Source organism: Micromonospora sp. NPDC048905, assembly GCF_040649655.1.
GTDB lineage: Bacteria > Actinomycetota > Actinomycetes > Mycobacteriales > Micromonosporaceae > Micromonospora.
Genome location: NZ_JBEZFV010000020.1, coordinates 1 through 101,774 on the forward strand (window position 1 = coordinate 1; position 101,774 = coordinate 101,774).

General features: G+C 71.4%; 96 protein-coding genes. 58 read left to right on the forward strand and 38 right to left on the reverse strand.

The window, feature by feature from the left end:
• Nucleotides 1-97: 97 nt before the first annotated feature.
• Complete coding sequence (locus AB0C01_RS31770; protein ID WP_357572881.1) at nucleotides 98-784, forward strand: DUF624 domain-containing protein; 687 nt, start codon at nucleotides 98-100, stop codon at nucleotides 782-784.
• A gap of 87 nt (nucleotides 785-871) precedes the next feature.
• On the forward strand, nucleotides 872-2,986 hold the full coding sequence (locus AB0C01_RS31775) for an alpha-glucuronidase (protein WP_357572882.1): 2,115 nt from the start codon (nucleotides 872-874) through the stop codon (nucleotides 2,984-2,986).
• 24 nt (nucleotides 2,987-3,010) lie between these two features.
• Here the strand turns inward: AB0C01_RS31775 and manD are convergent, their stop codons facing one another.
• On the reverse strand, nucleotides 3,011-4,219 hold the full coding sequence (gene manD / locus AB0C01_RS31780; protein ID WP_357572883.1) for a D-mannonate dehydratase ManD: 1,209 nt from the start codon (nucleotides 4,217-4,219) through the stop codon (nucleotides 3,011-3,013).
• A 315-nt stretch (nucleotides 4,220-4,534) separates the two neighbouring features.
• Between manD and AB0C01_RS31785 the strand changes: the two genes are divergently transcribed.
• Together AB0C01_RS31785 and AB0C01_RS31790 are read left to right on the forward strand one after the other, a co-directional pair.
• Nucleotides 4,535-5,890: a PHB depolymerase family esterase gene (locus tag AB0C01_RS31785; RefSeq protein ID WP_357572884.1), complete on the forward strand. Its 1,356-nt coding sequence runs from the start codon at nucleotides 4,535-4,537 to the stop codon at nucleotides 5,888-5,890.
• Between the two features lie 117 nt (nucleotides 5,891-6,007).
• Complete coding sequence (locus AB0C01_RS31790) at nucleotides 6,008-7,345, forward strand: endo-1,4-beta-xylanase (protein ID WP_357572926.1); 1,338 nt, start codon at nucleotides 6,008-6,010, stop codon at nucleotides 7,343-7,345.
• A gap of 158 nt (nucleotides 7,346-7,503) precedes the next feature.
• On the opposite strand, the gene AB0C01_RS31795 is transcribed toward AB0C01_RS31790, so the two are convergent.
• The gene (locus AB0C01_RS31795; RefSeq protein ID WP_357253414.1) at nucleotides 7,504-8,199 is read right to left on the reverse strand and encodes a methyltransferase domain-containing protein; all 696 of its coding nucleotides are present in this window, start codon (nucleotides 8,197-8,199) and stop codon (nucleotides 7,504-7,506) included.
• Between the two features lie 40 nt (nucleotides 8,200-8,239).
• Here AB0C01_RS31795 and AB0C01_RS31800 point away from each other — a divergent pair, with 40 nt between their 5' ends.
• The gene (locus AB0C01_RS31800) at nucleotides 8,240-8,635 is read left to right on the forward strand and encodes a MerR family transcriptional regulator (RefSeq protein WP_357572885.1); all 396 of its coding nucleotides are present in this window, start codon (nucleotides 8,240-8,242) and stop codon (nucleotides 8,633-8,635) included.
• Here AB0C01_RS31800 and AB0C01_RS31805 read toward each other — a convergent pair.
• The gene (locus AB0C01_RS31805) at nucleotides 8,632-9,048 is read right to left on the reverse strand and encodes a hypothetical protein (RefSeq protein ID WP_357572886.1); all 417 of its coding nucleotides are present in this window, start codon (nucleotides 9,046-9,048) and stop codon (nucleotides 8,632-8,634) included. The two genes, AB0C01_RS31800 and AB0C01_RS31805, sit on opposite strands and share 4 nt — an antisense overlap.
• 199 nt (nucleotides 9,049-9,247) lie before the next feature.
• Between AB0C01_RS31805 and AB0C01_RS31810 the strand changes: the two genes are divergently transcribed.
• Both AB0C01_RS31810 and AB0C01_RS31815 read left to right on the forward strand, forming a co-directional pair.
• Entirely contained in the window at nucleotides 9,248-9,787 is a 540-nt protein-coding gene (locus AB0C01_RS31810) for a sigma-70 family RNA polymerase sigma factor (protein ID WP_357253408.1), read from the forward strand.
• A gap of 1 nt (nucleotide 9,788) precedes the next feature.
• Nucleotides 9,789-10,823 (forward strand): CU044_5270 family protein, encoded by a 1,035-nt coding sequence (locus AB0C01_RS31815; RefSeq protein WP_357253407.1) that lies wholly within the window; start codon nucleotides 9,789-9,791, stop codon nucleotides 10,821-10,823.
• A 5-nt stretch (nucleotides 10,824-10,828) separates the two neighbouring features.
• On the opposite strand, the gene sthA is transcribed toward AB0C01_RS31815, so the two are convergent.
• From sthA to AB0C01_RS31835, 4 genes are all read right to left on the reverse strand, one after another.
• A complete protein-coding gene (gene sthA / locus AB0C01_RS31820; RefSeq protein WP_357253405.1) occupies nucleotides 10,829-12,232 on the reverse strand; it encodes a Si-specific NAD(P)(+) transhydrogenase in 1,404 nt (467 codons plus the stop codon).
• A 53-nt stretch (nucleotides 12,233-12,285) separates the two neighbouring features.
• Entirely contained in the window at nucleotides 12,286-13,308 is a 1,023-nt protein-coding gene (locus AB0C01_RS31825; protein ID WP_357253403.1) for a cellulose binding domain-containing protein, read from the reverse strand.
• Nucleotides 13,309-13,397: 89 nt separating this feature from the next.
• Nucleotides 13,398-14,036 (reverse strand): response regulator transcription factor, encoded by a 639-nt coding sequence (locus tag AB0C01_RS31830; RefSeq protein ID WP_355029714.1) that lies wholly within the window; start codon nucleotides 14,034-14,036, stop codon nucleotides 13,398-13,400.
• On the reverse strand, nucleotides 14,033-15,226 hold the full coding sequence (locus AB0C01_RS31835; RefSeq protein WP_357253400.1) for a histidine kinase: 1,194 nt from the start codon (nucleotides 15,224-15,226) through the stop codon (nucleotides 14,033-14,035). The genes AB0C01_RS31830 and AB0C01_RS31835 overlap by 4 nt, the downstream gene beginning before the upstream one ends.
• 171 nt (nucleotides 15,227-15,397) lie before the next feature.
• Here AB0C01_RS31835 and AB0C01_RS31840 point away from each other — a divergent pair, with 171 nt between their 5' ends.
• Entirely contained in the window at nucleotides 15,398-16,156 is a 759-nt protein-coding gene (locus AB0C01_RS31840) for an ABC transporter ATP-binding protein (protein WP_357253398.1), read from the forward strand.
• An 8-nt stretch (nucleotides 16,157-16,164) separates the two neighbouring features.
• The gene (locus AB0C01_RS31845) at nucleotides 16,165-18,684 is read left to right on the forward strand and encodes an ABC transporter permease (protein WP_357253396.1); all 2,520 of its coding nucleotides are present in this window, start codon (nucleotides 16,165-16,167) and stop codon (nucleotides 18,682-18,684) included.
• A 50-nt stretch (nucleotides 18,685-18,734) separates the two neighbouring features.
• Here the strand turns inward: AB0C01_RS31845 and AB0C01_RS31850 are convergent, their stop codons facing one another.
• Nucleotides 18,735-20,348, reverse strand: a complete 1,614-nt coding sequence (locus AB0C01_RS31850; protein ID WP_357572887.1) for a ricin-type beta-trefoil lectin domain protein — start codon at nucleotides 20,346-20,348, stop codon at nucleotides 18,735-18,737.
• Between the two features lie 95 nt (nucleotides 20,349-20,443).
• Nucleotides 20,444-20,866, reverse strand: a complete 423-nt coding sequence (locus AB0C01_RS31855) for a DUF2000 domain-containing protein (protein ID WP_357253392.1) — start codon at nucleotides 20,864-20,866, stop codon at nucleotides 20,444-20,446.
• A 50-nt stretch (nucleotides 20,867-20,916) separates the two neighbouring features.
• On the opposite strand from AB0C01_RS31855, the gene AB0C01_RS31860 reads away from it, so the two are divergent.
• Entirely contained in the window at nucleotides 20,917-21,741 is an 825-nt protein-coding gene (locus AB0C01_RS31860) for an AraC family transcriptional regulator (protein ID WP_357572888.1), read from the forward strand.
• A gap of 6 nt (nucleotides 21,742-21,747) precedes the next feature.
• Here AB0C01_RS31860 and AB0C01_RS31865 read toward each other — a convergent pair whose 3' ends face one another.
• A complete protein-coding gene (locus AB0C01_RS31865) occupies nucleotides 21,748-22,581 on the reverse strand; it encodes a helix-turn-helix transcriptional regulator (protein ID WP_357572889.1) in 834 nt (277 codons plus the stop codon).
• 314 nt (nucleotides 22,582-22,895) lie between these two features.
• On the opposite strand from AB0C01_RS31865, the gene AB0C01_RS31870 reads away from it, so the two are divergent.
• Complete coding sequence (locus AB0C01_RS31870) at nucleotides 22,896-24,146, forward strand: DUF222 domain-containing protein (RefSeq protein ID WP_357253386.1); 1,251 nt, start codon at nucleotides 22,896-22,898, stop codon at nucleotides 24,144-24,146.
• Nucleotides 24,147-24,356: 210 nt separating this feature from the next.
• On the opposite strand, the gene AB0C01_RS31875 is transcribed toward AB0C01_RS31870, so the two are convergent.
• The gene (locus AB0C01_RS31875) at nucleotides 24,357-25,088 is read right to left on the reverse strand and encodes an SDR family oxidoreductase (protein WP_357253384.1); all 732 of its coding nucleotides are present in this window, start codon (nucleotides 25,086-25,088) and stop codon (nucleotides 24,357-24,359) included.
• Between the two features lie 133 nt (nucleotides 25,089-25,221).
• Between AB0C01_RS31875 and AB0C01_RS31880 the strand changes: the two genes are divergently transcribed.
• Both AB0C01_RS31880 and AB0C01_RS31885 read left to right on the forward strand, forming a co-directional pair.
• Nucleotides 25,222-26,070 carry a LysR family transcriptional regulator gene (locus AB0C01_RS31880; protein WP_357253382.1) on the forward strand — a complete coding sequence of 283 codons (849 nt, stop codon included), beginning with the start codon at nucleotides 25,222-25,224 and terminating at the stop codon, nucleotides 26,068-26,070.
• A 249-nt stretch (nucleotides 26,071-26,319) separates the two neighbouring features.
• Complete coding sequence (locus AB0C01_RS31885) at nucleotides 26,320-27,900, forward strand: DHA2 family efflux MFS transporter permease subunit (protein ID WP_357572890.1); 1,581 nt, start codon at nucleotides 26,320-26,322, stop codon at nucleotides 27,898-27,900.
• Between the two features lie 63 nt (nucleotides 27,901-27,963).
• Here the strand turns inward: AB0C01_RS31885 and AB0C01_RS31890 are convergent, their stop codons facing one another.
• The 3 genes from AB0C01_RS31890 to AB0C01_RS31900 all read right to left on the reverse strand — a co-directional run bounded on the left by AB0C01_RS31890 (nucleotide 27,964) and on the right by AB0C01_RS31900 (nucleotide 30,458).
• Nucleotides 27,964-28,425 (reverse strand): DUF5709 domain-containing protein, encoded by a 462-nt coding sequence (locus tag AB0C01_RS31890; RefSeq protein WP_357253378.1) that lies wholly within the window; start codon nucleotides 28,423-28,425, stop codon nucleotides 27,964-27,966.
• A 110-nt stretch (nucleotides 28,426-28,535) separates the two neighbouring features.
• The gene (locus tag AB0C01_RS31895; protein WP_357572891.1) at nucleotides 28,536-29,420 is read right to left on the reverse strand and encodes an alpha/beta hydrolase; all 885 of its coding nucleotides are present in this window, start codon (nucleotides 29,418-29,420) and stop codon (nucleotides 28,536-28,538) included.
• 114 nt (nucleotides 29,421-29,534) lie between these two features.
• Nucleotides 29,535-30,458, reverse strand: coding sequence for a sigma-70 family RNA polymerase sigma factor (locus tag AB0C01_RS31900; RefSeq protein ID WP_357572892.1), 924 nt, complete (start codon nucleotides 30,456-30,458; stop codon nucleotides 29,535-29,537).
• 239 nt (nucleotides 30,459-30,697) lie between these two features.
• Between AB0C01_RS31900 and AB0C01_RS31905 the strand changes: the two genes are divergently transcribed.
• Nucleotides 30,698-31,864: a winged helix DNA-binding domain-containing protein gene (locus tag AB0C01_RS31905; RefSeq protein ID WP_357572893.1), complete on the forward strand. Its 1,167-nt coding sequence runs from the start codon at nucleotides 30,698-30,700 to the stop codon at nucleotides 31,862-31,864.
• A 14-nt stretch (nucleotides 31,865-31,878) separates the two neighbouring features.
• Entirely contained in the window at nucleotides 31,879-32,622 is a 744-nt protein-coding gene (locus tag AB0C01_RS31910; RefSeq protein ID WP_357253370.1) for a DUF2071 domain-containing protein, read from the forward strand.
• Between the two features lie 22 nt (nucleotides 32,623-32,644).
• On the opposite strand, the gene AB0C01_RS31915 is transcribed toward AB0C01_RS31910, so the two are convergent.
• Entirely contained in the window at nucleotides 32,645-33,622 is a 978-nt protein-coding gene (locus AB0C01_RS31915; protein WP_357253368.1) for an aldo/keto reductase, read from the reverse strand.
• Between the two features lie 104 nt (nucleotides 33,623-33,726).
• On the opposite strand from AB0C01_RS31915, the gene AB0C01_RS31920 reads away from it, so the two are divergent.
• From AB0C01_RS31920 to AB0C01_RS31950, 7 genes are all read left to right on the forward strand, one after another.
• Nucleotides 33,727-34,335, forward strand: a complete 609-nt coding sequence (locus tag AB0C01_RS31920) for a dihydrofolate reductase family protein (RefSeq protein WP_357253366.1) — start codon at nucleotides 33,727-33,729, stop codon at nucleotides 34,333-34,335.
• Between the two features lie 136 nt (nucleotides 34,336-34,471).
• Complete coding sequence (locus AB0C01_RS31925; protein WP_357253364.1) at nucleotides 34,472-35,737, forward strand: GDSL-type esterase/lipase family protein; 1,266 nt, start codon at nucleotides 34,472-34,474, stop codon at nucleotides 35,735-35,737.
• A 162-nt stretch (nucleotides 35,738-35,899) separates the two neighbouring features.
• On the forward strand, nucleotides 35,900-36,502 hold the full coding sequence (locus AB0C01_RS31930; RefSeq protein WP_357253362.1) for a dihydrofolate reductase family protein: 603 nt from the start codon (nucleotides 35,900-35,902) through the stop codon (nucleotides 36,500-36,502).
• A 175-nt stretch (nucleotides 36,503-36,677) separates the two neighbouring features.
• Nucleotides 36,678-38,057, forward strand: coding sequence for a hypothetical protein (locus AB0C01_RS31935; protein ID WP_357572894.1), 1,380 nt, complete (start codon nucleotides 36,678-36,680; stop codon nucleotides 38,055-38,057).
• Nucleotides 38,058-38,114: 57 nt separating this feature from the next.
• Nucleotides 38,115-39,341 carry a MoxR family ATPase gene (locus AB0C01_RS31940; RefSeq protein ID WP_357253358.1) on the forward strand — a complete coding sequence of 409 codons (1,227 nt, stop codon included), beginning with the start codon at nucleotides 38,115-38,117 and terminating at the stop codon, nucleotides 39,339-39,341.
• Nucleotides 39,338-40,570: a VWA-like domain-containing protein gene (locus AB0C01_RS31945; RefSeq protein WP_357572895.1), complete on the forward strand. Its 1,233-nt coding sequence runs from the start codon at nucleotides 39,338-39,340 to the stop codon at nucleotides 40,568-40,570. The genes AB0C01_RS31940 and AB0C01_RS31945 overlap by 4 nt, the downstream gene beginning before the upstream one ends.
• A 139-nt stretch (nucleotides 40,571-40,709) precedes the next feature.
• Nucleotides 40,710-42,089 carry a cellulase family glycosylhydrolase gene (locus AB0C01_RS31950; protein ID WP_357253354.1) on the forward strand — a complete coding sequence of 460 codons (1,380 nt, stop codon included), beginning with the start codon at nucleotides 40,710-40,712 and terminating at the stop codon, nucleotides 42,087-42,089.
• A gap of 122 nt (nucleotides 42,090-42,211) precedes the next feature.
• Here the strand turns inward: AB0C01_RS31950 and AB0C01_RS31955 are convergent, their stop codons facing one another.
• Nucleotides 42,212-43,051, reverse strand: coding sequence for a DUF4253 domain-containing protein (locus AB0C01_RS31955; protein WP_357253352.1), 840 nt, complete (start codon nucleotides 43,049-43,051; stop codon nucleotides 42,212-42,214).
• A gap of 154 nt (nucleotides 43,052-43,205) precedes the next feature.
• Between AB0C01_RS31955 and AB0C01_RS31960 the strand changes: the two genes are divergently transcribed.
• The 5 genes from AB0C01_RS31960 (at nucleotide 43,206) to AB0C01_RS31980 (ending at nucleotide 50,805) form a co-directional block, all read left to right on the forward strand.
• On the forward strand, nucleotides 43,206-45,875 hold the full coding sequence (locus tag AB0C01_RS31960) for a carboxylate--amine ligase/circularly permuted type 2 ATP-grasp protein (RefSeq protein WP_357253350.1): 2,670 nt from the start codon (nucleotides 43,206-43,208) through the stop codon (nucleotides 45,873-45,875).
• A gap of 99 nt (nucleotides 45,876-45,974) precedes the next feature.
• Nucleotides 45,975-47,753: an N-acetylglutaminylglutamine amidotransferase gene (locus AB0C01_RS31965; RefSeq protein ID WP_357572896.1), complete on the forward strand. Its 1,779-nt coding sequence runs from the start codon at nucleotides 45,975-45,977 to the stop codon at nucleotides 47,751-47,753.
• Nucleotides 47,754-49,604, forward strand: a complete 1,851-nt coding sequence (locus tag AB0C01_RS31970; RefSeq protein ID WP_357572897.1) for a S9 family peptidase — start codon at nucleotides 47,754-47,756, stop codon at nucleotides 49,602-49,604. It abuts the gene before it with no gap.
• 17 nt (nucleotides 49,605-49,621) lie between these two features.
• Entirely contained in the window at nucleotides 49,622-50,188 is a 567-nt protein-coding gene (locus AB0C01_RS31975) for a hypothetical protein (protein ID WP_357253345.1), read from the forward strand.
• Nucleotides 50,189-50,250: 62 nt separating this feature from the next.
• On the forward strand, nucleotides 50,251-50,805 hold the full coding sequence (locus AB0C01_RS31980; protein WP_357253343.1) for a dihydrofolate reductase family protein: 555 nt from the start codon (nucleotides 50,251-50,253) through the stop codon (nucleotides 50,803-50,805).
• A 7-nt stretch (nucleotides 50,806-50,812) separates the two neighbouring features.
• On the opposite strand, the gene AB0C01_RS31985 is transcribed toward AB0C01_RS31980, so the two are convergent.
• The gene (locus AB0C01_RS31985; RefSeq protein WP_357572898.1) at nucleotides 50,813-53,854 is read right to left on the reverse strand and encodes a BTAD domain-containing putative transcriptional regulator; all 3,042 of its coding nucleotides are present in this window, start codon (nucleotides 53,852-53,854) and stop codon (nucleotides 50,813-50,815) included.
• Nucleotides 53,855-53,913: 59 nt separating this feature from the next.
• Between AB0C01_RS31985 and AB0C01_RS31990 the strand changes: the two genes are divergently transcribed.
• Nucleotides 53,914-54,669, forward strand: coding sequence for an alpha/beta fold hydrolase (locus tag AB0C01_RS31990; protein ID WP_357572899.1), 756 nt, complete (start codon nucleotides 53,914-53,916; stop codon nucleotides 54,667-54,669).
• A gap of 177 nt (nucleotides 54,670-54,846) precedes the next feature.
• Here AB0C01_RS31990 and AB0C01_RS31995 read toward each other — a convergent pair whose 3' ends face one another.
• Nucleotides 54,847-55,305, reverse strand: a complete 459-nt coding sequence (locus AB0C01_RS31995) for a hypothetical protein (protein ID WP_357572900.1) — start codon at nucleotides 55,303-55,305, stop codon at nucleotides 54,847-54,849.
• Between the two features lie 172 nt (nucleotides 55,306-55,477).
• On the opposite strand from AB0C01_RS31995, the gene AB0C01_RS32000 reads away from it, so the two are divergent.
• Nucleotides 55,478-57,331 carry an adenylyl cyclase gene (locus tag AB0C01_RS32000; protein ID WP_357572901.1) on the forward strand — a complete coding sequence of 618 codons (1,854 nt, stop codon included), beginning with the start codon at nucleotides 55,478-55,480 and terminating at the stop codon, nucleotides 57,329-57,331.
• Between the two features lie 94 nt (nucleotides 57,332-57,425).
• Here the strand turns inward: AB0C01_RS32000 and AB0C01_RS32005 are convergent, their stop codons facing one another.
• Nucleotides 57,426-58,607 (reverse strand): FAD-dependent monooxygenase, encoded by a 1,182-nt coding sequence (locus AB0C01_RS32005; RefSeq protein ID WP_357572902.1) that lies wholly within the window; start codon nucleotides 58,605-58,607, stop codon nucleotides 57,426-57,428.
• A gap of 197 nt (nucleotides 58,608-58,804) precedes the next feature.
• Here AB0C01_RS32005 and AB0C01_RS32010 point away from each other — a divergent pair, with 197 nt between their 5' ends.
• From AB0C01_RS32010 to AB0C01_RS32040, 7 genes are all read left to right on the forward strand, one after another.
• Entirely contained in the window at nucleotides 58,805-59,323 is a 519-nt protein-coding gene (locus AB0C01_RS32010; RefSeq protein WP_357572903.1) for a helix-turn-helix domain-containing protein, read from the forward strand.
• Nucleotides 59,324-59,392: 69 nt separating this feature from the next.
• Complete coding sequence (locus tag AB0C01_RS32015; protein WP_357253448.1) at nucleotides 59,393-59,473, forward strand: putative leader peptide; 81 nt, start codon at nucleotides 59,393-59,395, stop codon at nucleotides 59,471-59,473.
• A gap of 181 nt (nucleotides 59,474-59,654) precedes the next feature.
• Nucleotides 59,655-59,801: a hypothetical protein gene (locus AB0C01_RS32020; RefSeq protein ID WP_357572904.1), complete on the forward strand. Its 147-nt coding sequence runs from the start codon at nucleotides 59,655-59,657 to the stop codon at nucleotides 59,799-59,801.
• Nucleotides 59,801-61,033, forward strand: coding sequence for a putative sulfate exporter family transporter (locus AB0C01_RS32025; RefSeq protein WP_357572905.1), 1,233 nt, complete (start codon nucleotides 59,801-59,803; stop codon nucleotides 61,031-61,033). The genes AB0C01_RS32020 and AB0C01_RS32025 overlap by 1 nt, the downstream gene beginning before the upstream one ends.
• A 160-nt stretch (nucleotides 61,034-61,193) precedes the next feature.
• Nucleotides 61,194-63,581: a discoidin domain-containing protein gene (locus AB0C01_RS32030; RefSeq protein ID WP_357572906.1), complete on the forward strand. Its 2,388-nt coding sequence runs from the start codon at nucleotides 61,194-61,196 to the stop codon at nucleotides 63,579-63,581.
• 157 nt (nucleotides 63,582-63,738) lie between these two features.
• Nucleotides 63,739-64,218, forward strand: coding sequence for a hypothetical protein (locus AB0C01_RS32035; RefSeq protein WP_357253325.1), 480 nt, complete (start codon nucleotides 63,739-63,741; stop codon nucleotides 64,216-64,218).
• A 120-nt stretch (nucleotides 64,219-64,338) separates the two neighbouring features.
• On the forward strand, nucleotides 64,339-64,893 hold the full coding sequence (locus tag AB0C01_RS32040; protein WP_357572907.1) for an HDIG domain-containing metalloprotein: 555 nt from the start codon (nucleotides 64,339-64,341) through the stop codon (nucleotides 64,891-64,893).
• Here the strand turns inward: AB0C01_RS32040 and AB0C01_RS32045 are convergent.
• Together AB0C01_RS32045 and AB0C01_RS32050 are read right to left on the reverse strand one after the other, a co-directional pair.
• Nucleotides 64,881-65,351 carry an NUDIX domain-containing protein gene (locus tag AB0C01_RS32045; RefSeq protein ID WP_357572908.1) on the reverse strand — a complete coding sequence of 157 codons (471 nt, stop codon included), beginning with the start codon at nucleotides 65,349-65,351 and terminating at the stop codon, nucleotides 64,881-64,883. The genes AB0C01_RS32040 and AB0C01_RS32045 overlap by 13 nt on opposite strands.
• 24 nt (nucleotides 65,352-65,375) lie before the next feature.
• Nucleotides 65,376-66,125 (reverse strand): helix-turn-helix transcriptional regulator, encoded by a 750-nt coding sequence (locus AB0C01_RS32050; protein ID WP_357572909.1) that lies wholly within the window; start codon nucleotides 66,123-66,125, stop codon nucleotides 65,376-65,378.
• 322 nt (nucleotides 66,126-66,447) lie between these two features.
• On the opposite strand from AB0C01_RS32050, the gene AB0C01_RS32055 reads away from it, so the two are divergent.
• Nucleotides 66,448-67,680, forward strand: coding sequence for a helix-turn-helix transcriptional regulator (locus AB0C01_RS32055; protein ID WP_357572910.1), 1,233 nt, complete (start codon nucleotides 66,448-66,450; stop codon nucleotides 67,678-67,680).
• Nucleotides 67,681-67,710: 30 nt separating this feature from the next.
• Here AB0C01_RS32055 and AB0C01_RS32060 read toward each other — a convergent pair whose 3' ends face one another.
• The gene (locus AB0C01_RS32060) at nucleotides 67,711-68,085 is read right to left on the reverse strand and encodes a hypothetical protein (RefSeq protein WP_357572911.1); all 375 of its coding nucleotides are present in this window, start codon (nucleotides 68,083-68,085) and stop codon (nucleotides 67,711-67,713) included.
• A 257-nt stretch (nucleotides 68,086-68,342) separates the two neighbouring features.
• On the opposite strand from AB0C01_RS32060, the gene AB0C01_RS32065 reads away from it, so the two are divergent.
• Nucleotides 68,343-68,873 carry an NUDIX domain-containing protein gene (locus AB0C01_RS32065; protein WP_357572912.1) on the forward strand — a complete coding sequence of 177 codons (531 nt, stop codon included), beginning with the start codon at nucleotides 68,343-68,345 and terminating at the stop codon, nucleotides 68,871-68,873.
• 224 nt (nucleotides 68,874-69,097) lie between these two features.
• The gene (locus tag AB0C01_RS32070) at nucleotides 69,098-69,502 is read left to right on the forward strand and encodes an SgcJ/EcaC family oxidoreductase (RefSeq protein WP_357253312.1); all 405 of its coding nucleotides are present in this window, start codon (nucleotides 69,098-69,100) and stop codon (nucleotides 69,500-69,502) included.
• Between the two features lie 129 nt (nucleotides 69,503-69,631).
• On the opposite strand, the gene AB0C01_RS32075 is transcribed toward AB0C01_RS32070, so the two are convergent.
• Nucleotides 69,632-70,498 carry a metallophosphoesterase gene (locus AB0C01_RS32075; RefSeq protein WP_357253311.1) on the reverse strand — a complete coding sequence of 289 codons (867 nt, stop codon included), beginning with the start codon at nucleotides 70,496-70,498 and terminating at the stop codon, nucleotides 69,632-69,634.
• Between the two features lie 140 nt (nucleotides 70,499-70,638).
• On the opposite strand from AB0C01_RS32075, the gene AB0C01_RS32080 reads away from it, so the two are divergent.
• Complete coding sequence (locus AB0C01_RS32080; protein ID WP_357253309.1) at nucleotides 70,639-71,490, forward strand: alpha/beta hydrolase; 852 nt, start codon at nucleotides 70,639-70,641, stop codon at nucleotides 71,488-71,490.
• 89 nt (nucleotides 71,491-71,579) lie between these two features.
• On the opposite strand, the gene AB0C01_RS32085 is transcribed toward AB0C01_RS32080, so the two are convergent.
• From AB0C01_RS32085 to AB0C01_RS32110, 6 genes are read right to left on the reverse strand one after another with little or no spacing between them, the layout of a single operon-like run.
• Nucleotides 71,580-72,596 carry a methyltransferase gene (locus AB0C01_RS32085; RefSeq protein WP_357253307.1) on the reverse strand — a complete coding sequence of 339 codons (1,017 nt, stop codon included), beginning with the start codon at nucleotides 72,594-72,596 and terminating at the stop codon, nucleotides 71,580-71,582.
• Between the two features lie 44 nt (nucleotides 72,597-72,640).
• A complete protein-coding gene (locus AB0C01_RS32090) occupies nucleotides 72,641-73,270 on the reverse strand; it encodes a hypothetical protein (RefSeq protein WP_357253305.1) in 630 nt (209 codons plus the stop codon).
• The gene (locus AB0C01_RS32095; protein ID WP_357253303.1) at nucleotides 73,267-74,673 is read right to left on the reverse strand and encodes a selenium-binding family protein; all 1,407 of its coding nucleotides are present in this window, start codon (nucleotides 74,671-74,673) and stop codon (nucleotides 73,267-73,269) included. The genes AB0C01_RS32090 and AB0C01_RS32095 overlap by 4 nt, the downstream gene beginning before the upstream one ends.
• A gap of 14 nt (nucleotides 74,674-74,687) precedes the next feature.
• A complete protein-coding gene (locus tag AB0C01_RS32100; protein WP_357572913.1) occupies nucleotides 74,688-75,419 on the reverse strand; it encodes an ABC transporter ATP-binding protein in 732 nt (243 codons plus the stop codon).
• The gene (locus AB0C01_RS32105) at nucleotides 75,392-76,225 is read right to left on the reverse strand and encodes an ABC transporter permease subunit (protein WP_357372412.1); all 834 of its coding nucleotides are present in this window, start codon (nucleotides 76,223-76,225) and stop codon (nucleotides 75,392-75,394) included. Before AB0C01_RS32105 ends, AB0C01_RS32100 begins: the two co-directional genes overlap by 28 nt.
• On the reverse strand, nucleotides 76,222-77,202 hold the full coding sequence (locus AB0C01_RS32110) for an aliphatic sulfonate ABC transporter substrate-binding protein (RefSeq protein WP_357253297.1): 981 nt from the start codon (nucleotides 77,200-77,202) through the stop codon (nucleotides 76,222-76,224). The genes AB0C01_RS32105 and AB0C01_RS32110 overlap by 4 nt, the downstream gene beginning before the upstream one ends.
• Nucleotides 77,203-77,380: 178 nt before the next feature.
• Here AB0C01_RS32110 and AB0C01_RS32115 point away from each other — a divergent pair, with 178 nt between their 5' ends.
• Entirely contained in the window at nucleotides 77,381-78,556 is a 1,176-nt protein-coding gene (locus AB0C01_RS32115; RefSeq protein ID WP_357572914.1) for an LLM class flavin-dependent oxidoreductase, read from the forward strand.
• 234 nt (nucleotides 78,557-78,790) lie between these two features.
• On the opposite strand, the gene AB0C01_RS32120 is transcribed toward AB0C01_RS32115, so the two are convergent.
• A complete protein-coding gene (locus AB0C01_RS32120) occupies nucleotides 78,791-79,336 on the reverse strand; it encodes a GNAT family N-acetyltransferase (RefSeq protein ID WP_357572915.1) in 546 nt (181 codons plus the stop codon).
• Nucleotides 79,337-79,607: 271 nt separating this feature from the next.
• On the opposite strand from AB0C01_RS32120, the gene AB0C01_RS32125 reads away from it, so the two are divergent.
• The 6 genes from AB0C01_RS32125 (at nucleotide 79,608) to AB0C01_RS32150 (ending at nucleotide 84,206) form a co-directional block, all read left to right on the forward strand.
• Nucleotides 79,608-79,910 carry an urease subunit gamma gene (locus AB0C01_RS32125; protein WP_355389727.1) on the forward strand — a complete coding sequence of 101 codons (303 nt, stop codon included), beginning with the start codon at nucleotides 79,608-79,610 and terminating at the stop codon, nucleotides 79,908-79,910.
• Nucleotides 79,907-80,239 (forward strand): urease subunit beta, encoded by a 333-nt coding sequence (locus AB0C01_RS32130; RefSeq protein WP_357253288.1) that lies wholly within the window; start codon nucleotides 79,907-79,909, stop codon nucleotides 80,237-80,239. Before AB0C01_RS32125 ends, AB0C01_RS32130 begins: the two co-directional genes overlap by 4 nt.
• Nucleotides 80,236-81,939, forward strand: a complete 1,704-nt coding sequence (locus AB0C01_RS32135) for an urease subunit alpha (protein WP_357253286.1) — start codon at nucleotides 80,236-80,238, stop codon at nucleotides 81,937-81,939. The genes AB0C01_RS32130 and AB0C01_RS32135 overlap by 4 nt, the downstream gene beginning before the upstream one ends.
• A complete protein-coding gene (locus tag AB0C01_RS32140; RefSeq protein WP_357253284.1) occupies nucleotides 81,939-82,712 on the forward strand; it encodes an urease accessory UreF family protein in 774 nt (257 codons plus the stop codon). The genes AB0C01_RS32135 and AB0C01_RS32140 overlap by 1 nt, the downstream gene beginning before the upstream one ends.
• A gap of 100 nt (nucleotides 82,713-82,812) precedes the next feature.
• Nucleotides 82,813-83,484, forward strand: a complete 672-nt coding sequence (ureG, locus tag AB0C01_RS32145) for an urease accessory protein UreG (protein ID WP_357572916.1) — start codon at nucleotides 82,813-82,815, stop codon at nucleotides 83,482-83,484.
• Complete coding sequence (locus tag AB0C01_RS32150; RefSeq protein WP_357572917.1) at nucleotides 83,484-84,206, forward strand: urease accessory protein UreD; 723 nt, start codon at nucleotides 83,484-83,486, stop codon at nucleotides 84,204-84,206. The genes ureG and AB0C01_RS32150 overlap by 1 nt, the downstream gene beginning before the upstream one ends.
• Nucleotides 84,207-84,456: 250 nt before the next feature.
• Here the strand turns inward: AB0C01_RS32150 and AB0C01_RS32155 are convergent, their stop codons facing one another.
• Nucleotides 84,457-84,921 carry a MarR family transcriptional regulator gene (locus AB0C01_RS32155; RefSeq protein ID WP_357253279.1) on the reverse strand — a complete coding sequence of 155 codons (465 nt, stop codon included), beginning with the start codon at nucleotides 84,919-84,921 and terminating at the stop codon, nucleotides 84,457-84,459.
• A 96-nt stretch (nucleotides 84,922-85,017) separates the two neighbouring features.
• Here AB0C01_RS32155 and AB0C01_RS32160 point away from each other — a divergent pair, with 96 nt between their 5' ends.
• From AB0C01_RS32160 to urtE, 6 genes are all read left to right on the forward strand, one after another.
• Nucleotides 85,018-86,100: a substrate-binding domain-containing protein gene (locus AB0C01_RS32160; RefSeq protein ID WP_357372389.1), complete on the forward strand. Its 1,083-nt coding sequence runs from the start codon at nucleotides 85,018-85,020 to the stop codon at nucleotides 86,098-86,100.
• A 422-nt stretch (nucleotides 86,101-86,522) separates the two neighbouring features.
• The gene (urtA, locus tag AB0C01_RS32165; protein WP_357253275.1) at nucleotides 86,523-87,767 is read left to right on the forward strand and encodes an urea ABC transporter substrate-binding protein; all 1,245 of its coding nucleotides are present in this window, start codon (nucleotides 86,523-86,525) and stop codon (nucleotides 87,765-87,767) included.
• Between the two features lie 75 nt (nucleotides 87,768-87,842).
• Nucleotides 87,843-88,730 (forward strand): urea ABC transporter permease subunit UrtB, encoded by an 888-nt coding sequence (gene urtB / locus AB0C01_RS32170; RefSeq protein ID WP_357253273.1) that lies wholly within the window; start codon nucleotides 87,843-87,845, stop codon nucleotides 88,728-88,730.
• Complete coding sequence (gene urtC / locus AB0C01_RS32175) at nucleotides 88,727-89,920, forward strand: urea ABC transporter permease subunit UrtC (RefSeq protein WP_357572918.1); 1,194 nt, start codon at nucleotides 88,727-88,729, stop codon at nucleotides 89,918-89,920. Before urtB ends, urtC begins: the two co-directional genes overlap by 4 nt.
• Nucleotides 89,917-90,693 carry an urea ABC transporter ATP-binding protein UrtD gene (gene urtD, locus AB0C01_RS32180; RefSeq protein WP_357253269.1) on the forward strand — a complete coding sequence of 259 codons (777 nt, stop codon included), beginning with the start codon at nucleotides 89,917-89,919 and terminating at the stop codon, nucleotides 90,691-90,693. Before urtC ends, urtD begins: the two co-directional genes overlap by 4 nt.
• Entirely contained in the window at nucleotides 90,690-91,385 is a 696-nt protein-coding gene (urtE, locus tag AB0C01_RS32185) for an urea ABC transporter ATP-binding subunit UrtE (RefSeq protein ID WP_357253267.1), read from the forward strand. Before urtD ends, urtE begins: the two co-directional genes overlap by 4 nt.
• Before the next feature lie 15 nt (nucleotides 91,386-91,400).
• Here the strand turns inward: urtE and AB0C01_RS32190 are convergent, their stop codons facing one another.
• Nucleotides 91,401-92,276, reverse strand: coding sequence for an alpha/beta hydrolase (locus tag AB0C01_RS32190; RefSeq protein WP_357572919.1), 876 nt, complete (start codon nucleotides 92,274-92,276; stop codon nucleotides 91,401-91,403).
• A gap of 246 nt (nucleotides 92,277-92,522) precedes the next feature.
• Between AB0C01_RS32190 and AB0C01_RS32195 the strand changes: the two genes are divergently transcribed.
• Complete coding sequence (locus AB0C01_RS32195; protein WP_357253266.1) at nucleotides 92,523-92,993, forward strand: molybdenum cofactor biosysynthesis protein; 471 nt, start codon at nucleotides 92,523-92,525, stop codon at nucleotides 92,991-92,993.
• A 124-nt stretch (nucleotides 92,994-93,117) separates the two neighbouring features.
• Nucleotides 93,118-93,639, forward strand: coding sequence for an SUKH-4 family immunity protein (locus AB0C01_RS32200; RefSeq protein WP_357253264.1), 522 nt, complete (start codon nucleotides 93,118-93,120; stop codon nucleotides 93,637-93,639).
• A 4-nt stretch (nucleotides 93,640-93,643) separates the two neighbouring features.
• Here the strand turns inward: AB0C01_RS32200 and AB0C01_RS32205 are convergent, their stop codons facing one another.
• The 4 genes from AB0C01_RS32205 to AB0C01_RS32220 form a co-directional block, all read right to left on the reverse strand.
• Nucleotides 93,644-94,021, reverse strand: a complete 378-nt coding sequence (locus AB0C01_RS32205; RefSeq protein ID WP_357572920.1) for a nuclear transport factor 2 family protein — start codon at nucleotides 94,019-94,021, stop codon at nucleotides 93,644-93,646.
• Between the two features lie 104 nt (nucleotides 94,022-94,125).
• Nucleotides 94,126-94,545 carry an ATP-binding protein gene (locus AB0C01_RS32210; protein ID WP_357253260.1) on the reverse strand — a complete coding sequence of 140 codons (420 nt, stop codon included), beginning with the start codon at nucleotides 94,543-94,545 and terminating at the stop codon, nucleotides 94,126-94,128.
• Nucleotides 94,546-94,792: 247 nt separating this feature from the next.
• The gene (locus AB0C01_RS32215) at nucleotides 94,793-95,629 is read right to left on the reverse strand and encodes an oxidoreductase (RefSeq protein WP_357572921.1); all 837 of its coding nucleotides are present in this window, start codon (nucleotides 95,627-95,629) and stop codon (nucleotides 94,793-94,795) included.
• Between the two features lie 33 nt (nucleotides 95,630-95,662).
• Nucleotides 95,663-95,995 carry a nuclear transport factor 2 family protein gene (locus AB0C01_RS32220; RefSeq protein ID WP_357253256.1) on the reverse strand — a complete coding sequence of 111 codons (333 nt, stop codon included), beginning with the start codon at nucleotides 95,993-95,995 and terminating at the stop codon, nucleotides 95,663-95,665.
• A gap of 214 nt (nucleotides 95,996-96,209) precedes the next feature.
• Between AB0C01_RS32220 and AB0C01_RS32225 the strand changes: the two genes are divergently transcribed.
• Nucleotides 96,210-96,596: a DUF2267 domain-containing protein gene (locus tag AB0C01_RS32225; RefSeq protein WP_357253254.1), complete on the forward strand. Its 387-nt coding sequence runs from the start codon at nucleotides 96,210-96,212 to the stop codon at nucleotides 96,594-96,596.
• A gap of 44 nt (nucleotides 96,597-96,640) precedes the next feature.
• Here the strand turns inward: AB0C01_RS32225 and AB0C01_RS32230 are convergent, their stop codons facing one another.
• Both AB0C01_RS32230 and AB0C01_RS32235 read right to left on the reverse strand, forming a co-directional pair.
• Nucleotides 96,641-99,046 carry a ricin-type beta-trefoil lectin domain protein gene (locus AB0C01_RS32230; RefSeq protein ID WP_357572922.1) on the reverse strand — a complete coding sequence of 802 codons (2,406 nt, stop codon included), beginning with the start codon at nucleotides 99,044-99,046 and terminating at the stop codon, nucleotides 96,641-96,643.
• A gap of 248 nt (nucleotides 99,047-99,294) precedes the next feature.
• On the reverse strand, nucleotides 99,295-100,116 hold the full coding sequence (locus AB0C01_RS32235) for a copper resistance protein CopC (RefSeq protein WP_357572923.1): 822 nt from the start codon (nucleotides 100,114-100,116) through the stop codon (nucleotides 99,295-99,297).
• Nucleotides 100,117-100,261: 145 nt separating this feature from the next.
• Between AB0C01_RS32235 and AB0C01_RS32240 the strand changes: the two genes are divergently transcribed.
• Nucleotides 100,262-100,726: a hypothetical protein gene (locus tag AB0C01_RS32240; RefSeq protein WP_357572924.1), complete on the forward strand. Its 465-nt coding sequence runs from the start codon at nucleotides 100,262-100,264 to the stop codon at nucleotides 100,724-100,726.
• A gap of 5 nt (nucleotides 100,727-100,731) precedes the next feature.
• Nucleotides 100,732-101,715, forward strand: a complete 984-nt coding sequence (locus AB0C01_RS32245; RefSeq protein WP_357572925.1) for a hypothetical protein — start codon at nucleotides 100,732-100,734, stop codon at nucleotides 101,713-101,715.
• The last annotated feature ends 59 nt before the right edge of the window (nucleotides 101,716-101,774 follow it).

A 101,774-nucleotide genomic window follows, 5' to 3' on the forward strand; every position in this document is an offset into this window, starting at 1 on the left:
TTCGGAACCACCACGGGCAAGCAGCCATCAGCCACACCCCACCGCTCCGGGCATCCGAGACATCGATCCCGGACATCAACAATCTTATGGAGCAGCCGTGAGCGCCGCGCGTACCTGGCGACAGTTCGGCGACGGGCCGCTGTCCCGGATCACGTCCCGGGTCTACATCCTGCTCGTCGTCGAGCTGCTGTTCCTGCTCACCACCCTGCCCGGCCTGCTCCCGATGCTGCTGCTGGGCCGTGACCCCAGCAACCTGCCGCTGGCCGCCGTCCTGCTGGTGCCGGTCGGCCCGGCACTCTCGGCCGCCCTGTACGCCCTGCGCCACCAACGCAGCGACCTGACCGACCTACGACCCGCCGCCGTGTTCTGGCGCGGCTACCGGGCCAACCTGTCCGGCGTGCTGCGCGTCTGGGTGCCGACGCTGCTGTGGCTGACCGTGCTCGCCGTGAACCTCGCCTACCGGGGCGCGGTCGGGCTCCCCGGCTGGTGGACCGTGCCGCTGGTCCTGCTCGCGGTGGGTGTGACGCTCTGCGCGGCGAACGCCCTGGTGATCACCTCGCTGTTCGACTTCCGCAGCCGGGACGTACTCCGACTGGCCGTGCACTTCCTGGTGCGTACCCCCGGTGTCACCGTCGGCAACGCGCTGCTGGTCGCCGCGGCGGCCGCGGTCACCGCGGTCTTCTCCGAGGCCGTGCTGGCGATGCTCGGTTCGGTCGCGGTCCTGGCGCTCCTGCGCGTCAGCGACCCGATGGTCCGGCTGATTCAGAACGAGTTCCTCCGATGAGCCCGCCCGGCACCGTGCCCTTCGGGGGCGACGACACCCGAACGTGGGGAAGCTGGCGTACGGTGTCGTCGTGCTGAGGGAGGATCGATGAACGCCGAAGAATGGGTGGACCTGGAGCAACTGATGTTCGTCGAGGAGCCGCTGGACACGGACGAGCCGCGCGTACACCCGGCCTGGCTGCCACCTGAGGCTTTCCGGACCCTCGGCGCGCGCCGCGTTCTCGTCCACGGAGACGGGTTGCTCGTCGACACCGTGCTCGACGAGGTGTCGCGGGCCTGCGCGCGCTACGGCGGACGGGTGTGGCACAACCCCTCCTGGGACATCGACGTCGACCTGGTGTTCGCCCTGCGGGGCGCGGGCGAGTTGCCCGGCCCGGCGATGGAGGCGGCACGTGTTGAGGTCGCCGACGGGATGCTCGGCAAGGAGGGGTTCCTGCTGACCCACGCCGGCCCGGTGACCGTGGTGCTGGCCGACGCGCCCGCCGGCCTGCTGTACGGGCTCTTCCACGTGGTCCGGCTCTGCGCGGCGGCCTTCGACCCGACCCGCCCGCCGGAGCGACACCGGCCCGCGCTGCGCCGACGGATGCTGAACCACTGGGACAACGTGGCCGTGCACCCGGTGATGGGCCAGGTCGAACGGGGCTACGCGGGGGGCTCGATCTTCTGGCAGGACGGCCGGTCGCGCCGCGACCTGGCGCGCATCCGCGAGTACGGCCGACTCCTGGCCGCCAGCGGCGTCAACGCCATCTCGGTGAACAACGTCAACGTCGCCCGTACCGAGGCGCTGCTGCTGACCGACCGGCTCGGCGACGTGGCCGAGATCGCCGACGTGCTGCGTCCGTACGGCATCCGGGTGCACCTGTCGGTCACCTTCGCCGCGCCGATGGTCCTCGGTGGCCTGTCGACCGCCGACCCGCTGGACGAGAAGGTGCGGGGCTGGTGGGCGGAGACCACCCGCAACGTCTACGACCGCATTCCCGACTTCGGCGGCTACGTGGTGAAGGCCGACTCGGAGGGGCAACCCGGCCCGTTCACCTACGGACGCGACCACGCCGACGGGGCCAACCTGCTGGCGGACGCGCTCGCCCCGCACGGGGGAGTCGTGCACTGGCGGGCGTTCGTCTACAACCACCACCAGGACTGGCGGGACCGGTCGACCGACCGGGCGCGCGCCGCGTACGACCACTTCGCCCCACTCGACGGGCGGTTCCGCACCAACGTGATCCTCCAGGTGAAGTACGGTCCGGTGGACTTCCAGACCCGCGAGCCGATCTCCCCGGTGATCGCCGCGATGCCCGCCACCCGACTGGCGGTGGAGTTGCAGGTCACGCAGGAATACACCGGCCAGCAGCGACACATCTGCCACCTCGGTCCCTGGTGGAGTGAGGTGCTGCGCTTCGCCCTCTGGGGGCCGGGCGGACGCTCGGTGGCCGACGTGGTGGCGGGGGCGGCGGACGCCGGCGGTGGCCTCGTCGCGGTCGCCAACACCGGCGACGACAGGTTCTGGACCGGGCACCCGTTGGCGCAGGCCAACCTGTACTCGTTCGGGCGGCTCGCCTGGAATCCGGAGCTGGACCCGACGGCGGTCCTCGACGAATGGATGACGCTGACCTTCCCGCCGTCCGCCACCGCCGACCCGGCCCTGGTGCGGCGGACGCTGCACGAGATCATGGACGACTCGTGGCGCACCTACGAGCGGTACACCGCCCCGTTGGGCGTTGGGTTCATGGTCAACCCCGATGGCCACTACGGCCCCGGCGTCGACGGGTACGAGTACTCGCGGTGGGGCACCTACCACTTCGCCGACCGCGACGGCGTCGGCGTGGACCGCAGCCGTGCGTCGGGCACCGGCTTCGCCGGCCAGTACCCGCCGTACTGGGCCGAGGTGTACGAGACTCCGGAGACCTGCCCCGACGAACTGCTGCTCTTCTTCCACCATGTGCCGTACCGGCACGTCCTGCGAAGCGGCTCGACTGTCATCCAGCACATCTACGACACGCACTTCGCCGGTGTCGAGGAGGTGGTGGCGATGCGCCGCAGGTGGCAGACGCTGAACGGGATGATCGACCCCGCCGTGTACGAGCGGGTGGCCGAACGCCTCGACGAGCAGGTGCGGTCCGCCACCGAGTGGCGTGACCAGATCAACACGTACTTCTTCCGCAAGTCCGGGGTGCCGGACGAGCGGGGGCGGCGTATCCACTGAACCGGCCGGGTGCCGGTGGCGCGGTCACCAGGGGTGGACCGTGCCGTCCTCCAGCCGGTTCACCGGCAGGTACGCCGGCGAGTACGGGTGACGGGCCGCCGCCTCCTCGTCGATGTCCACCCCGAGACCGGGAGACTCGGCCGGGTGCAGGTAGCCGTCGGCGAAGTGGTAGCCGTGCGGGAACACCTCGTCGGTCTGCTCGGTGTGCCGCATGTATTCCTGGAGGCCGAAGTTGGGGATGGAGATGTCGAGCTGCAACGCGGCGGCCATGCAGACGGGGGAGAGGTCGGTGGCGCCGTGTGATCCGCTGCGGACGTGGTGCAACGCCGCGAGGTCGAAGATGCGACGCAGGTGGGTGATCCCACCGGCGTGCACCACGGTGGCCCGGATGTAGTCGATGAGCTGCTCCCGGATGAGCTGGGCCGCGTCGAAGATGCTGTTGAACACCTCCCCGACGGCGATCGGGGTGGTGGTGTGCTGCCGGATCAGGCGGAAGCCCTCCTGGAGGTCGGCGGGGACCGGGTCCTCCATCCAGGTCAGCGCGTAGGGCTCCAGGCTGCGGCCGAGCCGGGCCGCCTCGATCGGGGTGAGCCGGTGGTGCACGTCGTGCAGCAGCCGCAGCGTCGGGCCGAACTCGTCGCGTACCTGGGCGAAGACCTTCGGCACGTGCGCCAGGTAACGGGGGGTCGACCAGGTCGCCTCGCTGGGCAACGCCGCGTCCGCCGGCTCGTAGAAGAACTTGTCGGTGCTGACCCCGTACGTCTTGGGTAGGCCCGGCACCCCGCACTGCACCCGGACCGCCCGGTAGCCGAGGTCGACGTAGCGGGCGACCTCCACCAGCACGTCCTCGACGGTCTCGCCGTTGGCGTGGCCGTACACGGTGACGCCCTCGCGCGACCGTCCACCGAGCAGTTGGTAGACCGGCAGGCCGGCGACCTTGCCCTTGATGTCCCACAGCGCGGTGTCCACGGCGGCGATGGCGCTCATCGTGACCGGGCCGCGCCGCCAGTACGCCCCCTGGTACAGGTACTGCCAGGTGTCCTCGATGCGGGCCGGGTCCCGACCGATCAGCAGGGGCGCCACGTGGTCGCGCAGGTACGAGGCGACGGCCAACTCCCGGCCGTTGAGGGTGGCGTCCCCGACCCCGGTCACCCCCTCGTCGGTGACGATCTTGAGAGTGACGAAGTTGCGGCCCGGACAGGTCAGGATGACCCGGGCATCGACGATCCTCACTGAATCTCCTTCGTGCCCGCAGGCGTCGTCGGCGGACGCGCATCGAGGGGCGAGAGGGATGTGAAAGTCCGGCACGTTTCGAGAACCTCCCGATAATAGCCCGCGAGCCGCCACCGACGGTCGGACCCGCCCGTGCGAAGGGTTGCGCAGGTGAGCCCGGAATCCGTTGCGGCGAAAGGTTTCCGGAAGTCTTGACAATCGAGTGCGGTCGATCGAAGCTGACTTCGTCACGCGAGCCGCGGTCAGGGTCGGGCGAAGGGCAGTCCTCGACTTCAGTCCCCTTCCACGCGCCTATCTCCCGAGGGATCGCGATCGATGACACTCAAGACAAGGCTGCTCGGTGCCGCCATGGTGGCCCTGACGCTGGCCGGCGCCGCGCTGACCGTCGCCACCCCGGCGTCGGCGGCGACGTTGACCCAGGTGACCGGCTTCGGCACCAACCCCACAAACCTTCAGATGCACCTGTACGTCCCGGACCGGGTTGCCACCCGACCGGCGATCCTGCTGGCCCTGCACTACTGCACCGGGTCGGGTCCGGCATTCCACTCCGGCACCCAGTACGCGTCCCTCGCGGACCGGTACGGATTCATCGTGATCTACCCATCGGTGACCCGCAGCAGCAAGTGCTGGGACGTGGCGTCTCCGCAGGCCCTGCGTCGTGGCGGAGGCAGCGACCCGGTCGGGCTCATGTCGATGGTCGACCACGTGCGGCAGCGCTACGCCGCCGACCCGGCGCGGATCTTCGCCACCGGCACCTCGTCCGGAGCGATGATGACCAACGTCATGCTCGGTGACTACCCGGACGTGTTCGCGGCGGGCGCTTCCTTCGCCGGTGTGCCGTTCGGCTGCTTCGCCACCGGGGGCAGCTCCGAGTGGAACAGCGAGTGCGCCAACGGACAGCTCATCAGGACCCCGCAGCAGTGGGGGGACCTGGTCCGCGCGGCGTACCCGGGCTACACCGGTCCGCGACCACGCATGCAGATCTGGCACGGCACCAACGACGAGACGCTGCGCTACCCGAACTTCGGCGAGCAGGTCAAGCAGTGGACGAACGTGCACGGGCTGAGTCAGACCCCGACGTACACCGACTCGCCGCAGTCCGGCCACACCCGCACCCGGTACGGCAGCAGCGGCCCGATGGCACCGGTCGAGGCGATCAGCATGCAGGGTGTCACGCACAACCTGCCGGTCGACGCCGCGCAGGTCATCCGCTTCTTCGGGCTGGATGGCACCGCGCCGCCCACCACACCGCCCCCGACGACACCGCCGCCCACCACACCGCCCCCGACCACGCCACCGCCCACCACGCCACCGCCCACCACGCCGCCCCCGACCACGCCGCCCCCGAACGCGGGTGCCTGTCGGGTCGGCTACGCGGTCAACGCCTGGAACAACGGGCTCACCGCGAGCGTGACCATCACCAACACCGGCACGGCCGCCGTGAACGGGTGGGCACTGGCCTTCACGCTGCCCAGCGGGCAGGCCATCACCGGCGGCTGGAACGCGCAGTACTCGCCGACCAGCGGTGCGGTGACCGCCCGCAACGTCTCCTACAACGCCACCATCGCCCCGAACGCCTCGGTCGAGATCGGCTTCCAGGCCACGCACGGAGGCGGCACCGGCAAACCCTCGTCGTTCACCCTGAACGGCGCCGCCTGCTCGGTGTCCTGACTGTCCCTGCCACCCCACCACCACCACAGAAGGAGCCACACGATGAGAAACACGAGATGGAAGGCGGCATCGAGGGCCGTGGTCGCGCTGACCGGCGCGGGTGCCCTCGCCGTCGGCATGGCGCTGTTCGTGACGGCACCCGCCTCCGCCGGGACCACGCTGGGCGCGTCCGCCGCCGAGAAGGGTCGCTACTTCGGTACGGCGGTGGCGGCGTACAAGCTCTCGGAAAACGCGTACACCACGATTTTGAACCGTGAGTTCAACATGGTGACGCCCGAGAACGAGATGAAGATCGACGCCACCGAGCCGCAGCAGGGCCGGTTCAGTTACGCCTCGTCGGAGCAGATCGTCAACCACGCTCGCAGTCGCGGGATGCAGGTACGCGGTCATACCCTGGCGTGGCACGGCCAGCAGCCTGGGTGGATGCAGAGCATGGAGGGCACCGCGCTGCGCACCGCGATGCTCAACCACATCACGCAGGTGGCGACCCACTTCAAGGGGCAGATCTATTCCTGGGACGTGGTGAACGAGGCGTTCGCCGACGGTAACTCGGGTGGTCGCCGGGACTCGAACCTGCAACGTACCGGCAACGACTGGATCGAGGCCGCGTTCCGGGCGGCCCGCGCCGCCGATCCGGGCGCGAAGCTCTGCTACAACGACTACAACACCGACAACTGGACCTGGGCCAAGACGCAGGGCGTCTACAACATGGTGCGGGACTTCAAGGCCCGTGGTGTGCCGATCGACTGCGTGGGTTTCCAGTCGCACTTCAACAACGACTCGCCGTACGCCAGCAACTACCGCACAACGCTGTCGAGCTTCGCGGCGCTGGGTGTGGACGTGCAGATCACCGAGCTGGACATCCAGGGGGCGTCGGCGGACACCTACCGCAGGGTCGTCGAGGACTGCCTGGCCGTGGCCCGCTGCAACGGGATCACGGTGTGGGGCATCCGCGACAGTGACTCGTGGCGAGCCTCGCAGACGCCGCTGCTGTTCAACAGCAACGGCTCCAAGAAGCCGGCGTACGACGCCGTCCTCGCCGCGCTGAACAACGGCACCACGCCGCCCACGACGGCCCCGCCCACAAGCGTCCCGCCGACCACCGCGCCGCCCACCACGGCCCCGCCCACCACGGCCCCGCCGACCACTCCTCCGCCGGGGCAGGGTGGCTGCACCGCGACGGTGACGGTGAACCAGTGGACCGGCGGCTTCGTGGCGAACGTACGGGTGACAGCCGGCTCGGCGGCTCTCAACGGCTGGACCGTGACGATCACGTTGCCGTCCGGCGCGACGGTCACCAACTCCTGGAGTGCCAACTCCAGCGGTACCACCGGCACGACGAACTGGACGAACGTGTCCTACAACGGCCGGGTCGGCGCCGGGCAGTCCACCGAGTTCGGCTTCCAGGGCACCGGCACCGTAGGCAGCCCCAGCCCCACCTGCGCGGCCAGCTAGACGGATCACCGCCCCCCGGCCCTCACTGATCAAGAGGTTTGCGTCATCCTGCCTGGCGTGTCATGACGCAAACCTCTTGATCATCGGGCGATGTGGCGGGGAGGAAGGCACCGACATCGGTGCGGAGCAGGCCCACCGAGCTTGATCGATGTTTCCGGTCACGCCTGGGCGACGACGAGGAAGATCGGCACGACAACGAGGATCCGGTTCGCGCTGGCGCGCTCGGCCTGCTCGCCGAGCCAGATCTCCTCGTCGGTGATCCGCTTCACCACGTCGAGCGCGGTGTCGTCAGTGAACACGGCGGTGTGCACCTCGACGATCGGGTCGGTGAACCCGGCGTCGAGCAGCAGGTTGCGATACCTACGGGCAACGCGTGGCGACGGCAGCGAGTCCGCCTTCTCGTGGACCAGCCGACGGGTGGTCTCCGAGTCGTCCGAGTCGATGGCGATCAGGTCCCAGTCCTGCCCGAGCAGCACGGCTCGGCCGCCCGGCGCGAGCACCCGCCGGGCCTCGGCCACGGCTCGTGCCGGGTCGTCGAGCACGTGCAACACCTTGTCCGCCCGGTAGTAGGTGACCGATCCGGTCTCCAGCGGCAGCTCGGTGGCGTCGCCGACCTGGAACTCGCCGGCCGGCCAGCGCTTACGGGCCATGGCGATCATCTCGGGATCGAGGTCGACACCGAGCGCGTGGGCTCCGCGCTCGGCCAACTCGGCGACGGCGCGGCCGCTGCCACAGCCAACGTCGACGACGGTTCGGCCGGTGAGGTCGCCGAGTAACTCGTAGGAACGGGCTCGCAGTTCGACGGCCGCGGGCTTGCTCTCGATGGCATCGAGGACAGCTAGAAGACTGGACATGCCCGCCATGCTCGGACTTAATGTCGACGTGAAGTCAAGCATGATGACAATCGGGGACGTGGCCGACCACTTTGGCCTGCCAGCGCACGTACTGCGGCACTGGGAGTCGGTGGGCCTGCTCTGCCCCGCCCGGGTCACCGGCGGTCGTCGCCGCTACACCCGCGACGACCTGTTCCGGGTGGCCTCGATCCTGCGCGCGAAGCAGGCCGGCCTGTCGCTGCCGGACATCCGGGCGTTCCTCGCCGCGGGGGACCCCGCCGTTCGCAAGGACGTGCTGCGCCGCAACCACGGCGTGCTGCGAGCCAGGATGGCGGCGCTGCAGTCGGCGCTCGATCTGTTGGAGGCCGGGCTGAACTGCTCACATGAGGACGTCACGACCTGCCCGAACTACCGCGGCCAGTTGGCGGAGCTGGTGGAGGTCGGGGGCAGCGGCTAGTCGCCGGAGTATCCCCAGAAGTAGATCTCCTCCGGCTTGCCCTGCTCGTCGTGCAGGACCGCGCAGCGGCCGAACCAGGCCTGCGAGGCCAGCCCTTTGATCGCGTCCAGGTGCTCGCGGGTGAGTCGCTCGGTGCCGGCCTCGCGCAGCGCCTCGGCGGCGCTCACCGGCTCGACCGTGCCGAAGTCGGGCTTTTCACGCTCGGCCAGGACCCGGTAGACGTCGAGGATGGAGTGGGTGCCCATTTCCTGCACCCACTCGTCGTTGAACAGCTCTTCCATCGTGGCCGGGCGGTGGGGATAGTCGCTGGCCACGTTGGGGGTCTCACCCCGGGCCCACCAGTAGTCGCCCTCGGCGAAGACGGTGTCCCGCAGGGCGTCCAACGCCGCGTCCAGGTCTGGCTGGTACGTCACAAGGTAGCTCCATCCGGATGCGCCCACCGCTGCCTCTTTCCTCCAGCTCCCAACAGTGCCGGCACGGTAGCGGGCAGCACCGACATCGCGACCACGACGTGCGCGTGGCGTTTGTCGCGCCCAACCCGTACGGCCGCCTTGATCAGGTGTGATGTCAGGGCTGGTCCCGGACATAAGCCCGATAGGGGGTGCTGCGGACGTGGTGGAGGAACAGTTCACCGAGCTGTACAGGCGTCATCACGATCACGTGTGGCGGTATGTGGCTCGCCGGGTTATCGGGTCCGACGTCAGTGACGTGGTCGCCGAGGTGTTCCTGGTGGCGTGGCGTCGCCTGGCCGACGTGCCGCCCGCTTCGGTGCTGCCGTGGCTCTACGGCGTGGCCCGATTGGTGCTGGCCAACGAGGCGAGGGGGCGACAGCGGTGGCGGGAGTTGACGCTGCGGGTCGCGGCGGAGCCGGGCCGGTCGGTGGAGGACGACCACGCCGACGAGGTGATCAGCCAGCGTGACGTCGTGACCGCCTTCGCCCAGGTGTCCGACGCTGACCAGGAGATCCTGCGGCTGGTGGCCTGGGAGCGGCTGACCCCGACCGAGGCGGCGGTGGTGCTCGGGTGCTCGAGAGCGACGTTCGCGATGCGGTTGATGCGTGCCCGCCGTCGGCTTCGGGCGCGGTTGGATGTGACCGCTGACGGGGTGAGCCGACCATCGGCCGAGGCGCCGTCGATGAATGTGGGTGGGTGACATGAAGACCCTCGATGAAGTACGCCAGTTGCTGGGTGGCCTCGATCCGGCGCGCGACGTTCTTCCCGCCGACGAGCAGCGCCAGGCTGCGGACCTCGCTCGTATCCTCGCCACGGATCGTGCGCGGTCCACCGGTCGTCGTGTCCTCCCGCGACGCCGCTTCGTGCTGGCGGCCGGCGCGGCGGTGCTGGTGTTGGCAGCCGGGATCGTCACGCTTGAGGCGGTGCGGGAGCCGCAGCCGGTGTGGGCGGTCACCCCGGCGATGCTGACCTACGGCCCGGCGCCGACCACGGAACGGGCCGACGTTCGGCTGCGCCGCCTGGCCGGGGTGGCGGCCGCACAGCCGACGGCACCGAGGCCGGCGGGAACGGTGGAGCACCTGGAGTCGGCGAACTGGTTCCTCAACTCCTCGACCTCCGGTGGCCGGACGACGTCCGCCGTCGTACCGCAGCAGTGGCGGTCCTGGCGAACCGACGACGACGCCGGCCGGATGGTGAAGAAGGAGCTGCCGCCAGTCTTCCGCGCCGAGGCCGACCGGAAGGAGTGGCAGCGGCGGGGCGGTCGGGTCGACTTGTCCCGAGAGACGACCGACTACGCCGCTGGTGAATTCACGCCGGGCTGGCCGGGTGCGGTGCCGACGGACGTCGCGACGCTACGGACGTGGCTGGACGCCGGCAGCCCACCACCCGAGGCGCCGGTGCAGTATCTGGAGGATGTCGCTCAGTTGGCCGGTGTGCGGCTGCTGAATCCGGCGCAGCGGGCCACGACGCTGCGGCTGCTGGCCGACCTTCCGGGCATCACCGTGACCGGGACCGTCACCGACCGGGCCGGCCGCGCCGGTGAGGCGTTCTCGATCACGTCCAGCGCCCATGGGCTGCCCGCCCAGTACACGGTCATCATCGACCCCGACTCGGGTGTGCTGCTCGGCTACGAGGAGGTGTTGACCACCACGGCGGGCAGGTTGAACGTGACGATCCCCGCGGTGATCACCTACCGGTCGTATCTGGTCGCGGAGTACGTCCCGTTGCCAGGCTGAACGGCTCAGCCGTCGATGCGGGTGATGTTGCGGATCTTGTTGGACGCGTCCAGGGCGGCCACCTTGTACGCCTCGGCCAGTGTCGGATAGTTGAACACCGCGTCGATCAGGTAGTCGATCGTGCCACCGCAGCCCATCACCGCCTGCCCGATGTGGACGATCTCGGTGGCGGCGGTGCCGAACACGTGCACCCCGAGCAGCCGGCCGTCCTCGGGGGAGACGAGCAGCTTGAGCATGCCGTACGAGTCACCGACGATCTGACCTCGGGCCAGCTCCCGGTAACGTGCGATGCCGACCTCGAACGGAGTCGAGGTGTCGGTGAGCTGCGCCTCGGTCTGCCCGACGAAGCTGATCTCCGGGATGGTGTAGATGCCGATCGGTTGCAGGCCGTGCATCTCCCGGATCGGTTCGCCGCAGGCGTGCTGGGCCGCCAGTCGACCCTGCTCCATCGAGGTGGACGCGAGCGCGGGAAAACCGATCACGTCACCGACCGCGTAGATGTTGTCCACCGAGGTGCGGTAGTTGGCATCCACCTTGATCCGGCCGCGTCGGTCCGCCTCCAACCCGGCCGCCTCCAGGGCCAGGTCGTCGGTCTGACCCTGCCGACCGGCCGAGTACATGACCGTGTCCGCGACGATCTTCTTGCCGCTCTTGAGGATGCACAGCGCGGCGGTCTGGTGCTTCTCCACGGCGGCGACCTCCTCGCCGAAGCGGAACGCCACGGACAGGTCGCGCAGATGGTATTTGAGCGACTCGATCACCTCGTCGTCGCAGAAGTCGAGCATCCGTTCGCGGCGCTCCACCACCGTCACCTTGGTGCCGAGCGCGGCGAACATCGACGCGTACTCCATGCCGATCACGCCGGCGCCGACCACGACCATGCTGCGCGGGACGGCCTGCAGGTTGATGACGCCGTCGGAGTCCACGATCGTCCGGTCGTCGAAGTCGACGCTGTCCGGGCGGGCCGGGCGGGTGCCCGCCGCGATGATGATTTTGTCGAAGGTCACCCGCGACTCACGGCCGGAGCCGCCGTCGACCCAGATCGAGTGCGCGTCCGCGAAGCGGCCGGTGCCGGTGATCAGCGCGACCCGGTTGCGGGCCAGTTGATTGAGGATGACGTCGGTCTGCCGGGTGATCACGTGCTGGGTCCGGGCCGCCAGGTCGCTGACCGTGATCTCTTCCTTGACCCGGTAGTTGCTGCCGTAGAGGTCTCGCTGACTCAGCCCGGTCAGGTAGAGGACGGCCTCGCGCAGCGTCTTGGAGGGGACCGTGCCGGTGTTGATGCACACCCCACCGATCATGTCGCGGCGGTCGACGATGCCGACCCGCCTGCCGAGCTTGGCGGCAGCGATCGCGGCCTTCTGACCGCTGGGTCCGGAGCCCAGCACCAACAGGTCGTAGTCATACACAACCGCTAGCGTCGCAAGATGTCGCGACTGGCGCCAGACCCCGGAGCCGAGCGTTATTCGTCTGCCACCACGCAGAGGCCGCCGTTGAGCGTGATCTCCTGGGGCAGTTGCGTGCCGGAGGCGACGAGCCCCAGCGACACCGTGCCGCCCGGCGGGATCACCGCGTTGCGACCGGTGTTGCCCACCCGCAGATAGCTGTTGTTGGGACGGTCGACGACCTTCGCGCCCCAGATGCCGTGGACCTGCTGGCTGGCCCAGAACCGCCACGTCATCGTCCACCCGTTGATCGCCGTGGTGCCGGTGTTCTTCACGGCCAGGTGCGCCACGAAGCCGTCCGACCACTGCCGCACGTCGGACCGGACTTCGCAGCTCGGCGGTGGTGGCAGGGTGGTGACGGTGACCGGTGCCGACAGGGGGGACAGGAGTCCGACCTCGTCGCGGGCCTGCACCACGAAGGTGTACGTGGTGTTCGGCGTCAACCCGCCGATCTGGGTGCTGTTGACCGGCGGGTACTGGGACACGTCGCGGACGAAGGTGAGCGCGCCGCCAGCGCCGACCCGGAACACCTGGTACCGCTCGAGCGCGGCGTTCTCCACCGAGTGTGTCCAGCGGAGCCAGACCTGCGTGGCGGCCACGTCGTACGCCACCGGTTGACCCGGCGCGCCCGGCGGTTGGTCGTCCCCCGGTGACATGGTGAACCGCAGGGGCCCGGTCGACGGTGAGCTGTTGCCGGCCGCGTCCAGCGCCCTCACGAAGAAGGTGTACGTGCGTGACGGCTGCAGGTCGGTGAGCCGAATGCTGTTGGTGTCGGTCGACCAGGTCCTGCCGTTGTCCTCGAACTGCGCGGAGACCGGGTAACTGACCACCCCCACGTTGTCGGTCGAGGCAGCCCAGGTCAGCTCGACCCAGGTGGTGTCGATGGCGGCGATGGTGATCGGGCCGGGGGCGGTGGGGGATTCGGTGTCGGCGGCGGCGTAGGCCGGGGTCGCGCCGGTGGCGACCAGGGCCGCCGTGAGCGCGCAGGCAGCCAGTGCGGCGGCCCTGGACCGGACGCCGCGCCACGCATGATCGCGCAAGATGATCGCCTCGCTTTCGGGTGACCGCAGCGGACCAGTCATCGACTGATGACGATGGTAGGCCAGTGGCGGTCGCGTCGCTGTCCCCGTCAGCCGACGAGGCGGCGTTCCCAGGCCCACGCGGCGATCTCCACCCGGTTGCGGGCCTTGAGCTTCATCTGCACGCTCGCCAGGTGGGTCTTGACCGTGCCGACGGCGATGAACAGCCCGGCGGCGATCTCGGCGTTGGTCAGGCCCCGGGCGACGAGCTTCACGACGTCGAGTTCCCGTGGTGACAGCCCGGTGTCGCCGCGCGCCGGGGCGGGCGAGCTGAGGTGCTCCAGCAGCCGTACCGTGATGGAGGGGCTGATCAGCGCGTCGCCGGACACGGCCGCGCGGACCGCCTCCACCAGCAACGTCGGGCCGGAGTCCTTGAGCAGGAAACCGCAGGCGCCGTTGGAGAGCGCGGTGTGCACGTACTCGTCGAGGTCGAAGGTCGTCACCACGACCACCCGGATCGGGTCGGCGACGCCCGGCCCGGCGATCAGCCGCAGTGCTTCGAGTCCGTCGAGGCGGGGCATCCGGATGTCCAGCAGCACCACGTCCGGGCGCAGCCGTCGGGCCAACTCCACCGCGACCACCCCGTCGGCGGCCTCGCCGACGACCTCCATGTCCGACTGCGCCCCGATGATCATGCCGAAGCCGGTCCGGACCATCGCCTGGTCGTCGGCGATCAACACCCGGATCATCGCCCCACCGCCGCCCGCAGCGGGAACGCCGCGTCGAGCACCCAGCCGCCGGCGACGCCGGGTCCGGCGGTGATCGTGCCGCCGAGGGCGCGTACCCGCTCGGTGAGGCCGATCAGGCCGAAGCCGTGGCCCCGGGCGGGCGCGGTCCGCCCGGCCGCGCCGTCGTCGGCGACCCGGACGAGCAACCAGTCCGGGGTACGACGCACGGCGACGTCCACGGATCGGGCGTCCGGGGCGTGCTGGCGGGTGTTGGTCAGCCCCTCCATCACCACCCGGTACGCCGAGGTCGAGACCTCCACCGGCAGCCCGTCCAGGTCACCGTCGACGTGTAGGCGTGCCGGGGCGCTCGCCGTGCCGTTGAAACCGGCCAGCAGCGGCGGCAACTCGGTCACGCCGGCCAGGGGGGCCAACGGCGCGTCCGGCGGGCTGTCCGGGTTGCGCAGGATCCCCACCATCCGGCGCATCGAGGCCATCGTCTCCGTGCCGGCCCGCTCGATCTGCTCCAACGCCACGATCACCCGACGAGGGTCCTGCTCGGCGACGAACCGGGCACCCTGCGCCTGCACCACGATGCCGGTCACGTGGTGGGCGATGAAGTCGTGCAGGTCACGGGCGAACTCCGCGCGCTGCTCGGCGCGCACCAGCGCGATCGCCCGGTCCCGGCCGGCAGCCATGATCCGCAGGTAGAGCCCCACCCCGGCGGCGCCGGCCGCGGCGAGCACCTGGAGCAGCCCGAAGATCACCAGCAGGTTCTCGGTGCCGGAGCGCAGCGGCAGCGCGGCGACCGCCAGCCCGACGGCCACCGCCGCCCACGGGGCGAGCCGGGGCGCGCCCCAGCGGGTGACCACGAAGACCACACCGATCAGCCCGGCCGACTCGGCGAGCCCCCAACTGCTGCTGAACAGGTAGATGTCGTTGGAGAAGAGCAGGACGGCCGCGGTCACGGCCAGTGAGACGAAGGCGAGCCCCAGCGCGGCCAGCGGCAGCAGCCGCGAACCCAGCCGGTGTACCGGCAGCCAGAGCGGCACCGTCGCCACCGCCAGCCCCATCCGCACCAGCAGGAGCAGGAGAGCGGCCAGGCTCTCCGGCGCCCCGAACCGGAGGTCGAAGAGGGCGAGCAGCCCCATGGCCAGCAGGCCGGCGGCCTGGGCCAGGCGTACCCACCAGTGTCGAAGATCCGGCGTGCTCATGGTGACCCAGCGTAGCCAGCGGACGGCGCGGGCAGATCGGCCGAAAGACAGACCCGGCGCCGGCGATACCCGGCCACGGGCCGATGTGCCCACCCGCCCACGGCGGCGAGGCTGTCCGGGCCACATCGCAGCCACCGGCTGTCCAGCCACATCGCAGCCACTGGAGGAACAATGACAACCCACGCCCCGCCGGAGACCAGCCACGCCGCGGTCGCCGCGGTCGACCTGGTGAAGGTGTACGGCAGCGGCGACACCGCCGTCCGTGCCCTGGACGGGGTCTCGGTCGGCTTCGGCCGGGCCGAGTTCACCGCCATCATGGGCTCGTCCGGGTCCGGCAAGTCGACGCTCATGCACTGCCTCGCCGGCCTCGACACGGCCACCTCCGGCCGCGTCCTGCTCGGCGGCACGGAGTTGACCGGCCAGTCGGACCGGACGCTGACCCGGGTCCGCCGGGAGCGGATCGGCTTCGTGTTCCAGTCCTTCAACCTGCTGCCGCAGCTCACCGCCGCACAGAACATCACCCTGCCGCTGGACCTCGCCGGCCGTCAGCCCGATGCCGAACTCCTCACGCACCTGGTGCGGATGCTGGGCCTCGGTGACCGGCTCAACCACCGCCCCAGCGAACTCTCCGGCGGCCAGCAGCAGCGGGTCGCGTTGGCCCGCGCCCTGGTGGCCCGACCCGAGGTGGTCTTCGCCGACGAGCCGACCGGCAACCTCGACTCCCGCTCCGGGGCGGAGGTGCTCACCATCCTGCGCGACTCGGTACGCGACCTCGGCCAGACCGTCGTCATGGTCACCCACGACCCGATCGCCGCCGCGTACGCCGACCGGGTGGTGCTGCTCGCCGACGGGCGGGTCGCCGGCGAGATCGACAAGCCGGACCAGGTGTCGGTCACCGACGCGCTGCGTGACCTGGCGGCCCGTCGATGAGGGCGACAGTGCTGCGTACCCAGACGAGCGCCGCGGCCCGGCGGCCCGGCCGGCTGATCCTGACCGGCCTGGCGATCCTGGTCGCCTCCTTCGTCGTCTTCGGCACCGTGCTGGTGCAGCAGATCACCGAGCGGACCGTGCGGGACAACCTCAGTGGCACCCCGGCCGTCACCGACCTGGTGATCGGCAGCGTCGACGTGCCGCCACCCACCGTGACGGACCTGCGGAAGATCCGGGCCGTTCCCGGGGTGGTCGAGGCGGTGCCCCGGGTGGCGACCGGGGTCTCCATCGGCGCGGGGTACCTCAACCTCCAGGCGGATCCGGGGAGCGGCCCGCTGAGCACGGTCCGGGTGATCGAGGGCAGTTATCCGGACCAGCCCGGCGAGATCGCGATCACCCCGCGTACCGCCGAACGGCTCGGGCTCTCGGTCGGCACCACCACCAGCGGTACCGGCGGCGAACTCACCACGCCCGCCCCGCTCACCGTGACCGGTGTGGTGGACGTCGCCGCCGACGCCGGCTACGACGCGTACGCCCCGGAGAGCGCCGTGATCGGCTGGGCGCGCCTGACGGCGGTGGAGCGCGTCGACGTCCGGGTCGGGGCCGGCGCCTCGACGGAGGACGTCCGGCAACGGGTGAGCGCGGCGGTCGCCGGCCAGCCGATCCGCTCCGGCGCCGAGGTGCGCGACGCCGAGGCCAACGCGGCGGCCGAACAGGTCGCGAAACTCTTCGTCCTGGTCGGCATGTTCGTCTCCATCGCGGTCGCCGCGGCGGCGTTGGTGGTCACCTCGACCTTCCGCATCGTCTTCGCCCAGCGGATGCGGCAGCTCGCGCTGCTGCGGGCCGTCGGCGCGAGTCGGGGCACCCTGGTCGGCGCGTTGACCGCCGAGGGCGCCCTGACCGGGTTGGTCGCCGGGGTCGTCGGGGTCGCCGGCGCCCTCACCCTCGGGTACGCGTTGCCGGCGATCCTGCGCGCCACCGGTCACTCGGTCTCCTCGCCGGGCCTGCCCCTGGCGGCGGCGGTCGCGGTGGTGATCGGCGCGGTCGTGATCACCGTGCTGGCCGTGCTGGCACCGGCGCTCTCGGCCGCCCGGGTCTCCCCGTTGGAGGCGCTGCGGACGGCGAGCACCACCGGCGGCCGGCGCGGCATCGGTGTGCTGCGTCTGGTCCTCGGGCTGCTCCTGACCGTCGGCGCGGTCCTGGCGGCGGTCGCCACGATCAGCCAGTTGCCGAAGCCGGAGCAGTCGGACTACGACCCGTCGATGCCACTGCTCCTGCTCGTCGCGTCCGGCGCGCTGGCGTTCTTCGCGCTGGTGGCCCTCGGCCCGCTGCTGGTGCGCCCGGTGCTGGCCGTGGTGGGTTGGCCGCTGCGCCAGCTCGGGCCGCTCGGGCGGATGTCGGTCGGCGGGATCGGCGGGGCGCCGCGCCGAGCCGCCGCGGTCTCCGTCGTGGTCGCGCTGGGCGTGACCCTGATCTCCGGGGTGGTCATCGGCGGCGCGTCGTTGCAGATCCTCGCCGACCGCGAGATGGCGCTGTCGGCGCCGACCGACTTTGAGGTCACCGGCAACGGTGGGACGTTGCCGCCGGACGTGGTGCGCCGGGCCGAGGCGGCGCGCGGCGCGCTGGCCCGGGTGGTGCCGTACCGGATGGTCGGTGACGCCACGCTGCTGCGCGGCGCCGACAAGCTCGGCGACGTCGACCCCGGTTACCCGACCAGCGACCTGGACGTGGCGGCGTTGCCGAGCACCGGCGCGCTGGACGTCGCCCAGGGCACCCTGGCCGATCGGGGTCCCGGCCGGATCGTGCTGAACAGCTGGGTCGCCCGGGACGCGGGTCTGCGGGCCGGCGACACCGTCACGCTCGCCGTCGCCACGGGTCGGGTCGAGGTGCGGGTGGTCGCGGTCCTGCCCGGCGACGGCCCGCTGCACGCGGGCATCCTCGCCGATCCGGCCGACCTGGACCGGATCGGTGTGCCGGCCGCGTACACCGGTCTGCTGGCCGACGCGGCCGGTGCCGGCGAGGACGGCCGCACCACCGGCGTGCGGGCGCTGCGGCAGGCGATCGGGGGCAGCGAAGGGGTGGGCCTCGCGGTGCTCGCCGACGAACGGGACCGCAACGACGCGTTGCTGCGCACCCTGGTCTGGATCGCGGTGGGCCTGGTCGGCCTGACCGTGCTGATCGCCGTCGTCGGCGTGGGCTCCACGACCGCGCTGTCGGTGGTGGAGCGGATCCGCGAGTCCGGGCTGCTCCGCGCGATCGGCCTGTCCCGGACCGGCCTGCGCACGATGCTGACCGTCGAGTCCGGCCTGTACGGGGTGATCGGCGCGACAATCGGCCTGCTGCTCGGCGTCCCGTACGCCTGGTTGACGGTCCAGACCCTCGGGATCGAGGCACCGCTCACCGCGCCGCTGCTACCGCTGGCCGGGCTGTTCGTGGTGCTCGTCGCGCTGACCGCGCTGGCCGGGGTGCTGCCGGCCCGCCGGGCGTCGCGGGTCAGCCCGGTGGTGGCGCTGGGGGCCGACAACTGAGCACCCCGTGGGCCGGCACCGGAACGTGGTGCCGGCCCACGGCGGCCCGCTCAGTTGGGGTTGTTGGCGTGGGTCAGCGTCTCCCAGGCGACGAAGAGGTTGTTGGTTCCGGCCGGACGTTGTTGCAGCGTGAGCGTCTGGGTGTTGGTCATGACGTTGCCCAGCCGGGTGCTCATCGCGTTGAAGCCGACCTCGGTGATCGGTCCCAGGCCTCGGGTGAGGCTGCCGCCGCAGAGCCAGGACGGAGGCGCCTCACCGAGCTGGTAGCGGGAGTGGAAACCGAGCGCCTGGCGCAACCGCTCACCGACCTGTGGGTACAGGTCCCGTCCCTGGATCCGGGAGGTCTCCGCGACGTGCGAGATGGCGGAGATCCCGTAGCCGGTGTGGACGAAGTCGCGGCACGTCTCCTGCGCGAGGCCGGCGACGAAGGTGGACTGGCCCTGCCAGTAGCCGATGATCTCCGAGCTGGTGTCCAGGCCGCTGCCGGGCGTGGTGTACGGCAGTGCGCCGTCGCTGGGCAGGTAGACGAAGGCCCGGGTGCGGTTGAGGAAGCGGCTGACCGCCGCGTCGTAGGCGCTGCGATCGTCCAGGAAGACCGAGATGCCGACCGCCGCCTCCATCATGGTCAGTTCCCAGTTGCCGTTGCTGTTCGAGCCGTTGCGCACCACCGGCAGGTAGACGTTGCGCAGCATCGTGGCGAAGCGGTTGGCGTTGGGCCAGCTCGTGTACGTGTATTTGATGATCTCGGCGGCCCGGGGCCAGACCGAGGCCGCCCAGCCGGTTTGCAGCGGGGCATTGCTGCCGGTGTGCGCGGTGATCGTGGCCGACCACGCGTCCATGATCTGGATCGACTTCTGCGCGTACCGGGCGTCGCCGGTGACGTACCAGGCGAGCGCGTCGGTGTACGCGGCGATCGCGTCCTCCCGCTCCTCGGTGCAGCCGTTGTTGGGGTTGGAGTAGGAGCCGCACTCGACCACCGAGCGGGGTGCCGGGGTGCGCGACAGCGAGGCGTACCGGCTGCCCATCATCTGGCTGTAGGCCGACGCCCACGGCTGCGCGCCGGCCTGCACCCGACCGCGGACGAAGTCGAGCTGACCCCGGCTGACCAGCACGCCGGGGTGCGTGAAACCACCGGACGGGGGTGGTGTGGTGCCACCGCCGGTGGGCAGCGTCCAGGTCTGGTTGGCGGTGCCGGTGCAACTCCAGATCTGGAGCGGCGTGCCGTCGGCGGCGCTCTGGCCGGTCGCGTCGAGGCACTTGCCGGAGATGGGATTGACCACCTGCCCGGCGGTGGACGACCACTGCTGCGCCCCGGTGCCGTTGCAGTCGTAGATCTGCACCCGGGCGCCGTTGGCGGTGCTGGCGGCGGCGATGTCGAGGCACTTGCCCAGCGCCCGGATCGTGCCGTCGTCGCCGACCGTCCACTGTTGCGCCGTCGAGCCGTTGCAGGTGTAGAGCTGGACCGCCGTGTTGTTCGCTGGGTTCGCGGCGGCCACGTCGACGCACTTGCCGCCGTACCCGGTGATGGCGCCCGTCGCGGCCGCCATCGCGGGTGCGGCGCCGACCGTCAGGCCGGTCGGTACGGCGAGCAGGGCCGCGGCGAGCGCGGAGGTCAGTCTGATGCGGGGGCGGCGGGGCAGGCGCCCGGCCAATCGTCGCGCCATGTGGGGGTCCTTCCGGGGCGGCGAAACAACTGTAAAGTGTGTTAATCATTACAGTCGCACACACGGATATCAATGTCTTCGTCGCCCCACACGCCCTAAGGGTGCATGGACGCACCCTTGAGCACCTTGTCCACCACGGTGCGTGGAGCGTGCAGCGCCACGCCGACCAGGTCGAGCTTGTCCCGGCCGACGGCCTGCACGGCGGCCCGGTTGTCCCGGTCGTTGCCGGTGGCGAACAACTCCGACGTGAAGACCGCCATCCGCAACCCACGGGCCAGGGCGCGCGAGTGCGCGCCGACAAGCGTGGCCCGGTCACCGGCGAAGACCAGCACCGGCTGGCCGAACATCGGCAGGTACGCGGTCCCGTCCGCGTCGCGGTACTCCTCGCCCAGCAGCTCCGGCACGGCGTTCGCGATGCCACTGACCAGAAAGGCCGTGACGTTGAGCCGCTGCCAGCTCGCCAGGTCGTTGCGCAGCAGTACGGCGATCTTGGTGGGGAATCGGATGGGTTCGCTCATGGCGTCGAGCCTGCCCGCCGCGACACCTACCGGTCTTGTACGTTCTTAGCGTGACCACCCGCCCGCCGGGCTCGCACGTCAGCGCGTGGCGACCTGCGGTAGCCGGGGTCGCCGAGGTCTTCCACGCCCATTTCGTGGACCACGCCTACCCGCGGCACATCCACGACGTGTGGACGCTGCTGATCGTCGACGACGGCGCGGTCCGCTTCGACCTCGACCGACACCGGCACGGCGCGCTGCCTACCTCGGTCACCCTGCTGCCGCCGTACGTGCCGCACGACGGCCGCTCCGCCACCGCGAACGGCTTCCGCAAGCGGGTCCTGTACCTCGACACCTCGGCGCTCGGGGCCGAGCTGGTCGGCCGGGCGGTCGACGAGCCGGACCTGGCCGACCCGCGGCTGCGCGACCGGATCGACCACCTGCACCGGGTGCTCGCCGCACCCGGTGACGAATTCGAGGCCGAGAGTCGGCTCGCGCTCATCCTGGACCGGCTGCGCGGGCAGCTCCACAAGCGCACCCCGGTCAGCCTCACACCGCCCGCGGGTGGCCTCGCGGCCCGACTGCGGGAGCTGCTGGACTCCCGGACCGTCGAGGGCGTCACGCTGGGGGAGGCCGCCGAGCTGCTGCACGCCCACCCGACCCACCTGGTCCGCACGTTCACCCACGTGCACGGGGTGCCACCCCACTCGTACCTGACCGGTCGCCGGGTCGAGCTGGCGCGCCGCCTGCTCCTCGCCGGGCAGCGGCCCGCCGCGGTCGCCGTCGCGGCCGGCTTCTTCGACCAGGCGCACCTGACCCGCCACTTCCGGCGGCACCTGGGCGTCAGCCCGGCGCGCTACACCCGGCGACGGACCCGGCGCTCCGGCGAGGGCTGACCGCGATCAGACGAGTTGTCCGCCGATGACGGTGAGCAGCCGCAGTCTCTCGTCGCTGGCCGACCCGGGCACGGCGGTGAAGACCAGCAACGTCTGGGACGCGTCGGGGTCCACCAGGGTCTGACAGTGCAGCTCCAAGGCCCCGACCTCCGGATGCAGGAAGCGCTTCGGCGGGCAGTAGCCGGCCGGCACCGGGTGCTCCCGCCAGAGCTGGGCGAACTCCGGGCTCCGGGCCAGCAGATCCTCGACGAGGGTCGCGGCCCGCGACCCCCGGCCGTCCCGGGTGTACGAGGCGTGCAGGCTCGCCACGAGCAGGCGGCTCTGCGTGTGGTGGTCCTCCGCCGGGTGCAGCCGCCGTGCCGCCGGGTCGGTGAACCAGCGGTGGTGCGCGCTGCGGGCCAGCCCGGTGTGCCGGGTCTCGTCGCCGAGCAGGGCGATGGCCGGCGCGGTCTGCGCCAGGGTCTCGCCGAGATGGTTCACCACCTGGGCCGGTGTGTCGTGCATCCGGTCGAGGATCCGCATCATTCCCGGGTTGACGTGGTCGGCCCGTACCGTCCGGTGGGGGACGGCGTGGCCGGCGAGTTGGAACAGGTGATCCCGTTCGGCCCGGGAGAGCCGCAGGCCACGGGCCAGGGCGGCGAGCATCTGCTCCGACGGGTGTGGCCCCCGCTGCTGCTCCAACCGGCTGTAGTAGTCGGTGGACATACCGCTCAACGTGGCGACTTCCTCGCGCCGTAGCCCACTGGTGCGCCGACGTGGGCCCCGGGGCAACCCGACGTCCTCGGGCTGAAGGGCCTCGCGGCGGGTGCGCAGGAAGCTGGCGAGCGGGGCGCGGTCCACGGTGTCTCATCCTCCACCCGGTCGGAGTGCTCGGTGCCGGCGGTGGCCGGCACATCGGGTGCAACAGGCGCGCAGGGGTGCGATGTTCCGCGAGCGGACGGCCCGGACCACCAGCACGTTCCGGGCCGCCCGGCGGTCGACGGCCAACGCCACGACCCGCAGAGATGCGCTGCCCGGCGCGGGTGGAGGTCGCCTCGCCGACGGTCGCGCCGGAACCAGGCGTCCGTTCGCCGGCCGGGCCTGTCGCCTGACAGGCCGGTCGCAGATGGATCATGACGACCGAAAGTGTCGTACACCTGTTCTAGACTCTGTTCATGGTCGAGGAGTTGACGCAGGCAGAGGACGCCTTCGCGGCCTGCTCCGATGCGGCCACCTGGGCACTGCCCGAGGCCGAGCTGATCGCCGCGCTCGACACCGCGCACCGCGTCGAGCAGCGTCTCGCCGCGGTGAAGCTGGCCCTGATTCGCGAGCTCGACGGCCGAGGCGCCGCCGCCACGCAGGGTGCTTCCTCGACCGTGGTCTGGCTCCGCGACCGGTTGCGCCTCACCATCCCGGCCGCCCGTCGCCTCGTCGACCTCGCCGCCGCGCTGGACACCGGCGATCCTGGGGTACGCCACGCACTGGCCGATGGCCAGATCACTGTGGACCAGGCCCGGGTCATCGCCGACGCGGTCGACACCGTGCAGGCCACCGCCGGTCCCGAGGCAGCTGACAAAGCCCTCGGAGTGCTCGTCGAGTGGGCCGGGCAATTCGACCCCACCCTCTTACGCAGACTCAGCACCCGCATCCTCGACCACGTCGCACCCGACATCGCCGACGCCGCCGCCGAAGCGGCTCTGGACGCCGAGGCCCGCCACGCCACCCGCGACCGCCACCTCACGCTCTCCACCCTCACCGACGGTCGCCTGCGACTCACCGGCATCCTCGACACCGAGACCGCCGGGCTGCTCCGCGCCGCCATCGACCCACTCGGCGCACCCTCGGGCCCCGATGACAAGCGTTCTCCCGGGCAACGCCGGCACGACGCCATCGGCAACGTGTGCCGCCTCGCCCTGCGGACCGGCGAGTTGCCCGAGCACGGCGGGGATTCCGCCCAGATCGTCGTCACCACCAGCTACGACGGTTTGACCCGGCAACTGGGCAGCGGCACCCTCGACACCGGCCTGCACCTCACCCCCGAGGCCGTACGCCGACTCGCCTGCGACGCCGCCATCCTCCCCGCCGTCCTCAGCGGAGCCGGCCAACCACTCGACCTCGGGCGGCAACGCCGCCTCATCACCGGCCCCCTCCGGCGAGCACTGGTGCTGCGTGACCGCGGCTGCGCCTTCCCGGGCTGCGACCGCCCACCGCGCTGGTGCGACGCCCACCATATCCACCACTGGGCCGACGGCGGCACCACCAGCCTCACCAACGCCGTCCTGCTCTGCGGCCACCACCACCGGCACCTGCACCACAGCGACTGGACCGTGCGATTGGCAGGCGACGGCCACCCCGAATTCGTCCCACCCGCCTGGCTTGACCCCGCTCAACTCCCTCGGCGCAACCACTACCACCGACGAACGTGAGCACCAGCAGCAGACAACGAGCACGTCGTCCGGCAGGCCGACCGAGCGGCCAGCACAGCACGCTCGCAGTCCACGCGGCCACCGAGGTGAAGAGCGGCGCGCGACGAGGATCCGGCACGGCCCACCGGCCACCGGGGCGGTGCGGGGCGCGCGGCCAGGGTCCGGCACGCCCCGCGCCCGCTCAGCTACTGCGGTCGGTGGATTGATTGATCACCAGGGCACCACACCGGCGTCCTCGAAGAACCCGCCGGTAGGCCCGTTGTCGGGCAGGGTCGCGAGTCGGATCGCGATCGCCGCACCCTGTTGCGGGGTACGGACGCCGCGGAAGCCGTTGAGGTCGGTCGCGACGAAGCCAGGGCAGGCGGCGTTGATCAGGATCTTCGTGCCGCGCAGTTCCTTGGCGTACTGGACGGTGACGGCGTTGAGAAACGTCTTCGACGGCGCGTACGCGACGGCGAGCGGGCCTGTCGCCAACTCGTCGGTGGAGCCGCTCTGCCGGGTGAGGGAGCCGACGCCGCTGGACATGTTCACGATCCGCGGTGACGCCGAGCGACGCAGCAGGGGCAGCATGGCGTTGGTGACGCGGATGACGCCGATCACGTTGGTCTCCACCGCCGTCCGTACGGCCGCGAGGTTGACCGTGGTCGGCTCCTGCGGCACACCGCCGGTGACGCCGGCGTTGTTGACGAGTACGTCGAGACCGCCGGCACGTTTCTCGACCAGCCGGACGGCGGCGGCGACGCTCGCGTCGTCGGTCACGTCCAGTGGCACACCGAACGCGTCGACGCCGGCGAGGCGCAACTTCTCCACCGCGGCTTCTCGGCGCGTGTCGTCCCGCGCACCGACCCCGACGCTCCATCCGAGGGCGCCCAGGCCGGCCGCGATCTCGTACCCGATTCCCTTGTTCGCGCCGGTGACCAGCGCGATCGTCGTTTGGCTCATGCATCCGATCGTGTCCGCGCCCCAGCGGGCCGCCAACACCGCTTGGGTGGGCGTCGATACCTCCCGGGTATCCATCGAGGCCACGCCATAGGCGCCCGAGTGGGACGGGCCGTGCCGTCGGTACCGTTGGGGTATGGAGACGCGTGAGCTGCGGTATTTCGTCGCGGTCGCCGAGGAGTTGCACTTCGGGCGCGCTGCGCGGAGGCTCGGGATCGCGCAGCCGCCACTGTCGCGGGCGATCGCGCAGTTGGAACGGCGGCTCGGGGTGGCGCTGCTGGAACGCACCAGCCGCACCGTCGCGCTGACCGAGGCCGGCTCGGTGCTACTGGTCGAGGGCCGGGCGGCCCTCGACGCGGTCGAGGCCGCCGAGCGCCGTACCCGCCGCGCAGCCCTCGTCGGGGCCGGCCATCCCGGCCTGGTCCTCGTCACGAAGGCTGGAGCGTCCGGCGAGTTGCTGTCGAAGCTGCTTGACGCGTACGCCTCCGAGCCTGGCGCGGTCTCCGTCGACGTGCTGCTGTCCGGGATCGGCGAGCAGGAGCGACTGTTGCGCGACGGGCGGGCGGATGTGGCGCTGCTGCACCGGCCGTTCGACTCGACGGTCGGACTGGACACCGAGGAGTTGAGCACCGAGGGGCAGGTTGTGGTCCTGCCGGCCGGGCACCCCCTCACCGCCCAGGCCCAGGTGCGGATGGCCGACGTCACCGCGCTACCAGACCTGCCGCCGCCCCGCCGCCCCGGCCCCGACGGCACGTACCCGGACGGACCCGGTCCGCAGGTGCGGGACAGCGCGCAGCTGTACCAGCTGATCGCGCTCGGCCGAGCGTCGGCGGTCCTGCCCGAGTCGTGCCGGGCCGACCTGCGCCGCGATCTCGTTGCCGTGCCGGTGCTGGACGCGCCAACCGTGACGACGGTGATCGCGTGGCCGCCGCACAGCCGATCCCTGGCCCTCGCCGGGCTGATCCGGACCGCGATCCGCCTCTAGCTCGCGGTGCTACTCACTGCCCCAGCTCGCGGTGCTACTCGCTGATCGACACCCCGACGTCCGGCCCAAATGGGACGGCCGATCGGATTGCGCCCCCAGGTGGTCACGAAACCCGGCGGCGAACCGTCACAACTGACGGTTAGTCTGCCAGCGCGCGTCGTCGCCCCGGTACGTCGCGCCACGCGCCGACGCAGGCACGCACGTCGCCACCACCCACCATTCGGCGCTCAATCGACTACAGGAGAGTTAGTGACACAGCAATCCGTCGCGACATCGGACAAACTCGACGGCGCGGTGCTCAAGGTGGCAGGCGTCGTCGTCCTCGGCGCGATCATGTCGATCCTCGACGTGACAGTGGTCAGTGTGGCGCTGCCCAAATTCCAGGACGAGTTCGACGCGTCGTACGCACGCGTCGCGTGGACGATGACCGCCTACACCCTCGCGCTCGCCACCGTGATCCCGCTCAGCGGCTGGGCGGCCGACCGGTTCGGCACCAAGCGCCTCTACATGGTGGCGCTGGCCCTGTTCACCATCGGGTCGGGGCTCTGCGCCACGGCCGACACGATCGGCGAGCTGATCGGCTACCGCGTGCTCCAGGGCCTCGGCGGCGGCATGCTCATGCCGCTGGGCATGACCATCATGACCCGCGCGGCGGGACCGCACCGGATCGGCCGACTGATGGCCGTCCTGGGCATCCCGATGCTGCTCGGGCCGATCGGCGGCCCGATCCTCGGCGGCTGGCTGATCGACACCGCCAGTTGGCACTGGATCTTCCTGATCAACCTGCCGATCGGCGTCGTCGGCCTGATCTACGCGCAGATGGCGCTGCCGAAGGACGCCCCCGAGCCGTCCGAGTCGTTCGACTTCGTCGGCATGCTCATGCTCTCGCCGGGCCTGGCGCTCTTCCTCTACGGCGTGTCGTCGCTGCCGGAGGCGGGCACCTTCACCGCGACCAAGGTCTGGGCGCCGATGCTCGTCGGCGGCGCGCTGGTGGTGGCGTTCGTGCTCTACTCGTTCAAGCCCCGGCACCCGTTGCTCGACCTGCGGCTGTTCCGCAACCGCAGCCTGACCATCGCCTCGGTGACGCTGTTCGTGTTCATCATCGCGTTCATGGGCGCCGGCCTGCTGTTCCCGAGCTACTTCCTCCAGGTGCGTGGCGAGACGACGCTGACCGCCGGGCTGTTGATGGCCCCGCAGGGCATCGGCGCGTTGCTCACCATGCCGATCGCCGGCATCCTGGCCGACCGGGTGCCGATCGGGCGGACCGTCCCGTTCGCGCTGGCGCTCATCGTCGTCGGGTTCTTCGGCTTCACCCAGGTTGACCCGCAGACCTCGTACCTGCTGCTCGAGGGCTCGCTGTTCGTGATGGGACTGGGCATGGGCGGCACGATGATGCCGATCATGACGTCGGCGTTGCGGACGCTGTCGGCAAACGACGTGGCGCGCGGCTCGACGCTTGTCAACATCCTCCAGCAGATCGGCGGCTCGGTCGGTGCCGCCGTCATGTCGGTGATCCTCACCAACGAGCTGAACGGATCCCGGCCGATCCCCGGCCTGGTGGACGAGAGCGGCAAGCCGATCACCGAGGCCGGGCTGGCCATCGCCTCCCAGCAGCGGCCGGAGCTGCTCCAGCAGATGCCGGTGGACCCGTCGATCATCGAGCGCGGGCTCGACTTCGCCGCCAAGTCGTTCGCCACCACGTTCTGGGTCGGGTTCGCGCTTGTCGTGCTCACGCTCATCCCGGCGGCGTTCCTGCCGCGCCGACGCCAGCCGGCGCAGCTCGACGACCCGCAGGGCGAGCAGGTCCGGACGCCCGTCGTCATCCACTGATGCGACGCGCCCGCCGCGCTCAGCGCCTCCTCCGGAGGTGAGCGCGGCGGGCGCGGCAGTGGCTCAGCGCAACGGGCCGTCGCCGGGTCCGTCCGGGTCCTCGACCACGTGGATCGCGGCCTCCTCGGCGCTTGCCCCGCCCGCGTCGATGCCGGCGTCCCACGCCACCGACTCGGCCTCGTCGTCCTCCCGGACGCCCTCGTCGTAGGCGACGAGGCGGCCCGCGCGGGCCTCGCTCTCGTACCCCCGGCGGGTCAGCTCGTCCTCGTCGTCGCCGCCCTCGGCGTAGGGGTCGACATCCGGCACCTCCTGGGCGAGGTGCTGCGCCACGGACTCGCCCGCCCGCTCCTCGGCCGGCGTGGTGCCGAACCGGTTGGCGGCGGTCCAGTGGTCCTCGGCGACGATGCCGGTGTCGAGGGGGTCGCCGACCCGGTCGTCGTCGAGGGTGTCGGAGGCGTCCAGGACTCCGTCGTCCTCGGCCACGTTCCACTCGTCGACGGAATCCATCCGCTCGGTCTGGCTCACGGCGGTCTCCTCTTCGTCACGGTGCACCAAAGTGCCCAGCCTATGACCGTGCAACGCCGGCGAGCGCCGAGGCCTGCCCGCTGTGACGAACCGACCTCGGCCGCACCGGTTCAGCGCGTGAGCAGCTCGACCACGGCCGCGGTGAACTCCGCCGGCTGCTCGATGTGGGCGAAGTGCCCGCTCTGCTCCAGCAGCACCAGCCGCGAGTCCTTGAGGCCCGCGTGCAGTTCCTCGGCGCGGCGCGGGGGGCAGATGAAGTCGTACGCGCCGACGATCACCACGACGGGCACGGCGATCTCCGCCAGGTTCTCCCGCACGTCGAAGGGCGTCGGGTCCTGTGCGCTCGCCGGGGCCAACGAGATCCGGACGGCGGCCTGGAACGGGGCGAACTCGTCCTGTCGGCCCCAGAAGTCCGCGAAGTAGACCGGAAGGGCGGCGCGCAGGGCCGTCGCCAACGACTCGTCGTCGGTGGCGGCGCCGATCTGTCCGAAGGCCGCCGGGACCGCCGCCGCCTCCGGCCGGTCCGGGTGCCGCTGCGGGTACGCGGCCAGCCCAGTCATCGCCTCGGCCCAGAACTCGGCGCCGGTGACGGGTGAGGTGTCGTACAGGGCGAGACCGGCGACCCGGTCCGGGTGGGCGAGCGCGTACCGCTGGACGACGAAACCGCCGTGCGAGTGCCCGAGGAGGTACACCCGGGGTGCGCCGAGGTGCTGGACGACGGCGTCGAGGAACCGGACATACGTGTCGAGACGGTAGTCGGCGGGGTCGTCGAGGCGCCCCGAGGCGCCGGTGCCGACCGGCTCGACGTACACCATCGTGAAGTGCTCTTCCAGGCTCGGCGTCCGCAGGTACGCCCACTCGATGCCGGGGCCGCCGGAGTGCGCCACGCACACCGGGCCGGTGCCGGCGACGTGGTAGACCTGCCGGACGCCGTCGACGAGGAAGGTGTGGGCGCCCGGTGCGAGGGCGCTGACGTCGTGGCTGGTGGAACCCATGAACTATCTCCCGATTCGAGACCCGCCCGGGCGTGTGCCGGCACGGCGACTGGTGCATGACACGGACCAGATGCGTGGGTCGACGGGAAAGTTCGCTCGGTCGGAGACGTTTTTTCAGCGCAGCGCGGGCACGGGGTGGAAGAGGGTGAGGCGGCGTACCCGCCCCTCGCGCAGCACCTGCAACCACAGCGCCGCGGGCGGACAGTGCTCCGGGTCGTCCGGTGGGCTGATCAGGTCGGTCTCCCAGATCAGCACGTCGCCGCTGGCCACGACATTGCGCAGCCGCTGGCGTACCCCGGCGGTCAGGTCGCGGTTCATGCCGTTGACCGCCAGGTCACGGCCACCGCGCGGGCCACCCGGGACGAGCATCTCGGCGTGCGGCCACCAGTTCTCGCGCACGACCCGGTCGAAGTCGCCGGCCATCGCCGTGGCGATCATGTCGCGACCCTCCCGCCACCGGGACTCGCTCGCCGCGGCGACGTCGGTGTGCGCGGCGTCCGCCGCCGTGCGCAGGCCGCCGGTGAGCGCACGGCGGGCGTGGCTGAGCCGGCTGCGGACGGTGCCGACCGGGATCCCGCACACGGCCGCGATCTGCTCGTACGAGGACGCGTCGCTGAAGTAGCGCAGGAGCGTGACCAGCCGGTCCGGCTCGGACAGCCGCCCGATGGCGTGCCACACCCAGTCGCGCATCGCGCCCCGGTCCAGTGCCTCCTCCGGGGTGGGTGTGTCGGCCGGGCCGGCGAACCACTCCGGCTCGGCGACCGGGACGGCTCTGGGGCCGCGAAGCATCGTCCGACTGTTGTTGCGGACGATGGCGCGCAACCACGGGCCGACGGCGGCCGGGTCGCGGACGTCGCCGATCCGCCGCAGCGCCACCAGCATCGCGTCCTGCACCGCGTCCTCGGCGTCCGGCCCGTAGCCGAGGACGCTGAGCGCCACGGCCCGCATCTCGGCCTCGTGACGGGCCAGCAGCGCACCGAGCGCCGCCGCGTCGCCCGCCTGCGCGAGCACCACCAGCTCCGTGTCACCCTGCGTCACGCCTACATCCTCCAGTGCGTCCCATTCGCGGCGGTCTGGGCGGTCTGCTCGGTGCCTGTCGCCCCTCCCAGCCTACGACGCGTGAGGGCATCAATCTCTGGGCCGGAACCCGGACGGTCGTCCGACGCCGACGGCGGCTGCCGAAAAGTGACGTACGTCGGTCGTAGCGTGGGAGGCATGACTGGACGCGCTCTCGAAGCCCCGCCCTCGTCTGCGGCCGACGTCCGCGTGGGCCTGCGGTGACCGAGCTGAGCTGGGCGCAGGTGTCCGCCCGGCGACTGGCGCGGCACGGGCTCTCGGCACCGGCGGCGTCCGCGCCGGACGCCGACCCGGACGTGGACCGCGTCGCCGACGTGGTGTCCACGATGTGCGGTGCGCACGCCCAGGTCGCCTCGGCCGCCGAACTGTCCGTCGGGCTCCGCGTCCCGGGCGCCACTCGTGCCCTGGTGCGCCAGGCGGTGTGGGGCGACCGGACCCTGGTCAAGACCCGTGGTCCGCGCGGGACGGTGCACCTGCTCGCCGCCGCGGACCTGCCGATGTGGACCGGCGCGCTGAGCGCGATGCCCGCCCCGCCGTGGGAGCAGAACCGTGGGCTGTTGACTGCCGAGCAGACCGAGCAGGTCCTCGCGGCCATCGCCGACGCGTTGGCCGAGGCCGAGCTGACAAGTGCCGAGCTGACCGAGGAGGTCGTTGCCCGCACCGGCTCGTGGGCGGGCGAGCGGGTCATGGAGGCCTTCCAGGACAAGTGGCCCCGGTGGATGGCCGCGATGTCGGCCGCCACCCGGGGCGGAGTGATGTGCCACGGCCCGACCCGGGGACGCGCCACGACCTACACCAGTCCGGCCCGCTGGCTGCCCGGGTTCACGCCGATGCCCGGCCCGGCGGCGCTGGCCGACCTCGTCCGGCGCTATCTGCACGCGTACGGGCCGGCCACTCCCGCCCAGTTCGCCCAGTGGCTGTCGGCGACCGAGCGGTGGGCGACCGGGGTGTTCCGGTCGCTGGATCTGGCCGAGGTCACCGTCGCCGGCACGCGGGCGTGGGTGGCCGCCGGCGACACCGACTTTCCGGACGAACCGCCGTCCGGGTTGCGGTTGCTGCCCTACTTCGACGCGTACGCGGTCGGCTGCCACCCCCGTGAGCGGCTCTTTCCCGGGGCCGCCGCCGAGCGGGCGCTGGCCGGAGGACAGGCCGGCAACTTTCCGGTGCTGCTCGTGGACGGGACGGTCGCCGGGGTGTGGCACCAGCGCCGCTCCGGGCGCACGATCCGCATCACCGTCGAGCCGTTGCGGGCGCTCGGCGCCGCTCGCCGCCGGGCATTGGAGGAGGAGGTCGAGCGGATCGGCCACATTCTGGAAGGCAATCCGTCGTTGACAATCGGAACTGTGGACGTCGGCCCGCATGCCTGAGTCAGGATGAGGGCGTGAACATCGAGCCGGTCGACCACGCGCCCCGGCAGGCGTTCCCCTGGGCGGTCCTGCGACAACGCTGGGAGGACCTCACCTTCCTGCACTGGGCCGTCGCCCCGGAGATCGTCGCGCCGTTGCTGCCGGCCGGCACCCGCCCGGACACGATGGACGGCGTGAGCTTCGTCGGCCTGATCGGCTTCCGGATGGTCGGGCTGGGCTTCGGCCGCGGTCCGGGTGTGCCGTATTTCGGCACCTTCGCCGAGACCAACGTCCGGCTCTACTCGGTCGACGACACCGGCCGGCGAGCCGTGGTGTTCCGCTCGCTGGACGCGTCCCGCCTGCTGCCGGTGCTGGTGGCGCGGGCGACTCTGCGGCTGCCGTACCTCTGGTCGTCGATGCGGTTGGACCACGACGGCGACCGCCGCAGCTACCGGTGCCGGCGACGTTGGCCCGGGCCGGCGGGTACGACGAGCGCGATGGCGGTGCGGGTGGGGGAGCGGATCGCCGACCCGACCCCCCTAGAACACTTCGTCACCGCGCGCTGGGGCCTGCACACGCGGGCTCACGGGGGCACCCTGCACCTGCCGAACTGGCATCCGCGCTGGCCGCTGCACCGGGCCGAGCTGCTGCACCTGGACGACGAGTTGGTCGCCGCCGCCGGGCTGCCGGCACCGGTCGGGCCGCCGGTCAGCGTGCTCTACTCGCCCGGCGTCCGGGTCAGGTTCGGCCCGCCGGTGGCACTGCGGCGGCCCGGCTGAGCGGTGCCGGGCCGCCGCAGCCTCAGTAGCGGCCGCCCTCGGGTGCGGGCAACGCGTCCAGGTCGGCCAGGTCCTCGGCGCTGAGCCGCACGTCGCCGGCGGCGCAGTTGTCCACCAGGTACCTCGGGGTCTTGGTGCCCGGGATCGGGATGACCTGGGCGCCCTGGGCGACCACCCAGGCGAGGGCGACCTGCGCGGGGCTGACCCCGGCCCGGTCGGCGATCTCCCGGACCCGGGCGACGATGGCGAGGTTGGCGCGCAGCGCGTCCTGTTGGAAACGGGGCAGGCCGCGGCGGAAGTCGTCGGCGGGCAGATCGTCGAACGAGGTGAACCGGCCGGCCAGGAAACCGCGACCGAGCGGGGAGAACGGCAGGAAGGCGATGCCCTGCTCGACGCAGTACGGCAGTACCTCGGCCAGCGGGTCGCGCGTCCACAGCGACAACTCGGACTGCACCGACGCCACCGGGTGCACCGCCTGGGCCCGCACGATCTGGGCCACCGTCACCTCGGACAGTCCGATCTGCCGTGCCTTGCCCGCCGCGACGGTCTCCGCCATCGCACCCCAGGACTCCTCGATGGGCACCTCCGGGTCGACGCGGTGCAACTGGTAGAGGTCGACGTGGTCGGTGCCGAGCCGGCGCAGGCTGTCGTCGATCGCCGCGCGGATGTGCTCCGGGCGGCCGTTGTTGCCGATCTTCGCGAGGTTGCCGGGGCCACCGGTGGGAGAGGTGACCACCAGACCGGCCTTCGTCGCGAGGACGGCCCGCTCGCGGTGACCGCCGGCAAGCGCCCGCCCGACCAGCTCCTCGTTGGTGTACGGCCCGTACACGTCGGAGGTGTCGATGAGCGTGGCGCCCAGGTCGAGTGCCTGGTGGATGACCGCGACCGAGGTGTCGTCGTCGCGCGGGCCGGTGACGTCGTAGGCGTGGGTCATGCCCATGCAGCCGAGGCCGATGACGCCGACCTCGGGACCTGCGCTGCCCAGCGTGGTGGTTCGCATGCGCCCCACGCTACGACCCGGCGCGGGCAGCCCGCACACGGTGTGGCGGACCAGTAGGGTCGGTCCATTGACCGTTGCCTCTGACCTGCGATTGGAGCTGCCACGTGGGGAGCAAGCTGGTGGTGGGGACGTTCCTGTCCCTGGACGGCGTGATGCAGGGCCCCGGTGGACCCGGCGAGGACGACTCGTTCGGGTTCCCGCACGGCGGGTGGCTGCCGCCGCATGTGGACGAGGGTTTCGGCGAGATCATGGGCGGGGTGTTCGACCGCGCGGACGGGTTGCTGCTGGGCCGCAGGTCCTATGACACCCTCTCCGGGCACTGGCCCAACGTCCCCGACGAGGACGGTGGAGCAAAGATCAACAGCATGCCGAAGTACGTGGCGACGCGCAGCCCGATGACCGCCGACTGGCGCAACACCGAGGTCCTGGTGGGTGAGGCCGCCGAGACCGTCGCCGCGCTCAAGCAGCGCACCGACGGTGAGTTGCTGGTGCAGGGCAGCAGCGACCTGCTACGTACGCTCCAGGCCGTCGGGCTGGTCGACGAGTACCGCCTGCTGATCTTCCCGGTCGTCCTGGGCCAGGGAAAGCGGCTCTTCGCCGAGGGGACCGCCCCGGCGGGGCTGCGACTGACCGGGTCGCGCACCACCAAGGCCGGCGTCGTCTACGCCGCGTACGAGGTGGCGGGCGAGCCGTCGTACGGCAGCGTTCTGTAGCGAGGCGCGGGTAGGGCGGACGGTTTGCCAGAACACCGTAAGCAGACGGTAAGGCGGCCGGCGCAGGGTGAACCCCATCGGCCACCGCGGGCGGCCGTTCACCCACCGCAGCTTCCGAAGGGACACTCCCGTGTCGATGTCGACAGGTCGCCTCCTTCCCGTACTCACCGCCCTGCTCCTGCTGGCGTCGGCCGCCCCGGCGAACGCCGCGAGCACCGGCCGCGACAACCCGGTCACCTGGTCGGCGGCCTGGTCGGTCGCCCACCACCAGCCCGTACCGGGCAACGACTGGTTCGGCGCGAACTGGTCCGTGCCCGGCTTCGCCGACGAGTCGGTTCGGCAGGTGGTCCGGGTCAGCGCGGCCGGATCCCTGATCCGGATCCGCGTGTCCAACCGGTACGGCAGCCAACCGCTGCGGCTGACCGGCGCCACCGTGGGCCGGCCGGACGCCGGGGCGGCGGTCCGGCCCGGCACCCTGCTCCCGGTCACCTTCGACCGGCGGCGCTCGACCACCGTGGCCGTCGGTGCCGAGGCCACCTCCGACCCGGTGCTCCTGCCGGTACGGGCGTTGGAGGCGCTGACCGTGACGCTGTACTTCGCCGGCGCCACCGGCCCGGCGACCTACCACCAGGACGGGCTCACCAGCACGTACCGCGCGGCGGGCGATCACCGCTTCGACCACCGTGGCGCCGCGTTCTCCGGCGAGACCAGCCAGTCGTGGTACCACCTGGCGGGGGTCGACGTCGCCGGGTCGCCGCGTACCCGGGGGACGGTGGTGACGTTCGGTGACTCGCTGACCGACGGCTACGGTTCCACCCCGGGTGCCGACAACCGCTACCCGGACCAGTTGGCCGAGCACCTGGTCGCCGCCGCCCGCCCGCTGGCCGTGGTCAACGCCGGCATCGGCGGTAACAAGCTGCTCGCCGACTCGACGTGCTTCGGCGAGCGGGGCGTCGACCGGTTCCGCCGCGACGCCCTCGGACAGCCGGGTGTGCGCTCGGTGGTCGTCCTGATCGGCATCAACGACATCGGTGGCGGCGGCTATCCCGACTTCGGCTGTGGCGCCTCGCCCGTGGTGACCGCCGCGCAGCTCATCGACGGTCACCGGGCGCTGATCCGGACCGCACACGCCCAGCGGATCACCATCATCGGCGTCACGATGCCGCCCATCAGGAACGCGACCGGCTACGACACCCCGGCCAACGAGGCGGTCCGCGACGAGGTGAACCGGTGGATCCGCGCCGGCGGCGCGTACGACGCCGTCGTCGACCTCGACCGGGTCCTCGCCGATCCGGCCGACCGGGACGCCCTACGGCCCGCGTACGACCACGGCGATCACCTGCACCTCAACGACGCCGGGGCGACCGTCGCCGCTGCCGCCGTCGCCGCCCGGATTCGCTGAGCACCAGCTCTCGGCCATTCGGCGGGCCTCGGTCGGCGCGAGGTCGAAAATAGTCAGGTGGACGTGTCGAGAGCGTCGGCTTCGGCTTCGACCACGGGGTGAGGGCCGGACACACCCGGTCCCACCCGAAGGCCGACACGGCACGGACCTAGGAGTGGATCGATGACGAAGGTGACGACCGGGGCGACGATGTCGCTGGACGGCTACATCGCGACCGCGTCCCACGGTGGCTTCGAGTACCTCTTTCAGTGGTACGACAACGGCGACGTCGAGACGCCGACGGCCAACCCCGCGATGACGTTCCGGACGTCCGCGGCGAGCGCCCGGCACCTGCGGGAGCTCACCGAGCGGACCGGCGTGCTGGTCGTCGGCCGGCGGCTGTTCGACATGACCAAGGGGTGGGGTGGCCGGCACCCGATGGATGTGCCCGTCGTGGTCGTCACGCACAGCGTGCCGGCGGGGTGGGAGCCGGAGAGCGAGTCCTTCGTGTTCGTCACCGACGGCATCGCCAGCGCCATCGAGCGGGCGAAGGCGCTGGCCGGTGACAAGGAGGTGGGCGTCAACGGTGGCACCATCGCGGCCCAGGTCGTCGAGGCCGGCCTGCTCGACGAGGTGCACGTCGATCTCGTGCCGGTGGTGCTCGGCAGCGGCATCCCCCTGTTCGCCGACCTGAAGATCGCGCCCCTGCAACTCGACGGCCCCCTGCGCGTCGTCGAGGGCAACGGCGTCACCCACCTGGCCTACGGGGTACGCCCGACGGCCTGAGCGCCGCGGGGACCGGCCCGCTCGGGTCGGTCCCCGCTCGACCTGACGCCGGGGCCGCTGCTCTGCGCGCCACCGCGGCTCTGGCGTGCTCGGGACCCGGGGCGGTATGCTCCGCCGCGATGATCACTTCCTCTCGTTTCAGATGGGGGGTCCGATCCGCGAACGGTGAGTGCTGATGCACTCCCGGGCCGCGGATGCGGATTCTCGACTGTCCTTCTGGCGGCGCGTGCGTGAGTTCGCCGTGCCGCCGTCCATGATCGAGCGAGCGGGTGCTCGCCGCCTGGTCGGTGACTGGGGCGGGGCGTGTGCCGCCGCGCGTGTCGATGCCGACATCAGCCTGCGGGCGGTCGCCCACCGCCACGGTCGCGAGCTGGCGGCACGGCTTCGGGCCGACCTCCGTCACCTGGCCCCTGACCTGCTGCGCTGGCACCTCCCGAGGGTCGCCCCCGATGGTCTGCTGCGTCCGGGTCTGACCATCTCGCTGATCCGGTACGACCCGGAGCAGCCCACCGGTGGCACGGTGCACCTGGTGGCCCGTACTCCACCGGCCTGGGCGGATGCCGGGCAGCGGATCAGCCTCGGCTTGTGGGACGGGTCGGGCCGACATCCCCACCCCGACCAGCGGTTCCGTCTCGATCTGCACCGCCACCTGTTCGACGCGCGCCGGACCACGGAGTTGCGCAGCCGATCGGGCGCGGGCCGGGCCTCGCTCCCACCCGAGGGCGTCCCCGACGAACTGGTGACGACGCGCGACGCGCACCGGTACGCGACCGACCGGTGGCCAGCCGAGGCGGCGCTTCTGCTCGCGGCCGAGGGACGGACCAGCGGTGCCGTCGCGGTGCGGCTCGGCACCGGACGCCGGCTGGTCCTGCACGTCGACCCACGAGCTGGTGTCGTGGCGGGCGCGGATGGCGATCGGTCCGCCGTGGCAAAGGTCGGCCCGCGGGCGGGCGGGACCGGGCCGCCGGTGCTGCCCGACGCGGCGACCTGGGTGCTGCCCGACCTGGCGCTGCTGCGCGCCGGGCTGATCGAGCCGGCCGAACTGCATCCCCTGGTCGTGGCGGCGCTGGTGCCCGAACGTCTGATGTCCACCGGCCCGGTGGCGTCGGATCGGGCCTCAGCACCGCGCCTGGTGCCGTGCCGAGGCGCCCTGCATCGCATCGGCCTGGTGGACGGGGTGCTCGCCGCGCTGGACCACGACCCGGCCGAGATCCGCCGGGAGGAGCTGCTGGCCGCGCTCACCGGGACCCCACTGCCCTGCCTGCGGGCCATCGACGAGGCGCACCGACAACCGGAGTGCCTTCCCGACGTGCGGGCGCGGCTCGACCACGGCGACACCGCCGGCGCGCTGGCCACCGTCGAGGCCCTGCTCGGCCCCGAGGCGCTGCTGCGCGACGGCGCCCTGCGCGACGAACTGGAGTCCGCCGCGCAGCGGCGGCTCAACCACGGCCTGTTCCGGGCCGGCCTGATCGGGGCCGGGCGCGGCCCCACCGCCGACAAACCCCGCCGCTCGGGCGCGCGCCGGCGGCGCACGCGCCAGGCGACATTCGGCTGACCCAGCACCCCCTCTTCCCGTACGACTCCCACCGCACCCGACACCAACCCCAAGGTGATGACCATGCTTGCGTCCAGTCCCCAACTCGATGTCGCCGACGACCTGATCGCTCTGCTCGGCGCGACCACCACCGAACCCCGTACCGACATCCAGCTGTCGGCCCTGACGCTGACCGTGGCGGCCGATCTGCCCGTCCTGCTCTGGGGAGCGCCCGGCATCGGCAAGACGGCGGCCCTGACCCACCTGGCCGCGACCCTGGACCTGCCCCTGACGACAGTCGTCGCCAGCGTCCACGAGCCGTCCGACTTCTCGGGTCTGCCGATCGTCGGCGACGACCCGGCGAACCAGGGCGTCCCGATGGCCCCGCCGGACTGGGCGGTGCGCCTGGTCCGGGCGGGTCGGGGCCTGCTGTTCCTCGACGAGTTGTCCACCGCGCCGCCCGCCGTCCAGGCCGCCCTGCTGCGCCTCGTCCTGGAACGCCGTGTCGGCGCCCTGCGGCTGCCACCCGGCGTACGGATCGTCGCCGCCGCCAACCCACGGTCGTCGGCCGCCGAGGGATGGGAGCTGAGTCCGCCGTTGGCCAACCGCTTCGTCCACCTTCAGTGGACCCACGACCACGAGATCGTCGTACGCGGACTCGGTGGCACCTGGCCACGTGCGGCGCTGCCCCGGCTCGACCCGGACCTGCTGCCGGAGGCCGTCACCTTCGCCCGCCGGGCGGTGTGCGGTCTGCTGTCCGTCCGTCCGGATCTCGTGCACCGGTTGCCCACCACCGACGCCGCCCGTGGCGGGCCGTGGCCGTCCCCGCGGAGCTGGGAGATGGCGCTGCGCCTGACCGCCTTCGCGACGGCGGCGGGCGTCTCCCGGGAGGTGCTGTCGCTCCTGGTCCGGGGCACGGTCGGCGACGGCCCCGGGCTGGAGCTGCTGGCCAGCATGGATCGGATGGACCTGCCCGACCCGGAGGACCTGCTGGCTGACCCGGCCGCCGCGGTGCTGCCCGAACGGGGCGATCTGCGGCAGGCCGTGTTGGACGCCGTGGTGGCCGCGGTCCGCAACCGCCCGGAGCGGTCCCGGTGGGACGCGGCGTGGGTGCTGTTGGCGCGGGCCGTGGACACGGGCGCGCCGGACCTGGTGGTAGTCCCCGCGACCACGCTGGCCAGCCTGCGCCGCGAGGACTGGGACGTGCCCCCCACGATCGAACGCCTCGCCGGGGCGGTGTCGCTGTCCCGACGAGCCGATCAGGTGGCGACCCGGATCGCGGCCGCCGCCGGGGCGCGACGATGAACGCGGGCGTCCCGACGAAGCTCGACGTCGACAAGCTGTATGCCGCCCGCCTGTACGCCGCCCGGGTGCGTCCCTACCTGGCGACCGCGCTGTTCGCCCTGTGCCCGGTGGCGTCGCGGCAGGTGCCGACGATGGCGGTGGACCGGCACTGGCGCTGCTACGTCTCGCCGACGTTCGTGGACCGCACCCCGTTGGAGCAGCTCGCCGGGGTGTGGGTGCACGAGGTGTCGCATCTGCTGCGCGACCACCACGGCCGCGGTGACCGGGTCGCCCGGGACCGGGGGCTGAACGGCCCGGGGGAGCGGCTGCGCATGAACATCGCCGCGGACTGCGAGATCAACGACGACGTCTTCGGTGACGGGTTGACGATGCCCGAGGGCGCCGTCGAGCCGGCGTCGCTGGGTCTCCGGCCGGGGGAGCTGATGGAGGACTACCTGCGCCAGTTCGGGCTGGGTCCCCGTACGCAGGGTCTGGTCTGGTTGGACTGTGGCAGTGGCGCGGACGGGCTGGAGCGGGAGTGGGACCTGGGACCGGACGGCGCGCAGGGCCTCAGCGAGCAGGAGCGCGACGCGGTCCGGTTCCGGGTGGCGGAGGGCATCACCGGCCACCCGGGATCCGTGCCCCAGGGGTGGCGACGGTGGGCGGAGCAGGCGTTCCACCCACCGCAGCCGTGGCGTGACCTGTTGGGGGCGGCGGTCCGCTCGGCGGCGGTGGCGGCCGGGACCGGTACGGATCACAGCTATGGCCGGCCGTCCCGGCGGTCCCAGGGCGTGCCGGGCGTGATTCTGCCCAGCCTGCGCCGTCGACCTCCGACGGTCTGCGTCATCGTCGACACGTCCGGGTCGGTCAGCGACGCGGAGCTGGGTAGCGCGCTGCTCGAGGTGGCGGCGATATCCCGGGCCGTGGGCGGTCGACGCGACCTGGTGAGCGTGTTGCCGTGCGACGCGGCGGCCCGGGCGGTGCACGCCCTGTGTCGGGCGGAGGAGATCCCGCTGATCGGCGGTGGGGGCACGGATCTGCGGGCCGGGTTCACCCGTGCGCAGCGGGTCCGGCCGGACGTCATCGTGGCGCTCACCGACGGGCAGACGCCCTGGCCGCGCGCCCGCCCGGTGGCGCGCACGGTGGTGGGCCTCTTCCCCCGGGGCCGGGAGTCGTGGACCGAGGACGCGGATTGCGTGCCGCTCAGGCCACCGGAGTGGGCACGGGTGGTGACCATCGGGCCGCACTGAGTCGACGAGCCGCCGCCACCCCGGCCGGCGAGAAAATCAGCGGCCGACCTTGAACTACATAGCGGATGATCGATATTGTCTGCCGCAGGCGCCGCCCCGCCCCAGGCCATCACCGTCGATCGACCGAAGCGGGTTCACCATGCGCGCACTGAGACTTGTCACGACTCTGGCCGTCGCCGGCCTGCTCGCCGGTGCGGTGGCGACAGTCGCCACACCGGCCAGCGCGGCGACCGCCGTGTTCTCCGTGACCAACAACTGGGGCAATGGCTACCAGGGGCAGGTCGCCGTCACCAACAACACCTCCGCCCAGATCACCAGTTGGCGCGTCGAGTTCGACCTGCCAGCCGGATCGAGCGTCACCCAGTCGTGGAACGCTCAGCAGACGACCTCCGGCAGCCACTACACCTTCACCAACGTGTCCTGGAACGGCACGCTCGCCGCCGGGGCCTCGACGTCGTTCGGCTTTCTCGTCAACGGCTCCGGCACTCCGCTCAACTGCACGGTGAACGGTGCGTCCTGCACCGGCGGCACCCCGCCGACGACCGCGCCACCGACCACGTTGCCCCCGACGACCACCCCGCCCACGACTGCGCCACCGACCACCCCGCCGCCGAGCACCGGCACCCCGGTCGAGCGGCACGGGCAGCTCCGGGTCTGCGGCACGACGATGTGCGACAGGTCCGGCGCGCGGGTGCAGTTGCGCGGCATCAGCAGCATGTGGCTCAACTGGGAGACCGCCCCGTACGCCGAGAACCTCTCCGCGCTGAGGTGGATGCGGGACAACTGGAACCTCCAGGTGATCCGCGCGGCCATGGGCGTGGAGCCGGCCGGCGCGTACCTGAGTGACCCGACCAGGGCGCGGGCGCAGGTGGAGACCATCATCAACAACGCGGTCACCGCCGGGGTGTACGTGATCGTCGACTGGCACGCGCACGAGGCGCAGAACAACCAGTCCCAGGCGGTGGCGTTCTTCGGCGACCTGGCCCGCCGCTACGGCCACCTGCCCAACGTCATCTGGGAGCCGTACAACGAGCCGTTGCAGGTGAGCTGGACCAGCGTCATCAAGCCGTACCACCAGGCGGTGGTCTCCGCGATCCGCGCCGCCGACCCGGACAACATCGTCGTGCTCGGCACGCCGACCTGGTCGCAGGACGTGGACGTGGCGGCGGCCAGCCCGGTGAGCGGCACCAACCTGATGTACACCCTGCACTTCTACTCGTGCACGCACGGCGCGTCGCTGCGGGCCAAGGGTGACGCGGCGATCCGGGCCGGCCTCGCGCTCTTCGTCACCGAGTGGGGCGCCAGCAACGCCGACGGCGGCCTCGACGGCCGCTCCTGCCTGCCCGAGGCGCAGTCCTGGATCGACTGGATGAGGGCGAACGGCATCTCCTGGACGGCGTGGAAGCTCGACGTCGGCACCGACACGACGAACCTGCTCAGCCCCGGCGCGCCGGTTACCGGCGGGTGGAGCAACTACCTGCACGGCCACGCGCCGTTCGTGGTGGCGAACATGAGGTAATCCAGCCGGCACGCTTGATCAACTCCGAATCGCCGATGTCGGGGTGTCCGCTGCGGCACGACACCCCGACATTGCCGATCCCGTGTCGAGCGCGCAGGGACGACGCCACCCCGGGCGGCCCGTCACGGGCGGTCGTGCAGGAACCACGCGTCGCTGCCGGCCACGGCCAGAGCCAACTGCCACTGCTGGTACTGCAGGCTGCCGCCGACGGCCAGGAGCTGTCCGGCCAGGTCCCACGCCTGTCGGCCCGGCCTCGGTGGACGGTCGACGACGAACTGCAGCATCGTCCCCCACGCTGCCACGAGCCCGGCACCCCACCGCTGCTCCCACTCGCGCATCGCCGCCGCCCAGGCCAGACGGTGCTCGTCGCTCCCCGCCCCGTGGTAGCCGACCCAGGCCGGCGCCAGCCGCTGCGACGCGGTGGGTAGCAGCACCAGCTGCACCCGATCCCAGGTGTGCCAGCTCCCCACTCCCGCGAGATTCTCGTGGTAACGAGCGGCACGCGCGGCGAGGGACGGGTCGGCCAGCAGGGCGTCGTAGGTCCACCGGTCCAGCGCCGCCGCGGTGATCGCGTCCCCGAGCTGATCGAGAGCCGTGGCCACGAACTCGTCACCCGGTGCTGCCCGCACGCTGTACTCGACGCGCCACCTGTCCAACGGCTCGTCGTCGACGTACCGCCGATAGACCGACCACGGATCAACCGTGCGCGACGCCCGGTCCAGCTCGTCGATCTCGGCGGCGTCGGGCTCGTGGTCCAGGCCGCCGGGCAGGGTGAAAACCGGCCAGCGCCCGGTGACCGGTAGCACCGAGTGGGCAGCCCGCCAGGCCTCCCGCAATCGCGTCGGGTCGACGTCGCCGACGAGGACGGTGCCTCCCAAGCCCTCCTCGACCGGATGGCCCGCCAGCGCCGTGCCCCGTAACGCCGTCGCGATCAGCCGAGGGGTGTTCATCAGCTCGGTCACGGCAGCGACAGTAGCGCCGCGGACCGACAACCTGGTGAGACGCGGCCCCGGTGAGAACGGTCCGCCACCTTAACGCACCGGAAACACGCCCGGTACCAAACCTGGGAACGCTCGTCGGACAGCCACGACCACCGATACGCGAACCGGGGTGACCATGGCCGACAACATCACGAACGCGCCGACGTTCGACGGGCCGACCAGCCGGTCCGGCAACGGCCGGGCACTGCCCACGCCGCGCGCCAACACGGCCGCGACCCTCGACGACGGCGACCCGGCGGATCTCGCCACGCTCGGTGTGGAGGAGGAGTTCCACGTCGTCGACCTGCACACCCGGGAACTGGTGCCCCGGGCGGGGGAGTTGCTCGACCGGCTGCCGGCCGACTCGTTCACCGCGGAGTTGCACCGCAGCGTGGTGGAGACCAACACCGCGGTCTGCCGCACCCTGGACGAGATCCGCGCCGAGCTGACCCGACTGCGCCAACTGGCCGTGCAGGTCGCCGACCGGGCCGGGCTGGGCATCGTGGCGGCCGGCACGGTGCCGTTGCGTGCCGACGGCGATCCGAGCGTCACCCCGACCTCCCGGTACCGGCGGATGCTCGACGAGTACCAGTTGCTCGCGCGGGAGCAGCTGATCTGCGGCGCGCAGGTGCACGTCGGGGTGACCGACCGGGACCTGGCCGTCGCGGTCACCCGGCGGGTCCAGCCGTGGCTGCCGGTGCTGCTCGCCCTGTCGACCAGCTCGCCGTACTGGATGGGTCAGGACAGCGGTTACGCCAGCATGCGGTCGCTGGTCTGGCAGCGCTGGCCCACGGCGGGTGACCCGGGCGAGGTGACCAGCGCGGCGGATCACGAGGCGCTGGTCGCCGAGCTGATCTCCTCCGAGACGATCACCGACCCCGCCATGATCTACTTCGATGTCCGGCCGTCGGCGCACGTCCCCACCGTGGAGCTGCGCATCACCGACGCCAACGCCGACGTGGAGACCATCGTCCTGCTCACCGGCCTGTTCCGGGCGTTGGTCCGGCGCGAGGTCGCCGCCCTGCGCGCCGGGGTCGAGCGCACCGCGGTGCGGCCCCCGGTGCTGCGCGCCGCGGTGTGGCGGGCGGCCCGCTCCGGCCTGGAGGGTGACCTGCTCGACCTGCCCCGCTCGGCCCGGCCGGTGCCGGCCGCCGAGGCGGTCCGCCGCCTGGTGACCGACCTGCGCCCGCAACTGGAGGCGACCGGTGACTGGGAGCAGATCCGGGAGCTGACCCGCTACGCCCTGGAGCGCGGCAGCTCCGCCGCGCGGCAGCGACGGGCGTACGAGCGTCGCGGCCGGCTGGCCGACGTGGTGGACCTGCTCCTGGACGAGACCCGGGGCCGGGTCCGCGAGACGCTGCCGGGTGCGCCCACACCACCGGCGCTGCCCACGTACGCCGACGCCGGTGACGAGGTCTTCGGAGCGGCCGGGCCGGAGCCGGCGTACGCCCCGATCCTGGCGGCCCTGCGCCACCTCGGTGCCGGCGCCCTCCGCCAGCGTGAGCACGACCGGGACGAGGAGCAGCGCGCGCGGGGCGTGACGTTCAGCGTGGCCGGTGAGGCGAGCACCCGGCTCTTCCCGGTCGACCTGGTGCCCCGCGTGGTGCCGGCCGCCGACTGGCGGACCCTGCGTACCGGCCTGGTGCAGCGTGCCCACGCCCTGGACGCGTTCCTCCGGGACGTCTACGGCGACCGGGCCGTGGTGGCCGACGGCGTGGTGCCGGCGTGGGTGGTGGAGTCCTCACCCGGGCTGCGCCCGACCGGCGCGCTGATGGGCCGGCGGCGCACCCGCGCCCAGGTGTCCGGGACCGACCTCGTCCGGGACCCGGACGGCGGCTGGTACGTCCTGGAGGACAACCTGCGGGTGCCCTCCGGGATCGGCTACGCGGTGCAGAACCGCCGGCTGACCCAGGCGGTGCTCCCGGAGCTGCCGGTGCCCGACGACCTGCTGCCCGCCGACGAGACGCCCGCGATGCTGTACCGGGCGCTGATCGCCGGCGCGCCCGCCGCGGCCGACGATCCCGCCGTGGTGGTGCTCAGCAGCGGCCCGGGTGACCCCGCGTGGTTCGAGCACCGGCTGCTCGCCGACGAGATGGCCGTGCCGCTGACCGAGACCAGCGACCTGCTGGTGGAGGAGGGCCGGGTCTGGCTGGTCCGCTCCGGCACCCGCAGCCGGGTCGACGTTATCTACCTGCGGATGGACGAGGAGGCGCTGCTGCACGCGCCCGGCGCCGACGGGGTGCCGCTGGGCTGGCCGTTGCTCGCCGCGGTGCACGCCGGGCGGCTCACGCTCGCCAACGCGCTGGGCAACGGCGTCGGCGACGACAAGGCGCTGTACGCGTACGTGCCCCGACTGATCGAGTACTACCTGGGCGAGAAGCCCCTGCTGGGGGATGTGCCGACGTACCTGTGTGGGCTGCCCGAGCAGCGGGCCGAGGTGCTGGACCGGCTCGACCAGTTGGTGCTCAAGCCGGTCGACGGGTACGGCGGCGACCGCGTGGTGATCGGCCCGCGGGCCGAGGCGGAGGAGCTGGACGCCGTCCGGGAACAGATCCTCGCGGCCCCGCACCGGTGGATCGCCCAGGAGATGGTCTCGCTCACCACCCACCCGGTCTTCGACGGCACGGCTCTCGCTCCCCGCCACGTCGACCTGCGGGCCTTCGTGTTCCTCGGCGAGCAGGCCGAGGTCGCGCCGGTGGCGCTGACCAGGGTCGCGCCCGCCGGCAGCATGATCGTCAACTCGTCGCGAGGCGGTGGGTCGAAGGACACCTGGCTGCTCGGTGGAGACGAGCAGAATTCGGTGTAACGCACGGTTGACCAACCCGTCATCGGTTCGCAACCCGGTCCGCCAAACCTGGACCGGTCAGCGGCCCGAGCGGATCCGAGCCGATGAGAGGTGAGTGCCATGTGCGGTATCGGAGGCGAGTTACGCCTCGACGGGACGCCACCGGACGTTGCCGCCGTCGAGCGGATGCTCCCCGTCCTGGCCCCCCGAGGCCCGGACGGTGCGGGTGTGTGGCAGCACGGGCCGGCGGCTCTGGTGCACCGCCGGTTGCGCATCATCGACCTCTCCGACGCCGGCGCCCAGCCGATGGTCGATCCCGAGCTGGGCCTGGCCCTGGTCTTCAACGGTTGCATCTACAACTACCGGGAGCTGCGCGACGAACTGATCGGCCTCGGCTACTCCTTCCGGTCGACCTCCGACACCGAGGTGATCCTCAAGGCGTACCACCGGTGGGGGACGGCCTGCGTCGAACGGTTCTACGGGATGTTCGCGTTCGCCCTGGTCGAGCTGGCCACGCACACCCTGGTGCTGGCCCGCGACCGGCTCGGCATCAAGCCGCTCTACCTGTCCGAGGGGCCGGGACGGGTCCGCTTCGCCTCGACCCTGCCGGCGTTGCTCGCCGCCGGTGACGTGGACACCGACCTGGACCCGGTGGCGCTGCACCACTACATGACCTTCCACTCGGTGGTGCCCCCACCGCGCACGATCCTCGCCGGGGTCCGCAAGCTCCCACCGGCCACCGTGCGGGTGATCACCGCGGACGGCCGGAGCACCGACAACCTTTACTGGCAGCCGCAGTTCAGCCGGTCCGCGGCCGACCCGATGTCCGCCGACGAGTGGCAGGAACGACTCATGGCGGCGTTGCGCACCGCCGTACGCCGACGGATGGTCGCCGACGTGCCGGTCGGGGTGCTGCTCTCCGGCGGGCTCGACTCCAGCCTGATCGTCGCGCTGCTGGCCGAGCAGGGCCAGACCGGGTTGGCCACCTTCAGCATCGGGTTCGAGGCGGCGGCGGGGGAGAGCGGCGACGAGTTCCACTACTCCGACCTGGTGGCCCGCCACTTCGACACCGACCACCAGCAGATCCGCATCGGTGCCAGCCGGTTCGTCCCCGCCGTGCACGACGCCATCGCGGCGATGAGCGAGCCGATGGTCAGTCACGACTGCGTCGCGTTCCACCTGCTCTCCGAGGAGGTCTCGCAGCGCATCACGGTGGTGCAGTCCGGGCAGGGCGCCGACGAGATCCTGGCCGGCTACGACTGGTACCCGCCGATGGCGAACGTGGCCCGCGCGGACGCCGTCGAGGCGTACGCCCGGGTGTTCTTCGACCGTCGGCACGACGCGCTCGGCGGGCACCTGGCACCCGAGTGGATGCTCGACCACGACGCGAGCCTGGAGTTCGTCGCCGCCCACTTCGGCGCGCCCGGCGCGGAAACCGCGCTGGACGCGGCGCTGCGCCAGGACAGCCTGGTGATGCTCGTCGACGATCCGGTCAAACGGGTCGACAACATGACGATGGCCTGGGGGTTGGAGGCGCGCGTGCCGTTCCTCGACCACGAGGTGGTCGAGCTGGCCGCCGCCTGCCCACCCGCGCTGAAGCTGGCCCAGGGTGGCAAGGGCGTGCTCAAGGCGGCGAGCCGGGGCATCGTCCCGGACGAGGTGATCGACCGGCCGAAGGGCTACTTCCCGGTCCCCGCCATCCGGCACCTCTCCGGGCCACTGCTCGACGACGTGCGGGACGCGCTGACCGCCCAGCCGGCGCGCGAGCGGGGGCTGTTCCGCAAGGACTACCTGGAGGAGTTGCTGGACGCGCCGAACGCCCGGCGGACCACGCTGGGTTCCAACGCGCTCTGGCAGCTCGGGCTGCTGGAGCTCTGGTTGCAGCGGATCGGGGTTTAGATGATCGTTCGGACCGAGGTGCCGCGTATCGTCCGGCGGACCCGACCGACCAGCCCTGCGCCGGCGGTGCCGGTGCCGGTGCCGGTGAGCGAGGACTACCGTCCGGCGCCGTCGCCCGACGGCCGCCGGGTGGCGTACCTCTCCGACCAGGGCGGCAGCCCACGCGTCTGGGTCCGCGACGTCGACACCGCCGAGGCCGTCGCGCTGCCCACCGGTGACGAGCCGGTGCTGGCGCTGAGCTGGTCCCCGGACGGGCGGTGGCTGGCCTGTGTCGTCGCCCCCGGTGGCGCGCCCCGCACCGAGCTGTGGGTGCTGCGCCCGGACGGTTCGCGACGCCGGCAGGTCGCCGGGTTCGGCAGGTGCAGCGCCGCGCTGGCCGGCTGGCTGCCCGACGGCGCGGTCCTGATGGTCACCGAGACCGACGAGCGGGGCCGGGCCGTCCTGGTCGACGCGGGCACCGGGCACCGGCGGGTGCTCGCCGAGGGTGATCTGCTCACCCTCCTGGACGTGACCCCGGACGCCGGCGCCGCGCTGCTGCGCCGTGGCCCTCGCAACGCCCGGTGGTTGGAGCTGCTCGACGTGGCGACAGGCGAACAGCTGCGGTTGTTCCCGGACACCGGCCAGGGCAGCACCGACCAGGGCTGGTTCGGCCCGGACGGCACGAGCGTGCTGGCCCGTACCGACGCGTTCTCGGAGCTGGCCGCGCTGGTGCGGGTCGACCTGACCCGACCGGAGCGGACGCCGACCCGGCTGGCCGGGCGACCGGACGCCGAGTTGGAGCATGCCGCTCCCAGCACGGACGGGCGCCGTGTCGCGCTGCTGTGGAACACCTACGGCGGGCGCAGCGAGCTGAGCCTGCTCGACCTCACCGACGGCGTGCAGCGGGCCGCCGGCGCCCCCGGGGAGGTGCTCGACGACGCCGTGTTCGCCGCCGGCGGCGACCTGCTCTGCCTGACCGCGCAGGGGCCGGTGCAGCCCCGGGAGGTCTGGCTCGTCGACCCGTCGTCCGGCGCGCTGCGTCCGTTGCGGCCGAGCACCCCGCCCACCGGCACGGGCGGCGGCGGGGTCGCGCCACAACTTGTCGACCTGCGCGCCCAGGACGGGTTGCCCCTCTCCGGCTGGCTCTACCGCCCGGCCGGCCCGGGTCCCTGGCCGACCGCGATCAGCCTGCACGGCGGCCCGGAGGCGCAGGAGCGCCCCGGCTACAACCCGCTGTTCCAGGCCCTCGTGGCGCAGGGTGTCGCCGTGTTCGCGCCGAACGTCCGCGGGTCGTCCGGGTTCGGCCGCTCCTTCGTCGCCGCCGACAACCTCGCCGGCCGCTACGGTGCGATCGCCGATGTGGCGGCCTGTGCCGAGTTCCTCGTCGACGCCGGTGTCGCCCGGCCCGGTCAGCTCGGCTGTCTGGGCCGTTCCTACGGCGGTTACCTGGTCCTCGCGGTGCTGGTGAACTTCCCCGGGCTGTTCGCCGCCGGGGTCGCCGAGTGCGGCATCTCCGACTTCCACACCTTCTACGCCGGCACCGAACCGTGGATCGCCGCCGCCGCCGTCAGCAAGTACGGCGACCCGCGGCGGGACGCGGAGCTGCTGCGGGACCTGTCGCCGCTGACCCACATCGACCGGCTGGACGTGCCGGTGCTGCTCATCCACGGCGCGAACGACACGAACGTGCCGGCCGGCGAGTCGGCGCAGGTGGCGCGGGCCCTCGCCGCCCGGGACGTGCCGCACCGGCACCTGGTGCTCACCGGCGAGGGGCACGACTTCCTGGCGCGGGCCAACCAGGAGGCGGCCCGGACGGCCACCACCGCGTGGCTGACCCGGCACCTCGCCGCGACCGCGGCCACCGTGGGCTGAGGCGTTATCCTGCGCCGGTGGAGGTCACGACGCAGGGCGAGCGGTTGGCCGCGGACCTGGGTCGCTGGTTGGCCGAGCTGACCTTCGTCGACCTGGACGTGGACGCGGTCACCGCCCGGGTGATCGACTCGGTGGTGCGGTGGGCCGAGGCGCAGGGCTGGCGGGTCTACCGGCGGGCGCCGAGCGTGCTGCCGTTGCCACCGCCGATGGAGCAGCGACACTCGGTCCTCGACGTGGCGTGTGCCCGCCCGGACGGTCCGCCGGTCGTCGTGGAGGTCGACCACACCGACCGCGCCCGTACGGTGCAGAAGCTGCACGCCGAGGCGGACGCCGGTCGCATCCCGATCTGGGTGCGGTGGGGGGTCGGACGGTTCACCGCGCCGCCACCGCCGGTGCGGATGGTGACCCTCGAGGTGACCCGTCGGGCCGGTCCCGCCGGGCGCGGACGGCTGCACAGCCGCGGCGGGGACCGCCCCGCGCCGGCGCACTCGACCGGCGGTGGCACGGTGGCCGCGCAGGCGCTGCCCATCCCACTGACCGACCCGGACGCGGACGCCGGTAAGGGCGTCGGAAGCGAATCGTAAGCGCGGATCGGCAGAGTTCTGGGTGTCACCGGAGAACACGACACAAACCCAGGAGAATCCCGATGCGCAAGCTCATCAACTCGACCTACATCACCCTCGACGGCGTCATCGACAACCCCATGTGGACCATGCCGTACTTCGACGAGGAGGCCGCCAGCCTCGCCGGGGCGCAGACCACCGAGGCCGACGCGATGCTGATGGGCCGGGCCACCTACGACGGCTTCTCCGCCGCGTGGCCGAACATGGACGAGAGCGACCCGACCACGGGCGCCGCGTTCTTCAACAACGTCAAGAAGTACGTCGCCTCGACCACCCTGACCGACCCCACCTGGAACAACACGGAGGTGCTCCAGGGCGACCTGGTCGAGGCGGTCACCGCGCTCAAGGCCCAGGAGGGCAAGAACATCATCCAGTACGGCTTCGGCTCGGTCACCGCCCAACTGATCAGGGCGGGTCTGGTGGACGAGGTCCGGTTCTGGATCCACCCGGTGCTGGAGGGCGGTCCCAGCCTCACCGCGCCGCTGACCGACGTGAAGGCGTCGTTCGACCTGGTCGACACCCGGGTGCACAAGAGCGGCGTGATCGTCGCCTCGTACGCGCCGAAGACTCCGGCCTGAGCCGAGATCAGAGCTGAGCCCGGGCCTCGCTCGGGCTCAGCTTCGCGCCCTCGGCGAGCAGCGCGTCGAACCGTTCCGGCCCGAGTTCGGCCCGCAGCCGAGCGGTCGTCCGGTCGGTGTCGTCGCGTTCGGCCGGCGCGGCGGGGGACTGCGCGGCGAGTCGGGCGGCGGCCGCGGCGCCCAGCAGCCGGGCGGCGACCTCGGGGGAGCGCGCCGCCGCCGCCATCCCCTCCAGGGGGCCGACCGCGTCGCGCATCGTCGCCATCGCCTCGGCGGCCTCGAACGCCTCGATGTGCAGGGCCAGCGCCGCGTCCGGGTCGCCGCCCTGCTCGACCGCGTAGCCCAGCTCGACCAGGACCATGGGCAGGTAGAGCGCCGGTTGCGTCTCGCTCCGGCCCAGGTCGACGAGTCGGGTGAGGTGGGTGACGGCCAGGTCGAGCTTGCCGTCGCGCCGGGCGGCCATTCCGAGGCTCATCTCCGCGAAGATCACCGCACCGGGCGAGCCCTGGTCCACCGCCAGCTCGTACGCGCGTTCGGCCAGCTCCCGACCCTGGGCGTAGTCGCGGGTCTGCACGGCGAGCCAGGCCAACCAGGACAGCTCCGCGCAGACCTGCGGCCAGAGCGCCAACTCCTCCGCCCAGCGCAGCCCCTCCCGGTGCAGCGCGACGGCGCGTTCGTGCTCGCCGCGCATGTCGGCGAGCCCACCCACCCACTCGGTCGCCCGGAGTCGACCCCACCGGTCGCCGAGGTCCGCGAACAGTGCCGCGCTGCGGGTCGCGGTGCGTTCCAGGGTGGCCTGGTCACCGTTGGCGTGCGCGAGGTGGGCCCGGGAGGTGAGCACCGCCGCCTCGGTCCACCTGTCGACGGGGGCGGTGGGCAGCAGCTCCGACGCCAGGGCCAGGTCGCCGTGCTCGATCACCGCGTTGGCCGCGAACCAGGCGGCGTGTCCACCCGGGTCGACGGCCACCGCGGCGCGTACGTCGTCGGGTGCGATCACCTCGCCCTGCGACAGGGCGAAGCCGACCCGCCAGGGGGCCGCGCGGGTCTCCTGTCCCGGGTCACCGGGCGCGGTCAGGGCCTGCCGTGCCTCGGTGAGCCGGCCGCGCAGATACCAGTACCAGCTCAGGGCGATGGCCAACCGCAGCCCGCCACCGTGAACAAGTGCCGCGCGCAGGTTCGCCGTCTCCGCGTCCAGCAGCGCCAGCCACCGTTGCTGGTCGGCGCCGCGCAGCTCGGGGTCGGCGCGTTCGGCCAGCTCGGTGAAGTAGGCGGCGTGCCGCGCGCGTACCTCCTCGGCGTCGGTCAGCCGGTCCAGACCGAACGCGGCCACCGATTCGAGCAGCCGGTAGCGCGGCTCCGCGCCGGAGTCGTCGAGCACCACCAGTGACCGGTCCACCAGCCGCGCGAGGGTGTCCAGGTCGGTGCGGCAGACGTGCTCGGCGGCCGGCGGGGTGCAGCCGTCGCGGAACACCGCCAATCGGGCCAGCACCTCCCGGTCGGGCGCGTCGAGGAGGTCCCAGCTCCAGCCGATCACCGCGGTCAGTGTCCGCTGCCGGGTCGGCACGTCCCGTTGGGCGGTGCTGAGCAACCGGAAACGGTCGTCGAGCCGGTCCACCACACCCCGCACACCGAGGGCGCGGACCCGGGTCGCGGCCAACTCCAGGGCCAGCGGCAGCCCGTCGAGGCGGCGACATAGCTGCGCCACCGCCGGCGCGGTCTGCTCGTCGAGCCGGAAGCCGCGCTGCTGCGCGGCGGCGCGGGCGGCGAACAACCGGGCCGCCGCCGAGCGCCGGACCGCGTCGAGGTCACCGTCGACCGGCACGGGCAGCGGGGGTACGTCCCAGAGCAGCTCGCCGGTCAACCCGAGTGGCTCCCTGCTGGTGGCCAGCACGCTCACCCCGGGCGCGTCCCGCAGCAGTCGGGCCACCAGCTCGGCGGCTGGCTCGACCACGTGCTCGCAGTTGTCCAGGACGAGGAGCAGGTGCCGGTGTCGCAGAGCCGTGACCAGCCGGTCAGTGGCCGACAGGCTCGTGCCGGCGGCCTCGTGGGCGCCCAGCACCGCGAGCACCTGCTCGGCGACGCGCGGGTCGCCGGCCGACAGCGGGGCCAGCTCCACCAGCTGGACGCCGTCCGGGAAGGACTGGGTCCGGGCCGTCTCGGTGGCCAGGCGCGTCTTGCCGACCCCGCCCGGCCCGACGAGTGTGACCAGCCGTTGCCGGGGCAGCAGCGTCCGCAGCTCGGCCAGCGCCTCGGCCCTGCCGACCAGTTCGTCGAGCTGGGCCGGCAGGCTGTTGCGGATGAGCGCGGCCTTCGGAGGTGCGCTCAGGCCGGCGTCCTGTTCGAGGATCCTGCGGTGCAGGGCGACCAGCTCCGGCCCCGGGTCGAGGCCCAACTCCTCGGCGAGCCGCTCGCGCAGGTCGGCGTAGCTGTCCAACGCCTCGGACTGGCGGCCGGCCGCGTACAGCGCTCGTAGCTGCACGGCCCGCAGGCCCTCGCGCAGCGGATGCCGGGCGACCAGCTCGGCGAGGTCGGCCGCGACCAGGTCGTGCTCACCCCGGGCCAGGCGGGCCTCGGCCAGCCGTTCGTGCACGGCGAGGCGCTGCTCGGCGAGGCGGCCCGCCTCGGCGCGGACGAACTCGGCGTCGGCCACATCGGCGTACGCCTCGCCGCGCCACAGCCCGAGCGCCTCGGCCAACCGGTCGGCGTCGCTGCTGCGGGCCAACTCGGCGAAGCGGTCGGCGTCGACGGTGGCGGTGCGCAGCAGGTAGCCGGGCGGTCGGGACTCGACCACCTCGCGAGCGCCCGGCTCGGCGTCGTTGAGCGCCTTGCGCAACTGGGACACCCGCACCTGGAGAGCGCCGAGCGGGTTGGCGGGGGCGTCCGCGCCCCACAGGTCGTCGACGAGGCGGTCCGCCGACACGACCTGATTGCGGTTGGTCAGCAGGTCGGCCAACAACGCGCGCACCTTCGCGCCGGGCACCACCACCGGCTCGCCGTCGTCGGTGGCCACGGCGAGCGGCCCGAGCACCCCGAACTGCACGGCGGTCATCCTAGCGTCGGTAAGGCTGCCGGAAGTGAACCGTAAGCGCGTCGGCGCATTGTGTGGCCATGGACATCTATTCCGAAACACACGGCAACGGAACCGCTCGCCCCCTGGTGCTGATCCACGGCGCGCTCTCCGGCATCGGCACCTCGTTCGGCACGATCCTGCCGCTCCTGGCGAAGACCCGACAGGTGATCGCCGTCGAGTTGCAGGCCCACGGCCGCACTCCGGACGCGGACCGCCCGCTGACCGTCGAGCACTTCGCCGCCGACGTCGTGGAACTGCTCGACCGGCTGGGCGTCGCGCGGGCCGACGTGTTCGGCTGGAGCATGGGCGCCGCCGTCGCGCTGCGCCTCGGCACCGATCACCCCGACCGGGTCGGGCGGTTGGTGCTCGCCTCGGTGAGCTTCGACGACGACGGCCTGCACCCCGGGCTCCTGGACGGGATCCAGGACCTGCAACCCGAGCACCTACACGGCTCGGAGTTCCACGAGGAGTACCTGCGGACCGCGCCGGACCCGGCGGGGTGGGCCAACCTGGTCACCAAGATGAAGGTGCTGGACGCGAACCTGCCGCAGTGGACGCCCGAGCAGATCCGCGCGCTGGCCGCCCCGACCATGATCGTCCTGGCCGACTCGGACATCGTCCAGCCGGAGCACGCGGTGCTGATGTTCCGACTGCTCGGCGGCGCGGTGCCCGGCGACCTGACCGGTCTGCCGGCGTGCCGGCTGGCCGTCCTGCCCGGCACCACGCACACCTCGATCCCGCAACGCGCCGACTGGCTGGCCCCGATGATCGACGAGTTCCTGACCGAGGAGTAGAACGGCCCCCACGAAGCGTCGATCATGGACTTGTGGTGCCCACCTTGTCGGCCCGATGCCCTTTTGTGCACCACCACAACTCCATGATCGACCGGGTGGGGCGGGGCGGGGCGGGGCGGGGTGGGGTGGGGCGGGGCGGGGCGGGGCGGGGTGGGGTGGGGTGGGGTGGGGTGGGGGTTATGGGGCTTGTTCGGATTTGCGGCGGATTGCGGCAAGCAGTCGGCGGACGGCGATCACGTGACCGCCCGAGGTCAACAGGATCTGCCGGTAGAGGCCGCCGGTCAGGCCGGGGAAGACGGCGCGCGTCTCGGCTCGTAGCCGGGATCGGCCCGGCCCGGCTGGGTCGAGGCGGAAGATCAGCGCGTAGGTCGAGAACCGGTGACTGCCGCGCAGTGCCAGCTCCTGACCGGGGATCGCGGTGGCCACCCGGAACCCGGGGAACGTCGAGCCGGCGGCGAGCGGTCGTGGCCCGGACGAGACGGGGTCGGCAGCCCTCACGAGCCGGGCGTACCCGGTCATCCCCAGCCGCGCGAAGGACCTCTCCACGATGTCGGTCAGGTGGGGCCAGATCCGGTCGGTGTCCGCCGCGATGAGAGTGGAGTGTTCGTCCAGGTGGGGCAACGAGTCGATGGCCATCAACGCCTCCTCGCGTCGGCTCCATTCTCACCCGTCCCTCCCGAAGTTCGCCGCCCGCGGTCATGGCGTGTGATCGATCCAACGGGTAGAAACATGTCTACGCGTCAGAGAGCGCTCTCACGCCCCAGCTGTGCCGGTGGTACGCCTCCGGCCAGCGGAGAGGACGAACCACATGACAACCCCGTCCCGACGTACCCTCCTGCTTGCCCTTCTGGTGACCACCGCGGTCGTGACGACGAGCACGGCCGCCACCGCGGGACACCCCACGCACGGCGCACCCGACTTCGGCCCGAACGTGACGATCTTCGACCCGTCCATGCCGGTCGACGAGATCCAGCAGACCCTGGACGCGGCGCACGCCCGGCAGGTCGACAACGAGATGGGCACCGCGCGGCACGCCTACCTGTTCAAGCCGGGCACGTACGGCACGGCCGAGCAGCCCCTGCAGGCCAAGGTCGGCTACTACACCGAGGTGTCCGGCCTGGGCGCCTCGCCCACCGACGTCACCGTCAACGGCAAACTCGAGGTCTACAACCGCTGCCTGGCCGACGGCGGCACCGGCAACTGCCTCGCCCTGGTCAACTTCTGGCGCACCCTGTCCAACCTGTCGCTCACCATCAACGCCGCCGGTCAGGACGACTGCCGCTCGACCGCGAACTTCTGGGCGGTGTCCCAGGCGGTGTCGATGCGCCGGCTGAACATCGGCGGCGGCGGTCTGTCGCTGATGGACTACTGCACCGCCGGCCCGCAGTACGCCAGTGGCGGGTTCATCGCCGACTCGCGGCTGCCGGCCACCACGAACGGCTCCCAACAGCAGTGGCTGACCCGCAACAGCGAGGTCGGCGGCTGGTCCAACGCGGTGTGGAACCAGGTCTTCGCGGGCGTCGAGGGCGCGCCGGACGACGCCACGTTCCCCGACCCGCCGTACACGACCCTGGAGACCACCCCGCTCAGTCGGGAGAAGCCGTACCTCTTCGTCGACGCCAAGGGTCGCTACCAGGTGCGGGTGCCCGCCGCGCAGCGGGACAGCCGGGGAGTCTCCTGGGCCGACGGCGTGACGCCGGGGCGGACCCTCGACATCGGCGACTTCTTCATCGCCAAGCCGACCGACCCGGTACGCGTCATCAACGCCCAACTCGCGCGCGGGAAGCACCTGCTGCTCACACCCGGCACGTACGACATCGCGCGCAGCATCGAGGTCCGGCGGCCCGGCACCGTGGTGCTCGGCATCGGCCACGCCACCCTCACGGCGGTGAACGGCGCCATCCCGCTGGACGTCGCCGGCGTTCCCGGAGTGATCGTCGCGGGTGTCACGATCGACGCCGGTCTGGTCGAGTCGCCGGTCCTGTTGCGGGTGGGCCGCCAGCACGGTCACGACGCCAGCAGCCCGACCAACCCGACCACGCTGTCCGACGTGTACTTCCGGGTCGGCGGTCCGCACATCGGGCGGACGAACACCGCGCTGGAGGTCAACAGCGACCACGTGCTCATCGACCACACCTGGGTGTGGCGTGGTGACCACGGCGTGGAGGGCTTCACCGAGGGCGTCAACGGGGACACCGACCGCTGGCGCACCAACACCGGTCGCTACGGCGCCGTCATCAACGGCGACCACGTGACCGCGACCGGCCTGTTCGTCGAGCACTTCCAGCGCTACAACACCGTCTGGAACGGCGAGCACGGCACCACGATCCTCTACCAGAACGAGCTGCCGTACGACCCGCCGACGCAGGCCGACTGGATGAACGGCGCGGTCGAGGGCTGGGCCGGGTACAAGGTCGGTGACCGGGTGCGGCACCACACCCTGTACGGCGGCGGGGTGTACGTCTTCAACCAGAACAACCCGTCGATCCACACCGAGAACGGCTTCGAGGTCCCGAACCAGCCGGGTGTGCGGCTGCACCACATCATGACCGTCAACCTCAGTGCCGGCACGATCGACCACGTGGTCAACGGCGTCGGTGCGGCGGCCGACATGACAAAGGTCGGAGCGCCGGTCTACCTCGCGCAGTACCCGACCCCGTAGGGATCTCGGGCGCACCGACGGGGCCGGAGCCGGCGAGGCTCCGGCCCCGATGGGCTGATCCGCTACGGCCTGGCTCGCCGGTCCGAGCGGTCGACTAGCTCAACTCGTAGTCCGGCAGCGGCAGGGCTCTGGGCTGTAGGCGGCGCTCCACCGCGGCCATGGCTGCGAGCAGCGGCAGTTGGGCCATCGTGTTTCGAGCCCAGATGCCCGGGCGGCTCTTCGGCGCGATCATACCGATGAAGAGGCTCGACTGACTTCGCTCGACCATCTTCCGATGGCCCTGCTCGTAGCGCCGAAACGCGATCCGATGATCCCCGCCGGCGGACGACAACTCGCCCGCGAGTCGGTAGGCGCCGATGAGCGACAGCGTCGCCCCGGCGCCCGCCGCCGGTGACGCACAGTGCGCGGCGTCTCCAACAAGCGCCACCCGCCCGGACGACCACGACCCCATCCGCACCTGGCTCAGCGCGTCGAAGTAGAAGTCAGGATCGGCGAGTGCGCCCGCGAGGAGTTCCGGTACGACCCATGGCAGACCCGCGAACGCCTCGCTCAGCAGCCGCTTCTGCTGCTCGACGTCCCGGTGGTCGTACGTCAGCGGCCTGCTGCGGAACAGGAAGTTCACCTTCGCCCCGGCGTGGGTGCCTGAGCGGTAGATCCCGGCCACCCTGCCCGGCTGGTTGTAGAGCGTCACCCACCGCTGCTCACCCAGGCCCGGGTCCGCGTTGGCGGACGCGAAGTAGTGGCCCAGGTGGGTAAGGAACTCCGGCTCCGGGCCGAAGGCCAGATGTCGCACCGTCGAGTGCGTGCCGTCGGCGCCGACGACCAGGTCGAACCGCCTCATCCGACCGTGCTCGAAGGTGACGGTCACACCATTGTCGTCCTGCTCCATGGTGCGGATCGAATCACCGAAGATGTACTCGACGTCGTCCTTGGTCGTCTCGTACAGGATGGCCGCCAGGTCGCCGCGCATGATCTCGACCTCGGTGCCGGCGACTCCGCCCCGGATCGCTTGCATGTCGATGCGGGCCACGCTTCGGTTGGCCGCGTTCACAAAGGACATACCGAGGACGTCCGCCGCCACCGCACGGGTCTGCGACATGATCCCCATCCGCTCGGCGACGTCGACGGCCTGCCCACGTAGGTCGACGCCGTTGCCGCCCTCACGCAGGCGAGGTGCCCGCTCGACCACCGTGGGCGCAAAGCCGTGCCGGGCCAGCCAGAACGCCACGGTCGGCCCCGCGATGCTGGCACCGGAGATCAGGATCCGCCGGTTCATCGACTCCTCCTTCGTGGCACAGCGAGGAGCACGCCAGTGGCAGGTACGCCGCTTGCGTGGTCCGGTGGGGGTTTCGTAGGCTAACTGAAATGCATGTTCCACATGACGATATGGAATGGTCGTTTCAGATGTCAACCCCGGCCGCGAGCGGTGCCACCCGACGCAGAGCGGACGCCGTCCGCAATCGCCAACGCGTGTTGGACGCGACGAAGACGCTCCTCGCCGAGGGAGGTGCCACTCCCACGGTCGACGCGATCTCGCGGAGAGCGGGGGTGGGGGCGGCTACTGTCGTTCGCACCTTCGGCAGCAAGGAGGCGCTCATCGACGCCGCCGTGGCCGAGTTGCTCGTACCGCTCGTCCAGCGAGGCCGTGACGCGCTGCTCGAGCCGGATGCCGAACAAGCTCTTCGCGGCTTCCTCGTCGAGGTGATCGCGTTTCAGTCCACGTACTGGATCATGGGCGAACGACTCGGGGAGATGGACTTGCCGGCGACGACCGCGCAACGGGCCGCCCTGAACGCCGCCGGGCTCGACCTGATCACCAGGGCCCGCGACGACGGTGCGATCCGTACCGATATCGAGGCCTCCGTCGTCACCGTGCTGATCGGTGAGGTGACCTACGCGGTCGCGAGGTCGCAGTCGGCATCGCCAGCCCTCTCCGAGAGCTATGTGTCGGTCATCATGGACGGGCTTCGCCCGCAGCCGGTCAGGCCCTGAGTCATCCTCCGGGCGGACAATCACGCCAAGAGTCTTGAATTCCTACTGGGATGGTAGGAAAATAGGCGGATGCCGGCTGGTCCGTTCCTCACCTCGCGTCGGGCCGTCGACCTGATGCGGGTCGCCTCCGAGCTCTGTCCGGGCCGCTGACCGCCGACGAGCGCCGGCGCCACCCGCACCCCTCATCCGGCCCCGGCCGCAACTCACCCGCCACCCCGTGGCCCAACCGACCCCGGCGGTCTGCGCGTGGTCGCCCAGGGCACCCGCTTCCTGTCCCGCCCCCCACCGAACCCGCCACCACGGGATCGGTTCACCCCCATGGAGGTACGCCATGACATCCGATCAATCACCATCCACCGGGCCGACGGCGGGCGAGTCCCGGCTCGCGTTCAACGAGGACTGGGTGGCGACCGTCCTCGGCCTGGCGCTGCTCGCCCTGGTCCTGATCGGCGCCATCCCCGCCGGGCTGGTGCCCTGATGACCACCGACGCGACCCGGGCGGGCGACGCGACCCGGGCGGGCGACGCGACCCGGGAGGGCGACGCGACGGGCGCCGTCGACGCCGTCGGGCCGGCCCCGGCCAGCGGCCCACCCACCACCGTGGACCCGGCCGGCCCCACCCACACGGCGCGCGACGGTCGGTTCTGGGCGTGGACGGCACTCGGCCTGGTGATCGTGCTCGGCCTCGCCGCGCTCACCCGCTACCTGGAGCAGAACGTTCCCGGGTGGGCCGAGGGCACCGCCGTCGGGGACATCGGGGCGGCGATCGAGTACCCGGTCTACGCCATCCTGCTGGGCCTGCTGGGCAACGTCGCCGTCACGCTGCTCGGGTGGCGGGACCGGATAGTGGCCGCGTTCCGGACCGAGTTCTTCATCAAGACCGGCCTCGTGCTGCTCGGGGCCTCGATCAACCTGGCCGTCATCGCCAGTGCCGCCGGCCCGGCGATCGCCCAGGCGATCCTGTTGATCAGCGGGGTCTTCTTCTTCACCTGGTGGCTGGCCGGCAAGTTCGGCCTCGAGGACAAGCTGCGCGCCTTGCTCGCGTCGGCGGTGTCGATCTGCGGGGTCAGCGCGGCGATCGCCGCGGCCGGCGCGGTCCGGGCGCGCCGGGAACAGTTGGCCTACACGGCGAGCCTGGTCATCATCTTCGCGCTGCCGTCGATCTTCATCCTGCCCTGGCTGGCCGACGTGTTCGGGCTGTCCGACGCGGTGGCCGGCGCCTGGATCGGCGGCAACATCGACACCACCGCCGCGGTCACCGCCGCCGGAGCGATCGCCGGTGAGGAGGCCCTCCAGATCGCCAGCATCGTCAAGGTCACCCAGAACGCGCTGATGGGTGTGGTCGCGGTCGCGCTCACCGCGTACTTCACCCTGCGGGTGGAGCGGCGGCCCGGCGCGGAACGGCCCGGCCTGCGCGAGCTGTGGACCCGGTTTCCGAAGTTCGTCCTGGGCTTCATCGCCGCCTCGGTCATCGCCACCTGGTATCTCGACGGGGCCGGCGCGGACGGCAAGGCCACCATCGCCATCGTCAACGACCTGCGCGTCTGGTTCCTGATCCTGGCCTTCGTCAGCATCGGCCTGGAGGTCCGGGTCGCGTCGCTGCGGGAGGCCGGGTGGCGGCCGGTGGCGGTGTTCGCCAGTGCCACCGTGTTCAACCTCGCGTTGGCGCTCGGCCTGGCGTCCCTGCTGTTCCGCAACTTCTCGGCCTGAACGGGGTGAGCGCCCCGCCCCCGGCCCGTTCGGGGGCGGGGCGCTCACTACTTCCGCTCCGCACGCGAATAATTTCATCGATCAGTCGAACTCTTGCGATACGGCAACCACTCCTGCCACGATGGCCGTCAATGCCTTCCGTCCCGAAGGAGTGGTCCCCATGGCGGTCTCCCGCCGCAGGTTCGTCACGTCGGTGCTGGGCGGTTCCGCCCTCGCCGCCGCCTCCACCACCGAGCTGCTCACCACCCTGGCCAGCCCCGCCTCCGCCGCCAGTCCCCCCGGGGACGTGGTCGGCAAGGTGACGGTCGGCTACCAGGGCTGGTTCAGTGCCCCTGGCGACTCCGCGCCGATCGGCGGCTGGTGGCACTGGAGCCGCGACCGGTTCCAGCCGCCCTCGCCCGCGAACACCACGATCGTGTCCTGGCCGGACATGCGCGAGTACACGCGCAGCTACCCCACCGCGTACCCCAACCTCGGCAGCGGATCGCCGGCGACCCTCTTCTCCTCCTACGACCAGCAGACGGTGGACACCCACTTCCGGTGGATGCAGGAGTACGGCTGCGACACCGCAGCCCTGCAACGCTTCAACCCGACGGGCGACGAGGGGCCGACCCGCGACGCGATGACGCTGAAGGTCCGCTCGGCGGCCGAGCGCCACAACCGCAAGTTCTACATCATGTACGACGTCACCGACTGGCTGACCATGCAGGCGGACATCAAGGCCGACTGGACGACGAAGATGTCCACGCACACCGCGTCCAGCGCGTACGCCCGGCAGAACGGCAAGCCGGTCGTCTGCATCTGGGGCTTCGGCTTCAGCGAATCGAGTCGCCCCTTCACCCCCGGCCCCTGCCTGGAGGTCATCAACTGGTTCAAGGCGCAGGGCTGTTACGTCATCGGTGGTGTGCCCACCTGGTGGCGGCTGGGCCGAGAGGACTCCCGCCCCGGTTTCCTCGACGTCTACCACGCGTTCAACGCGATCTCGCCCTGGATGGTCTACCGGACCGACACCCTGGAAGGGCTCGACTCGTACTACAACAACGTCAACATCGGTGACATGGCCGACTGTGCGGCCCGTGGCATCGACTACCTGCCCTGCGTGATGCCCGGTGACCTCGCCGGTGGCCACCGGCGACACGGCGACTTCTACTGGCGGCACATCTACAACATGGTCCGGCTCGGTTCCCAGGGCCTCTACGTGTCCATGTTCGACGAGTACAACGAGGGCAACCAGATCGCCAAGACCTCCGAGACCCAGGCCACCACCCCGGCCGGCGCGAACATCCGCGCCCTGGACGAGGACGGCGTGGCCTGCTCCTCCGACTACTACCTGCGGATCACCGCCGACGGCGGCCGGATGCTCAAGGGCCAACTCGCGCTCACCGCGGTCCGCCCCACCCCACCGACGACCGGCACCCCACCCCCGACCGGCGGGAACCTGGCCGCCGGCCGGTCCACCTCCGCGAGCAGCCAGGGCGGCGGCTTCCCGTCGGGCAACGCGGTGGACGCCAACGCCGGCAGCTACTGGGAGAGCGGCGGCGGCGCCTTCCCGCACTGGTGGCAGGTCGACCTCGGCGCCAGCCACCAGGTCAACAAACTCGTGGTACGACTGCCCGCCGGCTGGGGCTCGCGTACCCAGACCATCACCGTGCAGGGCAGCGTCGACGGCGGATCGTTCACCACCATCGCCGGGGCCTCCGCGTTCGCCTTCGACCCGGCCACCGGCAACACCGTCACCCGCACGCTGACGACCACCACGACCCGCTACGTCCGCCTCAGCATCAGCGGCAACACCGGCTGGCCGGCCGCCCAACTCGCCCAGGTCGAGGTGTACGCCTCAGGCGGCACCACCGACAACCCGCCGAGCACGCCGAGCGGCCTCACCGTGACCGGCAAGACGTCGAGCAGCGTGTCCCTGGCGTGGACGGCCTCCACCGACGACACCGGGGTGACCGGTTACCAGGTGCGTCAGGGTGGCAACGTGGTCGCCACCGTCACGGGCACCACGGCTACCGTGAGCGGGCTGAGCGCGTCCACCGCGTACACCTTCACGGTCACCGCGCGCGACGCGGCCGGCAACACCTCGGCGGCCTCGAACTCGGTCACGGTCACCACGGACGCTGCGGCCAACGCGGACCTCGCTCGGGGGCGGTCCACCTCGGAGAGCAGCCACGTCCAGAGCTACGCGTCGGGGAACGTGGTCGACGGCGACGCGAACAGCTACTGGGAGAGCGCGAACAACGCGTTCCCGCAGTGGGTGCAGGTCGACCTGGGTTCCGCGCGCGCGGTCGGGCGGGTGGTGTTGAAGCTGCCGCCGTCGTCAGCCTGGGGCAGCCGGACGCAGACCATCGCGGTGCAGGGCAGCACGGACGGGGGCAGCTTCGGGATGTTGTCGGGTTCGGCGGGGCGCACGTTCGACCCGGCCAGCGGGAACCAGGTGACGATCACGTTCAGTGCCGCGCAGACGCGTTACGTGCGAATCACCGTCACCGGCAACAGCGGGTGGCCGGCCGGGCAGTTGTCGGGCCTGGAGGTGTACGCGAGCTGAGCCGAGGTGGGCGGCCGCCGGACGCCGACCGGCGGCCGACACCCACCAGGCGAGTGGGCGCAGCGCCATTGCCTTCGGCCGCGACTGCCGCGACCCTCCTCGCTGAGCTGCGTGTACCGAGCACGCTGTATTGCTCGGTCCTGCTTCAATGATGCTCATGACGCTTGATCCGACGATTGTTGTTGGCATAATCGCAGCGGCCACGGCGTTGGTGGGCTATCTCCTCAACAGCGCTGCAACAAGGCGCGGGGAAAGAGCTCAGCGATACGCGGAAGCGCTAGAAATGGTCGAGCACTACAGGCAGTTGCCCTACACTTTCTTGCGATTGCATGACGGTACCCCCGAGACTCGGACCAAGCTCGCAGAGATGCTCGGTGAGACGCAGAAATCACTGTCTTTCTATCGCCGCTGGCTCACGCTAGAGTCCGCCGAGATTGGCGCCGCTTATGACAATCTGGTCGACAAGGTGCGCGAAAGGAACAGTGAATTCAGGAAGGATGCATTGTCCAGGCCGGCCCCGGCCGCTGATATCGACATCGAGGCCGGGTACTTGTACACCTTTGATGACAGGGCGGAGCGGCTGGCATGTATCCGCCTGATGCGGAAGCACCTGGGCCTCCTCAGGAACCTGCTGTAGCAGTCCCCGATCATTACGAACCTGCGGATGTGGGCGCAGACCGAGGAACGGGTAGGGCTAGCGGCGGGCCGAGGTGGATAGGGGCGGCCCAACCCAAGTGGAGCCTCATAGAATTTCCGTGTGGGTACCTACTCAGAGCTAGCTGCGGCAGTCTCGCAGCGTCACCTGCGGAGCTACCTACCCCGTCGGTGGCTGCACGTACAGGCCGTGGCGGCCAAGGCGGAGCAGCTTGCGTACCTGGTCGGAGACGATGCAGACCTGCTGGTCGCGGCTGCCTGGCTCCACGACATCGGATACTCCCTAGCTGTCGCCGATACGGGCTTGCACTCGCTGGACGGCGCGCGCTGGCTTCGGCGTCGAGGCTTCGATGCTCGAGTCGCTGCTCTGGTTGCCCATCACTCCTGCGCCGCGTACGAAGCAGACGAGCGCGGTCTGGGTCAGGCTTTGGCCAGCGAGTTTCCCCGTGAGGAGACGGCCACCTCGGACGCACTCTGGTACGCGGACATGACGACCGGTCCAGACGGTCAGGACTTGACCGTCGATGAGAGGTTGGAGGAGATCCGAGAGCGCTACGGCCCGGACGACGTGGTGACTCGGTTCTGGCACAAAGCGGAGCCGGCGCTTCAAGACGCGATACGCAGGACCAAACTACGCATGTCAGCTCAGCAGAGGTAGGGCTCGGGACTCCACTGAAATCCATGGTCGACCCGAAGCCGCATGGAGGGATGGATCGAAAGGTGGTCCAGATGGTCTTGCGCCACCCAACGCACTGACGATGACTCATCGCTGGTCGTCGGGTCGCCCGACAGGTAGCGGCCTCGGAAGCAGATCGAGAACTGCTGCCGGACCTCGCCGTCGCTGTACTGCACCACATGGTTCGGATTGCTGTAGACCCCTACCAGCCCGGCTACCTCGATCTCGACGCCTGTCTCCTCACGCGTCTCCCGTACGGCCGTCTCGGTGATGTACTCGCCGAAGTCCTGTGCGCCGCCGGGGAGTGCCCACAGATCGTTGTCGGAGCGTTGGATGAGGAGCACGCGCCCCTGGTCATCCTGGACGAAGACGGTCACAGCTACGACGATGCTGTTCGGCTTCGGGGCGCTTGGGTTGTTGAAGTGCTCGATCCGGGCCATGCCGTCAACCTTCCACTGGACGGATCAGTGCTCGGGCCAGACGGCCCGCTTCTTGCCGAGGACGCGGTTGAAGCTGGCGACGTAGCTGTCAAACAGATCCCCGCCGCCAAGGCGGCGCAGGTGCAGCACCGGCGCGTATGCAGCCGGGGTGCCGTACAGGTGAGTGTTGATCAGCATCTCGTCGTCGAAGCGGTAGATGGAGTTGTAGAGGATCGTGTCGTGGTAGTAGATCCCAACGTTGTCCAGGTCCCGAAGATCTTTGTAGAAGGCCAACGCGTTCAGGATCTTGTTGGACATGGCTGGGCCGATGCCCTCGGCATCTCCACGCTCGGCGATGTGCTCGCCCTCCGGGTCGCCGAACAGCAACTCCACCTGCGCCCCGGCCAACGCCTTCTCCCGAAGCGTCGGGATCCAGCGGTGGTTGAACTCCGGCAGGAACAGGCCTCCGTAGACCAGGACGCCGACCTGTCGGGTGGCGTGCTCCAGGAGTCGCTGCCAGAGGTCGGTGGGGACGGCACCGCGACGCGGGTAGATGTGGACTAGTTCCGACTGGCTGATCTGCACGGCCCGCTGCGTCGGAAGTGCGTCCGGCCAGAGGTACGCCTCACTCTCGTTGAGCAGCTCCGCGATGGAGTGGCGATAGCGCGGGTACGGGTTGCGGGTCTGCGTCACCCACCGCTCGACAGTCTTCGGGTCGACACCGAGCTTGTCGGCCAGCGTCGACGCCGTCAGGCCTTTCTTGAGCATCCCGTGGCGAAGACGGTCGTTCGGCATCACACCTCCTGCTCACCGGGGTCCGAGGACGACATTGGGACGACTCAACCTAGCAAGGACGTCCCCACTCGTCCGTAACTCGCGGTGAAGTTGTCACTACCAATTCGCAGAGCCTGGTTCTGCAGGACCTGTCGTCCAGACAGGACAATCGTGCGCCGGTTGACGGAGGTGGGAATGTAGGGCGACGAGGCGGCGAGCAAGAGCGAGCAGGCTGAGGCGGCCGAGCGGGAGGCCGCCAAGCAGCGCCTCCTCGCGCAGGCGGAGGCAGACCGCGTACCGGTGGAGGACACGACTCGCGCGGTCCCGGATCGGCGGTGGCGGCGTGACCAGCGATGACCTGCCGATCGGCCGCCGGGTCGCGCGCTGGCGGGTACGGCGCTCGATGACGCAGCAGCAGCTCGCGGATCGTATATGTCGGTCGAAGAGTTGGGTCGACAAGGTCGAGCGGGGTGTGCGCGCCCTGGACCGGTACTCGGTGATCCAGGAGTTGGCCGAGGTGCTGCGGGTCAACCCCGAGGTGCTGCTCAGCCAGCGGCCGCAGCGCACACCGATCGGCACTGTCGAGGGGGTGGACGACATCCGGGCCGCTCTTGCGCGCTACGACACCTCGCAGGCGTCAGAGCGGACGACGGAAGAGGCGAATAGGCAGGTCGGATACGCCTGGTTGACCTATCAGCACGCGGACTACGCCCAGTTGGTGCGGACGTTGCCGGGCCTGCTCGACGCCGTCCAGGGCTCGCGGTCGCCGGAGTTGCTGGTGCAGGCGTACCGGATCACCTCGTCGTTGCTGGTCAAGCTCGGTGCGGCCGACCTCGGCTGGCTGGCCGCCGATCGAGCAAGGGCCGCCGCCGGTGACGATCCGCTGTTGTCGGCGGCAGCGGTCGTGTCGATCGCCCAGGCGCTCCGGGCGCAAAACCGAGACCACCTGGCGTTGGCCGCGCTGCTCCCCGCCGCCAACCGCGCCCTTCCACCCTCAACCCACTCCGGTGATCAAGAGGTTAGCGGGACTTTTGTAGATCAAATTTCCCGCAAACCTCTTGATCACCGGGGTCAGACCGATCGCCGGGACCAGGCTGTGGGTGGGACGTTGCTGGTGCAGGCCGCCCTGGCCGCTGCCGGGTGTGGTGAGCACCGCCGTGCTGGCGAGCTGATCGACCGGGCCGCTGGCATCGCCGCAAACCTTCGGGGGTACGACGATCCGCACCGCACCAGCTTCGGGCCGGTTGCCGTCGAGTTGGCCCGGGTGCTGCTGGCGGCGCAACGAGACGATGCCGCCGAGGCAGTGCGTCGGCACTCGACAGTGGTGCGGCGGGAGGGGTGGCGGCGTTTGCCGGCCGAGTATCGGGACGCGTACCTGCTCGACGTCGCGCGGACGTACCTCAGGCTGGGTGACCTGCGCGGGGCCGCCCGCGCCCTCGTCGACGCGGACCACGTCGCGCCGGCCGAGGTCCGGTGCCGGCCGTTGGTGCGTACCGTGATCGCCGAGATTGCCCGCGCGCAGCCGACACCGGCCGGCGTCGCGCGACTGGCGGCGGTGGTCGGCCTTACCCGCTGACCGGCCGCACCGGAAAGCAGGGCGGTATGGCTACCACGGCCAGTGCTTGGCGAGGTTGGTCGGGTCGTCGCCCGGCGACACCACGAACGCGCAGGTGCCGCTGTCGTCGAACAACAGCAACGGCCCGGCCCGCGATGCCAGCGCCACCGACGCGCTCAGAACGGCGAGGCCCGATGGCTTGCGGAATCCGATGTCGGTCACAGCCTGGTTCAACGCCACCGGCTCGTCGCGGGTGGCACCATCGACGCCCAGCGTGACCTCTCCCAGGTCCAGGCCACCCGTTGACGCGCACCTGGCGGGGTTCGGGCAGCCGGGGAGGTCGACGACCGGTTCATGCCCCGTGACCTGGAACCACGGAGTGCCGTGACAGCCAGCCTCCCGAAACGCCGACAGGACCTGTTCCACTGTCGGCAGCTGACGGACTGGTGGTGGCTCCTCGGGCAGACCAAAGGAAGACTCGGCGCCGGCCGCCCACTCGAGTCCACCATTCTCGGCTGCCTGATGCAGGGGCGTCACCACCAAGAACCAACCCACAGCACGCATCGTGCCACCCCGACGTCCGGACAGGACGTGAGGCGGACCAGTTTGAGGCGGCTGCCTCGCTGGCGGGCACCCACGTAACCAGATGGACGGGCCGGTTGGGCAACGGGCAGCATCGCGTGGTGCACATCGCGACGGACGGGGAAGCCGTCGACATCATCACCGCTGCCGACCACTGGCAGTCCTCCTGGTATCCGCCGTCGAACCCTCCCGCGGGCACTCCACACGGATCGACCGGGGTCTGCGTGGTCGCTGGTCAGGTGATCCTGGTCAGCGATGACGGCAAGCACTGGCAGTTCCCGGGCGGACGCCCGGAGGCCGACGAGGACTGGTCCGGCACCCTGGCCCGTGAGGTGAGCGAGGAGGCGTGCGCGACGGTGCTCGGCTGTCGATTGCTGGGCTTCAGCCGTGGGGTGTGCAGGAGAGGGTCAGAGCAGGGTCTCGTGCTCGTGCGGGCGCTGTGGCGCGCCGAGGTCCGCCTGGATGCGTGGATGCCCGAGCACGAGATGGTCGAGCGCCGTCTCGTCCCTCCGGAAGGCGTGTGGGACGCGGTGACTATTCCGACCGGCTGGGAGCCTATTTTCCGCCGTATCCTGGTCGAGGCAGATATCCCAGTTGGCCAATCGCCGAGAGGCGGACCGATGCACCCCTGACTGCGCCCGAGTTGGCTGGCGACAGCATCTCCGTTGGTCCTGGTAGGGTTGGCGTGGGAACCAATGTTTAGGAGCTTTCGGCTCCGAAGGGATCGAGTCTTCGATCCTCCAGCGAGTCTCAGACTCGCCTCGCAGGATTTCCGCCAGGCGCACATTCGTGCCACGGCCCCTGCGAAGCCTCTTCGTAGTGGGCCTGCCTGGCCCTACGAGCCGAGGGGCTCCCCATGACCGCCGCCGTCAGCTACGCCGACGAGGCCGCGATCCGCGCTCACTACCAGCACATGCTCGACAGTTGGGGCGATTCATCCGCCTACGCCGAATGCTTCACCCCCGACGCCGACTACATCATCGCGAACGGGATGATCGAGCACGGCTGGCAGGAGATCGTCGACGGCCACGACATCATCTTCTCGGCGTGGGCACGCAACAGCCGTTTGGTCGGTCGGATCGAGAGCATCCGCTTCATCACCAGCGAGGTGGCGTTGCTGATCGCGCACGGGCACATCGAATACCTGGACAACCGTTCCAGCGACGGCAACAAGCGCACCGTGTACTCGCTGGTGGCCCAGCGATTCGAGGGCCGCTGGCTGTTTGCCGCGTACCAGAACACACCGCTGGCCGGTCACTGACCGCCCCGCCCCACTGCCCCGGTGATCATGGAGTTGGCGGGCCTTGTGTAGATCAAATCGTCCGTCAACCTCATGATCGACGGGGCGGGGCGGGGCGGGGCGGGGCTCGGCTGGGCGACGGTGGCGGTCTTAACCGTTGACCGAGGCGCGCTGGCGGAAGTCCTCCGCGGGGTCGATGGTGCGCACCGGGTCGGGCACCGGGCCGCGTCGCCGCCACTCGCGCGGGTAGCCCAGCGAGACCTCCTCGAACCGCACCCCGTCATAAAACGTGGTGCGGGGGATGTGCAGGTGCCCGTAGACCATCGTGGCCGCACCGAAGCGCAGGTGCCAGTCGCGGGTGCGGACGGTGCCGCACCACTGGGCGAACTCCGGGTACCACAGGATGTCGGTCGGCTCGCGCACCAGCGGGTAGTGGTTGACGAGCACGGTCGGCAGGGTCGGGTCGAGTGCGGCCAACCGGCGTTCGGTCTCGGTGATCCGGGCGTCGCACCACGCCTCCCGGCTCGGGTACGGGTCGGGGTGCAGCAGCGCCTCGTCCCTGCACACCACCCCGGCCCGGTACGCCAGACCCAGTGACTCCTGCTTGGTGCTCGCCCCGGGCACCCGGAACGTGTAGTCGTAGAGCACGAAGAGGGGGGCGATCGTGGCCGGGCCGCCCACGCCGTCCCAGACCGGGTACGGATCCTCCGGGGTGACAACGCCCAGCCCACGGCACATGCGGACCAGTGCCTCGTAGCGCGCCACGCCGCGCAGCTGCACCGGGTCTTTGGGTGGCGTCCACAACTCGTGGTTGCCCGGCGCCCAGACGACAGTCGCGAACCGGGTGCTCAGCAGCGCCAGTGCCCACTCGATGTCCTCGTACCGTTCGGCCACGTCGCCGGCGACGAGCAACCAGTCGCCGTCGTGGTCCGGGTGTAGCTCCTGGACGAACGAGCGGTTCTCCGGGTGGGCGATGTGCAGGTCGCTGACGGCCCGCAGCCGCGGAGATGGGCTCACCCCTTCGAGGCTAGGCGTCGCGGCCCGATCCGAACAGGCCCTGTCCGGCGTTCCTGGGCGAGTCCCGTCGCCGGCATATCCGCCGACTCGGCGGGAAAGCCGCGACGTCCGACAGCCCGAGACCGGAGCAGGAGACAAACATGCCTTTCATCACCGTGGGTACGGAAAACTCCGCGCCCATCGACCTGTACTACGAGGATCACGGTTCCGGTAAGCCGGTCGTGCTGATCGCGGGTTTCCCGTTCAACGGGGCAACCTTCGAGAAGGCGACAAACGCGCTACTGAACGCCGGATACCGGACGATCACCTACGATCGGCGCGGCTACGGCAACTCGGCCCAGCCGACCTTCGGCTACGACTACAACACGTTCGCGGCCGACCTGGACGTGTTGATGACCGAGTTGGACCTGAAGGACGCGACCCTGGTCGGTCACTCGATGGGCACCGGCGAGGTCGTCCGCTACCTGGCCAACTACGGCTCCCAGCGAGTGAGTCGCGGTGTGCTGCTCAGCCCGCTGCAACCGATGCTGGCCAAGGCGAAGGACAACCCGGAGGGTGTCGACACGAGCCTCTTCCAGGGATTCCAGCAGGCCATCATCAAGGACCGCTACGCCTACCTGACCCAGTTCTGCGACGCGTTCTTCAACTACAGCGAGAACAAGGGCAAGCTGGTCAGCGAGGACGCGTACCGGGGGCACTGGCAGATCGGCGCGATGGCCTCGGCCAGGGCCACCCACGACAGCGTGACCGCCTGGCAGGAGGACTTCCGTCAGGACCTGCCGAAGATCGACGTGCCGATCTTGATCATGCAGGGTGACAAGGACAACGTGCTGCCCTACCCGGTGACCGGTCAGCGGCTCGGGCCGATGATGCCGACCGCCAACCTGATCACGATGAAGGGCGCGCCGCACGGCATTCCGTGGACCCACGCCGACGAGGTCAACAAGGCGATCATGGACTTCATGAAGCAGCCGGCCAAGGCTCGCGCCTGACCCGTACCGGTAGCCGATCGGACGCCCGCGCCTTGCGGCGCCGCGGCACCCGGCCCACGGTTCGCACCGGGGCCGGGTGCCGCCGTCGGTCAGGGTCGGCGGGCCACCACCGCGCCGTTGGCACCGGGGGCGTCGAACGGCACGGTACGCACGTCGACGAAACCGGCGTCGGCGAGCCAGGCCATGTACTCCGCGCCCGAGTAGTTCCGGCCGCCCTCGGTCTCGACAAGCATGTTCATGCCCATCAGCGCCGCCTCCGGCGGACCGGTGCGCTCGTCGTTGAGCAGCAGCTCACACACGACGATCGCCCCACCGGGCGGCAGCGCCGCGTGGCAGCGGGCCAGCAGCGCCCGGTTGGTGGGCTCGTCCCAGTCGTGCAGGATCATGCTGAGCAGGATGACGTCGTGCCCGCCCGGCAGCGCCGGGTCGACGAGGAAGTCCCCGGCGACCGCGTCGATCCGCCCGGTCAGACCGGCCTCCGCGATCCGCTCCCGCGCCCGTACACAGACGTGCGGCAGGTCCAGCACCGTGGCCCGCAGGTCGGGCAGGCGGCGGCAGAACTCGATCGGGAACGCCCCCGCCCCGCCGCCCACGTCGAGCAACCGGCGATGCGCGGAGAAGTCGTACGCGTCGGCCAACGCGCTGGCGGTGAAGCTGGACGTGGAGAACATCGCGTCCCAGAACTGCGCCAGCATCGCCGGGTCCTCGGTGTCGAACATCGACTGCTGGGACTCCGGGTCCCAGGTCAACGGCCGATCCGTGCGCAGGGCCTCGCCGATGCGGTGCCAGGGCAGGTAGGTGCGCAGGTCCGAGTAGCGCACCTGCGCGCCGAAGTAGTACGGGCGGCCTTCGACCAGGAACTGCTCGGCCAACTCGGTGTTGCGGTAGCCGTCGCCGGCCTTCTCCAACAGGCCGAGCGAGGCGGTGGCGGCCAGGAACAGGTCCGCGGGCCGGTCGGGCAGCCCGAACTCGGCGGCGACCTCGTCGACAGTCATCGTCCGACCGCCGGCCAACCTGGTGAACAGGCCGAGTTCGACGCCGACCGCGAGGGTCTTGAACCCCCAGACACCGGCCACCAGGCGCATGAGGGGAGTGGGAGTGGTCACGGAAACATCAGATCATAGGTTGTCGAAGTCCACGACGGTCGATTTCACGCCCGGATGAGGGTCACCAGTCCGGCCGCGACCAGCACGCCGGCCCAGAGCCGATCCACGTTGAACCACGCCCGACGCAGCACCCCGACCCCGAGCACCTGGTAGACCAGCACCGCCACGACCAGGGCCGTGGCGAGCATGGCAACGGTGTGCACCCCCGCCGCCGCGAGCCCGGACAGCGCGCCCACCGGCGCGGCGGCCAGGTGCCCGGAATGACTCCCGGACACCGGCGCGGTCACCAGCAGCGGCAACAGCATCAGGCCCGCGCCGTGCGCCGACGACATGAGGAACGACCAGCCGGCGAGCTGGGCGGGGGACAACCGCATCCCCGCCCAGCGGAAGTGCCGTTCGGAGAGCAGCCGCCACAACCCGAACCCGACGAGCAGCAGACCACCGACCACCGCCACGGCGGTGCTCGCCGTCACCGACCGGGTCGCGCTGACCAGCGCCGCGACGATGGCCACCGAGGCGAGATGCCCCGCCGCGATCGGTGGCAGCGACCGCAGCAGGGCCGCCCGGCTGCGTTCCTGCAGGCCCCGGGCCACCGCGAAGAGCCAACCCATCGCCGGGTTCAGACCGTGGAACGCGCCGAGCGCGACGAGCGTCACCCAGGTGGCGACGGTCACGGGAAGCAGTACGAGTCGGAGGACGCGTCCCCGCCCTGCAACCGGGTCTGGTGCACCCGCAGCCCGCGGAACTCCTCCCCGTGCGGGAAGAACCGCTCGTCGGGGGTGAGCCCGCCGGCGTCGGTGTCGACGTCGAGCTTCGCCAACCAGGCACCCACCCCGTCGGGGTAGAACTGGTCGTCCCACGCGCCGTAGAGGGAGTTGCTGACGTAGACCCGGCGGCCGTCCCGGCTGACCTCGACCATCTGCGGCCCACCCGCGAGGGCCTCGTTGGGCGCGGACGGGTGTGCGGTGCGACGCACGATCCCACCGAGGTGCACCGAGCCGGTCTGTACGGGGTGCAGCGGGTCGCTGACGTCGTACTGGCGCAGCTCTCCGGTGCCCCAGCAGGAGACGTAGAGGAACCGGTCGTCGACCGACAGGTCGATGTCGGTCACCAGTGGCGGCACCGCGCCGAACGGCTTGAGCAGGTCGGGCAGATCCGCCGGGTCGGCTGGCTCGGCCGGGATGTCGATCACCTTGGTGACCGCCCAGGCGTCCCCGTCGGAGTGCCACAGCCAGACCGAGGCGGACAGGTCCTCGACACTGATCACCACGCCGACGAACCCGTACGACTTCGTCGGGTCGTGCGCCGGGCGCAGCTCCAACGGCATCTGGTATGCCTCGCCCAGGTCGACGCGCTGCACGTGTCGACGCTTCGCGAGATCCCAGAAGTGGATCGCGTGGCCGTAGCGCCGGCCCAGCAGCAACTCACCGATGATGCCGTCCTCGATCATCGACGGGGTGCCCCACTCGCTGGTGACCAGCACGTCCTGCGTGAGGTGCCACCACACGTCGTACGCCAGGAACTGTGGACCCCGGTCGGACTCCCACGCTCCGCGTACCTCGAACGTGGTGTGGTCGAGGATGGCGATGCCGCCCGGCCCCTCCGCGCCGTCCGCGCCGCCGAGGGCGGAGAGGTAGATGCCGTCCGGGCCACAGTGCACGGTGTGCGGGCGCGAGTAGCCGGCCTTCTTCGCCAACTCCTCCGCCTCGATCACCTTGACCACCTGCGGCTGCCGCGGGTCGGGCTGCGTGTCGAGCACGTGGATGCGCGACGACCGCAGGCCGGGCACGATCAGGTAGCGCCGCTCCACGTGCGGGTGCGGGGCGGTCGGGCAGAGCGCGCTGCTGCACGCGTTCCACCCGAAGTGGTGCAGTTCGTCGCCGAGGTGCGGCAGGTCCGTCCAGCCGACCACGGTGCCGTAGGCGGGGGAGTCGGGATCGGTGTCCAGCACCACGATGGCGTCCGGACGGCTGGCCGTCCGGTCGAAGGCCGCCACGTAGGCGAGCTTCTCCGCCGGCGCGGTCGCCGCCTCCGAAGGGGAGGGGTAGAAGGTGGGATCGGGGGTCCAGCGGGTCATCGGATCTCCGCTCGTCAGGTGGTGGGAACGCCGAGTCGGTCGAGCAGGTGCCGGCGCAGCACGCCGAAGGCCGGATCGTCCGGCGTACGGGTGGGGGCCAGTTCGACGGGCAGGCCCGCGGCGATGCGGCCCTCGTCGAGGAGCAGGATCCGGTCGGCGAGCAACAGGGCTTCCTCCACGTCGTGGGTGACCAGCAGGGCGGCGAAGCCGTGCTCGGCGCGCAGCCGACGCAGCAGGACCTGCATCCGCAGTCGGGTCAGCGCGTCCAGGGCGCCGAACGGCTCGTCGAGTAGCAGCAGGTCCGGTTCGCGGACCAGGGCCCGCGCGACGGCCACCCGTTGCGCCTGCCCACCGGACAGCTCGGCCGGCCAGGCGCGATCCCGTTCGGCGAGCCCGACCTCGGCCAGCGCGCGCTGGATCCGACCGGTGGTGTCCGCGCCGGACAGCCCGAGCCCGACGTTGGGCGCCACCCGTTTCCAGGGCAGCAACCGGTGCTCCTGGAAGACCACGGCGGCGGTGCCGTGCACGACGATGTCGCCGGTGGCCTCGCCGTCGAGCCCGGCGAGAATCCGCAGGAGGGTGCTCTTGCCGGAGCCACTGCCCCCCAGTAGGGCCACCACCTCGCCCCGCGCGATGGTCAGGTCGACTCCGGCCAACACGACAGTCGGCCCGAACGCCCGGTGCACCGCGTGCGCGGTCAACACCGGCGTCGTACCGGTCAGGTGGCCCGCAGTCCGCGACGCCATGTCAACATCCTCCTCTCCAGGACCCGCAACGCAAGGTCGGATATCAGCCCGAGCAGGGCGTAGACGAGCAGGCCGAGCACCACCACGTCGGTCTGGCTGAACTCCCTCGCCTCCATCATCAGAAAGCCGATTCCCGTCTGGGCGTTGACCTGTTCACCGACGACCAGGCTGAGCCAGGCCGCCCCGATCGCCAGGCGCAGGCCGAGGAAGAGCGACGGCAGCGCCCCGGGCAGCACCACGTGCCGCAGCCGGGCGGCCTGCCCCAACCCACAGGTACGGGCGGCCTCCACCAGCCGTTCGTCGATGTCGCGGATGCCGGCGTAGGTGTTGAAGTAGATGGGGAAGAACGCCCCCAGGGCCACCAGGCTGATCTTGAGTGACTCACCGATGCCGACCCAGATGATCAGCAGCGGGACCAGGCCCAGGTGCGGCAGCATCCGGGCCATCTGCACAGGTGGGTCGACCAGGTCGTCGCCGAGGCGCAGCAGCCCCGCCACCGTGCCCAGGACCAGCGCCAGGACGCCGCCGATCAGCAGCCCCGCCCCGGCGCGGGTGAGCGAGTCCAGCAGGTGCACGAGAAGCGTCCCGTCCCGGGTCAGCCGCCAGCCGGTGGCCAGGACGTCACTGGGCGCGGGCAGCTTCTCCGGTGCCAGCAACCCGGTCCGGGCGGCCAACTCCCAGCCCAGGACCAGGACCACCGGGCTGATCAGCCGCCGGTAGCGCCGAGTCGATCTCGGGCGCCGAGGCGTGACGGGCGCGGCGGTCACGACCTCGGCGGGAGGCTCGGCGAGCGTCGTCCGGCTCACTGGAAGACCGCGCTGAACCGGTCGTCGACCCGGGATCGCAGGTCGACCGGCCCCGGAATGAGCTCCAGGGCGATGAAGCTGTCGGTGATCGCCTGGAGCTCGTCGCCGATGGCCGGGGTCACCGGGGCGAGGGGCCGGGCGCTGCGGGCCAGGGCGCGGGTGGTGACGTCCTGCGGGATCTTCAGCTCCGGCGCGAGGGTGCTGGCCCGCTCGTCGGGGTGGGCGATGCCCCAGTCGGTCACCTCGCGGTAGCGCTGGAGGAACGCCCGGACGTCGTCCGACCGCTTCGAGACCGCGTCCGGGGCGGCCAGGACGTACTCGCGGTTGCTGGCCAGACCTGTCGCGTCCGCGAGCACCTGGACCCCCGGTTGCTCGGCCAGCGCGAAGTACGGGTCCCAGATCACCCAGGCGTCGACCTGGCCGCCGTCGAAGGCGGGTCGCCCCTCCGCCGGCTTGAGGTACTTGACCTGGATGTCCTTCAAGGTCATGTTGTTCGCCTTGAGGAGCTGGACCAGCAGCCAGTGCACGTTTGACCCCTTGTTCAGGGCCACCGTCCTGCCCTTCAGGTCAGCGAAGGTGCGGTAGCCGCGGTCGGCCTTGACGAGCACGGCCTCGCCCTGCGGGATCGGCGCCGAGGTCCCGATGACGGAGAACGGGATCTTCCCGGCGGCGGCGAAGACCGGTGGCGCCTCGCCGACCTGTCCGATGTCGATGGACCCGGCCTTGAGGGCCTCGGTGAGCGCCGGACCACTCTCGAACAGCGACCACTCCACGTCCGGCGCGGCGCCGCGCGCCTTGACCAGGCTGAGGCCACCGAAGCGCTGGTACCCGATCCGGAGCTTGCCCCCGCCTTCCCCGGCGTCGGCGGAGCCGCCGCAGGCGCTCAGGGCGGCCGTGGCGAGCAGGGCCACGGTCGTCAGCGCGGCGGTGACCAGGCGACGGTGGTGCGGGGGACGGCGGACCGAGGGGGTACGCATGGCGGCTCCTTGGGGTGGGCAGGTGTGCCGGGCCGCGTCGACCGGCGTGAGTGCGTGGGCGGTAGCCTACTAACCCGATAGGTTTTATGGGTAGGCTGTCGGCGCGATCGTCCCACCCCTCAGGAGGTGCCCGCCGCAGCGCGTGCGCCGTCCGTCCCCGTTGGAGGAAAGAGCCGCCATGACCCTCACCTTCCACTGGTTCCTGCCCACCAACGGCGACAGCCGGGACATCGTCGGTGGTGGACACGGCGTACCGACCGGCGCCGCCGGAGGATCCCGACCGGCCAGCGTGGCGTACCTGGGACAGATCGCCCGCACCGCCGAACAACTCGGTTTCGTCGGCGCGCTCACCCCGACGGGCGCCTGGTGTGAGGATGCCTGGCTGAGCACGGCGATGCTGACCGAGGTGACCGAGCGGCTCAAGTTCCTGGTCGCCTTCCGACCCGGCCTGACCTCACCCACGCTCGCCGCCCAGATGGCCTCGACCTTCCAACGGCTGTCCCGGGGCCGGCTGCTGCTCAACGTGGTCACCGGCGGCGAGTCGCAGGAACAGCGGGCCTACGGTGACTTCCTGAACAAGGACGCCCGGTACGCACGGGCCGACGAGTTCCTGCACGTGGTGCGCGCGCTGTGGCGCGGCGAGACGGTCGACCACGCCGGCACCCACGTACGCGTCGAGCAGGCGCGGCTGCACCGCCTGCCCGACCCGGTCCCGCCGGTCTACTTCGGTGGCTCGTCCGCAGCCGCGCTGCCGGTGGCGGTGCGGCACAGCGACGTCTACCTGACCTGGGGTGAACCCCCGGCGCTGGTCGCCGACAAACTGGCGCGGGTCCGGGCGCTGGCCGCCGACGCCGGGCGCGAGGTGCGCTTCGGCATCCGGCTGCACGTCATCGCCCGGGACACCGCCGAGCAGGCCTGGGCGCAGGCCCACCGGCTGCTCGACGGCATCGCCGAGGCTGACATCCGGGCTGTGCAGGACGGGCTGCGCCGCAGCGAGTCCGAGGGGCAGCGCCGGATGCTCGACCTGCACGGCGGCTCCCGCGACGGCCTGGAGGTCGCGCCCAACCTGTGGGCCGGGGTCGGGCTGGTCCGTGGCGGGGCCGGCACCGCGCTCGTGGGCAGCCACACCGAGATCGCCGACCGGATCGCCGAATACCACGCCCTCGGCATCGACGAGTTCATCCTCTCCGGCTATCCGCACCTGGAGGAGGCGTACTGGTTCGGTGAGGGCGTCCTGCCGATCCTGCGCGACCGCGGCCTGTGGCGACACCCCGACGGCCAGCCGGGGCCGGCGGACCACGTCGACGTTCCCTTCGCCGGGTCGGCGACGCCGCAGCCCGCCGGGGTCCGCTGACCGCCCGACCCGCGCCACAGCCGCTCACAGTGGCTGTTCGCCAACCCCGCACTGTCCCGTCGATCATGGAGTTGTGGTGGGTGACAAAGTGCCCGTATCACACCAAACCAGGCATCATAATTCCATGATCGACGGGGGCGGGCCGCCGCTCCTCCGCGATCTTGCGCTTTCTATCGCGACATATGAGGGCGTTCTCCTCATACCGGCGACCGAAACTGCAAGATCGGCGCTGGCTTACAGGTCCACCGCGTAGACCCGGACCTGGCGGCCGGTGTCCGGCTGCACGGTCTCGCGCTCCAGCGACATGCCCAGCTTGACCATCACCCGCGCGGACGCCTCGTTGCCGACGACGTGGATGCTGACCAGCCGCCGCAGGTCGAGCTCGGCACGAGTATGGGTGACAACGGCCTGGGCCGCCTCGGTGGCCAGGCCCCGACCCCAGTACGCGCGGCCGAGCCGCCAGCCGATCTCCACGGCCGGCATGATCTCGGGCAGGAAGGTCGGCACCGCCAGTCCGGTGAAACCGGCCAGCTCGCCGGTCTCTCTGATCTCCACCGCGTACAGGCCGAAGCCGTGCTCGTCCCAGTGCCGCTGATAGGTGGCTAGACGCTCCGCGGTCGCGGCCCGGTCCAGGGTGCGGCCGTCATGGATGTAGCGCATCACCTCGGGCTGCGCGTTGACGGCGGCGAACCCGTCCAGATCATCGCTTCGTAAGCGGCGCAACAGCAGCCGCGGGGTCAGGAGGGACGTGGCACCGGGGGAGCTTGTCAGGTCAGGCACGTCCCCTTCGTAGCATTTCCCCTGGACTGTTGCCTTGGTCGGTGGCGATCCTCTACGGTCTGCTCAGCGGTGGGCGGTGCGGTCCGCATCCGACCGGACACCGCCGGTTGCCCGTCGTTCGGGCCGGGGTGGTGGAGTCCCGGGTCGACCCGTCGGCGGCGGCTCGGCGGTCGTGTGACTCCAGCTCGTAATCCCGGGTGCGTTGCTGCCCGGCGTGGCTCACTGCGGAGCCGACGACGAGCGGGGCACGCTTACCCACCGGGAGAGCCCCGTGTTCCTCAGCCCGCACGAGCAGGACCGCCTGCTCGTCCACGTCGCGGCCGATGTCGCCCGCCGCCGCCGCGAGCGCGGCCTGCGCCTCAACTATCCCGAAGCCGTCGCGCTGATCACCGCGTTCCTGCTCGAAGGTGCCCGCGACGGCCGGTCGGTGGTCGACCTGATGTCGGCCGGCCGGACGGTGCTCGGCCGCGACGACGTCCAGGACGGCATCCCCGAGCTGCTGAGGGAGGTGCAGGTGGAGGCGACGTTCCCGGATGGCACCAAGCTGGTGACGGTGCACCACCCGATCCCGTGATCCCGGGGGAGATCCTGCCGGCCGCCGGCCCGGTCGAGATCAACGCGGGTCGCCCGGTGACCACCCTGCTCGTGGTGAACACCGCCGACCGACCGGTGCAGGTCGGTTCGCACTACCACTTCGCCGAGTGCAACCCGGCGCTGGCGTTCGACCGGGCCGCCGCGTGGGGGCAACGGCTCGGGGTGCCGGCGGGGACCTCGGTCCGCTTCGAGCCGGGCATCAGCCGCAGCGTCGACCTCGTCCCGTTCGGGGGAGCGCGCATCGTGCCGGGACTGCGCGGGGAGTGCGCCGGCCCGCTGGACGCGCCGGCCGACGGGTCCCCGGAGTGAGCGCCGTGCGGCGGGACCGCTACATCGACCTGTACGGACCCACCACCGGTGACCGGATCCGGCTGGCCGACACCAACCTGCTGATCGAGGTGGAGACCGACCACTGCGTCGGCGGCGACGAGGCGGTCTTCGGCGGCGGGAAGGTGATCCGCGAGTCGATGGGACAGTCCCGGGCGACCCGCGCCGAAGGCGCGCTGGACACCGTCATCACCGGCGCCGTGGTGCTCGACCACTGGGGTGTCGTCAAGGCCGACGTGGGGCTGCGCGACGGACGGATCGTGGCACTTGGCCGGGCCGGCAACCCGGACACCATGCCCGGCGTCCACCCCGACCTGGTCATCGGCCCGGCCACCGAGGTGATCGCCGGCAACGGGCGGATCCTCACCGCCGGCGCGGTGGACACCCACGTGCACTTCATCTGTCCGCAGATCGTCACCGAGGCGTTGGCCAGTGGCATCACCACGATGGTCGGCGGCGGCACCGGGCCGGCCGAGGGCACCCGCGCGACCACCGTCACGCCGAACGCCTGGCACCTGGCCCGGATGCACGAGGCCCTGGACACCCTGCCGGTCAACGTGTTGCTGCTCGGCAAGGGCAACACCGTCTCCACCGAGGCGCTATGGGAGCAGTTGCGGGCCGGCGCGGGCGGTTTCAAGCTGCACGAGGACTGGGGCACCACTCCGGCGGCGATCGACGCCTGCCTGCGGGTGGCGGACGCCTCCGGGGTCCAGGTGTCGATCCACACCGACACGCTCAACGAAGCTGGTTTCGTCGCCGACACCCTGCGCGCGATCGGCGGCCGGGCCATCCACTCGTACCACACCGAGGGGGCCGGCGGCGGGCACGCACCGGACATCATCACCGTGGCGAGTGAGCCGAACGTGTTGCCGTCGTCGACGAACCCGACCCGGCCGTACACCGCCAACACGCTCGCCGAACACCTGGACATGTTGATGGTCTGCCACCACCTCAACCCGTCCGTGCCGGAGGACCTGGCCTTCGCCGAGAGCCGGATCCGCCCGTCCACGATGGCCGCCGAGGACCTGCTGCACGACCTCGGCGCGATCTCCATCATCGGCTCCGACGCGCAGGCGATGGGCCGGGTCGGCGAGGTGATCATGCGAACCTGGCAGAGCGCCCACGTGATGAAGGACCGGGTCGGCGCACTGCCGGGCGACGGGGCCGCCGACAATCACCGAGCCCGACGGTACGTCGCGAAGTACACCATCTGCGCGGCGATGGCCAACGGGTTGGAGGACGAGGTCGGCTCGGTCGAGCCGGGCAAGCTCGCCGACCTGGTGCTCTGGGACCCGGCGTTCTTCGGCGTCCGACCGCACCTGGTCATCAAGGGCGGCATGATCGCGTACGCCCAGATGGGTGACGCCAACGCGTCCATCCCGACGCCGCAACCGATGTTGCCGCGGCCGATGTTCGGTGCGTACGGGGCGGCGGCGGCCGCGACCAGCGTGGCCTTCGTGGCGCCGGCGGCCCTGGACGCCGGGCTCCGCCTGGACGTACGACGCCGGGTGGTGCCGGTGCGTGACGTGCGGTCGCGGGGCAAGGCCGACCTGCCGGAGAACAACGCGATGCCCCGCATCGAGGTGGACCCGGACACCTTCACGGTCCGCATCGACGGGCAGGTGGTGGAGCCGGACCCGGTGACCCGGCTGCCGATGGCCCAGCGGTACTTCCTGTTCTGATGGCGACACCGAGCCTGCTGTTGCTGGTGGCCGACGGACGCTTTCCGGCCGGGGCGCACGCGCACTCCGGCGGCCTGGAGGCGGCCGTCGCCGCCGGGCGGGTCAAGGACCTGGCCACGTTGGAGGCGTTCCTGGCCGGACGGTTGGCCACCGCCGGCCTGGTCGGCGCGGCCTTCGCGGCGGCCGCACACCGGGCGGCGAAGCCCGGGGGCACCGACGTGGTCGAGGCCGCGGGTCCCGTCGACGTGGCCGACGCCGACGGGTCCGCGGCGGGCGGGTCGGCAGCCGCCGGGTCCGCCGCGCGGTCGCGCATGCTGGCCCAGCTCGACGTGGAGCTGGACGCCCGTACCGCGTCGCCGACATTGCGGACGATCTCCCGTCGGCAGGGTCGAGCGCTGCTGCGCGCCGGCCGGGCCATCTGGCCGGACGCGCCGTTCGGTGACCTACCCGCGACGTCCTGCGGCATACACCAGCCGCTGGTCCTGGGGCTGCTCTGCGCGGCGGCCGGGCTGTCCCGCGTCGACACCGCCACGATCGCCGCGTACGGGACGCTGACCGGAGCGGCCAGCGCCGGCGTACGCCTGCTCGGCCTCGACCCGTACCAGGTGCAGGCCCTGCTGGTCGGCCTGGCCGACGCCTGCGACCGCACGGCCGCCGACGCGGCGCGGGCCGCCGACGACCCACCGGAGCGGCTGCCCGCCGCGGCCGCTCCACTCGCCGACATCCATGCCGAAATCCATGCCACCTGGGAGGTGCGTCTCTTTGCGTCCTGACACCGTTGTGCCGAACGCTGTCCCCGCCACCGACTCGACCACGCAGCCGGTCACTCCACCCCACGACGAGACCGTCCCGCATACCCACCCAGAGCCGGGGGTGGACCCGCATCCGTCGCTGGCACCCGCGGATCGTGCCCTGCGGGTCGGCATCGGCGGCCCGGTCGGGTCCGGCAAGACGGCACTGGTGGCCGCGCTCTGCCGTGCCTTCGCGGGCGAGTTGCGGCTCGGCGTGGTGACCAACGACATCTACACGACCGAGGACGCCGACTTCCTCCGGCGGGCCGGAGTGCTCGACCCGGCGCGGATCCGCGCGGTGGAGACCGGGTGCTGCCCGCACACCGCGATTCGCGACGACATCGGCGCCAACCTGGACGCCATCGACGAACTGGCCGAGGCGGTCGGCCCGTTGGACCTGGTCCTGGTGGAGAGCGGCGGGGACAACCTGACCGCGACCTTCAGCCGGGGGCTGGTCGATCGGCAGATCTTCGTGGTCGACGTGGCGGGAGGGGACAAGGTGCCGCGCAAGGGCGGGCCGGGCGTCACCGCCGCCGACCTCCTCGTGATCAACAAAACCGACCTGGCGCCGATGGTGGGGGCCGACCTCGCCGTCATGGATCGCGACGCGCGGGCCCGGCGTGGCGACCTCCCGACCGTCTTCCTGTCCATCGTCGGTGACACCACGGCGAGTACGGTCGCCGCCTGGATCCGGCACGAGTTGGCCCACCATGCCACCGCGCACCCACGTGCCGTACCGGCCGTCGCGGTCTGATGCGGGCGTCCGCCCGACTGGTCGCTCGGGCCGACGGCCGGGGTGGGACCGTCCTGGTCGAGGTGCACGGCGAGACGCCGCTGCTGCTGCGCCAGACCCCGGCCGACCGTGGTGTCGCCACCGTGCACCTCGTCGGTGGGGCAGCCGGGCCGCTCGCCGGCGACGATCTGCGCCTGGACATCGAGGTGGGGCCGGGCGCGGCGGTCCGGGTGCACACCGTCGCCGCGTCGATCGCCCTGCCGGGCCGGCCGGGTGCCGTGTCCCGGATGGCGGTGCGGGCGGTGGTGCACGCCGGAGCCACGCTGCACTGGCTGCCCGAACAGCTGGTCGCGGCGGCCGGCTGCGCGCATCTCGCCGAATCCCGGATCGACCTGGCCGCCGGCGCGACTCTGCGCTGGCGTGACGAGCTGATCTGCGGCCGGTACGGCGAGGCGCCCGGCGGGGCCGTCGTGCACACCCAGGTCGACTACGGGGGCCGGCCGCTGTTGCGGCAGTCCCTCGCCGTGGGACCACAGGCATCCGGCTGGGCCGGGCCGGCGGTGCTCGACGGCGCGCCGGCCACCGGCTCACTGCTGGTGGTCGACCCGTCGCGACCCGCCGAGCCGGCGCACGTCCGGCCCGACGCGACCGTCGCCCGACTGCCACTGGCCGGCGGTCCGGCAACACTGTGGACCGCCACCGCCCCGGACGCACACACCCTGCGCGCCCACCTCACCGGCTAGCCGGAACGTGTGTCGGGTGCGAGGGTGGCGGGAAGGCCCCACCCGCGCCCGGCGGCAGCCAGACATCCCCAAGAGCCTGATGCCTGTGAGTCACCATGATGACGCACAGGCATCACGCTCTCCATGGTTCGGCCGTCGCGGTGCTGCCGATCGGCGGGTGTGCGGTCTCGTCCGTGCAAGCGGTCGGCCGTCGCCTGGTCCCGGATCACGGGCAGTACGGCAGGTGGGACTGGTGCGGCGAGAAGGCGGGTCAGCGGCGGGGGCGGCCCACGTCGGCGTGCTCGCGACGACGGGCCGGGTCGAGGCGGCCGACCAGGTCGTCGAGCTGGTGGATCAGTGGGGCCTCCGGCGAGACGCCCAGTTCCGCGAGGCTGGCCCGGATGCGCTGGTCGAGGCGGTCGTGCTCGCGGCGGCCCCGAGCGGTCAGGTACGCCCGGATCCGCCGACGGTCCAGCGGATCGATCCGGCGGAACACGAGGTTGCGGTCGACGAGCTGGTCGACGAGCTTGGTGAGGGTGCCCGGCGGCAGTGACGCCTCGGCCGACACCTCGCTCATCGGATGACCCTGGCCGTCGGCGAGCAGACAGAGCACCCGCCACGCCTCGATGGTCAGGGCGTCGTCGGCCAGGACAGCGCCCAGCCGGCGGGAGAGCAGCCGTTCGGCGCGGGTGAGCGAGCGCAGCAGGTCGGCTGGCGCCCCGGGCACGTCTGACATGAAACTCCCTGGTCCGGTGGCCCTGTCATCGTAGCGAGTCGTCCCGGTCCGTGGTGAGCGCTGGTCTTCCGCCCAGGGCCGGGCAATCATGTGCTCATGTCCGCGCCGGCACCGCCGTGGCTGACCGTCGACCGTGCCGTGGTCAGCATCGCGCTGGTCTACCCGATGCGCGGGCCGGCCGGCATGTTCGGCCCCACCTGCGAGCTCTGCGCGCAACTCGCGGTCGAGGAGATCAACAGCTGCGGCGGGGTGCTGGGTCGGGAGGTGCGGCTGGTGCCGGTCGACGGTGGCGCACCGCCGGCCGAGGTGGCCGCCGAGGTCGAGGCGTTGGTGTCGGTGGGGGCTGTGCAGGGGGTGACGGGGTGGCACATCTCCTCGGTGCGCCAGGCGTTGGCGCCCCGCGTCGCGCACCGGGTGCCCTACGTCTACACCGCACTCTACGAGGGCGGTGAACGTACCGAAGGGGTCTTCCTGACCAGCGAGACGCCGGATGCCCAACTGTGGCCCGCGATGCGGCTGCTCGCGGGTGAGCAGGGCGTGCGTCGCTGGTTCGTGGTCGGCAACGACTACGTGTGGCCGCGCCGCACGGCGCGGGCGGCCCAGCGGTACGCGCTGCGCGGCGGTGGACAGGTGGTGGGTCGGCACTTCCTGCCGTTGGACGCCCACGACTTCACCGAGGTGTTGCGCCGCATCGAGCACAGTGACGCGGACGCGGTGTTGATGCTGCTGGTCGGTGCGGACGCGGTGCGTTTCAACCGGGCGTTCGCCCGGTCCGGCCTGGATCAGCGCTGTCTGCGGCTGAGCACGCTGATGGACGAGAACATGCTGCTGGCCAGTGGTGCCGGCGCGACGCGGCGGCTGTACAGCACGGCGGGTTTCTTCGCCGGGCTGGTGACCCAGGAGAACCTCGACTTCCACGGTGAGTTCGCCCGCCGGTTCGGGGTGGAGGCGCCGCCGCTGGGCAGCCTGGGGGAATCCTGCTACGAGGGCGTCATGCTGCTGGCCGCGCTGATCGGTCAGGCCCGCACCCTGGACGTGCGGGCCATCGAGACGGCCGCCGACACGGTGGCCTACCACGGGCCACGTGGGCGGTTGCGGCTGCGCCAACGGCACGTGCGTCAGCGCATCTACCTGGCCGAGGCCGACGGGCTCGACTTCACCGTGCTCGCCCAGCTCTGAGACCAGGCGTTGCCGGCCGGCCCGGCCGGACCCTTGACAGCGCCACCCGATCCCGCCCTAAAATACTTCCTGCGTGAAGTATCTGGCCGGTGGGCCGGATGTCACCGCCGTGTCCCCACCGTCGACAGAATTGCCCGTCGACCATTGTGGCGGCACCTATTCCGCATCTTTCCGAACGGCCGGCACCGTTTCCTCCCCAACGGTGCCGGCCGTTCTTTGCGTGTGCCGGTCGTCCGCTCGGAAACAGTCAATTAAGGACTGGGAAACACCCGCGCAATCATGCCGGTCGACGCTTTCGGTGCCCATATCCGAGCCGGTGCCCGAAGCGGCGTCCACCCGTCGACCCCGGCATCGCCCACCTCAGCTCCATCGGACCGCACCGACCGTCCTTACGCCACTTGAGCGCACCGCAGGGAGAATAGATGTCATTATTCCGGGGCCGCCGCATCCTGGCGGGTGCCATGACCCTGGTCGCCGCGGCCGCGTTGACCGCGTGCGGCAGCAAGACCTCCGACGAGGGCGGCGCGACCGGCGTCACCGCCGATGTCTCCGGCGACACCGTCAAGGTCGGCCTGCTCAACTCGCTCTCCGGGACCATGGCGATCAGCGAGGTCACCGTCCGCGACTCCATCATGCTCGCCGTCGATGAGATCAACGCGGCCGGAGGCGTCCTCGGCAAGAAGATCCAGCCGGTCGGCGAGGACGGCGCCTCGGACTGGCCCACCTTCGCCGAGAAGGCGGAGAAGCTCATCTCCGAGGACCGGGTCGCGGCCGTCTTCGGCTGCTGGACGTCGGCCAGCCGCAAGGCGGTCAAGCCGGTGTTCGAGAAGAACAAGGCGCTGCTGTTCTATCCCGTGCAGTACGAGGGTCTGGAACAGTCGCCCTACATCTTCTACACCGGTGCGACGACAAACCAGCAGATTGTTCCCGGGCTCGACTACCTCAAGGCGCAGGGCGCGAAATCGGTCTATCTGGTCGGCAGCGACTACGTCTTTCCCCGCACCGCCAACAAAATCATCAAGGCGTACGCGGCCGCCAATGGGATGACCGTGTCCGGCGAGGACTACGCGCCGCTCGGATCCACCGAGTTCGGCACGATCGTGAACAAGGTCAAGTCGGCCGGAGCCGACGCCGTGTTCAACACCCTCAACGGTGACAGCAACGTGGCCTTCTTCAAGGAGTACAAGTCGGCCGGTCTGACCGCCGCCGCGATGCCTGTGGTGTCGGTGTCGATCGCCGAGGAGGAGGTCAAGGGGATCGGCACCCAGTACCTGGAGGGCCAGCTGACCGCCTGGAACTACTACCAGACCACGCCCGGGGCGGCGAACTCGAAGTTCGTGGCCGCGTACAAGGCCAAGTACGGCGCGGACAAGCCGACGAGCGACCCGATGGAGGCCGCCTACGTGGCGGTGCACCTGTGGAAGGCGATGGTCGAGAAGGCCGGCGCCTTCGACGTGGAGAAGGTCCGCGCCGCCTCCGGGGGGATCACCCTCGACGCGCCGGAGGGCATGGTCACGGTCGACGGCCCGACCCAGCACATCGCCAAGACCGCCCGGATCGGCAAGATCGGCGCGGACGGCCTGATCAGCGAGGTGTGGAACTCCGGCAAGCCGGTGCAGCCGGACCCGTACCTCAAGACCTACCCCTGGGCGAGCGGCCTGAGCTGACGATGCCGGCCCGGGCAGACCGCGTTGCCGCGCGGTCCGCCCGGGCCTCCCGACCAGCAGTACGGAGTACCCACCGTGACAGTCCTCTTCGGACAACTCTTCACCGGCATCAGCATCGGCGCGGTGCTGCTGCTCATCGCTCTCGGCCTGGCGCTGACCTTCGGCCAGATGAACGTGATCAACATGGCGCACGGTGAGTTCATCATGGCCGGCGCGTACACCACCTACGTCCTGCAACAGAGCATCACCGGGGCCGGCCTGTCACTAGTGGTCGCACTGCCGGTGGCGTTCGTGGTCGCCGGCACGATGGGCGTCCTACTGGAGATGCTGCTCATCCGCCGGCTCTACGCCCGACCCTTGGACACCCTGCTGGTCACCTGGGGTGTGTCGCTGATGCTGCAACAGTTGGCGCGCGACGTGTTCGGCAGCCCGAACGTGCAGACCCGCGCCCCCGAACTGCTCACCGGCAACGTGGCGCTGCCCGGAGGGCTGACCATTGCCAACAACCGGTTGTTCATCCTGGCCCTGGCGTTGGCCGCCGTCGCGGCGCTCACCCTGGCGTTACGGCTCACCCCGCTGGGCCGCCGCATTCGCGCCGTGGTGCAGAACCGCGACCTCGCCGCGGTGTCCGGCATCCCGACCGCCCGGGTCGACCGGACGACCTTCTTCGTCGGCTCCGGCCTGGCCGGGCTGGCCGGGGTGGCGCTGACCCTGCTCGGCCCGATCGGCCCGACCATGGGCACCAACCTGATCATCGACGCCTTCCTGGTCGTCGTGGTCGGCGGGATCGGCCAGCTCAAGGGCAGCGTGATCGTCGCCTTCGCCCTCGGCGTGCTCCAGGCCACCGGGGAGTACCTCACCACCCTCAGCGTCGCCAAGGTGATCGTGTTCGTGGCGATCGTCGCGTTCCTTCAGTGGCGGCCACAGGGCCTGTTCACCCTGCGGACCAGGAGCCTCGCATGACCGCCGTCACCCCCGCGCCCCCCAGCGCCGCCACCGGTCCGGAGGCCACCCGCCCCGCACCTCCGGCCCGGACCGGTGGTCGCTCGCGGCTACGGACCGCCGCCGGCTTCGCGTTCGGCGCGGCACTGCTGTTCGCCGTGGCGCCGCTGCTGCTGTCGGACTTCCGGCTGGCCCTGCTCGCCAAGTATCTCTGCGTCGCCATGGTGGCCGTCGGCATCGGGATCGCCTGGGGCCGGGGCGGGATGCTCACCCTCGGCCAGGGCGTCTTCTTCGGCCTCGGCGGCTACGCGATGGCCATGCACCTCAAGCTCGCCGACGCGGGTCCCGGTGGGATGCCCGACTTCATGCAACTGTACGGGCAGCTCGACGAACTGCCGCTGTGGTGGCGGCCGTTCGCCAGCCCGTGGTTCGCGCTGCCCGCGACGGTGCTGCTGCCGATGGCCGTCGCCTTCGGGCTCGGCTCGCTTGTCTTCCGCCGCCGAGTCCGGGGCGCGTACTTCGCCATCCTCAGCCAGGCGCTCGCGGCCGCCATGGTGATCCTGCTGATCGGACAGCAGGGCACCACAGGTGGCACCAACGGGTTGACCGACATCAAGGGTTTCTTCGGCTACAACCTCGACGACCCGGTCAACCAGCGAATGGTCTATTTCATCATCGCCGGCACGCTGCTGGCGTTGCTCGCGCTGGCCCGTCAACTCATCCAGAGTCGCTACGGTGAGCTGCTGGTGGCGGTCCGCGACGGTGAGGAGCGGGTCCGGTTCCTCGGCTACGACCCGGCGTCGGTCAAGCTCGTCGCGTACGTCGTGGCGGCCGGGATGGCGGGGCTGGCCGGGGCGCTGTTCGTGCCGGCGGTGGGCATCATCTCGCCCGCGCTGATCGGCATCGTCCCGTCGATCGAGTTCGTCATCGGCGTCGCGGTGGGCGGCCGGGCCACTCTGCTCGGCCCGGTGCTCGGCGCGGTGGCGGTGGCCTGGGCGCGTACCGCCCTGTCGGAGCGGTTCCCCGGCACCTGGACGTACCTGCAGGGGTTGCTCTTCGTGGTGGTGGTGGCGTTCCTTCCCGGTGGCCTGGCGTCGCTGTGGGCGCTGGCCCGCCGCCGGGAGGAGGGCGGCGGCGTGGCAGCGCGTCGGCGTGGGTGGTTACCGACGGGTCGACGACGCGCCGAGCGGGCGGAGGTGCCGGCGGCATGAGCGACGAGCGGCTGGACGGGTTGTCCGTCCGTGACGTGCGGGTCAGCTTCGACGGGTTCACCGCCGTCGACGGTGTCTCGTTGGAGGTGCCCGCCGGTGACATCCGGTTCCTGATCGGGCCGAACGGCGCCGGCAAGACCACCCTGGTCGACGCGATCACCGGCCTGGTCCGGGCCACCGGTTCGGTCCGCTTCGGCGAGCACGAGCTGCTGGGCCGTCCGGTGCACCGGATCAGCCGGTTGGGCATCGGGCGCACGTTCCAGACGTCGACGGTCTTCGAGGAGCTGTCGGTGTTGCAGAACCTCGACATCGCGGCGGGCGCCCGTCGTAGTTGGGCGACCCTGGCCCGTCGTCGGCGCGCCATTCCCGACGAGGTGGCCGCGGCGCTGGAGACCATCGGTCTGACCGGGCGGGCCGGGCACCTCGCCGGGACGCTCGCGCACGGCCAGAAGCAGTGGCTGGAGATCGGCATGCTGCTGGTGCAGGACGTCCGGTTGCTGCTGCTCGACGAGCCGGTCGCCGGGATGAGCCACGAGGAACGCGACGCCACCGGCGCCCTGCTGGAGGCGGTGAGCCGGGACCGCACGGTGGTGGTGATCGAGCACGACATGGACTTCCTGCGTCGGTTCGCGCGCACCGTCACGGTGTTGCACGCCGGTCGGGTGCTCAGCGAGGGCACGGTGGCGCAGGTCCAGGCGGACCCGCGCGTGCAGGAGGTCTACCTTGGCCACCCGGTCGACGCCGGGTCGGCCCCCACGATCCGGGAGGCATGATGCTGACGCTGCGCGGGGTGCACGCCGGGTACGGGCGCTCTCAGGTGCTGCACGGGGTCGACCTCGCCGTCCCGCCCGACGGGGTGGCCGCCGTGCTCGGGCACAACGGCGCCGGCAAGAGCACCCTGTTGCGGGTCGCGGCCGGACTGCTGCGCCCGAGTGCCGGCACCGTCGAGCTGGACGGCGAGGACGTCACCCGTCTCGGGCCGCACGAGCGGGTGGCGCGGGGCATGGCGTACGTCCCGCAGGGCCAGCAGAGCTTCCCGCACCTGACCGCCGCCGAGAATCTGCGGCTCGTCGCCGACGGGCGGCGCGACGGTGCGGTGGCCACCGCGGAGGTGCTGGACCTGTTTCCGGCGTTGCGGCCGTTGCTGCGGCGGCGGGCCGGGTTGCTCTCCGGCGGTCAGCGGCAGCAACTGGCCATCGCCCGGGCACTGATCACCCGGCCGAGGTTGCTGATGCTCGACGAGCCGACCGAGGGTATCCAGCCGTCGGTGGTCGCCGAGATCCAGGAACGGATCGTCGAGCTGACCCGGCAGTCCGGGTTCAGCGTGCTGCTCGTCGAGCAGCACCTGGGCTTCGCGTTGCGGGTGGCGAACCGCTACCACGTGCTGGAGTCCGGCCGGGTCACCTCACACGGCGACGGGGGTGTCACGGCGGAACGGGAGGTCCGGGCAGCCCTGGCGGTCTGACCCGCGACCACCCGTTCAGGGCTGGAGACGGGTGAGGAAGTTCCGGACCAACCGGACTACCTCGTCGAGGTGCGTCTCGAGCAGCCAGTGCCCGCCGTCGAGCAGGTGGAGGTCGGCATCCGGCAGATCCCGTCGGTAGGCGTGGGCCGCCCCTGCCGGCATGTACCCGTCGTGCGGCCCCCACACGATCAGGGTGGGCGGCCGGTGGGTCCGCAGGTACTCCTGCTGGCGGGGGAACCAGGCGACCGTGCTGCCCTGGTCCGCGACAAGCCGTAGCCAGGCGTCCTGCCGTCGGGGTTCCATGACCAGCGCACCCGAGAGCCGCCACAGGTCGGGGCTCACCAGGTCGGTCAGCCGGTCCGGCAGCTCGCCCAGGAACTCCCGCCGGAAGCCCTCCTCGCTGATCGCCGCGGCCAGTTTCTCCCGGCCCTCATCGGTTGGGTCGCGCCAGAACCGTTTCAGCGGCGCGTACTTGGGCCCGTGCTGGTCGGGGTAGATGTCCCCGTTCTGGATGACGAGGCCGGCGACCCGCTGCGGCGCGCCCATCGCCAGGCGCAACCCGAACTGGCTGCCGTAGTCCTGGAGGTAGATCACGTAGCGGGTCAGCCCCAGCGTGTCGACGAAGCGTCGGAGCAGGTCGGCGTGGGCGTCGAAGGTGTACGCGAACCGGTCGGGGTCGGGCAGGTCGCTGTAGCCGAAGCCGGGGTAGTCGGGAGCGATGACGCGCCACTCATCGGCCAGCGCGGGCAGCAGGTGACGAAACTGGAACGACGACGACGGGTAGCCGTGCGGCAGCAGCACCACCGGCGCGTCGGTCGGGCCGGCCTCCCGATAGAAGATCGCGATGCCGTCGACGTCGACCGTCCGGTGTCGTACGGCGTTCTCGGCCATGGCCTCTCCTGACCCAGTCACGGGGGTGGACGTCTCGACCGTGCCAGAAGTCGTGCCGTCGCGGTGGGACATTGCGGTCAGGTCCTCGGTGCGGGGCCGGTCGAGTCACGGACGACCAGCAGGTGCCCGGTGGGACGGCGGCGGGCGGACCGCAGCGTCGACAGCACGCCCATGGCCATCGCGTCGTTGAGCGGTCATCCGTCGACGTGCCCCCGGAGGACCCTGCCGCTTCGTAGAATCCCTGCCATGCCGGAGATCGTCGAGTTGCTGGCCTCGCCCGTGCACCGCTTCCTGGGCCGGCCCGCCGACGGCCCCGCGCCGGCCCCACCCGGTGAGCTGGTCGACGCCGTCCGGATCCGGGCACACCTCGGCATCGTCGGCGACCGGTACTTCGGCCAGCAGGCGCACCGCGACGCCAGCGTCACGGTCATCGCTCAGGAGTCACTGCCGGTCGGCATCGGCCTGGCGGAGGTGCGGCGCAACATCCTCACCACCGGCATCGCGGTGGACGAGCTGATCGGCAGGGTGCTGGTGCTGGACTCCGGCGACGGCCCGGTGAGCCTGCGGGTCAACCGGGCGGCCCGGCCCTGCGCCTGGATGGACGTCACCGTCGGCCCCGGGACGTGGAAGGCGCTCCGCACCACCGGCGGCATCCGCTGCACGCCACTCAACGACGGGACCCTGCGCATCGGGCCGATCGACGCCACGGTGAGCTGAGCAAACGCGATTCGGTGAGGTGGCTCCGGCATCCGCCGGCGCGTGGTAGAACCAACACGCGCACCGGGGTTCGCGGAGCTGAGGGCAGCTCGGAGGAGGACCTGATCCGAACAGAGGTGGTGGATTGATCCACGAGCTGCGGCAGCTCATCGAGGAGCTGCGGGTGGATCTGGCCGACCAGCCGGCGAGCGTGGCGTTCGCCGAGTTCGGCGAGGGCGCTGCCATCGATGCCGTTCCGGCGGGTCTGCCGGACGACCTGCGGGACCTGCTGCTGGTCGCCGACGGGCTGCGCGCCGGTCGGGTCGAGCTGGCGTCCGCGTCGACCCTCGCGGGGATCCAGTACCACCTCGACTACGCGCCGGACTTCTCGTCCATCCCGGAGGACCGGGCGGGCTGGCTGGTGGTCGGCACCCGCAGCGACGAGCCGATCTTCCTGGACCGCGGCACGGGCGCCGTCTGGTATTTCCCGCCGAACGGCACCGAGTGGTTCATGTCCGACACGTTCGAGGAGCTCGCCCCCGACCTCGGCTCCTTCGTGGACTACTACCTGCTCGGCCCGGGTTATGCCGAGTTGACCCCCGGCGACGACAGGTGGTTCGCGTTCCTCGACGAGCAGGGCCTGCTCGACACCGACGACGAGACCTGACGGGTCAGACCGGGCTGACGTGCGCGGCGAGGACCCGCCAGCCGTGCGGGTCGTCGTGGACCCAGGTCCGGGTGTAGCGCAGGCGCGCCGCGAACGCCGCCCCCTCGTACACCCCGGCCACCCGGCCCAGGAAGAACGTCACCCCGGTCTTTCCGACGACGAGCAGGTCCAACTCCTCCTCGACCAACTCCTCCACCACCGAGCGACGGTCCCGGTGGGCGGCCAGGTCATCCTGCTTGGTGTACGTCCCGCCGCCCGGGCCGACGGCGATCAGCTGGTCGACGAGCAGTTGGTCGAGGGCGGCCACGTCGCCGGCCCGCAGGGCGGCCTGCAGGGTCCGCTCGGCATCGAGCAGCTCTGCCTCACGTGCGCTGTCCGGCATTGTGGCGTCCTCCCGATCGGTGTCGGCCCGGTGTCACCATCAGCCCGGGCTGTCCGCATTGTGGCAGCCGGCGCAGCCCGCGGCGGGTGGATCGCCGGCGGCGGTCACAGGCTCAGGCGGATCCGTACGACCGTCTCGTCCGGGCTGGTGAGCACGGCGACCTCGTCGCAGATCTGCTCCACGATCGCCAGCCCTCGACCCCGTATCGCGTCGGCGGCCGGCATGCGCCGGCCCAGCGCCCGGGTCGGCCCCCGGTCGACGACGTCGCAGAACAGCTGACCCGAATCGACCCAGAGCCGGACCCGGCCGCCGCCGGTGGTGTGCTGCAACGTGTTGGTGGCCAGCTCGCTGACCGCCAGCGTCAGCAGCTCCACCCGCTCGGGCGGCAGGCCGCGGGCCAGCGCCCCGACGCTGACGAACGCGCGGAGCGCTCGCACGTCCGTGGCGACCTGGTACGACATGGTGTCCGCGAGAGGGGCGGGGACGCTCTGCTCGGCCACGACCTCTGGTCGCTCGGCCGGCATCAGCCCGCCATCGGCGGGTTGTCGGCGAGCGTCACCACGACAGGCCCGGGTGCGGGGATCATGCGAGCCGCGAAGTGCGCCATCGGGCAGCAGCAACCCTTCTCCTAGCGACAGCTGTTTGTCGGCACATCATGTCACCTGTTGGTGCGCGGGCTGTCCCACCCGTTCGGCGGTCGATCCGGCGACGCCCGGTCATGCCTGTCGCACCCCCGTCCGATGGTGGTGTCGGTCGGGGGAGCCGCGCCGGTCAGGGGGCCGGGTCGAAGGCGATGGACTCGCTCAGCTCGCGCCACCGCGCGTCGGACGCGGCCAGCGCCTCGGCGGCAGCCGAGGCGCCCGCCACGGCATCGGCGCCGAGCAGCAGCCGCAGGGGCGGGTCGTCGACCCGGGTGATCTGGATGATCGCCTGGGCGGCGCGGGCCGGGTCGCCCGGCTGGTTGCCGCTGGCCTGGCGGAGCCGTTGCACGGCCGGATCGATGACCGACCGGTACGGGTCGCTGATCGGCAGCATGCTCATCGACGAGCCAGCCCAGTCGGTCCGCAACGCGCCCGGCTCCACGCTGGTGACCCGGATCCCGAACCCCTCGACCTCCTTGGCGAGTACCCCGGACAAGCCGCTGACCGCCCACTTGGCGGCCTGGTACGCGCCCAGTCCGGTGCTGGCGACCCGGCTGCCGACGCTGGAGATCTGGAGGATGTGCCCGCGCCCCTGGGAGCGCATCGCCGGCAGGGCCGCGCGGGAGAGATTGACCACTCCGTAGAAGTTGGCCTCGATCTGGGCCCGGAAGTTGTCCTCCGGCATGTCCTCGATCGCGGCGACGTCGGCGTATCCGGCGTTGTTGACCAGGATGTCGAGGCTGCCGAACGTGTCCACGGTGGTGCGGACGACGGCGTGGGCGGCGGCGGGGTCGGTGACGTCGAGGGCCACCGTCCTGACCCGTTCGCCGTACCTGTCGCTCAGGGCGTCGAGCTGGGCCGGGTTGCGCGCGGTGGCGACCAGGTGGTCGCCGTCGGCCAGCACGGCCTCGGCGAGCGCCCGACCGAGGCCTCGGGAACAACCGGTGATGAGCCAGACTCGCGGCACGTGGTCTCCTCCTGGCTGGCGGATGGGCGGCTGCTACGGGCGGATGTCCAGCGCTCCGACCAGGTCGTCGCGCAGGGTGAACCGGTAGCGCAGTTCGATCGGGCTGCCGGGGAAGTCGCCGGACACCCGGGTGCGGACCAGGTACGAGTCGCCCGCCTGCGGCGTGACACCGACCGGCTCGGCAGAGTACGAGTAGGCATCCATCGTCTTCTGCCGCCAGGAGCGGATCGAGGCCCGTCCGTCGTAGAGCCGGTCCTCGTCGGCGACGCTCGCGGTGTCCGCGAAGCAGGCGACGAAGGCATCCAGGTCCCGGTCGTTGACGGCCCGGAAGTACCTGTTGATCACGTCGGGCAGGTCCACCGCCATCTGCTCCTCCTGCGGCACGGGCCGCCGTCGGGCAGCCGTCGGGTTCCCGGTCCGACCTCACCGTACGAGAAGCGGACGCCACCGCGCGGGGCAACGATTCAGAACGACCGGGCGGGCGGTCAGGACGTGCCGTGCACGCCGTCCGGGCCGCCGGGCGGGGTTTGCCGCCGGTGGTCCCGGGTAGCCACGCCTTTCCGAAGCGAAGGGCGGGGGCATGGCCGAGCTGGGGTTCGTCGACAAGGTCGCGGCGCGGGCGGGCATCCCGCCGGAGCAGGCGCGCACACTGACCGAGGCTGTTCTACGGACCCTCACCGAGCGCCTCAGCGGCGGTGAGGCGGGCGCGTTGGCCCCCCACCTCGCCAACGAGTTGAGCCCGCTGCTGGTCAAGGCCGCGGAGCCGCCGGAGGCGTTCGGTTGCGACGAGTTCCTGCGCCGGGTGGCCGACCGCGCCGGGATCGACCGACCCGCCGCCGAGCGGGGCGCCCGCGCCGTCCTACAGACGATGCACCGGGTGGTCGGGCACCGGGAGTTCGAGGATGCCCTGGCCCAACTCCCGGCGGAGCTGCGGGCGCTGGCGCAGCCACTGCCACACGGCCCCTGAGGGGCGCGGCCCGACCCGCCGGTCGGACCACGCCCCCGCCGAGGTCAGCCGGTGACCCCGCTGCCGATCACCCACTTCTGATGCGCGCCGCCCGAGTACGTGCCGAGCTGGATCTGGGTGCGGTCGGCGCTGCTGCCGCCGGCTGCCTCCAGGACCTTGCCGGACTGCGGATTGCGGATCGACCCGTCGGACTGCGGCTGCCAGACCTGCGCCGCGGTGCCGTTGCACGTCCAGAGCTGAACCTTCGTGCCGTTCGCGGTGCCGGCGTTGTCCACGTCCAGGCACTTGCCCAGCACCCGGTACGTGTCGCCGACCTTCGTCCACGACTGCGCCGTGGTGCCGTTGCAGGTCCAGAGCTGGATCTTCGTGCCGTCGGCGGTGCCCGCGTTGTCGACGTCCAGGCACTTGCCACCGACGCCGGTGATGCTCCCGCCGGCCGGCGGCGGAGGGCTGCCCGGGATCGAGTTGAGCGTGTACCACGCCTCGGTGCTCCACAGTGACTGGCCGGTGGTGGAGGCGAACGGGCGCGGCGAGCGCAGGTGCACCACCCGGCCGGCCTTGCGGCCGGGCACCGTGAGGCTCACCTTCTTCCCGTCCGACGAGAGGGTGGCCGAGGTGACGGTCAGCGTCTCCTCGTCGATCTTCGGCCCGCCGTAGTTGGACGTCGCCACGTACCGCCACTGCTTGATCTTGTAACGCGCGGCCAGTCCGGCGGCGGTCTCCGTCGAGACGGGCTGGGTGTACTCGACCTCGAAGCCGGTCGTGGTGGCCCGCATGGCGAGCATCTCGAACGTGGTGGCGGTGTTCGGGGTGAGCTTCTGCAGGCCGTACGACAGCTTGCCGGTCTGACCCCAGTTGCCGCCCGCGCCGAGCCCGCCGACGTAGATCGCGCCGTCCGGGCCGACGTTGACCTCCGAGACGCCCGCCTCCAGGCCCTGGGTGAGCCGGAACAGCGCGCCCTGGTACTCGCCGTTGACCTTCTCCACGTTGGCCCGCTGGAGGCCGCCGTACGTCACGTCGCCGATGACGAACTGGCCGGCGTATCGGCCGCTGGTCAGGTACAGCGGCGTGCTGGGCGAGTTGGCGATCTCGTTCTGCGGCATCCAGAGCACCGGGGACGTGACAGGTGCGGTGTCGAAGGGGCCGGCCGGGTTGGTGTAGTGGTTGAAGAAGCGCCCCTGCTTGATGTGCACCAGCTTCGACGAGGGCAGCCAGCCGCCCTGGTTGTCGGTGACGAAGATGCCGCCCTCCGGACCCCAACCGATGCCGTGCGGGGTACGCAGGCCGCCGGCGACGTAGCTGACCGCGCCGGTGTCCTTGTTGACCTTGAGGGTGGTGCCCCGGTTGACGGCTGGCTGCGGGTTGGTGGTGGCACCGCCGGAGTTGATCGACACCGACAGGTTCAGGTAGAAGAACCCGTCCTGGTAGAGCAGCCCGAACGCGAACTCGTGGAAGTTGCCGCCGTACGGCCAGGTGGCGACGGTCTCCAGGCGCTCGGCCACCTCGTCGCCGCCGGTGTTGACCAGCCGGGTCAGCCGCTGTTTCTCCGAGACGTAGACCACCCCGTCGACGACCTTGAGCCCCTGCGGCTCCTTCAGCCCACTGGCGATCCGTTTGGTGGTCACGGCGCCCGGGGTGGTCGCGCCGCCGGTGTTGCCGAGGATCCAGACCTCACCGTCCTGGGAGGTGCCGGACTGGTCGCTGCCGCCCCAGGTCGAGATGACCAGCCGGCCGTCGGTCAGCCAGTCCATCCCGGTGACTTTCGGCTGGAAGCCGCTGGGCCGCAGATTGGTGAGCGTGTAGCCGGGGTGCACCCCGGTCAGCGGCAGGCCGTCGCCGGGGGTGTCGGCGATGCCCTCGCACTCCTTGCGGCCCGGCGCGGTCACCCGGACCACGCCGGCGTCGGTGCTCAACGCCGAGTTCGGTACGACCACGAAGGACGACGAGCCCGGCGTCTTCCACTCCAGGGTGATCTGCTGCCCGCCGCCTCGCTCGAAATGGTCGATGCGCAGCGGGTGCAGGCCGGCGGTGAGGGTGACCGTGCCCTCCTTCGGCGGCGTCGCGCCGTGCAGGCCGTCGTGGTTGATCACGACCGTGTTGTCGATCGCCAGTTTGGATCCGTCGTCGCTGCTGAGCCGGAACGTGTAGCTGCCGGCCTGGGTGGTGGTGATGTTGCCGAGCACCTGCGAGACGAAGTTGTCCTCGAAGCCGAAGTCGGACGCCGAGGTCCAGTTGATGGTGGGCATGAGCCTGTCCACGTTGGGGGTCTGCGCGGGCTTGAGGGTGCACAGTTCGGAGAGGGGCACCTGCACGTCGAAGACGCGCAGCGTGACGCCGGGCTCCTGCGCGGGCGCGGCGGTGGCCGGAGCGGCCCAGAGGCCGGTGGTGAGGACGAGTGCGAGCGCACCCAGGACGGGATGGGGGAGTCGGCGTTGCAGGCGTGGGCCCATCGTTCCTCCAGGAGGCAGTGGAGTGTCCGACGGCCGGTGCGAGGCAGCGGTGAGGATGGCCGTCGGCCCCGGCTCCGTAACGTCCTCGACGCCGACGAGTGACATTGTGGAAACACCGGGTTGATGAGTCGAGACATTAAGGTGTTTCGATTGGACTGTCCATGGCTTCGCGTCGATACATCAAAAGTTCCCGATGTCCGTGCGAAAGTTCGCGGTGATACGCGAAGAGTGCCGGCTCTGGGGGCGGCTCACCGCCGCCCGCGCCGGGCCGAACCACCCGTCTTACGCGGGGGAGCGGCCTTGCCGCTGGCGGCGCGGGACTTGCCAGCAGCGGCGCCGGACTTGCCGGCGGTGGCGCCGGACGGCCGACGGCCCGGTGTCGGGGCCCCGCGCGTGACGGGCCGGCGGCGCGCCGCCACCAGCACGAGCACTGCGACCGTGACGACGATCAGGGCCGGGACCAACCAGGCCGGAAACCCGCCACCGGCGCGCTCCTCGCTGGCAGCGGGCGGAGCGCTGGTAGGACCCGCCGGGCTGCCGGTCACCGCGGGGCTGGCCGATCCCTCGCCCTCGGCCTGGGCGAGTAGCGCCGGATCCGGCCCCGCCGTGGGTGCCGTCCAGCCGGCCGGGGCCGGTGTGCTCCGTCCCTGGTAGTCGAAGGTCACCTCGCCCCGCACCGCCTCACCGTCCGAGGCGACGGAGAGGTAGCTGGCGGTGTAGCGACCCTTCGCCGGCCAGTGCGCGACGGTCACCATGGCCGGGAAGCCGGTGTGGTAGAGCCGGGGCTCGAACACGCCGTTGACCATGAAGTATTCCGTGACCGGCTTGTCGAGTCGCTTGGGCTCACCGTTGGACCAGCCGTTGTCCACTCGCGACCCGTCCGGGCCGCTGATGGCGAAGTGCGCGTTGGCGGCCGGCTTCTCGGTGAAGTACAGGGCCAACTGGGTCAGGGGCTCGCGCACGACGGTGCCCTTGAGCGGAGTGGAGGTCGCCAACTGGCCGTGCGCGGACGCCGGCGCGGCGGGCAGCAGCAGCGACACCACAAGCGTCGCGGCCACCGCCGCCAGCATACGGCTCAGGGTGTTACGCGCAGTGACCAACCTCGATCGCATTCGTTCATCATGGTCATTTCCCCTCTGCCGAACAAGACGTAGAGTTCTCCTCCCCGACTCTCACCTCGACACCCGTCCCCCTCGCGTCGTTCGGAGTCCGCCCGTGTTCGTCCGTACCCCCGCCACCCGCGCCTGTGCCGCCCTCGCCGCCGGCGTCCTCACCGCCCTGCTGGTCACCGGTTGTGGGCACGACGACGACCCGTCCGTGGCCACCCCCTCCGCGCCAGCCACGTCCGCCGCACCGCCGAGCGCCGCCACCACCGCGCCGAGTCCGACGGCAAGCCCCACCCCCAGCGCACCGGCCGCGGACCGCGAGATCGTCGTGACGATCGCGAAGCGGCGGATCACTCCGCCGACCGGACGGATCACCGTGGCTAAGGGAGAGTTGTTGCGCATCACGGTCACCTCGGACGCGGCGGACGAGCTGCACGTGCACGGCTACGACTTGGGCGCCCGACTGCCGGCCGGCAAACCCGGCTCGGTGGAGTTCCGGGCCGACAAGACCGGTCTGTTCGAGGTGGAGACGCACGAGACCGAGCTGGTGCTGTTCCAACTCGTCGTCCGTTGACCGACATGACCACCCCCGCAACGGTGCTGGCGCACGGCGTCGGCGGCCGACAGGACCTGCCGATCACGCTGCCGCAGCTTGTCGTCGCCGCCGCGCTGACCCTCGTCGTCACGTTCGTGGCGCTGGGCCTGCTCTGGCGCGAACCCCGGCTCGACCGGGACGCCGTCGGCGGTCGCCCGGTGCCGCGCTGGCTCGCCCGGCTCATCGACGCGCCCGCGTTCCGGTGGGCGCTGCGCGGACTCGGCCTGCTCGCCGCCGCCTGGTTCTGCCTCGGTCTGCTGGGCGGGCCGGACATCGCCGACAACCCGACGGCAGGTGCGCTCTACGTGCTGCTCTGGGTCGGCCTGGCGCCCCTGTCGCTGCTGCTCGGCCCCGTCTGGCGGGCGCTCAACCCGCTGCGTACCGTGCACCTGCTCGCCACGCTGGCGCTGCGCCGCGACCCGGACCGCGGGCTTCGTGAGCTGCCGCCCGGTGTGGGCCTGTGGCCGGCCGCCGCCACGCTGTTCGGGTTCGTCTGGCTGGAGCTCGTCGCACCCGACCGGGCCACCCTGCCGGTCATCACCGCCTGGCTCGCCGCGTACGCGGTGGTCCTGCTGGCCGGGGCGGCGCTGTTCGGCGCCGCCTGGTTCGACCACGCCGACCCGTTCGAGACGTACAGCTCCCTGATCGGTCAGCTCGCCCCGATCGGCCGCGCCGCGGACGGCGTGCTGGTCTGGCGCAACCCGCTCGACGGGATCGCCGGGCTGCGCCCCCGCCCCGGGCTGGTCGCCGTGGTGATCGTGCTGCTCGGCTCGACCATGTACGACAGCCTCTCCAACGCGCCGGCCTGGTTGCGCTTCGGCCAGGAGAACGGCCTGCACCCGGCGGCCACCGGCAGCGGCGGGCTGGTCCTGGTCATCGCCGCCGTCGCGGTGGCGTACCTGCTCGCCACCGCTGCGGCGGCGCGCATCGGCCGGGGCGGGAAGAGCGGAATGTTCGGCCACTTGTAGGTCAGCGTGTAGAGGGTGTTCTCGTAGATCAGGTTGGTGAACCAGATCGGATGATCCGG

What these genes read in the sequence shown, in the direction of transcription:
- AB0C01_RS31775 (WP_357572882.1), top strand. Translation starts at nt 872, where the DNA reads ATGAACGCCGAAGAATGGGTGGACCTGGAGCAACTGATGTTCGTCGAG.
- AB0C01_RS31785 (WP_357572884.1), top strand. Translation starts at nt 4,535, where the DNA reads ATGACACTCAAGACAAGGCTGCTCGGTGCCGCCATGGTGGCCCTGACG.
- AB0C01_RS31790 (WP_357572926.1), top strand. Translation starts at nt 6,008, where the DNA reads ATGGCGCTGTTCGTGACGGCACCCGCCTCCGCCGGGACCACGCTGGGC.
- AB0C01_RS31795 (WP_357253414.1), bottom strand. Translation starts at nt 8,199, where the DNA reads ATGTCCAGTCTTCTAGCTGTCCTCGATGCCATCGAGAGCAAGCCCGCG.
- AB0C01_RS31800 (WP_357572885.1), top strand. Translation starts at nt 8,240, where the DNA reads ATGATGACAATCGGGGACGTGGCCGACCACTTTGGCCTGCCAGCGCAC.
- AB0C01_RS31815 (WP_357253407.1), top strand. Translation starts at nt 9,789, where the DNA reads ATGAAGACCCTCGATGAAGTACGCCAGTTGCTGGGTGGCCTCGATCCG.
- AB0C01_RS31830 (WP_355029714.1), bottom strand. Translation starts at nt 14,036, where the DNA reads ATGATCCGGGTGTTGATCGCCGACGACCAGGCGATGGTCCGGACCGGC.
- AB0C01_RS31835 (WP_357253400.1), bottom strand. Translation starts at nt 15,226, where the DNA reads ATGAGCACGCCGGATCTTCGACACTGGTGGGTACGCCTGGCCCAGGCC.
- AB0C01_RS31840 (WP_357253398.1), top strand. Translation starts at nt 15,398, where the DNA reads ATGACAACCCACGCCCCGCCGGAGACCAGCCACGCCGCGGTCGCCGCG.
- AB0C01_RS31850 (WP_357572887.1), bottom strand. Translation starts at nt 20,348, where the DNA reads ATGGCGCGACGATTGGCCGGGCGCCTGCCCCGCCGCCCCCGCATCAGA.
- AB0C01_RS31855 (WP_357253392.1), bottom strand. Translation starts at nt 20,866, where the DNA reads ATGAGCGAACCCATCCGATTCCCCACCAAGATCGCCGTACTGCTGCGC.
- AB0C01_RS31870 (WP_357253386.1), top strand. Translation starts at nt 22,896, where the DNA reads ATGGTCGAGGAGTTGACGCAGGCAGAGGACGCCTTCGCGGCCTGCTCC.
- AB0C01_RS31875 (WP_357253384.1), bottom strand. Translation starts at nt 25,088, where the DNA reads ATGAGCCAAACGACGATCGCGCTGGTCACCGGCGCGAACAAGGGAATC.
- AB0C01_RS31880 (WP_357253382.1), top strand. Translation starts at nt 25,222, where the DNA reads ATGGAGACGCGTGAGCTGCGGTATTTCGTCGCGGTCGCCGAGGAGTTG.
- AB0C01_RS31895 (WP_357572891.1), bottom strand. Translation starts at nt 29,420, where the DNA reads ATGGGTTCCACCAGCCACGACGTCAGCGCCCTCGCACCGGGCGCCCAC.
- AB0C01_RS31915 (WP_357253368.1), bottom strand. Translation starts at nt 33,622, where the DNA reads ATGCGAACCACCACGCTGGGCAGCGCAGGTCCCGAGGTCGGCGTCATC.
- AB0C01_RS31925 (WP_357253364.1), top strand. Translation starts at nt 34,472, where the DNA reads ATGTCGACAGGTCGCCTCCTTCCCGTACTCACCGCCCTGCTCCTGCTG.
- AB0C01_RS31930 (WP_357253362.1), top strand. Translation starts at nt 35,900, where the DNA reads ATGACGAAGGTGACGACCGGGGCGACGATGTCGCTGGACGGCTACATC.
- AB0C01_RS31935 (WP_357572894.1), top strand. Translation starts at nt 36,678, where the DNA reads ATGCACTCCCGGGCCGCGGATGCGGATTCTCGACTGTCCTTCTGGCGG.
- AB0C01_RS31940 (WP_357253358.1), top strand. Translation starts at nt 38,115, where the DNA reads ATGACCATGCTTGCGTCCAGTCCCCAACTCGATGTCGCCGACGACCTG.
- AB0C01_RS31945 (WP_357572895.1), top strand. Translation starts at nt 39,338, where the DNA reads ATGAACGCGGGCGTCCCGACGAAGCTCGACGTCGACAAGCTGTATGCC.
- AB0C01_RS31950 (WP_357253354.1), top strand. Translation starts at nt 40,710, where the DNA reads ATGCGCGCACTGAGACTTGTCACGACTCTGGCCGTCGCCGGCCTGCTC.
- AB0C01_RS31960 (WP_357253350.1), top strand. Translation starts at nt 43,206, where the DNA reads ATGGCCGACAACATCACGAACGCGCCGACGTTCGACGGGCCGACCAGC.
- AB0C01_RS31965 (WP_357572896.1), top strand. Translation starts at nt 45,975, where the DNA reads ATGTGCGGTATCGGAGGCGAGTTACGCCTCGACGGGACGCCACCGGAC.
- AB0C01_RS31970 (WP_357572897.1), top strand. Translation starts at nt 47,754, where the DNA reads ATGATCGTTCGGACCGAGGTGCCGCGTATCGTCCGGCGGACCCGACCG.
- AB0C01_RS31980 (WP_357253343.1), top strand. Translation starts at nt 50,251, where the DNA reads ATGCGCAAGCTCATCAACTCGACCTACATCACCCTCGACGGCGTCATC.
- AB0C01_RS31985 (WP_357572898.1), bottom strand. Translation starts at nt 53,854, where the DNA reads ATGACCGCCGTGCAGTTCGGGGTGCTCGGGCCGCTCGCCGTGGCCACC.
- AB0C01_RS31990 (WP_357572899.1), top strand. Translation starts at nt 53,914, where the DNA reads ATGGACATCTATTCCGAAACACACGGCAACGGAACCGCTCGCCCCCTG.
- AB0C01_RS31995 (WP_357572900.1), bottom strand. Translation starts at nt 55,305, where the DNA reads ATGGCCATCGACTCGTTGCCCCACCTGGACGAACACTCCACTCTCATC.
- AB0C01_RS32000 (WP_357572901.1), top strand. Translation starts at nt 55,478, where the DNA reads ATGACAACCCCGTCCCGACGTACCCTCCTGCTTGCCCTTCTGGTGACC.
- AB0C01_RS32005 (WP_357572902.1), bottom strand. Translation starts at nt 58,607, where the DNA reads ATGAACCGGCGGATCCTGATCTCCGGTGCCAGCATCGCGGGGCCGACC.
- AB0C01_RS32015 (WP_357253448.1), top strand. Translation starts at nt 59,393, where the DNA reads ATGCCGGCTGGTCCGTTCCTCACCTCGCGTCGGGCCGTCGACCTGATG.
- AB0C01_RS32020 (WP_357572904.1), top strand. Translation starts at nt 59,655, where the DNA reads ATGACATCCGATCAATCACCATCCACCGGGCCGACGGCGGGCGAGTCC.
- AB0C01_RS32025 (WP_357572905.1), top strand. Translation starts at nt 59,801, where the DNA reads ATGACCACCGACGCGACCCGGGCGGGCGACGCGACCCGGGCGGGCGAC.
- AB0C01_RS32030 (WP_357572906.1), top strand. Translation starts at nt 61,194, where the DNA reads ATGGCGGTCTCCCGCCGCAGGTTCGTCACGTCGGTGCTGGGCGGTTCC.
- AB0C01_RS32035 (WP_357253325.1), top strand. Translation starts at nt 63,739, where the DNA reads ATGACGCTTGATCCGACGATTGTTGTTGGCATAATCGCAGCGGCCACG.
- AB0C01_RS32045 (WP_357572908.1), bottom strand. Translation starts at nt 65,351, where the DNA reads ATGGCCCGGATCGAGCACTTCAACAACCCAAGCGCCCCGAAGCCGAAC.
- AB0C01_RS32050 (WP_357572909.1), bottom strand. Translation starts at nt 66,125, where the DNA reads ATGCCGAACGACCGTCTTCGCCACGGGATGCTCAAGAAAGGCCTGACG.
- AB0C01_RS32070 (WP_357253312.1), top strand. Translation starts at nt 69,098, where the DNA reads ATGACCGCCGCCGTCAGCTACGCCGACGAGGCCGCGATCCGCGCTCAC.
- AB0C01_RS32080 (WP_357253309.1), top strand. Translation starts at nt 70,639, where the DNA reads ATGCCTTTCATCACCGTGGGTACGGAAAACTCCGCGCCCATCGACCTG.
- AB0C01_RS32095 (WP_357253303.1), bottom strand. Translation starts at nt 74,673, where the DNA reads ATGACCCGCTGGACCCCCGATCCCACCTTCTACCCCTCCCCTTCGGAG.
- AB0C01_RS32100 (WP_357572913.1), bottom strand. Translation starts at nt 75,419, where the DNA reads ATGGCGTCGCGGACTGCGGGCCACCTGACCGGTACGACGCCGGTGTTG.
- AB0C01_RS32110 (WP_357253297.1), bottom strand. Translation starts at nt 77,202, where the DNA reads ATGCGTACCCCCTCGGTCCGCCGTCCCCCGCACCACCGTCGCCTGGTC.
- AB0C01_RS32115 (WP_357572914.1), top strand. Translation starts at nt 77,381, where the DNA reads ATGACCCTCACCTTCCACTGGTTCCTGCCCACCAACGGCGACAGCCGG.
- AB0C01_RS32140 (WP_357253284.1), top strand. Translation starts at nt 81,939, where the DNA reads ATGGCGACACCGAGCCTGCTGTTGCTGGTGGCCGACGGACGCTTTCCG.
- AB0C01_RS32150 (WP_357572917.1), top strand. Translation starts at nt 83,484, where the DNA reads ATGCGGGCGTCCGCCCGACTGGTCGCTCGGGCCGACGGCCGGGGTGGG.
- AB0C01_RS32155 (WP_357253279.1), bottom strand. Translation starts at nt 84,921, where the DNA reads ATGTCAGACGTGCCCGGGGCGCCAGCCGACCTGCTGCGCTCGCTCACC.
- AB0C01_RS32160 (WP_357372389.1), top strand. Translation starts at nt 85,018, where the DNA reads ATGTCCGCGCCGGCACCGCCGTGGCTGACCGTCGACCGTGCCGTGGTC.
- urtA (WP_357253275.1), top strand. Translation starts at nt 86,523, where the DNA reads ATGTCATTATTCCGGGGCCGCCGCATCCTGGCGGGTGCCATGACCCTG.
- urtC (WP_357572918.1), top strand. Translation starts at nt 88,727, where the DNA reads ATGACCGCCGTCACCCCCGCGCCCCCCAGCGCCGCCACCGGTCCGGAG.
- urtD (WP_357253269.1), top strand. Translation starts at nt 89,917, where the DNA reads ATGAGCGACGAGCGGCTGGACGGGTTGTCCGTCCGTGACGTGCGGGTC.
- urtE (WP_357253267.1), top strand. Translation starts at nt 90,690, where the DNA reads ATGATGCTGACGCTGCGCGGGGTGCACGCCGGGTACGGGCGCTCTCAG.
- AB0C01_RS32190 (WP_357572919.1), bottom strand. Translation starts at nt 92,276, where the DNA reads ATGGCCGAGAACGCCGTACGACACCGGACGGTCGACGTCGACGGCATC.
- AB0C01_RS32195 (WP_357253266.1), top strand. Translation starts at nt 92,523, where the DNA reads ATGCCGGAGATCGTCGAGTTGCTGGCCTCGCCCGTGCACCGCTTCCTG.
- AB0C01_RS32205 (WP_357572920.1), bottom strand. Translation starts at nt 94,021, where the DNA reads ATGCCGGACAGCGCACGTGAGGCAGAGCTGCTCGATGCCGAGCGGACC.
- AB0C01_RS32210 (WP_357253260.1), bottom strand. Translation starts at nt 94,545, where the DNA reads ATGCCGGCCGAGCGACCAGAGGTCGTGGCCGAGCAGAGCGTCCCCGCC.
- AB0C01_RS32220 (WP_357253256.1), bottom strand. Translation starts at nt 95,995, where the DNA reads ATGGCGGTGGACCTGCCCGACGTGATCAACAGGTACTTCCGGGCCGTC.
- AB0C01_RS32225 (WP_357253254.1), top strand. Translation starts at nt 96,210, where the DNA reads ATGGCCGAGCTGGGGTTCGTCGACAAGGTCGCGGCGCGGGCGGGCATC.
- AB0C01_RS32230 (WP_357572922.1), bottom strand. Translation starts at nt 99,046, where the DNA reads ATGGGCCCACGCCTGCAACGCCGACTCCCCCATCCCGTCCTGGGTGCG.
- AB0C01_RS32235 (WP_357572923.1), bottom strand. Translation starts at nt 100,116, where the DNA reads ATGCTGGCGGCGGTGGCCGCGACGCTTGTGGTGTCGCTGCTGCTGCCC.
- AB0C01_RS32245 (WP_357572925.1), top strand. Translation starts at nt 100,732, where the DNA reads ATGACCACCCCCGCAACGGTGCTGGCGCACGGCGTCGGCGGCCGACAG.